The 83,923-nt window shown below is 47.9% G+C and carries 83 protein-coding genes, 1 pseudogene and 2 CRISPR repeat arrays; of the genes and pseudogenes, 29 read left to right on the top strand and 55 right to left on the bottom strand.

Annotated elements, in window-relative coordinates:
• Positions 1-233: 233 nt before the first annotated feature.
• Both AArcSt2_RS15745 and AArcSt2_RS15740 read left to right on the top strand, forming a co-directional pair.
• Positions 234-2,783 carry an MrcB family domain-containing protein gene (locus AArcSt2_RS15745; RefSeq protein ID WP_250585990.1) on the top strand — a complete coding sequence of 850 codons (2,550 nt, stop codon included), beginning with the start codon at positions 234-236 and terminating at the stop codon, positions 2,781-2,783.
• Positions 2,773-4,245: a hypothetical protein gene (locus AArcSt2_RS15740; RefSeq protein WP_250585988.1), complete on the top strand. Its 1,473-nt coding sequence runs from the start codon at positions 2,773-2,775 to the stop codon at positions 4,243-4,245. Before AArcSt2_RS15745 ends, AArcSt2_RS15740 begins: the two co-directional genes overlap by 11 nt.
• A gap of 690 nt (positions 4,246-4,935) precedes the next feature.
• On the opposite strand, the gene AArcSt2_RS15735 is transcribed toward AArcSt2_RS15740, so the two are convergent.
• From AArcSt2_RS15735 to AArcSt2_RS16895, 5 genes and pseudogenes are all read right to left on the bottom strand, one after another.
• The gene (locus tag AArcSt2_RS15735; RefSeq protein WP_250585986.1) at positions 4,936-5,310 is read right to left on the bottom strand and encodes a hypothetical protein; all 375 of its coding nucleotides are present in this window, start codon (positions 5,308-5,310) and stop codon (positions 4,936-4,938) included.
• Positions 5,311-5,375: 65 nt separating this feature from the next.
• Positions 5,376-5,597 carry a hypothetical protein gene (locus AArcSt2_RS15730; protein ID WP_250585984.1) on the bottom strand — a complete coding sequence of 74 codons (222 nt, stop codon included), beginning with the start codon at positions 5,595-5,597 and terminating at the stop codon, positions 5,376-5,378.
• 63 nt (positions 5,598-5,660) lie between these two features.
• Positions 5,661-6,647 (bottom strand): PH domain-containing protein, encoded by a 987-nt coding sequence (locus tag AArcSt2_RS15725; RefSeq protein WP_250585982.1) that lies wholly within the window; start codon positions 6,645-6,647, stop codon positions 5,661-5,663.
• A 107-nt stretch (positions 6,648-6,754) separates the two neighbouring features.
• Positions 6,755-6,886 (bottom strand): annotated as a pseudogene (locus tag AArcSt2_RS15720) (PhiH1 repressor); the annotation flags it as partial.
• Between the two features lie 182 nt (positions 6,887-7,068).
• Positions 7,069-7,371, bottom strand: coding sequence for a DUF7718 family protein (locus AArcSt2_RS16895; RefSeq protein WP_425493677.1), 303 nt, complete (start codon positions 7,369-7,371; stop codon positions 7,069-7,071).
• A gap of 211 nt (positions 7,372-7,582) precedes the next feature.
• Between AArcSt2_RS16895 and AArcSt2_RS15715 the strand changes: the two genes are divergently transcribed.
• Both AArcSt2_RS15715 and AArcSt2_RS15710 read left to right on the top strand, forming a co-directional pair.
• Complete coding sequence (locus AArcSt2_RS15715) at positions 7,583-7,930, top strand: HVO_A0114 family putative DNA-binding protein (RefSeq protein ID WP_250585980.1); 348 nt, start codon at positions 7,583-7,585, stop codon at positions 7,928-7,930.
• Between the two features lie 301 nt (positions 7,931-8,231).
• A complete protein-coding gene (locus tag AArcSt2_RS15710) occupies positions 8,232-8,765 on the top strand; it encodes a hypothetical protein (RefSeq protein WP_250585978.1) in 534 nt (177 codons plus the stop codon).
• 21 nt (positions 8,766-8,786) lie between these two features.
• Here AArcSt2_RS15710 and AArcSt2_RS15705 read toward each other — a convergent pair whose 3' ends face one another.
• From AArcSt2_RS15705 to AArcSt2_RS16890, 7 genes are all read right to left on the bottom strand, one after another.
• Entirely contained in the window at positions 8,787-9,677 is an 891-nt protein-coding gene (locus AArcSt2_RS15705; protein ID WP_250585976.1) for a metallophosphoesterase, read from the bottom strand.
• A 200-nt stretch (positions 9,678-9,877) separates the two neighbouring features.
• On the bottom strand, positions 9,878-10,297 hold the full coding sequence (locus AArcSt2_RS15700; protein WP_250585974.1) for a hypothetical protein: 420 nt from the start codon (positions 10,295-10,297) through the stop codon (positions 9,878-9,880).
• 17 nt (positions 10,298-10,314) lie between these two features.
• Positions 10,315-10,536: a hypothetical protein gene (locus AArcSt2_RS15695; protein WP_250585972.1), complete on the bottom strand. Its 222-nt coding sequence runs from the start codon at positions 10,534-10,536 to the stop codon at positions 10,315-10,317.
• Positions 10,537-10,911: 375 nt separating this feature from the next.
• Positions 10,912-11,607 carry a DUF3800 domain-containing protein gene (locus AArcSt2_RS15690; protein WP_250585970.1) on the bottom strand — a complete coding sequence of 232 codons (696 nt, stop codon included), beginning with the start codon at positions 11,605-11,607 and terminating at the stop codon, positions 10,912-10,914.
• 485 nt (positions 11,608-12,092) lie between these two features.
• The gene (locus AArcSt2_RS15680; RefSeq protein WP_250585966.1) at positions 12,093-13,325 is read right to left on the bottom strand and encodes a DUF6414 family protein; all 1,233 of its coding nucleotides are present in this window, start codon (positions 13,323-13,325) and stop codon (positions 12,093-12,095) included.
• Positions 13,318-14,538 (bottom strand): AAA family ATPase, encoded by a 1,221-nt coding sequence (locus AArcSt2_RS15675; protein WP_250585964.1) that lies wholly within the window; start codon positions 14,536-14,538, stop codon positions 13,318-13,320. The genes AArcSt2_RS15680 and AArcSt2_RS15675 overlap by 8 nt, the downstream gene beginning before the upstream one ends.
• A gap of 124 nt (positions 14,539-14,662) precedes the next feature.
• The gene (locus AArcSt2_RS16890) at positions 14,663-14,797 is read right to left on the bottom strand and encodes a hypothetical protein (RefSeq protein WP_425493678.1); all 135 of its coding nucleotides are present in this window, start codon (positions 14,795-14,797) and stop codon (positions 14,663-14,665) included.
• Positions 14,798-15,219: 422 nt separating this feature from the next.
• Here AArcSt2_RS16890 and AArcSt2_RS15670 point away from each other — a divergent pair, with 422 nt between their 5' ends.
• Positions 15,220-15,939 carry a hypothetical protein gene (locus tag AArcSt2_RS15670; protein ID WP_250585962.1) on the top strand — a complete coding sequence of 240 codons (720 nt, stop codon included), beginning with the start codon at positions 15,220-15,222 and terminating at the stop codon, positions 15,937-15,939.
• Positions 15,940-16,188: 249 nt separating this feature from the next.
• On the opposite strand, the gene AArcSt2_RS15665 is transcribed toward AArcSt2_RS15670, so the two are convergent.
• Positions 16,189-16,482: a PhiH1 repressor gene (locus tag AArcSt2_RS15665; RefSeq protein ID WP_250585960.1), complete on the bottom strand. Its 294-nt coding sequence runs from the start codon at positions 16,480-16,482 to the stop codon at positions 16,189-16,191.
• A 33-nt stretch (positions 16,483-16,515) separates the two neighbouring features.
• Positions 16,516-16,773, bottom strand: coding sequence for a PhiH1 repressor (locus AArcSt2_RS15660; protein ID WP_250586076.1), 258 nt, complete (start codon positions 16,771-16,773; stop codon positions 16,516-16,518).
• 447 nt (positions 16,774-17,220) lie between these two features.
• Between AArcSt2_RS15660 and AArcSt2_RS15655 the strand changes: the two genes are divergently transcribed.
• The 6 genes from AArcSt2_RS15655 to AArcSt2_RS15630 all read left to right on the top strand — a co-directional run bounded on the left by AArcSt2_RS15655 (position 17,221) and on the right by AArcSt2_RS15630 (position 24,000).
• A complete protein-coding gene (locus tag AArcSt2_RS15655) occupies positions 17,221-17,754 on the top strand; it encodes a hypothetical protein (RefSeq protein WP_250585958.1) in 534 nt (177 codons plus the stop codon).
• Positions 17,751-18,500, top strand: a complete 750-nt coding sequence (locus AArcSt2_RS15650; RefSeq protein WP_250585956.1) for a hypothetical protein — start codon at positions 17,751-17,753, stop codon at positions 18,498-18,500. The genes AArcSt2_RS15655 and AArcSt2_RS15650 overlap by 4 nt, the downstream gene beginning before the upstream one ends.
• Entirely contained in the window at positions 18,500-19,600 is a 1,101-nt protein-coding gene (locus tag AArcSt2_RS15645; protein WP_250585954.1) for a hypothetical protein, read from the top strand. Before AArcSt2_RS15650 ends, AArcSt2_RS15645 begins: the two co-directional genes overlap by 1 nt.
• A gap of 948 nt (positions 19,601-20,548) precedes the next feature.
• Positions 20,549-21,346 carry a hypothetical protein gene (locus AArcSt2_RS15640; RefSeq protein WP_250585952.1) on the top strand — a complete coding sequence of 266 codons (798 nt, stop codon included), beginning with the start codon at positions 20,549-20,551 and terminating at the stop codon, positions 21,344-21,346.
• A 577-nt stretch (positions 21,347-21,923) separates the two neighbouring features.
• Entirely contained in the window at positions 21,924-23,042 is a 1,119-nt protein-coding gene (locus AArcSt2_RS15635; RefSeq protein ID WP_484549549.1) for a hypothetical protein, read from the top strand.
• A 13-nt stretch (positions 23,043-23,055) separates the two neighbouring features.
• Positions 23,056-24,000, top strand: coding sequence for a hypothetical protein (locus AArcSt2_RS15630; RefSeq protein WP_250585948.1), 945 nt, complete (start codon positions 23,056-23,058; stop codon positions 23,998-24,000).
• A 292-nt stretch (positions 24,001-24,292) separates the two neighbouring features.
• On the opposite strand, the gene AArcSt2_RS15625 is transcribed toward AArcSt2_RS15630, so the two are convergent.
• Positions 24,293-24,487 (bottom strand): hypothetical protein, encoded by a 195-nt coding sequence (locus AArcSt2_RS15625; RefSeq protein ID WP_250585946.1) that lies wholly within the window; start codon positions 24,485-24,487, stop codon positions 24,293-24,295.
• A gap of 202 nt (positions 24,488-24,689) precedes the next feature.
• On the opposite strand from AArcSt2_RS15625, the gene AArcSt2_RS15620 reads away from it, so the two are divergent.
• From AArcSt2_RS15620 to AArcSt2_RS15590, 7 genes are all read left to right on the top strand, one after another.
• Positions 24,690-24,941 (top strand): hypothetical protein, encoded by a 252-nt coding sequence (locus AArcSt2_RS15620; protein WP_250585944.1) that lies wholly within the window; start codon positions 24,690-24,692, stop codon positions 24,939-24,941.
• Positions 24,941-25,270: a hypothetical protein gene (locus tag AArcSt2_RS15615; protein WP_250585942.1), complete on the top strand. Its 330-nt coding sequence runs from the start codon at positions 24,941-24,943 to the stop codon at positions 25,268-25,270. Before AArcSt2_RS15620 ends, AArcSt2_RS15615 begins: the two co-directional genes overlap by 1 nt.
• Positions 25,267-25,707 (top strand): hypothetical protein, encoded by a 441-nt coding sequence (locus tag AArcSt2_RS15610; protein ID WP_250585940.1) that lies wholly within the window; start codon positions 25,267-25,269, stop codon positions 25,705-25,707. The genes AArcSt2_RS15615 and AArcSt2_RS15610 overlap by 4 nt, the downstream gene beginning before the upstream one ends.
• Positions 25,704-26,006 (top strand): hypothetical protein, encoded by a 303-nt coding sequence (locus AArcSt2_RS15605; RefSeq protein ID WP_250585937.1) that lies wholly within the window; start codon positions 25,704-25,706, stop codon positions 26,004-26,006. The genes AArcSt2_RS15610 and AArcSt2_RS15605 overlap by 4 nt, the downstream gene beginning before the upstream one ends.
• 151 nt (positions 26,007-26,157) lie before the next feature.
• Entirely contained in the window at positions 26,158-26,352 is a 195-nt protein-coding gene (locus AArcSt2_RS15600) for a hypothetical protein (RefSeq protein WP_250585935.1), read from the top strand.
• A 183-nt stretch (positions 26,353-26,535) separates the two neighbouring features.
• Positions 26,536-27,069 carry a DUF6884 domain-containing protein gene (locus tag AArcSt2_RS15595; protein ID WP_250585933.1) on the top strand — a complete coding sequence of 178 codons (534 nt, stop codon included), beginning with the start codon at positions 26,536-26,538 and terminating at the stop codon, positions 27,067-27,069.
• Positions 27,062-27,835, top strand: coding sequence for a hypothetical protein (locus AArcSt2_RS15590; RefSeq protein ID WP_250585931.1), 774 nt, complete (start codon positions 27,062-27,064; stop codon positions 27,833-27,835). The genes AArcSt2_RS15595 and AArcSt2_RS15590 overlap by 8 nt, the downstream gene beginning before the upstream one ends.
• Before the next feature lie 1,085 nt (positions 27,836-28,920).
• A CRISPR array of direct repeats spans positions 28,921-31,248; the repeat unit is 30 nt; unit sequence GCTTCAACCCGTCTACGGTCCTTCTGTAAC.
• 101 nt (positions 31,249-31,349) lie between these two features.
• On the opposite strand, the gene cas2 is transcribed toward AArcSt2_RS15590, so the two are convergent.
• From cas2 to cas4, 3 genes are read right to left on the bottom strand one after another with little or no spacing between them, the layout of a single operon-like run.
• Positions 31,350-31,610, bottom strand: a complete 261-nt coding sequence (gene cas2, locus AArcSt2_RS15585; protein WP_250585929.1) for a CRISPR-associated endonuclease Cas2 — start codon at positions 31,608-31,610, stop codon at positions 31,350-31,352.
• Positions 31,610-32,605 (bottom strand): type I-B CRISPR-associated endonuclease Cas1b, encoded by a 996-nt coding sequence (gene cas1b, locus AArcSt2_RS15580; RefSeq protein ID WP_250585927.1) that lies wholly within the window; start codon positions 32,603-32,605, stop codon positions 31,610-31,612. The genes cas2 and cas1b overlap by 1 nt, the downstream gene beginning before the upstream one ends.
• Before the next feature lie 6 nt (positions 32,606-32,611).
• A complete protein-coding gene (gene cas4 / locus AArcSt2_RS15575) occupies positions 32,612-33,178 on the bottom strand; it encodes a CRISPR-associated protein Cas4 (RefSeq protein WP_250585925.1) in 567 nt (188 codons plus the stop codon).
• A gap of 274 nt (positions 33,179-33,452) precedes the next feature.
• Here cas4 and cas6 point away from each other — a divergent pair, with 274 nt between their 5' ends.
• The 5 genes from cas6 to AArcSt2_RS15550 are packed head-to-tail and all read left to right on the top strand — an operon-like array spanning position 33,453 to position 41,222.
• Entirely contained in the window at positions 33,453-34,268 is an 816-nt protein-coding gene (gene cas6 / locus AArcSt2_RS15570; RefSeq protein ID WP_250585923.1) for a CRISPR-associated endoribonuclease Cas6, read from the top strand.
• Positions 34,265-36,439, top strand: coding sequence for a type I-B CRISPR-associated protein Cas8b/Csh1 (gene cas8b, locus AArcSt2_RS15565; protein ID WP_250585921.1), 2,175 nt, complete (start codon positions 34,265-34,267; stop codon positions 36,437-36,439). Before cas6 ends, cas8b begins: the two co-directional genes overlap by 4 nt.
• A gap of 9 nt (positions 36,440-36,448) precedes the next feature.
• Positions 36,449-37,525 carry a type I-B CRISPR-associated protein Cas7/Csh2 gene (cas7b, locus tag AArcSt2_RS15560; protein ID WP_250585919.1) on the top strand — a complete coding sequence of 359 codons (1,077 nt, stop codon included), beginning with the start codon at positions 36,449-36,451 and terminating at the stop codon, positions 37,523-37,525.
• Between the two features lie 3 nt (positions 37,526-37,528).
• On the top strand, positions 37,529-38,371 hold the full coding sequence (gene cas5b / locus AArcSt2_RS15555; RefSeq protein ID WP_250585917.1) for a type I-B CRISPR-associated protein Cas5b: 843 nt from the start codon (positions 37,529-37,531) through the stop codon (positions 38,369-38,371).
• A gap of 4 nt (positions 38,372-38,375) precedes the next feature.
• Positions 38,376-41,222, top strand: coding sequence for a CRISPR-associated endonuclease Cas3'' (locus AArcSt2_RS15550; protein ID WP_250585915.1), 2,847 nt, complete (start codon positions 38,376-38,378; stop codon positions 41,220-41,222).
• 108 nt (positions 41,223-41,330) lie between these two features.
• Positions 41,331-44,317: a CRISPR direct-repeat array (repeat unit 30 nt; unit sequence GTTACAGAAGGACCGTAGACGGGTTGAAGC).
• Between the two features lie 416 nt (positions 44,318-44,733).
• Here AArcSt2_RS15550 and AArcSt2_RS15545 read toward each other — a convergent pair.
• Positions 44,734-45,093: a DUF6788 family protein gene (locus AArcSt2_RS15545; protein WP_250586074.1), complete on the bottom strand. Its 360-nt coding sequence runs from the start codon at positions 45,091-45,093 to the stop codon at positions 44,734-44,736.
• A gap of 131 nt (positions 45,094-45,224) precedes the next feature.
• Here AArcSt2_RS15545 and AArcSt2_RS15540 point away from each other — a divergent pair, with 131 nt between their 5' ends.
• Positions 45,225-45,995 (top strand): ParA family protein, encoded by a 771-nt coding sequence (locus AArcSt2_RS15540; RefSeq protein WP_250586072.1) that lies wholly within the window; start codon positions 45,225-45,227, stop codon positions 45,993-45,995.
• Entirely contained in the window at positions 45,992-46,423 is a 432-nt protein-coding gene (locus AArcSt2_RS15535; protein WP_250586070.1) for a DUF8160 family protein, read from the top strand. The genes AArcSt2_RS15540 and AArcSt2_RS15535 overlap by 4 nt, the downstream gene beginning before the upstream one ends.
• On the opposite strand, the gene AArcSt2_RS15530 is transcribed toward AArcSt2_RS15535, so the two are convergent.
• The 9 genes from AArcSt2_RS15530 to AArcSt2_RS16885 are packed head-to-tail and all read right to left on the bottom strand — an operon-like array spanning position 46,415 to position 49,610.
• Positions 46,415-46,567: a ribbon-helix-helix domain-containing protein gene (locus AArcSt2_RS15530; RefSeq protein WP_250586068.1), complete on the bottom strand. Its 153-nt coding sequence runs from the start codon at positions 46,565-46,567 to the stop codon at positions 46,415-46,417. The genes AArcSt2_RS15535 and AArcSt2_RS15530 overlap by 9 nt on opposite strands.
• Entirely contained in the window at positions 46,564-46,986 is a 423-nt protein-coding gene (locus AArcSt2_RS15525; protein ID WP_250586066.1) for a hypothetical protein, read from the bottom strand. Before AArcSt2_RS15525 ends, AArcSt2_RS15530 begins: the two co-directional genes overlap by 4 nt.
• Positions 46,987-47,370: a hypothetical protein gene (locus AArcSt2_RS15520; RefSeq protein ID WP_250586064.1), complete on the bottom strand. Its 384-nt coding sequence runs from the start codon at positions 47,368-47,370 to the stop codon at positions 46,987-46,989.
• The gene (locus AArcSt2_RS15515) at positions 47,367-47,615 is read right to left on the bottom strand and encodes a hypothetical protein (RefSeq protein WP_250586062.1); all 249 of its coding nucleotides are present in this window, start codon (positions 47,613-47,615) and stop codon (positions 47,367-47,369) included. Before AArcSt2_RS15515 ends, AArcSt2_RS15520 begins: the two co-directional genes overlap by 4 nt.
• Positions 47,608-47,913 (bottom strand): hypothetical protein, encoded by a 306-nt coding sequence (locus AArcSt2_RS15510; RefSeq protein WP_250586060.1) that lies wholly within the window; start codon positions 47,911-47,913, stop codon positions 47,608-47,610. The genes AArcSt2_RS15515 and AArcSt2_RS15510 overlap by 8 nt, the downstream gene beginning before the upstream one ends.
• Entirely contained in the window at positions 47,910-48,113 is a 204-nt protein-coding gene (locus tag AArcSt2_RS15505) for a hypothetical protein (protein WP_250586058.1), read from the bottom strand. The genes AArcSt2_RS15510 and AArcSt2_RS15505 overlap by 4 nt, the downstream gene beginning before the upstream one ends.
• Positions 48,110-48,532 carry a hypothetical protein gene (locus AArcSt2_RS15500; RefSeq protein ID WP_250586056.1) on the bottom strand — a complete coding sequence of 141 codons (423 nt, stop codon included), beginning with the start codon at positions 48,530-48,532 and terminating at the stop codon, positions 48,110-48,112. Before AArcSt2_RS15500 ends, AArcSt2_RS15505 begins: the two co-directional genes overlap by 4 nt.
• Positions 48,529-48,804, bottom strand: a complete 276-nt coding sequence (locus tag AArcSt2_RS15495; RefSeq protein ID WP_250586054.1) for a hypothetical protein — start codon at positions 48,802-48,804, stop codon at positions 48,529-48,531. Before AArcSt2_RS15495 ends, AArcSt2_RS15500 begins: the two co-directional genes overlap by 4 nt.
• Entirely contained in the window at positions 48,801-49,610 is an 810-nt protein-coding gene (locus tag AArcSt2_RS16885) for a PadR family transcriptional regulator (protein ID WP_250586052.1), read from the bottom strand. Before AArcSt2_RS16885 ends, AArcSt2_RS15495 begins: the two co-directional genes overlap by 4 nt.
• 211 nt (positions 49,611-49,821) lie before the next feature.
• On the opposite strand from AArcSt2_RS16885, the gene AArcSt2_RS15485 reads away from it, so the two are divergent.
• Positions 49,822-51,414 (top strand): hypothetical protein, encoded by a 1,593-nt coding sequence (locus AArcSt2_RS15485; protein ID WP_250586050.1) that lies wholly within the window; start codon positions 49,822-49,824, stop codon positions 51,412-51,414.
• 95 nt (positions 51,415-51,509) lie between these two features.
• Here the strand turns inward: AArcSt2_RS15485 and AArcSt2_RS15480 are convergent, their stop codons facing one another.
• The 4 genes from AArcSt2_RS15480 to AArcSt2_RS15465 form a co-directional block, all read right to left on the bottom strand.
• Positions 51,510-52,739 carry a tyrosine-type recombinase/integrase gene (locus AArcSt2_RS15480; protein ID WP_250586048.1) on the bottom strand — a complete coding sequence of 410 codons (1,230 nt, stop codon included), beginning with the start codon at positions 52,737-52,739 and terminating at the stop codon, positions 51,510-51,512.
• Between the two features lie 315 nt (positions 52,740-53,054).
• Entirely contained in the window at positions 53,055-53,276 is a 222-nt protein-coding gene (locus AArcSt2_RS15475; RefSeq protein WP_250586046.1) for a hypothetical protein, read from the bottom strand.
• 637 nt (positions 53,277-53,913) lie between these two features.
• Complete coding sequence (locus AArcSt2_RS15470) at positions 53,914-54,549, bottom strand: hypothetical protein (RefSeq protein WP_250586044.1); 636 nt, start codon at positions 54,547-54,549, stop codon at positions 53,914-53,916.
• Complete coding sequence (locus tag AArcSt2_RS15465; RefSeq protein WP_250586042.1) at positions 54,530-54,967, bottom strand: hypothetical protein; 438 nt, start codon at positions 54,965-54,967, stop codon at positions 54,530-54,532. Before AArcSt2_RS15465 ends, AArcSt2_RS15470 begins: the two co-directional genes overlap by 20 nt.
• Before the next feature lie 518 nt (positions 54,968-55,485).
• Here AArcSt2_RS15465 and AArcSt2_RS15460 point away from each other — a divergent pair.
• Positions 55,486-56,112 carry a hypothetical protein gene (locus AArcSt2_RS15460; RefSeq protein ID WP_250586040.1) on the top strand — a complete coding sequence of 209 codons (627 nt, stop codon included), beginning with the start codon at positions 55,486-55,488 and terminating at the stop codon, positions 56,110-56,112.
• Between the two features lie 207 nt (positions 56,113-56,319).
• Here AArcSt2_RS15460 and AArcSt2_RS15455 read toward each other — a convergent pair whose 3' ends face one another.
• The 23 genes from AArcSt2_RS15455 to AArcSt2_RS15345 all read right to left on the bottom strand — a co-directional run bounded on the left by AArcSt2_RS15455 (position 56,320) and on the right by AArcSt2_RS15345 (position 81,986).
• Positions 56,320-57,498 (bottom strand): Cdc6/Cdc18 family protein, encoded by a 1,179-nt coding sequence (locus AArcSt2_RS15455; protein WP_250586038.1) that lies wholly within the window; start codon positions 57,496-57,498, stop codon positions 56,320-56,322.
• A gap of 615 nt (positions 57,499-58,113) precedes the next feature.
• A complete protein-coding gene (locus tag AArcSt2_RS15450) occupies positions 58,114-59,952 on the bottom strand; it encodes a hypothetical protein (protein WP_250586036.1) in 1,839 nt (612 codons plus the stop codon).
• The gene (locus tag AArcSt2_RS15445) at positions 59,949-61,529 is read right to left on the bottom strand and encodes a hypothetical protein (protein WP_250586034.1); all 1,581 of its coding nucleotides are present in this window, start codon (positions 61,527-61,529) and stop codon (positions 59,949-59,951) included. Before AArcSt2_RS15445 ends, AArcSt2_RS15450 begins: the two co-directional genes overlap by 4 nt.
• Positions 61,526-62,470, bottom strand: coding sequence for a hypothetical protein (locus AArcSt2_RS15440; RefSeq protein WP_250586032.1), 945 nt, complete (start codon positions 62,468-62,470; stop codon positions 61,526-61,528). Before AArcSt2_RS15440 ends, AArcSt2_RS15445 begins: the two co-directional genes overlap by 4 nt.
• Positions 62,460-62,666, bottom strand: a complete 207-nt coding sequence (locus AArcSt2_RS15435) for a hypothetical protein (protein ID WP_250586030.1) — start codon at positions 62,664-62,666, stop codon at positions 62,460-62,462. The genes AArcSt2_RS15440 and AArcSt2_RS15435 overlap by 11 nt, the downstream gene beginning before the upstream one ends.
• Before the next feature lie 120 nt (positions 62,667-62,786).
• On the bottom strand, positions 62,787-63,875 hold the full coding sequence (locus tag AArcSt2_RS15430; RefSeq protein ID WP_250586028.1) for a vWA domain-containing protein: 1,089 nt from the start codon (positions 63,873-63,875) through the stop codon (positions 62,787-62,789).
• Positions 63,872-65,038 carry an ATP-binding protein gene (locus AArcSt2_RS15425; RefSeq protein WP_250586026.1) on the bottom strand — a complete coding sequence of 389 codons (1,167 nt, stop codon included), beginning with the start codon at positions 65,036-65,038 and terminating at the stop codon, positions 63,872-63,874. The genes AArcSt2_RS15430 and AArcSt2_RS15425 overlap by 4 nt, the downstream gene beginning before the upstream one ends.
• A 240-nt stretch (positions 65,039-65,278) precedes the next feature.
• Positions 65,279-67,279: a hypothetical protein gene (locus tag AArcSt2_RS15420; protein ID WP_250586024.1), complete on the bottom strand. Its 2,001-nt coding sequence runs from the start codon at positions 67,277-67,279 to the stop codon at positions 65,279-65,281.
• Positions 67,279-67,725 carry a hypothetical protein gene (locus tag AArcSt2_RS15415; RefSeq protein ID WP_250586022.1) on the bottom strand — a complete coding sequence of 149 codons (447 nt, stop codon included), beginning with the start codon at positions 67,723-67,725 and terminating at the stop codon, positions 67,279-67,281. The genes AArcSt2_RS15420 and AArcSt2_RS15415 overlap by 1 nt, the downstream gene beginning before the upstream one ends.
• Position 67,726: 1 nt before the next feature.
• Positions 67,727-67,984: a hypothetical protein gene (locus AArcSt2_RS15410; RefSeq protein WP_250586020.1), complete on the bottom strand. Its 258-nt coding sequence runs from the start codon at positions 67,982-67,984 to the stop codon at positions 67,727-67,729.
• Between the two features lie 6 nt (positions 67,985-67,990).
• Entirely contained in the window at positions 67,991-68,182 is a 192-nt protein-coding gene (locus AArcSt2_RS15405) for a hypothetical protein (protein ID WP_250586018.1), read from the bottom strand.
• Position 68,183: 1 nt separating this feature from the next.
• Complete coding sequence (locus tag AArcSt2_RS15400) at positions 68,184-69,101, bottom strand: hypothetical protein (RefSeq protein WP_250586016.1); 918 nt, start codon at positions 69,099-69,101, stop codon at positions 68,184-68,186.
• A 1-nt stretch (position 69,102) separates the two neighbouring features.
• Complete coding sequence (locus AArcSt2_RS15395; RefSeq protein WP_250586014.1) at positions 69,103-69,426, bottom strand: hypothetical protein; 324 nt, start codon at positions 69,424-69,426, stop codon at positions 69,103-69,105.
• Positions 69,426-69,674 carry a hypothetical protein gene (locus AArcSt2_RS15390; RefSeq protein ID WP_250586012.1) on the bottom strand — a complete coding sequence of 83 codons (249 nt, stop codon included), beginning with the start codon at positions 69,672-69,674 and terminating at the stop codon, positions 69,426-69,428. The genes AArcSt2_RS15395 and AArcSt2_RS15390 overlap by 1 nt, the downstream gene beginning before the upstream one ends.
• Positions 69,664-70,404 (bottom strand): hypothetical protein, encoded by a 741-nt coding sequence (locus tag AArcSt2_RS15385; RefSeq protein ID WP_250586011.1) that lies wholly within the window; start codon positions 70,402-70,404, stop codon positions 69,664-69,666. The genes AArcSt2_RS15390 and AArcSt2_RS15385 overlap by 11 nt, the downstream gene beginning before the upstream one ends.
• 141 nt (positions 70,405-70,545) lie before the next feature.
• Positions 70,546-70,818 (bottom strand): hypothetical protein, encoded by a 273-nt coding sequence (locus AArcSt2_RS15380; RefSeq protein WP_250586009.1) that lies wholly within the window; start codon positions 70,816-70,818, stop codon positions 70,546-70,548.
• Position 70,819: 1 nt separating this feature from the next.
• On the bottom strand, positions 70,820-71,953 hold the full coding sequence (locus AArcSt2_RS15375) for a hypothetical protein (RefSeq protein WP_250586007.1): 1,134 nt from the start codon (positions 71,951-71,953) through the stop codon (positions 70,820-70,822).
• Positions 71,954-72,096: 143 nt separating this feature from the next.
• Positions 72,097-72,876 carry a hypothetical protein gene (locus tag AArcSt2_RS15370; RefSeq protein WP_250586005.1) on the bottom strand — a complete coding sequence of 260 codons (780 nt, stop codon included), beginning with the start codon at positions 72,874-72,876 and terminating at the stop codon, positions 72,097-72,099.
• A 2-nt stretch (positions 72,877-72,878) separates the two neighbouring features.
• Entirely contained in the window at positions 72,879-74,465 is a 1,587-nt protein-coding gene (locus tag AArcSt2_RS15365; protein WP_250586003.1) for a S8 family peptidase, read from the bottom strand.
• Positions 74,462-78,739, bottom strand: a complete 4,278-nt coding sequence (locus AArcSt2_RS15360) for an outer membrane protein assembly factor BamB family protein (protein ID WP_250586001.1) — start codon at positions 78,737-78,739, stop codon at positions 74,462-74,464. Before AArcSt2_RS15360 ends, AArcSt2_RS15365 begins: the two co-directional genes overlap by 4 nt.
• Positions 78,740-78,759: 20 nt before the next feature.
• Positions 78,760-79,425: a hypothetical protein gene (locus tag AArcSt2_RS15355; protein ID WP_250585999.1), complete on the bottom strand. Its 666-nt coding sequence runs from the start codon at positions 79,423-79,425 to the stop codon at positions 78,760-78,762.
• Positions 79,426-79,908: 483 nt separating this feature from the next.
• On the bottom strand, positions 79,909-81,156 hold the full coding sequence (locus AArcSt2_RS15350; RefSeq protein ID WP_484549550.1) for a hypothetical protein: 1,248 nt from the start codon (positions 81,154-81,156) through the stop codon (positions 79,909-79,911).
• A 365-nt stretch (positions 81,157-81,521) separates the two neighbouring features.
• On the bottom strand, positions 81,522-81,986 hold the full coding sequence (locus tag AArcSt2_RS15345; RefSeq protein WP_250585996.1) for a Panacea domain-containing protein: 465 nt from the start codon (positions 81,984-81,986) through the stop codon (positions 81,522-81,524).
• Positions 81,987-82,430: 444 nt separating this feature from the next.
• Between AArcSt2_RS15345 and AArcSt2_RS15340 the strand changes: the two genes are divergently transcribed.
• Positions 82,431-83,480, top strand: coding sequence for a Cdc6/Cdc18 family protein (locus AArcSt2_RS15340; RefSeq protein WP_250585994.1), 1,050 nt, complete (start codon positions 82,431-82,433; stop codon positions 83,478-83,480).
• A gap of 84 nt (positions 83,481-83,564) precedes the next feature.
• Positions 83,565-83,789, top strand: coding sequence for a hypothetical protein (locus tag AArcSt2_RS15335; protein ID WP_250585992.1), 225 nt, complete (start codon positions 83,565-83,567; stop codon positions 83,787-83,789).
• Positions 83,790-83,923: the final 134 nt, after the last annotated feature.

Genomic DNA, 83,923 nt, shown 5'->3' with positions numbered 1-83,923 from the left:
CGAAGTGAGTCGTAATGCGTTCTGAATATACTGAACTCAGCACACTGAATATGGCACTGGACTTACTTCACTGATGTCCCGATCGAATTGGGTTTGCTAGCGTTTTATTCATCGATGTCGGTTCGTTTTGTACCACTCAACCCCCAAGTTCATGATCGATCGCGATCGGGGTAACAAAACCAACTGTCTTGGAATGAAGGTATTTTATCACGTTCTCTTGCTATTTTTGGACGATGAGCGAATCAGAGGACGGTGGGTTCGGGGAGGTTGCTCGATCCGGGTTGGAATTGGTTTACGAAAGTACCGGTATCTATCTGGATGATTTCTGCCAGGAACTGGATCTCTCGTCTCAAAAAGGTGGAGAAATAGCAGAGTTGCTTGCTGAGAATGGTTATATCCACCGGACAGAAACTGAGCGTCAGGGGGATACAACCCACTTTTTAGAACCAGTCGAAGATGGGGAATCCTTCCCAGAGATCCTCCGAGAAATCCTTCTGGAGTACCCTGAATCGGGACAAGAAGACCGGGGTTCCGATAATCAGGGATACACACTGGATGATTTTCCTAACCTCCAAGATTTAATTGGTGACCAGACGGAACCTGCCGTAAGGGCTGTCCTGGGTAATCAGAGTAGTGAATACGAAATCAGGCCGACGTTTGGCCAAGGTGCTATATCGGATATCCCTTACATCCCAATTGAACGGTCTGATGAGACTACGACAACTCAGCGTGGGATATACGTCGTATATCTCTTTGATCCGAATGAACGAAGGCTCTATCTTACGCTAAATCAGGGATCCACCGAGGCTCAGCGCTGTTCCAGTAGAAAAGATATCAGACCAAATTCATCAACTATCCTTGAGCGGCATGCGGAACGGTATCGAGAATTGATCGATGTCCCTAATGGATTCACCGCTGACCAAGCCAGCCTTTCACCAGAATTGAACCGATCCAAAGGGTACAACAGTGGAACCGTCTTTGTTAAAGAATACGGTCCTGATGATCTGGAGAATGTGGGAACTGTAGTAGCTGATCTCGTCACGGCAGTAAAAACATACAATCAGTTCATAGACCGCCTCTATTCTACGCCAAAATTTGATATCAGGGACAAAACAATCTGGGCAGTTTCGCCAGAAGGTGGTGATTTTTGGCCGGTTTGGGCCGAGAATAATTTCGCCTCTATCGGGTGGTCCGTCGACGACATAGGAGATAACCTATATGAGCCAGCGGGAGAACGGACACAGGATTCAGAACGTCAGATCTACAATTTCCAATACGGAATTGAAGCGGGGGACATAATTGTTGCCGGGTCAAATGTATCAGGGATCGATGTAGCATATGGGGTTGGTAGGGTGACTGCTACTTTTGAAGAGTTCCCTGGCACTAAAGGGGTTGAAACCCATGACGATATTGCGGCCACTATAGATTCGGTGAAATTTGACCACTCCCAATTTATTGGTGTCGACTGGGTGACCACCGGTACGATTGCTACAAATGGCGGGGTGTCGGTGAATTGTCTTAAGTCGGGTAATGAACTCTTCCATCAATGGACAGTACATGAGTTCGATGCGAGGCTGGATCACTTCATTGGCGCCCTCTCCCGTAGAATGGAAGTTGTCGATTTAACCAGTGATGTCGATGAAACGATTGAGAAATTTGTTGAGACACTGCAGGTGGACCGTGTCGACAACAAATTGGGGGGCAGTGAAGAGAATCACGAGGAAGGTGAGCCTGAATGCGAAAAACCAGATACTTTCGGCGAGTGGCAGGCTAAACGACCTTCTGTCATCGAAGCGGCTGAAGGTGAAATAGAATTGTCGGACTTGGTCTTTAGATCAGGAGAAGAGACACGGATCTTGAATCGGATCCAATCTGCATTAAAAAACGGCAAGCACGTGATTCTCACCGGCCCACCTGGGACTGGAAAGACGAAACTGGCCCGACACGTGGCCCGCTATTACGTCGATGAGGAACACAAGATGGTCACGGCCTCCGCAGACTGGTCTACCTTCGACACCATCGGAGGTTACCGGCCAGAAACCGATAGGAGCCTCGAATTCCATCCTGGTGTCTTTCTCGACCGATTCATGGCCAACAATGGAGAGACACCAAAGAATGAATGGTTAATCATCGACGAGCTCAATCGAGCTGATATCGACAAGGCATTTGGATCCCTCTTCTCTGCGCTTACAGGAGAAACCATCACGCTGCCTTTCGATGAATCCAATGATGATCCGGTTACGCTCATCGGAGACCCAGAGAACGCGGAGGTCTCATCACTAGCGCCGAATCACTATTTTATTCCATCTGACTGGCGCCTCCTGGCGACAATGAATACCTACGACAAGACCTCTCTGTACCAGATGAGCTATGCTTTCATGCGCCGATTCGCATTCGTCCCGGTATCGATCCCTTCCGAGATTGACGATGAGCTAATTCAGGAGTACGCAGAAGCGTGGTACGAGAATCCTATTTCAGACGAGACCGCTGCTATCACTGCCGAACTTTGGGAAACGATCAACGAGGTTCGAGCTATCGGACCCGCGATCATTAGGGACATGCTTTCCCAAGTTCGAGACAGGGAGTCATCGGAGTTCACTGATGCTCTCATTATGTATGTCATGCCACAGTTGGAAGGGCTACCGAAGAGAAAGCAGCGGAGTTTCCCTGAGAAAGTTGCAGCTGTGAACGACGAATATGGGGCGATCGTCGATATCGATCAACTGAAACAATTTGCTCGAGAATATTTCGAGATCGAATTCACAGACGAACATGGCGACTGATCCCAGAAAATCCGAGCTGAACGATGCCCGGACACCAGCTGACACGCTCGTCAGAGAGGTTGCCTCATCCTTTAGTGTATATCTCGGCCGTGGGATACAGTTAGACCCCATCCTGGAGGATATAGACCCCACACTCAACATCGAGAGCTTAGACGAGTTGTTGGATATTCACTTCCTCCTTTCGGGCCGGAAGCTATCATCAGAGGCTGAACGACGACCCCCGAACTTGAATGTCGACGTACCAGTGACGATGGATATCGGCGTGATGGATTTTATGTCGCTACTGCAGCGACGCCTACGCCGGCTTCACACCACCACTGAACGGGAAACGCGGGTGTTCGAGGGCGAATTGCGAGGGCGAATTGACTGGCAGGAGACAATCAAAACCCGGTACCGCACAGGTAATTCGGACGAACTCACATTTGCCTGCCAACTTACCGAGGAGACGATAAAAATGCCGAAGAACCTCGTCCTCTGGGAGCTTTTGACAACTATTCGTGACTCTCACTCCCGAGCCTTGGACCTCATTGAAAATGAAAGCGAAGCTAAATGGTTTGATCCTTGGCAAGGTGAGACAGGCCTCCGGAGTAACCTCGATGCGGGACTCACTGATGTTCATCTGAGCGAACTCGAGAACGTCGAGGTCCAGGTCAGCGATCGGATGGTACGAACAGTTAGTGAAGCACGGAGCCCTCTCTATCGAGAGGCGGCCAACCTGCTCGCTTGGTACCGTCAGCTCAAACGTTACGATATCGATCCTAAGGAAGCACAGGCGCTGCTTGGACGCCAGCTGTTCTATCCAGACCCGGAACGCGAGGACTACGATGAGGTACCAACTATCTTTGAACTTTATTGGGTATTCAAACTTTTAGAAGCATATGACAACCCCCGCCTTCAGTTGATCACCGGGCCAACTGATCTCGTTGCTGCCTGGCGTGAGTCAGAGACGCAGTATGAACTCTATCACAACTGGACAGGAGGAGACCTACTAACATTCAAACCACCGATTTTTGACCGCGAAGAGTTGGCGGACACCGGGAATGGTGACCGGTATCTTCGGCGATTGGATTACCTTTTGACTCATCAAATGGAATCTACAAGCGCGATATTCGGTCACAGCCGCCCATCTAATCCAAGCGAACTTCGACCAGATTTCGCGTTACTTCGGCGGAATACCGAAACCAAAGCGATCGAACGAATTGCGATCGGTGAAGTAAAATACACCCGAAGACCGCCAACTGCTGCCGATGGCCTTGAGGAACTCTTGAAATACATGATATACGCACGGAAAACACGCAGTGAGAACGAGTCTGAGAATTCGTACTTTACTAACAGCCCAGACCATTTCGACACACGGAATATACATGGATTTCTGTGCTTAGATCAGGTTCCACACTCTGCAGTCGGCTATCCATCAGTTGATATTCTCGAATTTGGTGACAATTTCCAGCGACCATTTTGACCCTCTATAATGAATAGTACGCGCTGGACGGTTGGTATAGGCGTTAACTCAGGTCAGCCGAGTCGCTGATCAACCAACAGACATCTTCTTCGAGAGATGAAGAAGGCCATTTTCAACGAAGTAATTAAATATACATATTTAAGAACCGATTCGATATACATTTGCGACACTATACGTCGGGATCGTGCTCTTAGTTACAGGGGTATCAATAGAGCTAATAAATCAGTCTATAGTAGTTACCGGAGTGCTTCTATCCGTATGTACTGCAGTCTGTCTGTTCACGCTATATCATATTGTATGATAGAAATATGACATTACTGAAGGTGAAGGTTCCTCAGAACCGGACAGTCACAAATAAAAGTAAATAACCAAGGGTCAGGTGACCCGTAGAACTCTCGCTGTTTCTTTAGAGTTTAGACTATTATAATTCAAACTATTATAGTTCTACCCCCGAGGAATCTAATGATGATAATAACCCGTGCTCTTCAAGATTAGTTATTCGTCGAGATACTGTCTGTGATGTCCGATCAGTCATGTTACAGAACATCGAGGAGAAAGCCCACGACTTCAGTCGTGGGATGAATCCGACAATCCACTACGTATCCCACCATTCGATCGCAGCCACACCCCATTTCAGGCATCAAACCGACTGGATGACTGGATCCCGTACACCCTCTCAGATAGTTACGCCTAAAGAAAGTCCGAAATGCCCATATTCTCAGTGTCGTCGCTGTCGTGAGTAATGAATCCGTGGTCGGAAGCAGCGTTTTTAATCAAATACTTCCGCTGGATAGTGTTCATAGCACGGCTATCCAGATTATCCAAATAATCTTCGAGTTCTTCTTCTGTCTCAATTACAAAATATCCTTGTGAATAGCCGGCGACGGGGATCTTGTCTTCTTTCAGGATTTCTTTAATCAGCCCTCGAGTAACTGGGAATGATTCTACCTCATCGATCCCCAGTTCGTCGCTGATTTCTCTGGAACTAATTGGATTGTCTGACCCTCTATGATCAAGGAGCATTTCTCGGATTTGATCGCGAAGGTGCTTAGTCGGTGCGGTCATGCCAAGTACATGACATTCCATTACCAAAAACTAGCGGGTTGCTGATATGAACGGCTAACCGAGAGTTAGGCGTGGTTGCTGATATAATGCGAGCCGAGTTCGTATTCGAGGAGCTGGGCTACGTGGTCGTTCCCGCAGTCCCGTGCGGCATCAATGGTTTCGAGCATTGCATCATCCAACCGTTTGTCTTCGACCGTTCGGTATTCGCGGTTGTCCGGTATGTCGACGTGCCGAAGCGTTACTCGTGGCGGCTGTTGATTGTCTCGTGCCGACTCTGTGGTTGCCATACTATCACTGTAAACCCGTATCCTACTAGTTTTTTCCCCATCAACTGGGCGCTCACCGATCGCTTACTCTTCCGCAACTAGTTCGCGAGCTCGGGAAAGTCGATCGGTGAGTTGTGCATGTGGCTCCATGTCTATTTCTTCGCATTTAGAAATATACCGTTCTAAGATTGCGACTTCATCATCGTACCGGTCGTCTTTGCGATACACAATCGCTAGATCTCTGTAATATGAGCGTGGAAGACCAAACTCTGGCTTCGCCTCGCATTCGGCCTCTGCATAATCTACACACCACAAAAGCAATTCTTCGACTTCTTTGTGTGCTTCACGCCGTTTGAGAGATTTGATATCCTCTACTGCATCGGTATAATGGTTATATGGTTGCTCGTCAACTCGATCGAATGCCCACTCTTCTCTTGCTTTCAGCTCTTCAATGGGTTTTGCTTCAATTGGGTTCTCTGATTCGACTGTGTTCGACTCCACTTTGTCGGAACTTGTCGTATTCTTGAATTTGTAGTAGCTGTAGCCTGCGTAAGCAACGTTCACGATTCCAAATGTCCAGAACGTCAGTACAATTATCACAAGGTGGATCCAGATCGAGCCATACTTGCTGGGTAATTTCACCTCTTCACTCACAGAATCATCATCAACAGGGGCGTCGATCGGATCGAGGCCTTGTTCGTTCCGAGAAATCTGTTCGCGAACTGCAGTGACAAACGTTCGACCGTAGTTTTCCAGTGTTTGAAAGTCCTTGGAGATGCCTTGTCCCTCGAGTGTGACTTTCCGCATGACATACCCTTTGTCGTATTCGATGCTGGCGATATCCTCTAGTCGGAAGTCTTTCGAGCTCTCTTTGATGAATCCTTTTTTGAATTCAATCACTCGCTGATTTGTGAGAACTAGCTTCGACGCTCGTGCGTCGGTCAGAAAGACTGCGTCGTACACGTCGATTGCGTAAATAAATATTTCATCACTGTACAGCAGCGACGAAAGTGCTGATCGGCGTTTGTCGTCTAGTTGGTCGATCGAACTGTATTCTTTCAATGAGACCATAATTCAAGTGGAATGACATACCTGTTAAATGGTGGTGTCATTCTCTCGGAAATCGCGGCTCCTTTTATACTCCATCCGGACGTCGAACTGAGTGCGTGAAAAGAGATCTACTCAATCGGCTCAAGCTCGGACGCGTCGAACTCCTCATTCAAGTAGGCGTGGCCCTTGTCGGTGAGGCGGTAAAGACCGCGGCTCCAATTTTCAACGAGACCGTATTTATTGAGTACGCGGAGCCGATCGCTTGTTCGGGGTTTGCTTGTCAGTCTTGGTATCACAAGTATAGGGGCAGTTACTCAATCTCGATCAGACAAGAATGAGGAGTCAAATGTGGAAGTCAGTGGCACAGCAAATACAAGTGCGAAGTGAGATACGTGAGTCATAATTTCTTTTGAATATGTTTGACCGGGCTGAGTTGCCGTGGTTACTTATTGTGGAAGCTTTCTGCGTATTGTCTCCAGTTTGATTTGAACTGTTGCACTGCCTCCCAGATGTCCCAGTCCACAGCAGGCTTCTGATTTTCTCGTCTGTAAAGTTGATCAATATGCGTATACCCATGAGCCTGGTCAACACGAACAATCTGTACTCGTTCTTTACTGTTCGAGTCGTTGTAATACACCACAACTGCAAAATCAGATGGTTGGTTGAAGCTGGGGTTCGCCCGTACATGGAGAAAGTAGCGGTGGTCACCATATATTCCCAAATCATCTGTATATTTATCGGTCATATTTGAACTTTTGTCCACCGCACACCCGGCGTTTTGTTCAATTTTGTGTTAGAACCGAGAGTATATATATGTTGACCTACAATGTCAACATAGTCATGGAGCAACATGATGGCAGTTCGGAAATGTACAAGCCATCCTCTAGATAACAGGTGACTCCTGGTACACTGACAGCAGTATAACCACGGTTGAAATAAATTGTGTGGTGGTCAATATGGCGACAAGCAAGCAACTGGACCCTGAAATCCAGTATATCCGTCAACTGGCGGAATCTGGATTTTCTGATGTTTTGACTCTCCGTCGAGACACTGCAGAACGGGTTCTTACAAAAAAACGTGTTGAGTTGATTAAAGAAATAAGCGATCAAAAGGTAGACTCTGTCCGTGACTTGTCACGGCGTGTCGATCGAGATGTGAGTATCGTCAGTAGAGATCTCGACATCTTGTTCGAAGCAGACATAATCAAGTTCGAAAGGAACGGACGTGCAAAACAACCTGTGCTTGCACATAAAAATGTCTTCGTTGAACCGATCGTGTATGATGGAGCTGTCCTTACGGAATAGTCTCCAATTATATATTGACAGCTCTGTTAAAGTTGAAACTACCAGCCTCTGCCAAACTTTTATAAATTGTAATTGGCTACTACTTGGCATAAAAATGCCTCTATGTCCAGATTGTCGTGATGACACAATGCGGAACCTGATTCAGAAAACCGAACAAGTCTGCGACGAGTGCGGAGAGAGGTTCTAAACAATGCCGCTTTGTCCTGGCTGCAAAGATGAGACACTAATCCACACTGCCACCTTCTCGGAGGGAAAAAAGATAAATAAACGAACCTGCGACGAGTGCGGCAGAGAATTTTGAATGACAGACAACGAGGGCAGCAACGGCAAAGAGGCCAGAAGTAGTGATGCTGATGTAGATCTCTCTCAGCTGGCCCTCGAAGAGATACGGCTCCGATATCAAGAGGAATCGGACCGAAGAACCTCAGTTGAATCAAAAATCGGTACTGTACTGACCGTGGATGCGATCATCGTCTCCGTAGTCAGCATTTTCTCTAGCCAAAACATGATGCATTATGCAGCGATGGCAGTTGCACTGATTTCAGTGTTCAACGGCATCCGAGCTCTATGGGTTCGGGACTACCACAGTCCTGGGCTCGATATAGAAGACTATCTGCAGTATATCGACGATCCGCCGAAACCGATTCGACGGGAACTCGTGAAATCTTATCTCACAGTGATCACGGGCAACGAGGAAGCTGATGATCCGGAAATGTTCTTCAAAGGAAACAAAACTAGGAACGACGAGAAATTGGAGAAACTAGATCAGTGCTTGAAATTGACTGCTGTATCACTAACGTTAGTGATTCTGCATCCTGTTCCGGGCATGATCTAAAACCTCCTCCGGTATCAACGGCTATAGGAAATCATAACGGTTGATGTACTCTTGGATGTACGTCTTCGGAACATCTTTGTCCAGCAGCGATTCGATAACCCTCCTCTCTTCTTCATCATCTACATCTCTAACACTCTTTTTGGCCGAGATGAGCATCTCAAACGTTTCAGGGTAATCAGAGTCACGCAACTTTCTCAAGCGTCCTCTATCCTCTTCGTGCTCGTCACGCACCCAAACTAATTCTCCATCTCGTACCTGTACTTCAGCCTCATACTTGTCTTGACTGTCAAAGAACGAGTCTGAATGACGTCGATACAATATTTCCGTCAAGTCTGGGTTGAGTACTACCCTATCACTGGGGAACGTCGACATCGACACAAAGATGTGATCCTGAATTTTACACAGCTGCCTAGAAAAATGACCTGTGACAATAATCCGAGCGTCAAGTTCTAGAAGCCAGATTCTCCGAGATGTCTCGGCGTGGGCCAGTACGATATCGTAGCTTTCAGAGAACTCGTCACCGATCTGCCGTGCCTTGCGTAAATAATGAGTGTAAGAATATGGAATCCCAAGAATCTGAAGACCATCGAACTCAGCTACTTCCCCGGAGATCTCTTTTGCGTACTTCAGTTCCTCAGTCCGCTCAATCACTGCCTCATAGTTCGAGTACTCATCGTGGTTCCCCTCGATCGTGAAAGAAGTGATTTCTAGTTGCTCTAAATATTCCAGTAACTCGAGGAACTCAGTAGTGTGTTCCTCGCTATTCATGCCGTCGTTGATAATGTCCCCTGCAAATAGAACCAGTGAGGGCTGTTCATCAGATATCTCAGTTTTTAGCGTTTCCAAAGTGTCTTGATCGTGGATTTCCCACTGGATATCGCTTATACATAGAATCGACATTGGAGGTTCCATGTGGAATTCGATAATCACGTATCTAATTCTTTGCCCTCCTAGTCAACCATATTACTCGAAGGCACAAGCTCCAAGAACTCATTGAGTAGCCATATCGATCGCTCCCGTATCTTCTTTTAATTCGATGTGACGACTAAGACGTCTAATTAACTGTCAACACTATTTTAACCATGTCGAAATACGATTCCAGTTAGGGGCTATCAACAGCGCCAACCCGATTCCCAACCCAAGGGATAACACCCCACTTCCGATCCACATCGGATGTCCGTGTATTGTAGAATCTGATTCATGCCAACGACAAGAGGAATAAATCCAAAGAGGAGAAACACAGCAAACGGAATATACCGCTCACTAATTCGCTCGAACATGACTCGTTTGGATCTCGCGTTTTCTTCCGCTGCTACTGCTGTTGCACGATCGGCAGCGGTTTGATTTCGATTTGCTACTTCCCGCTCATACTCTGCCAATATTTTCGCTGCTCGTTCAAGTCGATCAATCTTGATATCCGAAAGATCAAGGAGGCGTTCAGTTGAGAAGTCGAACGAAGGTTCGAAAGGATCGGATTCTAGACTTGAATCGCCGGAGAAAAGAGGTTCCTCGTCGGGGTCACGATAAGTCATAAATCAAAGGCTACAATTTAGAATGTACCTGGGCCTCTTCTCTCCTCTAGCTCACTCGAGGTTAGTTGGACCTCATAGATCCGGTGTTCCGGTATAATCAGACGATCGACGTTTTGACCTATGTCTTCAATACCACCTTCAGATACATCAATAATCCAAGCCGACATTTCCTCGCTGTAGTCTAAAACGGAACTAATCTGTTGAGTGCCATTTTCTCCTTCAAATTTGACTACTCCCATGAAATAAAAATAGTAACTATTGTGTAATAAAATTATTCAGGAGAAAGAAAAAGAAATCATCCACATTGTGAATCGTTATTTTTTGAGTGACTAGTACGATCGCTGCTCGATAATCCGTATTGTAAGCAATTACTGAGGAGCTCAACATGGGGCCCACTCGAGTTTGTTCAGGATTATTGGTGTTTTCCACAAAGGTTATGTTGAAAAGATACATGTGTACATGTGGAGTCACGTGTCACGTGAGACAATGATCCCTCTTTGAAGGGGAATGAGACTCGCGTTGCCACGTGCAGACGCCGTCGAAGACAATGATCCCTCCTTGAAGGGGAATGAGACTTTGATCGTCGTCTAACGTTTTAAAATTCTGAGTGGTAGCTATGGTCTGTTTATGATTAGTGACTCTACCTGCTTGATAAGGTCAGAATATTGACCATCAATTTTGTTCTGTCTCCATACATATGCGAACAGGTCTGCAAATTGTATGCCAGGATACTGTTTGCTGTCAGCAGTTACAACCGTGATAGGGTGCCCAGAGTAACCTGCTGATTTTAATCCAGATTCAAAAGCTCCTGCAGCCTGTGTCCATATGTTTCCGTCAAGCGTAATTCGGATGTTATCAATCTCTGCTGCGGATTGAATGTGGGGTTTAAAAATGGGTGAGAGAACTGAAACCAGTGCTAATAAATGCACTGAGTTTTTGCTGTCTCGTCCTTTTCCAACTAGACTTTGAATCGAGGCAACAGCAACGTCTGGTTGGAGATCGTGGAATGATGCTTGAATCGGTGATGCACTACGCCACAAACTGGGTGACGTAAATACAGTGTTGTCTTTATACGACAGTGATTCAATATTTGAGATAACCCACTGGTAGTCGCCATGATCTAAGCGCTGGCCTTTCAATTCCGAATAGTTATGATCTATCTGGCTGAGAAGTCTCTGTTTTGTTGGGTCTAAAACGCCGTCTGAATTATTATTATCATAATTAGAAACAGCCCAGCATGCAGCAAGTGTATAGTGCTCCCCTTTGTGATGTTGCCCACTTTCGTCTATAAATACATGGAGCGTTGCCATTTCTATTCAGAATCTTCGAGCTCTGACGCGTCGATCTCACCCTTGAGATATGCTCGTCCTTTGTCAGTGATCGAGTACAAGCCTTCAGTATGACGTTCAACCAGCCCCTTATTCAACAATTTTCTCATCCGCTTGTTGATGTAATTACGCGTATAATCTGTATTGTAAGCTATTACCGAAGGGCTCAAAACAAGTCCACTACTTTCCAATGTCTCAAGGATACGATCGTCACCTTGAGTCATCCAAGACACCCTCGGCCTTCGCATTTGTCTGACATGGAACCACTACGTTCTTAATAACTCCGAAAACAGGAAGAAATTCGCTACCAGTCTACCACAGTCGTAGGATTGTGGGTTATTTGACTCACATATGTATAAAAGTAAATAATCACGGTCCAGGTGACCCGTGGAACTCTCACTGTTTCTTTAGAGTTTAGACTATTATAGTTCAAACTCTAACATATGTATCGACACTGATATGCACAATCACCAGTAGATGGCTACAAAACTGACCTCAAGATAATTGCCTTTCTCACTCTGAGACTCAATCTCCTCCACAACATCTTGCTCATCGACTAACTCAATTCGGAGATCAGAAAGTTCCTCTCGATCTAAATCCACACCCTCTTGCTCCTCAACCCGATTTGTAATCTCCTTCAAAACTTCTGTCTGAACTTCCATCTCAGTTTCATCTGTTATTCGGATACCCTCTGCTATTGCACTACGAATTAATTCTTCTCTCATTTCATCCTCAATCTCAATCCTAGCGGAATCCTCTATATGGTCAAAATAAGTAGTGTGGATATCCTGAACCAACCCATTCGCTGAGGATTCATTCTCCAAATTCGCCTCATCTAGCTCCTCTTTCGCCTGTGTAAGCCCAAACTGGATCATCCCGCTCAACCGACGCCCGACAGGCTTGGAAATACTCTTGATAACCCGAGTTAATTTAACCGGATCCCACTCCTCTTGCAGCTCAGTCTCCGGAATACGCACGTAAGCCATGAACACATTATCCTCATAAAGAAACGTGCTAGCATCTTGCCATAGCATTTCAGGATCTAGGGCTCCGACAACTTCCAAAGCCTCTCCATCCTTATGATCATCTAAAACGTCTGATGAACAGATCTCGCCGTCAACCACCCTGTAATTAACAGCTTTCCCCACGACCGGAATCTGATCACCAAACAAAGATCCCATCAGTTCAATGATCTGCTCTTGCTCGGGATCCATATCTTCAGAGTGTTCTTCAAACACATCGAATAGGTATTGATACGCCTTGTAAAAGTGGTATAGCTCATGGGCGGAAAACTCAATCTCTATCTCCGCCACACCGCCTTTTTTCAGATCAGAAACGAGAAAACGTTCACCATCACTTTCTAATTCGAAACTGGTAGCAGTCTTGCTATACAGCTCATCAAACTTTGACTGGATCTTCGACCGGCGAACCACCTCCTCAGTATCCCTGTCTATTTTAAGCGTTTCGCGGCTCCCCCCCAACCTCAGAACCTTCTTGATCCAAATAAAAAACCGAAACCTCCATTTTTTCTGTTTCTCCGTGGTCTCTGTATCTGTCCGTGATTCCGTTATCTCCCTTGTAAGAGAGGCTAGGAGACTAACCACACTCACCTCGTCCAAATATATGAATTCTCGTAGACTTAGATCCCCATCATCGTCGGATCGCCAGAACAGGATTTTGTCTTTCCAGCTTTCAGACACTTTCTTCACCCCTACCTTTCTCTCTTCGATTATTAGAACGATCAATTTGTCTAAAGGCGAGTCTCAAATCTTCCCGTTTAATCACGGTTCTGTCGTCCTTGATAGCGATAATCGCGGCTTCATTTAGAAGTCTTTCTAGCTCTGCACCAGTCCAGTCGTCAGCCTTCTCTGCGTAAACACCGAAATTGACAGAATCTGCGATCTGCATCGGTTTGGCCTCGGAAATTGTCTTGAGAATATCTTCCCTATCCTCAATAGAAAGCTTGGAGGGGAACTCAACTTCTCTATCAAATCGTCCGGGTCGGAGAAGTGCTTGATCGATATCTTCGGGACGGTTTGTTGCAGCAATTACGATCACATCTTCGTACTCTTCAAACCCGTCCATCAGAGTCAGAAGCTGGGCTACGATCCGTCGATCGACGTCTCTAGAATCCTCTCGGGAGGAGGCCAAGCTTTCAATTTCGTCGATAAAAATAATTGAAGGACCCTCTTGTTTTTCGGCGTCTTCGAATACTAACCGGATTTGTTTCTCGCTTTCTCCGTACCATTTGTTTAGTATTTCTGGACCTTTGATGTTATAGAAGGTTCCTTCATCAAGGCTGTTGGCGACAGCTCGTGCAAACAATGTTTTCCCTGTTCCGGGAGGACCATGAAATAAGACACCTGTAGGTGCCTCAGCGCCGATATCTTCGAATTCCTCTGCCTTTTGCAAAGGCAGTTCAACTACCTCTCTCACCCGTTCTTTTATTCGTTTAAGCCCGCCAATATCTTCGAAGGAATCCTCTGGGTCTTCTGTCCTGTAATCATCAACATCAAATTCTTCTTGCTGGACATCGAAAGACGGTGGGTCGATACCCTCAATTACCCTTATTATTCTCCCCACAGCACCATTCAGTTCAACAGTGTCTTCAATTTCTACATCTATACCGTCTGGATTAGCCACACCCATATGAGTGTTCTCGGTCTTGACAACTACTCTATCAGACGAAATCCGTTTTATAACACCAACGAGGCTTCCCGTATCGTATCCCCCTGTACTCACTATCTCTGAGGCGTACTGCACCTGTTCGTCTATCTTAACAATATCCCCTGGAGTGACATCTTCACTTGTTTGGTCGATAACCACGAACGTATTCTGATTGTCAAATATTACGATAAGCTCTCCAGAACTCTCTAAGACAGTCTTCACAGATGCAACGTTATTATCAGGCATAGAAATTCTGGACCTCAGCTCTCGTAAGCCACTTGACACCCGACATTCATAACCCTATTGCTAAGATTGAAACTAAATATATTCTAACTCCACTTGAGTACCATCTTTACGTTCTGCTTCTCTCTCAGGTCTGTAGCAGTTTTTGTAGTGCTTGTCGACAGTCTCCACTGTTTTCTGCTACTTGTTCTGCGATCTTTGTGATAATCTGGTCCGGTACGGATCCGGGATCGAATGCTTGTTCGACCCGTTTCTTTAGTATGTGTTCGAGTTAAGCTGTATCGTATGAGTTGAATTCAAGTGTTTGGCAGTACAAGGAGCGGCTTCGAGGATTTAATTCAATTTTGATTCTTCAATTGGTTTCGTTCACCGGCTTTCCCCCCGTCTCTGCTCACACATATCTTCTAACCGGCCTTTGTATCAACCAAGTTTCGATTGCAGTTCGTCGACAACTTCCATATGTTTCTGTTCTCGTCTCAAAGGCTGCTGATCTGACCCCCATCGCTCAGTAAGTAGTCTTTGTTCTCATGTACGAGTCGATGATGAATATTTCATCTAAGTCGGTCATTTGAACATCTAAGTTAGGAAGAGATATAGGTTGTAACAATTGTGTTCAGATTGCTTGAGTTCCGAGGAATAGTCTACCACCGAGGAATCTATCAGAACGGACTACATGAACATAATATGGAAATTGATGATGGCAATTATCCTCGAAAGCATAAACTGGTAATGTATACTTCATCAGGGTTACTTGATCAGTATTTTAATCGATATTCCGATGACATCACGAAGATTATCCAGCGTGAAAGCATATCCACGACAAAGGAACTAGGCGGTGGGGTCGGCAATATATTGGTTTCGCTAAAGGGTCTGATAAGAAAGAAGTCCGGAAAGGAGTTAATTAAAGAGATCAATCTTAACGACGAACATCGACAGGTCCGAGCGCTAATGAATATTTTCTCAAGTAGTAACCTCGTTTACCCTGTCGAGTCCTTGATACAGGGCGAGGAGTCTCCGACTGGCCTGTATAAATTCGATACAAACCTGCAACTGGCATATACGGAAAACACAGAAGAGAAAATGATTCGGGCGAGAGGGATTGAGAAAAACGTTGATTTTTCGGGACTTACCTCACCAGATAATTGGTCCTCACGCAGTTTTGTCATGTCCGCTTTGGGTACTATTGACCCGTTCCCATTTGAAGGCGTATTCCTCCCTATAGAGACGGGGGAGACATGGTACACGGAAACTGAAGAGGGGCTTGAACTTGAGATGCTCGAACTCACAGTTCAATTTCTCTTTATCCTAGCTCCAGATACAGAAGACTACATCGATTGGACAAGCTATCAAAAATTGCTACGTGATCACCCCAAGGATATTGACCAATCGGGCATGGAAATGTGAGAGGAATGCTTCCAACCTCTTCCGAGATTCAGCGATTCTTAGAAGTGTAGAGCCTCCATCAGCGATTGACTCAATATACACGTGTTAATGAATCCATCCTCTATATTCAACACGGGTATGAGAACAGATCGCTAGTCGTAGCTGACTATCTACTGACTATGAGCCCTGTATCTTGCACCCAATTCCTTTCAGCTACAGAGGGTTTTCACAAACTACTATTTCGAACACCGAACAACTGCGTTTTTCAAGTTACTCGCTGTTTACGGGCTCTAATTTGTTGGCATCGAGATCCTCGTCTAGGTAGGCGTGTCCGTTGTCCGTGAGTCGGTAGAGTCCGCGATAGACTACTTCCAGCAAACCATATTGGGCCAAAAGCGTTGCTCTCTCACTGGCATACTGTCGAACAGGACCTCCAAGGTGTTCGATCGCGGATGGAGTCAGATTCCCTTCGTCGCGGATCAACTCCAGAATTCGATCGTCAGCTTGGGTCATCCAGTCGGCCGTTTTCCGCATATTACCCGACAGTCCGAGGGATACACTCATATTACCACCGATCGCCGCGTGATGAACCACAGTCTACTCAACAGGGTCGAGCTCACTCGCGTCGAGCTTTTCGTCCAGAAATTTGAGACCCTTGTCAGTGATCCCATACAGTCCGCGGTGGACTTGTTGAAGGAGGCCGTACTCTACGAGCACACCTGCACGTGTGCTTGCGTGTTGTCGTACTGGACCACCAAAGGCTGCGATCGCGGAGGGCGTCAAATTCCCATGCTCTCGAATAAGCTCAAGGATCTGCTCATCCGATGGAACCATCCACTCCGCACGTTTTCGCATATCATCCGACAGTCCGAGGGATACACTCATATTACCACCGATACAAGGAAATTAGTTACTAGAGTACATTAATCATTCTACAATAGTTAATGTAAACTTTACAACCGTCAGAAAAGCCTAAGTAGGATGCCATTAAAGATGTAACTGGAAGTCACGCACGCATTATACGGTAAGTAAAATGCAACCGGTGCTGGAACACCGATCGCGTGGCTTCCAACTCCGCGTAAGGAGATTTACGAAGCCATGTCAATACAAGACGACAGACCTCTTAAGAGTGAGGTTAAGACCAGAGGACGCTCCACAAACGAAGTCTCAACAGTACATACACGTGGATTTATACAGGGCCCCCTCGGGCCTATTGAGCATTTTATTAGCAACGCCCAATCTAATCTCACAGAACATGCGACCGAGCCAGACAACGATCGCAGGACGCCGATCTGTCGTCAGATGTCACCTGGTGTCGCCAGATGTCGCCAGCGTCGATCGGACCCAAATCCATTTTCTACACGTACACGTGCGCTATCGGAAGATATCCGATCGACGTCCGATCAAAACCCGATCTGGCGACAGGCGACGCGGTCATTCAATAGCGACACAGTCCACGATTTGAGTGCGGTCGACGGTGCCGAAGTCGACCAGGACAACACAAGCGATGACGACCACCGACCTTGGACGATCGGGTGTGTGGGTACGATCACAATTTCGATTACGATTGCAATCGCGATCGCGACGAATTCAGACACGACCCATGCCTCGACGGTGGCCGAGCTCAGACATCGTCCGCAGACGGCGTGCATCCATGGCAATACAACTGTGATCACACCCCAGATGTGCACGATCGCGACGGATGGTCGTGAACACATCCAGTGCAAGACACAGTGGCGATGGAACACCCCACGTACTGCTCTCAATCAACGGAAAAACACCCCTACTCACCGTGCGGCAGCAGTCTCGATCGCACGTGAGCGTGAATATCAATGAGACAAACATCCTACGGGAAGTACAGATACGACGGCGTCATTAGTGAGAACCCGCTGCGATTTTTAACCGCGTGCAGTGAGCACACAGTCACCGCAACCGTCATTGGATTGCTTCGTGGCATGCAGTCTCGCGAGAGACTCCACCACTGGGCGCGAGCCGAGCACGAAGCACACCGCAATCGGCGTGCGGTGGTGCGTGCGATCGGTAAGCGATTCAGTGCGGTTACTGGGTTCGAATCATCAACGGTACAAAAACAAAATTTTGACTCACAGCCAGTGGATTCAAACACAACGTCCAGCGTCGATCAGTCATCTACGACCGATCGATCGGGCGTCAACGCCACGGCTGGAGATACAGTAAACACGACACAGTCCCGGTCGACCGATCGGCGTCGAGACAATACTCGCGATCATAATCACAAGCACGATCGCGATCGTCAGCGTGATCAGGATTTTGCGGCCGCAAAGCGCCGCGCGTACGATATCATTTGTTCGATTGACGATCCAGCAAAGCTGCGATCGATCAACGAGGGCTTGGCAGCAGAAGAACCGATTCCAAAAGCGAAAGTGGCAGCCGTGAACAAACGGCTGGCCGAGCTTTCTGCGCGCAAAAACGAGACACCTAGCCAGTCAACAATGGAAAACACCCCAATTACAATCGCAAACACAGATGCATCGACCACCCCGAAAACGACCACAGACACGCGATCGAAACAGCCGATCGCAGCTGATGGAGGTGAGCACTGATGGCGACTGCCCGAACGATCTCCGCACGCATGTCGGGGACGCAGAAGCTGATGCTCGAGGCGCTGGCGTACGATCACGCTGACGCGTCGCAAGCGGCCGTGCTTCGCGAATTTATTATTCAAGGCTACTCGCAAGTGTTCGGGAATATCGACCCTGTTGCGCTCGCAGAGAAAATAACGCCTGAACAAAAACAGCGAATTATCCAGGGCGAAGACCCACGTGATGTTGTTGACGACGAGTACTTGCTCGAGGACCTTCGCACGTGTGTCGATCGCGAGGATGGACAAGAGCTCGTCTCAGATGGTGGTGCGAAGCCACACCCAAGCAGTTACACGGTGACGCCTGGACCAAGCGATCTTGGCTGTGCAGGTCCCGCGTACACGTGGGATCAACTCAAGAATGCAGTGTCGGATGATGGCCACTGGAGTGAAGAGTTGGACATTCACCCTAACCGCGTTCGCCAGAGCTCCCTTAAGCAATCACACAAGTACACATCGCGAGTCGTTGTTGGGATCCTCCGATCGCAGTCGTATGACGGATTGGTGACTCGCGAGCTCCTGGACGACGTTATCGAAGAGTACCTGGTACCGTTCCACGATCGCGTTGATGATGCTGCTGGTCGAAAGTATATCTTTGAGACGTACGAGCCACTTATTACAGAACATCTCTACGAGTCGCCGGCTCCAGGTGCAAATGCATACTACACAACGGAAGAAAAGCAGCTGACTGTTGCCGAGAACCTCTATCAAGAGGCGATCGAAACGCCAGACGCGATCGATCGTATTGAAACACTCTTTGACCCAGATGCATATTTGAATGCGGTTGGGAAAGTCAAAAACAAGCGAACAATTGGACAGTGGTACGAAGCACTTGGTGAGTTTATGGAATCACTCGCACCGTGTGCAGCCATCTTGGAGTCCACTGATGCAACAAAGCTCGCGGTTGAACATCCGACGACATTCAATCACGCAGAAGCGTATCTCAAAGCAACCTTAGCGAAGTGGTCAACTGAGTTCATCGTGTTACCACACGCAGTCCAGGAGGGTGTACTCGATACGATGGAGTACAAATACACGATCGCGCTGCAAGACCACATATAGCCCGATCGACTCCCGGCCGATCGCCCCTCCAACCAGCGACTGCTATTTTCAACCTTCGTTCATTTTGCCAGTTCATTGTGTTAGAGTGATATTTTCACTGGTCGATCGGCGAATTTGTGTCACTCACTCGTACAATCGAGAGAGTTTCGTGCCCAATCGCGTCCGAGCTCGATCGGTAAAGAGAAATTTTCGTGTTCGTTCTCGAAGAGCGGTGCATTTTCGAGACGATCGGACCGTTTCACGACAAATATGTAATACGGGAGCTCTCGTTTTGACAGTAGTTCAATTATGTTACTTGCTTACGTCTTGCGATTAATAACATAGATTTCACGATGTGTTGCACAATGCGGGAATATTTTTTTCTCACGTGTTTTCGTCCGAAGGTGTCCGGAGCGGTTGAGAGGAGACAGAGAGGCGATATACTCTGTAGTACGCGCACTTAGACGAAAACAAGGAATAAGACACGAAGAGACGCTAAGACACGTTGCTGCGGGGAAAGTTCCTTTCTTCCTCGCTACTACGTTTATGCTACGGTGTTCTACAGAACTAAAGGTTAAAAAAGCGTCGGTTTTAGAGAATGTTGTACTGAGTGAGTGTAAGATATGTGTTAGGAAACGTTGTTAGTCTAGAGAAGCGAGATAATAGGCTGGACGAGAGATCGAGACTATTGTTTTCACCGGGTACGAGTTCTCTTCTCTACGACATCGTCTTCTAACATCGCGTCTTGATACCGATTGGATCGAGATCCTCCCGTACACTCTCGGAGCTAAATCCCCGAGAAAAAAATTTTCCTCGATTGTGCTACACACCGTGAAATTTGGCTCTGTTGAAATCCTCAGCAAGTGATATATTCTGCCCCGGTTGCGGTCCGTTCAGGGAACCCATTGATTACTGATTCCCGAGGCCAATTAGTTTTATAATGTTTGCATATTGACGTAAGAACAAGTTATGAATAGTGAATTATCGAAGGGACAGCTAAAGGACATCTCCGATGGAGTGGCTCCTCACCGTCACAAGGAGGTTGAACACCTGATTGAACGGTTTGAACTGGAGGAAGATGCTGAAACTGAAATTGAGTTAGACGGTAATACCTCCGAAAAGGTCTACGAGATCTTGAAGTATGTTGAGGTGGAGGAGCGCCGAGAGATCATACAGCATCTGATTAACAAGGAAGCACCACTCCGGAAAGAGGTTTTAGAAAAATTGAGGGATGGTCTGCGGGGGTCTAACCTAGAACTGGATCAAGATGACGACGGGTATTATGAGTTGGTCCATCCGGTTTCAGAACCGGCTCAGCAGGAAAAGAAGCAGCACCGGTCGTATATTGAACAACATGCTCCGATTCGGACTGTGGCCTTTCTTGAGAGAGCTCGGAAGGAACTGGCTCAGGGCCGTAATGCAGAGGCGTTGTGGTATGGACGAAATGCCTTAGAAAAGATGACGTACGAAGATTGTCACTACAAAAATGGACTCGCTGAACTAGCCAAGAAGAGTGTTGCTTTGATTGACAGAGAACAGCACCACAATGATGGGAATACGTATGACTATGAGATGTTGGCAAACCCGTACAACTACTGTTCCACGATAGGTGCTCATCCTGATAACGTGGGTTCAGCTACCAATCTGCAGGCGAAGACTGGTTTGGTGCAGGTAGAGCAGGCAGTCTACTTCGTGTTGAAGAAAGGGGAAGAAGCGGATGAGAAAGAGGTCAATTTAGGTCGATGGAATTTCAGTCGGCTGTACTGATCAGTGAACATCTTCCTCAATTGAGCCAAACGTCATGCTACTTTTATAGGCTTTAGGTAGCAGCACAATCGTTGGGCGTGTTCTTTTCAGAGAATGATATGTCTGCTACGATTCTCCGCGATATATACGCAGCTCTCATCGACCGGCTGTTTCAGATGAGAATATATCTGAAGAGTAGGATTTCAACAGAGCCTGAAATTTGTATCTCTCATGCAACTAACCAACAAAGCATTAGCTGTCTATTCATCTGTTGGTTAGTAGAATCAAATAAAAAGCACCCGTTCGGACTGGGGCCCGGTATGGCTTGGAATCAGCAATTCACTAAATGTATCGTCCCATAGACAGGAATATCAATGTCAGCAATGAAATGGGGGCGGAGACGTGCCTTTTTTATTGCACATGAGTACGCAGCCGCTAAAGGATCGGCATGGAGTTACAAATCCAAATATTCAGCTAGAGGCTAAAGAGCATAGAACTAAATCTCATTAAGAATCATTTGTCATTGAATACCAAAATTAATCGGGGTTCAGCCTGAATTCCTATCTAAGTAACCAAAACGAGATATTATCTGATCAAAATGTCCGCCATACAACCAATAAATAGCCGGAGTAAAATGTTGAGTGCATTCAACGATCGGCTTCAAAACAACTATTCAGATTTGTTAGAGGACACTGAGCTGTCTCCCGGTGAGAACATGCTCAAAACTGCGGTAGTTGAATCTAATATCCCACCGTTGGAGGTGTTTGAGAAGGAAGAGGTTGATCGCGTTCGTGAAGTTGATCAAAATTTACATCTTTTCAAGTGGACTACTGGTAATAGCGGAAGCGATTGGTTCTTCCTTGACACACATGATAAACGCTTCTGGATATTTTACTCACTAAGCAAATCTAACTTCTTTGGAGACGCGATGCGGGAGATCGTCACTAGTGAAGGAGCAGGATTAGATCGACTCTGGCTTCCCAGAGGGCAAATTGAACGAATTGGAGAGATGGGTGCGTATGAAGGTGTGAAAATCAGTTACGGTGCTAATGACGTTTTCCCAGAAGAATTCATTAAGGAGAACCTAGAATTTTCAGACTTGAATATTGACGGAAGCGGCAGCAGCTCTAAAAACCTTTACGAGATATTAAAACAGACAGAAAAGCTTGATCCATTTCTAGCATTGTCTCGTATCCAGATCCGCCGGGAAATTGATGGAGACTTTGTCCGAGAACGCGTGACCAATGAAGGAATGTTCACGACTAGGGGTGGTACCAATATTCGTCTCCACATTTCTACTGTTGAACAAATAAAAGAGCAGTATGCACAGATGTTGAATGCGATCGAATCGAACCACATCATAGGCGCAACTTCGAGGGAACACGGCGCGAGGCCCCAAGGAGCACCGATTATTATCAAATTCAGTCGAGAGGTTCATGATGTTGAAGAGTTTCTCTCTTACATTGTCAACGCAAAAAACCCCTTTAGACTCTGGGGGCATACACGAAAAATCAGTGCGTCGGCTTACAAAGTTGATGGTGTCGATATGCACAATGGTGATAAAATCGCGATAGAGATGGCACCTGATTGGATGCGTCTCTATTTGTACGATGGTGCATGTGGAAATACTGCCTTGCGACTATTTACGAATCTTCAGCAATATTACGACCCTGCTGCTGAGTTGATCTATCACAATAATAATAGTCACACCAGATAACATGTAGCCAGTAATGCATGATCTCGATCCACACACACAGCAAATAAATCTCTGGATTGCACTCTCTGGTTTTGAGCCAACGTTTTCTGGTACACTTGGGAAAGTGGGCTATGGATGTACTGTTATAGAGGACGAATTTTACATTCTCGATGAAGAAGGCGAAGACGTAATTAACCCAGATTTGATTCTCTCTTCAGAAAGCGAAGAGCATGCACTATTGATAGAGTGTAAATCACTCAAAATAAACTCTGATCAAATACAACGATATCTTCGTGTTGAGGGAAATGAGAGTAATATCGTTCTTCAAGGCCTCATAAATAATATCTCTGCTAGCGATATTTCGGCAGAAGTTCTTCTCTCATCATTTGACGATCTATCTGGAAAAGATATTCCAGAAGAGATCTCTATTGTTCACTTCAGGAGAGACCCAGGAAGTGGCCTTTCAGTCTGGAATCTTGATGAAAATAAAATTAAAGAGCCATCTGCGTCTGCTGTGTTTCCAATCAATCATCACCCTAACGAACCTCTTCCAAGTGGGCACTACCCCTTCGACATTTATGAAAGCGATAAGGAAGCAATGGTTTCTGCTGTGTTTAGTAGCGTGATTTCACTTGCTGTCCAAGAAGGTGAGATTAAATTAGATGATGTCTTGGACAGAACCCACCCTTATTGGGATAAGATTGGCGACGCCAAACAAAAAGAGCTCTCCGATCGTGTTGAAAGGACTTTTCTTGAGCTACGAAAGGCTGGGCTTGATCAATATTTAAAAAAGATTGCAGGAACCAACGGGAAGGAATGGAAGGTCGTCTCCAGGACAATTCAAGCCGTGAAGGACCGGACAGATTTCTATATCGAACGTACCATAGCTGAACTCCCCCAAGCCCGACTGGATCATGATGCATGGAGTGCAAACGATACTAATGATTCAGACGAAGATATCGGAGTAGCAGAAGATTAGTTCATGATTGAGTAATTCTCAAGATTCCGAATATAGACTGTGTAGGGTTGTACTATCTCTGAGGCAGTTAATTTGTTCTCACAGCTCGATCGACTCAAGCCTCTCCCGAGCGACGTTGTATCAGGTATTGGTCAATGTAGTTACTCAAAATTGTGGAAGTACAGAACGACGGTCAGAGGCCATTACGCACACCCCTTAAGTGAAGCGTCGGCCCTCTGTTGTCGTTCCGTTTCAGCTTTTGAACGGGGTGAAGATAAATATACGGTCTTTACTGCTCGAGATGGGACGTCAATTATTCACTACCGGCGTATTCATACAGACCACGAGTGAGCTGTCGAACCTTTCCTTGTCGTGAGAGGCGGACAAGAGACGTATTCACATCTCCACTATCGATACCTGTTTGCTCTCGAATATAGCGTGGATTCGCTCGTCCTTCCTTCAACACGTCCAACACAGCTGCATCGCGATCGTCAAGTTCCATATCCATTCGTACGACCTCAATTGATGTGTTACCCTATGAATATTCTGCAATCAAAGTCGATTAGACTTAGAATATAAGTGAATTCAAAGTTTATTTCAAGTACTTTTAATACCATTCAGATATAACATTCAGTTGAGATTCACGCGTATACGTGAGCCAGTAATTCGGCCGTGATCGGCGCTGGATCAACATAAAGGAGTAATCCGTTATGAATGAAAACACCCCTTGCGGAGTCGAACTGTTAGTACAGCGATCGGATCGAGACGATCGATTAGAGCAACCCACGAGCGTTCGCGATGGAGGTCTCATTACACCGTTGAGCACAGTCCAATACACGCACACGGACTACGTGACTGGCGATGAAGTCCCAATGATTGGATTCACTGATACACAGCTGGTTGCAGAGTCCTGGTTGACGATCGATGCAGGCTGTGTTGTTGACCTCTCGGAGGTGCGATAATGTCGGTGCAATCTCCACAGACAAGAGAAACAACGCTTGCTGACTTCAGAACAGATACGAAAGCAGCGGAAAGCCATTCGTGGGAGAACCCCGAGACGCTCGATCGGCTCTACAACGAAGAAGGTCTCTCAACACGCGAGATCGCAGCACACTTTGATCACGAAGTTCACTCGTCGAAAATCAAGCGACTCCTGCACGAGCACAATCTTATGCCGGAGTATCCCGAGAAATCAACGCACAATACTACGAAGAAGCTACTGCAGATGGATCCATCCGACTTAGGATCACCGACGCCACAACAGCAAGTCCGATCGGAGGGTGAGCAATGAGCGATCGAGATACGGGAATTCGAGGAGAAATCGAATACCGACCGCATTCGAGTGCGGACTTCGACGACATGGACTACGTCGACGAGCGAGGAATTCGGATCTTTGACCGCCATTGGACTTGTCCAAACTGTGGCGACGATGGCGAGATGATGTTCCGACCTGGATCAAAGAATACGTGTGCGATGTGTTTCTGGGTTCTCAACGGACACAAAAACGATTACATCCTCGATGATTGGAACCTCAAATACCGACACGCACAGCGATTGCTCGCCAGACTTGACGACAAATGGCACGGAACGCCCGGAACCGTGTCCACACGCCTTCGTTATCATTTTGATAGCGCACACGAGGCTGTGCTGGCATTTGAGAGCCTGCTGAACAACGGAGAATCAGTCGGTTCCGGCGAGTCGGTCGTTACTCTGGGGGATTTCTCATGAGTGGCAGACACGTAACAGACAGGGACGAGATAGAGCAGAACGGTACTAATACACAGGCGACACTCTCGGGGGAGGTCGTTGAGGTCCCCGACTGCGATGAGCACGGTTGCGACCGTGACGCCACCACCCTCTACGTACTCCGTGGAATGTCGGTCAATAAGGTCGTTCGCTGCGATCAACACGAACCGTACTGGCAGGGTAGCGGCGGTATCGACAACGTTGTTGAGTTAAACGCGCAGGTCGTCGGGGACTACGACCTCTCCCGAGAACACACCGACTATGAGGAGGTCTCGGACTAATGCCAACGAAAATGTACTACTGTGTTTGGTGTAACAACGCACTGGCTGGCTGCCATGAGCGCGATCTTCCGCGAGCTTGTCCAAATTGCGAAACCACAGGCAAGCCACACAACACAGCCGGACCAGACCGATGGTATAGGAGCGTCGACCGATGAGCGCTCAAGAACCAGAGCGGTCGACTATGTACGTCGCAGACATCCCGTTCGGAGCCGATTCGGAGATCGAGGACGTGAGACAGATCCGCGAAGCGTTAGAAAACTCGGGATACGAGGTCACGATGGCATACGACAACAGCCATTTCATCGTGACGCGAGAGGCCGCCAATGCCGGGGACTCGGACCAATGAGTACCAGTGTGCGCTGCGAGAGATGCGAAAATGAACAGGTCGATATCACACTCCACTGCAGCGGGAGGGTGTGGGGATCGTTCTGTACCGGCTGTCACGACAAACTATCAGCTCTCGCAGCCGGGGAACTGGTTGTTCCAGATGGTGGATGGACCGCCAACACCAGGAAGGAGGTCGATCGCAATGAGTGATGATTTCAAAAAAGACAGTGTGCAGCTAGTAATTGTTGGCTGTGGATCTGCAAAACAAAGTGAGACTGTACCAGCAAAAGAGCTCTACACGTCAACATACTTTGTCAAAAAGAGAAAGTATGCAGAAGTGTGCGGTGACTTTTGGACTATTCTATCTGCGGAACACGGATTAATCGAACCAACAGTCGAAATCGAGCCATACGATACGACGATCGCTGACTTATCTAAGAATGATCTCGACGAGCTCGCCCACTCCGTTGGCATGGAATTGATTGACTGGATTGTGGATCTTCGCACGAAGGGAGCAGTAGTAGACGAAATAGTGGTTCTAGCAGGGCGATCTTATCTTAATCCTTTAAAAAAGCGAGAAGCATTCTCAGCTGGCATCAACGCGCGTGTTCTCTATCCATTCCAAGAGAGCAACTTAGGAGGAATTGGTGAACAAATGGCGTGGTTATCAGAGCGAGTGCACTCTACGAAAACGAAACAGCAGAGACTCGATACTAAAGGTGATCAGTGTGAGTAATCGATGGACGATCGCTGAAGACCTGGCTGACTACCTAAAAGAAAACGCAGCGGTCTGCGCGATCGGGAATACACAGGGTTACTTGTGGATTCGCTATTGGGAAGGTGAGTGGAGACTAGCGAAGTATGGTGGCCAGCACCGACTACGAGCGTATGTCGATGGACTAGTTGTCGATCGCGATGCAACTGTAGAGTGGCTCGTATCGAATCCCGTTGAGTTGATCCCCGCGGCAGAGGCATATCTCTGGGGTCCAAGCAAGACCACTATCTGGGAGGATGCTACGGCACAAGATGTATTCGAGGACGTCGATCGGTGTTATTGGTGTGGCAAGAGCGATCGAACAGTGGTACTCGATCGATACGAGACGACTGAGCAAGGAGAGTGCATTTTTTGTTCAGACTGCTACAAATCGTGGGACCGGTACGGAGAGATCGTCGGCACTGCAGATCCGCGTCCCGAACTTCGATCAGACGGTGGGACGCTCGAGCATCCACGCAAAACACCGGATGCAGATGAGTTTCCAGAGTTGGATGAACGGACGGCAGCCGCGATCGCTAAGTTTGAACGGTTCGTTGTGGGCTCACCAGGAACATCGCGATCGTTCCACAAATTGTATTGTGGCCGTGTCAGTGCTGCACTCAAGCAGCACCAATATTCAAAAGGTCGAAAAGTCAGCCGTGCAACTAAAGTGAGTGATTATACGATCGAGATTGCTAATCTTGGGTACTGTGAGCTCTGTGAGGAGTTGGAAGCAGAAAAGCGATGACAGACGAATATTGACGGTCTTCTATCATTTCAGTGTTTTATATACAATGAGATCGACAAGTGGTGCATGGGTAACGCAATCGCTGTTGTGTCATTGATTGTAGGAACTGTACTAGTATTCACTGGGCTATCTGGAATCGCAGAGATGGTTAACTTTGCATCATCACCAAATACGGAGAATCTGCTGAGGTTTATTGGTGAATTCATTTTTTACTTCGTTATATCTGGGATTGGCGTGATTTGTTATTTACCAGCAATCAATTCTGAATGATAGTTTCGTGAACCTGAACCAACACATCGTTTATACTGTGCTAGAGAGACACAACAAGTAACGAGATCGGGACATAGAGCCCGTCTCAGTGACACATGCACGACGCACACCCCTACTCACGAGCGATCGATCTACCGATCGGTTACCCACCGGTTGCTGGCCAACCAGTAGATGTGCGTCAAAAATGTCATACTCATACTGGTGTCAGCTATTGCAGTTCGATTCTGCAAGTGAGCTTGGCCGCCTCTGTACTGCGGCCACCAATGGGGACTTTGTTAGCACCGGTACACGAGCTCGGACAACACCCCTGCCCAGTTGTTCGAGTCCGTAGCAGGGCCCGCATCAACAGCGATCGAAATATAAACGCATGGCTCAGCTGCCACGCGTGCCAAGCTGCAGTATTAAATCAGCCACTGGCTCTCTGGGGACGATCGCTGTTCCGGGTTCCATACTTCTGGGGGAAGTTGGTGTTTGCTTTGCCTGTTGTTCTCCACACTGTTGGTCAATCCTGTAGCACTCAGACAGTCAGCTGTGTACAGACGAGAACGAAAGCAGGAACATAATCTACGACCCACTGCGATCGCCTGGTATAGGCTACGTGACGTAGGCGCTCAAAGCGCCGATCGCAGCTTTATGGTATCCAACCAGAACAGCCGCAGCGCTGCGGACTCGATTGATCAGCTATCAGTACACGAGGTAAAGCGACGTCTCCCGACACTGCAGTATATTACCGATCGGCAAATAAAATCGGAGACGATCGAGCTCACACGCAATGCTCCCAACTACTTTTCGAATGTGCCTGCATTAACATCTGGGCTTCAACCCGTCTACGGCCCTTCTGTAACTAGATTGACAAACTGATGCTCGAGATCGGATCGATGCTTCAACCCGTCTACGGTCCTTCTGTAACTACTCCCGGTCTTGGCGATCTCGTCGAACGCTTCGAGCTTCAACCCGTCTACGGTCCTTCTGTAACGTTTGAATTTGAGCTTCTCTTCTCGTGTCTCCACCGCTTCAACCCGTCTACGGTCCTTCTGTAACTATCCGTCCTGATGCTCTCGGTACTGCGCTGGTGTGCTTCAACCCGTCTACGGTCCTTCTGTAACTATTAAAATACCAACGTTCAAATAATTTCTAATCTCGCTTCAACCCGTCTACGGTCCTTCTGTAACATTTTCCGACGATGCTGCCGTTATCTTTAATTATGCTTCAACCCGTCTACGGTCCTTCTGTAACTCGGCGATAATCACACCATAATACCCGCGTGCTTTGCTTCAACCCGTCTACGGTCCTTCTGTAACGACGCTTGAAATCAAACCGACTGACGACGAACTGCTTCAACCCGTCTACGGTCCTTCTGTAACTGCCGGACTCATACCGCTCGCATGATGACCGCCGCGTGCTTCAACCCGTCTACGGTCCTTCTGTAACCAGCTTGCACCGTTTAATGTCGCTTGCGAGCCTGTGCTTCAACCCGTCTACGGTCCTTCTGTAACATTCCGCTGCATACTCGGCGCACTCGATCGCCTTTTGCTTCAACCCGTCTACGGTCCTTCTGTAACCGACCACTGGTTAGATTTGATATTGATAGACAGTCGCTTCAACCCGTCTACGGTCCTTCTGTAACTCGACCTTCGTCTTCAGCATCGTTGATATCCGTCAGCTTCAACCCGTCTACGGTCCTTCTGTAACCGGTTGTGAAAAGCCAACCACGGACGCATATTGCTCGCTTCAACCCGTCTACGGTCCTTCTGTAACCATCTTCTGAATCCGTTAATCCCAACGCTGGGAATGCTTCAACCCGTCTACGGTCCTTCTGTAACTCGCATCTGTTGCAATTGTCGCATCGCTCTCGTTTTGGCTTCAACCCGTCTACGGTCCTTCTGTAACGAAGCCAGTGGCGAATACGACCCTGAAAAACACCCAAGCTTCAACCCGTCTACGGTCCTTCTGTAACAGAACACTGCGTTCTCTCCCGTTCGAGGAATGGAATGCTTCAACCCGTCTACGGTCCTTCTGTAACATTCTACCGTCGATAGTTCCCTGTTCCTCGCCGTCGCTTCAACCCGTCTACGGTCCTTCTGTAACTGTCTGCTGTCCAATCACTGTGTGACGTGTCTTCGAGCTTCAACCCGTCTACGGTCCTTCTGTAACGTTGTCGTGTGCAAAACAACCCCGAAATGTGACATGGCTTCAACCCGTCTACGGTCCTTCTGTAACTCGGTTATTTTGCTCCAAATCTCACGATAGTCACGAGCTTCAACCCGTCTACGGTCCTTCTGTAACTTTCTGGGCATATCGAGGTTTACCATCGGACAATGCGCTTCAACCCGTCTACGGTCCTTCTGTAACTCGAACTATCTAATCATAACGATGCAAAAAAAGGATGCTTCAACCCGTCTACGGTCCTTCTGTAACAACCGTGATCGTCGGCCACACAATCAGATTCAGGACGCTTCAACCCGTCTACGGTCCTTCTGTAACCCTGTCCTGTATTAGATAATGCACATGGTAAAGGATGCTTCAACCCGTCTACGGTCCTTCTGTAACTAAATCCTCACACAACAAAAGTGATTGATCTATGTTGCTTCAACCCGTCTACGGTCCTTCTGTAACTGCCGGACACCCATCACCAGAGCTTCGCCGTTATGATCGCTTCAACCCGTCTACGGTCCTTCTGTAACCACTCAAGATGAGTTGGACCGGCTCTTAGCCGAGCTTCAACCCGTCTACGGTCCTTCTGTAACATAGTCTAATGCTCTCAGAGCCGATATATGCCCTGCTTCAACCCGTCTACGGTCCTTCTGTAACTATCTTTCTATATCTTTAATATCAACAGTATCATTAGCTTCAACCCGTCTACGGTCCTTCTGTAACACTTACTATTAAACGTATTGGTAGCGGAGAAAGAAGAAGCTTCAACCCGTCTACGGTCCTTCTGTAACTATTTGTCGTATGCTGGGAGCGATGATATTGTGTATGCTTCAACCCGTCTACGGTCCTTCTGTAACAGTGAGTGGGTAAAGATCAACAATGCGACCTTGACCGCTTCAACCCGTCTACGGTCCTTCTGTAACGTTCCAGTAGATTGACGTTTCGCCATTTTCGCTGTTGCTTCAACCCGTCTACGGTCCTTCTGTAACGGTGGCCAATTTGGAGGCCATAAGACTTCTACTCGCCGATCATACACAAGTGTTTCCGTCGACCCCCAATTCTGGGTTCACCCCTAGAGGGTCGACGGAAATCAGGTGAATCTACTTCCGGGATCGTCACCAGACCCATAAGTCGTGTAATCTACGAACCCAATAGTGTCAGCCTCGAAGATTATAACCGAATCTTCGGGAATTAATTCGTCTTTCACATCGTTTTTGATATCGATGAGTTGTCCTGGTGTGACGTCACCATAGAACACTGAGTTCTGGATGTGTTCAAGACGCCTTCGAAGCATTTTCCGGTAAATTCCAGTTCGTTTCGCGGGCACGTCATAGACGACGAGAACAAACATTACCACCACCGCTCTGTTGGATAGTACGATTCGCCTGTCAGTACGTGCTTCTTGAGGCTATAGACATCTGTTTGGATGAGCGTTTTATAGCTCACATGTCGCGACAAACGTGGGTGCTCAACTGTTTCATCGAGTGTCTGTTCGTACTCCTTCAGCACTATCATCCGGCCGTTCTCAGTTAGAAGACACCCGTCCAGATCTGATTCAAAATCATCAAAAGAGATTTGCTGTCGATTGACAAGACGAAACATCACTCGATCGGCAAGAATTGGTTTGAATATATCCGCGATATCAAGCGAGAGGGTAAACCGACGCTCACCGGGTTCATGCATATAGCCGATTGAAGGATCAAGTGCTGTCTTTCGAATCGCTGAGACGCACGTCGTGTAAGTCATTGCGTTCAAGAATGAGAGGAGGGCATTCGCTTCATTTGAGGGTGGGTTGTACTCACGACGCATGAGCTCAAATGGATCGCGAAGAATATTATCGAAACACCGATAGTACGTCTTCCGTGCCATCGCTTCAACACCTCGAAGTGAGTTGATGCTGTTTTCTTCTTGCACGCGAGTTTTCAATTCGGCTAATTCCTCGATCGCCATCAAAAAGTCATGGCCTCGTTGGTTGTAGTACTGGAGGTTAACGCGCATATTGTGTATGCTTGCTGCTGTGATTTTTTGCGCAATGTTGAGTCGACGTTCGGAGTCGTCGTATGCACGTACTTGTTCGACAACTGTATTTCCAGAGATATGCGATCGCCTCGGAAGATAGGAGCCACGGTAGTAGTCCTTCCACCCAAACACATGGATCGGTACACCGTGTTCATTGAACAACCCGAGTGCGCGAGTATTGAATGTGATCTGACCGTGGAGGTAGAGTGAATCAATGCTTTCGACGGGAAGGTACTTAGTTTTTCCATCAAGTGTGTCGATCCGGAGGGTTCCTTCGTTGCGACGGAGATCTCCATCAGCGAATATATGATGATTATTTTTTGGCATGGTCGGTTACATCCAGCAGAAGTCTTGGTAGAGACAGGCCTCACAGACTGGTTTCTTTTCAATAGCAGGTGGAGTTTTTTGCTCAAGAACTTCGATAACACCACGAAGGACGTCTTCGATGTGTTCACGATTTTCGGGAGTAAGCGACACCCGTTCACGGGTTCGTTCACGTGGGTAAGCAAGCACACCTTCTCGCTCAATGTCGAGTATTCTATATAGATACCAGAGATAATACAGCAGTTGTAGACGTGCCGATTCACCCATCTTCGAAGAGACTTTGACCTCCATAATATCTCCTGAATCAAGCACATCTATTGCGATTCTTCCGTTGATTTGGAACGATTTTCGATTGTCTCGATAACTTGTTTCGTCAACCCGTGTTCCTCGTCGAATGTTTGCTGAATCACGGTCAATATCAATACCACGCGACATGAACCATAATTCGCGCTCGCAGACAGTGTAATATTGGACCATTAGTCCAGTTATGCGATGGGTCGGCTCTGAGTACGGATGTCGTTCTGCAGCGACGAACGCCTCAAGAGAGTCTCTTGATATTCCGTTTGCATCAGTCATTAAGGAATATAGACATTAATCTGTTGTATATCTAGCTGATGATTTGCATAATAAGCGGTAGGTGAACTCTGCCGTTTACGGTGAGGTGGATGTCACTAAGTGAATTGTTGTTAATGCAGCACAATGCAAGAGATGAACCGTTACAGCAGTTGATCAGGCTGATTTCAAAATAAATCATTCTGACAAACATTTATTAATTGCGGACTGTATTGGTAAATTGATGGTGAAATGAAATTATTGTTATATACCGATTTCATAACAGAGGGGGTGAACCATGCGTCTCTTAATTCGTCTCCGTGCACGCTCTGACGCTGCGTATCAAACAAACTATCATCGTGGGCTCTCAGGCCGAATTTGGCGGGCGTTGGATGATTCTCAATTCGATGACCTTCATGACTCATCAAAACCTCCTGGGATATCGTTCAGCAACCCGTTCCCTTTTGGGCCAGTTTCAAAAGGAGACTTGCGGAATGTGCTTGTTGCTGCTGCCGATGATGACGTACTCCGTGTAATCGGTACAGATCTCATTGAGAACCGAGAATTCAATATTAAAGAGATGCCGTTTACTGTCGAAGAGGTTACTGGCGTTGAGCCTGATGTTGGCGAACCAGGAACAAAAGGGGTCCTCGAAACGGCAACCGGACTTGTCGTGCGTATCCCTGCGAAAAGGTTCGGCGAATACAACATTGACGCACCCGGAGATGCTCCCGAATTCTGGAAGCCCGAACACTCACTTCGCCCGTTAAAGACACAATTGGAAAACAATCTCGATCGAAAGCACGGATTGTTCTGTCCTGATTATCTCCCAGGTCCGAGTGAAGTTGACGAGGAGCTGTTAGATGAGTATGAACTCATCAAGACATATTCACTTCCAGTCACTGTCACGGAAGGTACCGAGGAGACATACATTTTAAGCAAGTTCCGATTCGGGTACACAGTTCGTGACGATCACCACCGGAGACACCTCAACCTCGCACTTGACGTTGGACTTGGCGAGCGAAACTCACTAGGATTCGGCTTTGTTAACATCCGTAAAGACGAAGTTGAAAAGCCGAGTGCAAAGTCACACATCTCGGGAGCAAGTCGATGAGCCAATCGACAGACGATTTTGACGCGAAATTCGACCAATACTGGTCCGGGCAGTCTATTACATCTCTCCGCCGAGTCCAAGCACTGTACGGTGCTATTGAAGAGTCTCAAAGCAGCTATGAGTCAGTTATCCCCGAAGAATTTCAATTATATGTCACCCCAGGGGAACTTGAGGGCTTCACAACTGAGCAAGATGAAGAGAACCGTTTAGTTACTATCAAAATCGATCTCACAGATGCATCTCCACAACTAGACGGTATTGATGTAGGACCATTTCGGCCAGAAATGGTTGACAGGCTTGGTTTCTCGCGCTTTCCGTGGGGTCGGGGAATTGACCACTCAATTACTCGTAGGGGAGCAAAAAGTGGTTCCACGCGAGGCACTGTTTCTACGTACTGTGTCGACTGTCTCGAGCGATGGACAAATGCAGATGGTCGAGAAGCGGCCATTGGTCGTGTTGCCAATGAACATCCTGATGGATCAATTATTCAGTCGCTGCAGAGTCTTGGGCTAGAAGATGGAATTGAAGAGGAGATTGAACAGGAACTGTGGTCTCATTTTGGTGAAGATGAAAAACCTCGTGTCGTTGCAACCGTTGCGATTCAACTTGACCCAGATAGCCTCAAAGAGAAACCTTCTGGCGATATAATAAACGGTTACTACTATCCAGGTCAACTGCACGTGCTCAACGCAGCGATGCGTGCACGTAAAGAAGAGAAGCTCGCAGAAAAGAACTCAGACATTCCTTCCCGGGGCGATGGTACATGTTTGGTCACAAATAGAAGTACCGAAGTATTCGGGACAGTCGATGACCCTTTGGCGTTCTTTACAGTCCAGCATGCTGAGAAATTTCCAGAACTGAAAAAGAAAAACGCGTGGCGAGCACATCCGGTCTCTTCGGAGGCTGCACTTCTCATGCAGTCGGGTGCATCACTTTTCGAGCAATGTCGCCGAACTCGGCATGGCCGTAGTATCTACACAGTTCCATACTTCACTCAGACGGATTCTCACTGTGCAAAAATACTTCGGCACGTCGTCACAGCGACTCACAAATCGAGTGAGGAATCGCTGATGGCAGAGATACAAAGGGAAATCGAGCGTGAGGGAGACGAGGATATTCTGGAAAATCTTCGGTACTACGTCATCGCAATCCGGAACGACAGTGGTGATATAAATGTTCTTCATGAAGTTCCCGATGCGACGATACAACCAGTTCGTGCTCTTGCTGAATCGCATCTCGATGTTCTCTTTGGGTCTACTTTCAATGCCGTTGCAGGATTTAGGCAGCCGAAAAATTGGCAACCAATTTCCGAGGGAACCGATAGTATCGACCCAATTATTAATTCTATCACAAGCGGATTCTACACTTTCGGAACGCTCGCCCGGCCCGACGAAGACGACCCGAGCACCGACGACCCAAGTGAATGGCTGACTTTTTCTTTGCTCACTGGACAGCAGATCACTGCGAACCGATTACTTTCCGAATATGTCGAGCGGCTCGCACAAGAGCGGGCAAAAGACAGCGATGGACGAGTCTCAGAAAAGCATCTGAAGGCACAGTATACACAACTCGAAGCACTCGCGCGAGCAGATCAATTGACTGCTCCTGAGCATCCAGAACTTACAAAACCACCACGTATGACAACCAAACCAGATATCCCAGCGGCGGAACAGTTCCTCACGGACGATGGGGAGATCCCAATTGCAACCGTCCAAGAGTATCGACTAAAACGCTTCATCGAAGAACGACCTGCACTTGACGATAACGCACAACGACGCGGTGCATTTCTTGCAGGAGTGCTAGTAGGTCAACTCGGAAACTACCAATCCAGTCCGAGCAAGCGTGATATGAACCGAACAGTATTGATTCAGTATCCTGCTGAGCAAATGTCCGGGCCACGAATCACTCGATTCGTTCCTGATCTCATCCAGAAGACACACGTGTATGCCTCTGAGGACAAATACAGTGGATCATCTCTTTTTCCAGAACTGGAAGACCGACTCCCAGAGACACTTGCCGATGCGGCAGCACAAGGATGGACACTCCCTATCGATGACCTCCGATTCCACTACGCACTCGGCCAAATGTACGGCAAGCGCGCTCTGAGTAGGGCATTAGACCTCCGTTCATCGATTGCAGATCATGCAGGTATCGATCTCAAAACTAACTAACTTAGACCAATGTCAGACAACCACAACACCGTCAAGACCCGATCCGAAATCGTCTTTATAACCGATGCACAGGACTGCAACCCGAACGGAAATCCGCTCGGCGAAAACCGACCAAGAATCGACCCAGTCACACGTCAAGCTGCGGTGACTGACGTGAGACTCAAGAGATATCTCCGAGATCAACTCGTCTCTGACGAACACGGTGTCTTCGTCAAAAAGACCGACGAGGGAACGAGTGGAGGCCGAGCGAAACTTGCACTCGATGTATTAGGTGACATTGAAACCAAGGAAGATCTCGAAAAGGTCGATGACATTGAAGCCGAATTCCTCGCGAACGCAACAGACGTTCGATACTTTGGTGCAACACTGAGTTTCAACAAAAATCCAGATAACGACCTCCATAAGGTCATAAAAGAAAAATTCAACAGTGGTAATTATACTGGCCCAGTGCAATTCAGCCCAGCGCGCTCGCTCAATGCAGTCGAATTGAATGAAGAAACAAACACCCTGACGAGCGTCATTTCCACAAACGACGAAAAGAAAGTCGGCGGATTCAATCTTGATGACCACCGGATCAAGTACGGCATTTTCCCATTCCATGGTCTCGTTGACGAGCATGGGGCAAAAGACACCGGACTCACACACACCGACGTGGAACGTCTTGACACACTCTGCTGGAGAGCATTGAAGAACCAAACAATTTCACGGAGCAAAGTCGGCCAAGAACCGCGGCTGTATGTTCGCGTCGAGTACAACCAGCCGGGATACCATATCGGTGATCTTCAAAATGGACTCAAACTTGACCGTGAACTAGCGAGTGACCGTAATGAGTCAATGAGTGACGATGCAATTCGGAATGTCACTGATATCTGTCTTGATGTTACTGGGCTTGTTGACAGGATTGCAAACGCAGCAGACCGAATCGAGACGGTTCACATCGTTGGGAGTGATTATCTCTCGGTTAGCTATGATGGTGAGCAAGTCGGCGTTGCGAGTGATGTCTCTAGACTCATCGAAGAGAGCGGGGTAGCAGTTCACAACATTGAGGTTTACGACGAATTCGAATCGTCACTCCCTAGTGAGTGAATCATGACAACAGACAGTTCATGGGTGTCTATTCGAGGGTCAGAAAAAAAAGCATCCGACCCACCCACCATCGATGAGAACCATATTCCGTCGAAGTGCCTTTCGTTGACAATATCGGCGGATTGGGGTCACTTCAGACGTATTGACCGAACCGTCACCAAACAGACGTATCGAGTTCCCCCACGGACCACGATCGCTGGTATGCTCGCCGCAATCGTTGGTGTAGGGCGAGACGGCTACTACGATGTGTTTAGAGAGGGAAATTCGGCAATAAGTATCGAGATTGAGTCACCGGTTCGGACGCACTCGCTGCCATCCCTTGGCCTTGGAACACATCCGGGTGAGACGTTTACCAGTGCAGGTGGAACAGGAAATAAGACGATACAGGTTCAGTACCCTGATAGTACTGCGAATCGGCAACTACATAGCTATCACTACCTCGTTGATCCCGTGTATCGGATTAATGTTGCTGTCGAAGATCCGATATTCTATGGAACACTTCGAGACCGGCTCGAAAACGGCGAGTCATACTACACGCCGTCGATGGGGTTATCAGAGCTACTGATGAACGTTACATTCCATAGCGAACAAAAAACGGTACCGATCAATGCTAGTACATCCGTCGTTGATTCCGTGCTCCCTGATGCCATTGAAGCTGTTATTCCGAGCCCAGGTCAGTCATACGCTGTTGAGAATGTTCCTGGGTTCATGACCACTGATGAAACCGGACGGCACACAACAGGATTCATTGACTATGCGTTCGTCGAAGACTCATCACGCTTAGAGGTATCAACAAACAAAGTTACACCTGTCAACGTCGGCGATCGAACAGTCGTCTTTCGATGAGTACATGAGCACCGAGATTATCTCTCGACGCCACAAATCCGAAGCTGACGAATTACTACTGTGCCATGCAAAAGACGTAGGGGAACGACTACCGATGCTGAGCTCTTTTGATCATGATGGCAATCCGTCGATGTTTTCAATTGCTCAGTGCACCGGATATCTTCACGATCTTGGAAAAGCAACGACATACTTTCAGCGATACATTAGAGGGAAGTATATTGAAGAGACTCGTCTCCGGTATCATGCTCGGTTAGGCGCGTTTGCGACGTTCTATACGCTTGGTGAAATGGGTGCATCGGACGAGCTCAAACTCGCCGGATTCCTTGCGGTACTCAAACATCACGGACGTCTCCCAGATGCAGCTGAAAAAGCACTTAAAGACACTCTTACAGAACGAGATCGTAAGAGCCGAGAAGGATACATTCGTGCTCAAATTGAAAATATTGAGTCGACGGAACGAAATCGGACGGTTGCTGACCAGTTGCTTCAAACAGCAAGCAACGGAGAAGCAACATGGTCATCGTTCTACGCTGCCGTTAGTGATGAGTCACTATTTGATCAAATCACCCATCTTGTCGGTAAGAAAGACCTCTATACATTTGCTCCGAACACTGAGAAACTCTCACACAACCTATATGATGTGACAATTCAGTTGTGGAGTGCATTGACATTTGCGGACAAGACGAGTGCGGGAGGAGTTAATGCATCAAATCTGTTGCCCTCACATCTTGGCCTATATCGTCTTGAGAGTCACATTGCACGTTTACAGATAGGACTTGACGAACCGCCAGAACTCACGGGAAGCGAGGAAACACTGTCAATCGATGTGTCAGATACAGATGCATTGAATCAGACACGCGAATCGATTCGGCGTGTTGTTCGTAGTAACGCGAAGCGATTTGCAGAAGGTTCACAGAGCGTTGCAACACTCACGCTTCCAACTGGACTTGGAAAGACGTTCGCTGGCCTTACTGCTGCTTATACGATTCGGGACTCATACGAACACAACGAATTGGACGAAGTAACCAAGCCACGGGTTATTTATGCGCTGCCATATACGTCAATCATTGAGCAGACACGAGATATCTTCGAAGATAGTCGAATACTCGATGCCGACCCACGGGGACAGAGTTTCACTGTCCACCACTACTTGAGTGAGACGGTCACGTACCCAGAAGCAGATGAACAAAATGCCCACAATCCAGCCGATGATAGTGAATTCTCTGATGCAACACTACTTGGAGAAAGTTGGCGGTCGGGGACCGTACTCACGACATTTGTCCAACTATTCGAAAGTCTTGCTGCACCGTCAAATTCGCAGGGGTTGAAATTATCAGCAATCACAGACAGTGTGATCATCCTCGATGAACCCCAAACACTCCCAAAACCATGGTGGAATGCAATTCGACGACTGACAAAGCTGTTGATCGAACAGTATAATGTGCAGATTATTTCGATGACTGCGACCCAACCGTCATTGTTCACTCACTCCTCTGAGATTGAGACAATATCACTGCTTTCAGACTCTGATGCAGCGACAAGCCCGCTAGAAACGGCCTGTTTTGAGGCGGTAACTCGTGTCAAATATAATATTGATGAGTCGGCCCAAGCGTTTGGACCAAACGCACCACTGGTTTCTGCTGAGGATGCTGGCAATCGACTATTTGAAACTGCTATCAAATCCACATCAAACGGAACGTCAGTCCTCTCAGTCTGTAATACGATTAGAAGTACGACTGCAACAGCAGACGCAGTTTCCAAAGCCGCAGCTCGTGCAGGAATTACGGTCACACGCATTGGTTCAGAGTACCGAAGCGCACTAACTCACTGTACGCCTACCCCAACTACCGATGGGACTGTTGAATCAACTAATCTTCCCTCTCCAGAAACAGTGGCAGCTGCAACCCTTGAACAGTTAGGCCTTGAACCTGTAAATCCAACAGAAGAGACCCCACTTGCAGAACAAAGGTGGAAACCGACGGCAACTGTAGATCTGAGCGAAATCTTTCTCGGAACCTTCACGTCTCGGATTCGACCACGCGATCGCCGTTCGCTCGTCATAATTGCAAACATACTCGCACGCGCGAAGGTACCTTTTGTTTTTGTCTCAACGCAGGCCATCGAGGCAGGTGTTGACATCAGTTTCGCAAAAGTCTACCGTGATATTGCTCCACTCGACAGTATCGTTCAAGCGGCTGGCCGGTGTAATCGGTCGTTCGAGTGGGGAGAGGGAAATGGAGATGTAACAATTTGGGCGCTAGCCCCCACAAAAGATACATCTGATCCGCCATCGACATATGTGTATCAACCACGTTCTCAACTCACAGAAGTCGCTCAAATCCTCTCTGAGTGCTGTACCTCATACGGCTCATCAGTGGTTCCAGAGTCAATGCTTACTCGTGAAGCAGTGCCGTCATACTTTGACTGGGTAGACAGTGCAGATCTCTCTAACCCAAAAATACTGGATCATATCAATGCTTGCCGGGCCGATCAACTAAATAGATACCATCTAATCGACGACGAATACGAAAAATTCGATGTGGTTGTTGCAGAAACCGCGCTTGAAAAGGAACTTGTGTCACAGATGACGGAAGCATTTGGAATCGGGAACAAGCCACTTGGGTTTAGCCTTCTTTCAGCACTTTCTGACCTCCGAGTCTCCGTACCTGTCAAAGATATCGAGGAAGTTCACAACCGAGTGTATAGAGTTGATCACCGGGAGCTCACCGATACAAATGGAGTACAGGTACTGGTTTGTGTTGATGCTGGTGACGGGAAATTGTACGACCTTGGGTCGGGTGGGTTCATTCTCGACGAAGATGATGGACTTGCTGGTCGTTTTACGTTCTGAGATCTCGTTTCCGTCGACCCCCTAAGGGTAAACCCAGAATTGAGGGTCGACGGAAACACTTGTGTATGATCAATGAGTAGAAGCCTTATGGCTCCTAAATTGGCCATAGTTACAGAAGGACCGTAGACGGGTTGAAGCGAGATCGAGGCCCGACCAACTGATATATCAATCCGCGTTACAGAAGGACCGTAGACGGGTTGAAGCATTCCCTGCGTTGGGATTAACGGATTCAGAGGATGGTTACAGAAGGACCGTAGACGGGTTGAAGCACCTACCCGCGAGTGCTGTCGAAGCCGGATAGCTTCAAGGTTACAGAAGGACCGTAGACGGGTTGAAGCACGATCAATGGTAATTGGCCGTGGCCACAAAACGAAGAGTTACAGAAGGACCGTAGACGGGTTGAAGCAGATGAACGACAGAAGGGAAACGGATTATAATGAGTGTTACAGAAGGACCGTAGACGGGTTGAAGCACTGGGGGCGATGCGCTAATCAGTGCAATCGAAACCGTTACAGAAGGACCGTAGACGGGTTGAAGCCGGTTCCATTTGTCGGCACTCCCAAGACGGACCACCGGTTACAGAAGGACCGTAGACGGGTTGAAGCGACGGAGATCAAGGACAAATGGCGTACGCCTCCATGCGTTACAGAAGGACCGTAGACGGGTTGAAGCGATCGTCTCCTCATCGACTAGCTCATCCTCATCATCGTTACAGAAGGACCGTAGACGGGTTGAAGCCGATCGTCTTGTCGCAACAAGAGTGCAAGCTCGCGTTACAGAAGGACCGTAGACGGGTTGAAGCACGACAAAGGCGTTAGTGAAGTGCTAATCACGGCTGGTTACAGAAGGACCGTAGACGGGTTGAAGCGCTGTTATAGCAACTATATGTACGTAAACATACGGGTTACAGAAGGACCGTAGACGGGTTGAAGCTCGATCAGTCACGAGCTGCAAGCGACAAGGACGGGTTACAGAAGGACCGTAGACGGGTTGAAGCGGGCTCAAGGCTGATCTTGAGACACACGACTCCGGTTACAGAAGGACCGTAGACGGGTTGAAGCGGCTTCGCCTGACCGATCACAAAATCGACGTTCGCGGTTACAGAAGGACCGTAGACGGGTTGAAGCTGGATCGGATTATGAGCCGGTTGAGTTCGCAATGATCGGGTTACAGAAGGACCGTAGACGGGTTGAAGCTCCGCCAACGGTTCGCCACCGTCGAATATCTTGGGTTACAGAAGGACCGTAGACGGGTTGAAGCTTTATGTCACAAACACAGCAATCCGAGAGTATAGATAGTTACAGAAGGACCGTAGACGGGTTGAAGCGGTGATTCTCGATCGCGCCGAATCCGTAATCTCGTAGTTACAGAAGGACCGTAGACGGGTTGAAGCCAACACTGGCGTCCAGATCGGCCACGTCAAACTCCGTGTTACAGAAGGACCGTAGACGGGTTGAAGCTCCGAAACTGCAAAGTTCTCGGCAGTGTCGGCGTTGTTACAGAAGGACCGTAGACGGGTTGAAGCTCCGTGTCGGGTCCCACGGATGCGCCCGCCACTGGTTACAGAAGGACCGTAGACGGGTTGAAGCGAGACGACATAGTGGAGGGCATTGAAAACAGCGAGGTTACAGAAGGACCGTAGACGGGTTGAAGCTTCTCTAGCTTGCTCATTTTGCCGGTGAGAGAGAGCGTTACAGAAGGACCGTAGACGGGTTGAAGCGACGAACCCACACGACCTAGCGGCACTCGAAACAGTGGTTACAGAAGGACCGTAGACGGGTTGAAGCGGATTTGTAGACTTACAAGACTGCAAGACTGTTATTGTTACAGAAGGACCGTAGACGGGTTGAAGCACGGATTCTCGTGGTTCAATCCGAGATAGAGATAAAGTTACAGAAGGACCGTAGACGGGTTGAAGCATGTTCGAAAAGGTGCGATCGTACCAATTCGATCAACGTTACAGAAGGACCGTAGACGGGTTGAAGCATTGATTCAATGGTTAGAATCCCTTTTGATCATTTAGTTACAGAAGGACCGTAGACGGGTTGAAGCAAACATTCATCCGTTCTTTACAGCGCGTGTAAGAAGGTTACAGAAGGACCGTAGACGGGTTGAAGCAAAGACTTCCAGTTGGAAGTTGTTCGTGCTCTTCGGTTACAGAAGGAGCGTAGACGGGTTGAAGCTATCGTCCTGCCAGTTCGGCACGTCCCCGATCGAGTTACAGAAGGACCGTAGACGGGTTGAAGCGCACCGCGTAGGGAGCGTAACGAGTAGATACTTGTTACAGAAGGACCGTAGACGGGTTGAAGCAAGTCCTGTGCGTTATCTCTCAGTGTGTCCCAGCGGGTTACAGAAGGACCGTAGACGGGTTGAAGCGTGATTAACTGAACTATTTATAATCAACAGATAGTTACAGAAGGACCGTAGACGGGTTGAAGCCCGAAGCTGTGATTGATAACGGCGATCGTTTTGTTCAGTTACAGAAGGACCGTAGACGGGTTGAAGCTGGTCTCCGGCATCGGACGTATTGCACGGGAGCGTTGTTACAGAAGGACCGTAGACGGGTTGAAGCTCTGTTCCAGGCATTGAAAACCCGAGAACGATCGAAGTTACAGAAGGACCGTAGACGGGTTGAAGCGCGCACTATCGAGGACGTGGCTACGATGTCGATGCGTTACAGAAGGACCGTAGACGGGTTGAAGCATCGTTGGACAGTCGATCGAGATTGAGGAATCAGATCGTTACAGAAGGACCGTAGACGGGTTGAAGCACAACGTGCTCTGCAATCGATCCACTGAGATGTTAGTTACAGAAGGACCGTAGACGGGTTGAAGCACGTCGTTGTCGTCAGTCATCTGCAACAGCCTCCGGTTACAGAAGGACCGTAGACGGGTTGAAGCAAAGGCACAGATAAAACGACAGGCGAACAGTTTACGTTACAGAAGGACCGTAGACGGGTTGAAGCATGCGTGTGACTAAAGAGTCGATCGAACTGGTTTAGTTACAGAAGGACCGTAGACGGGTTGAAGGTTCAAACTCACAAGGGTTCATCTGAAACGATTGCAGTTACAGAAGGACCGTAGTCGGATTAAATCTGCTCGTGGATGTTCGATCGGCTCAGAGAGGAAGATGTTTCCAAGTACAGGCGACCGAGTTTAATTATCTGCTCGTTTAACCACTCTTTGTTGTAGTCTATATCTTCAGCAACTTCGATTTCTGTGTCTGTATGATAAAACACGTGCACTGGAGTGTCAAACGGGTACTCAACAAATTTCGTATCACCACATAGATCCGCTTGACGAGTGAGTAGTTCTGACTAAGAGAATAAGCTAGGTTTCAGGGAAAATTCTCGGCCTGTGGATGATGAGAGTAGACAATTCGATCTATTTATACCTACTGTGTAAAGGGCTGATAAATTCCCTCGGGAAGGTCAATCTCCGGTGAAAACAAAATACCACTTCAGTTACGGTGAGAAAGAATCGGCCTCCCCGCTAAGCTTTGATCAGCATCACTAGTTTCCAGATGGACTGACCGGTGCAACGTACTCTGATTTGATTTTATCGCCCTCGCGCCACTGATAATAATAGTACTCTCGACCGTCGATCGTCTTTGTCGTTAATGTAGCACGGGTAGGTGCATCACTATCTTCGAGCTGTTCGTCCCACTCATTAGCATCCCATCCATCTGGTGTCGTCTCGTCATCGACATCAACAGCCTGTGTGTCGAGTTCTTTTTCGAGCGCTCGCTCTTTCGCATCAGCAAGCGCACTCGCATACACGGCGATCGATCGTAATATCTCAGGCGATTGTTTCTGCAAGCCTTCTCGAAGATATTTTGGAGTATCGGTTGGAGGATCAGGGAGTTGGCTCATGAACTAACCAACATTAGCTAGTCACAAAATGATTTTGTTGGTTAGCTCAATCACGACAAAATGACAGTCAGGCCATCGATATAGTTTTGACATCAGAGAGATCAAAGATAGCAAGGAGAGCAAAGACATCAATGACATTCCGAATTGCAGTCACAAATCAAAAAGGCGGAGCTGGCAAGACGACAACAAGCATCAATCTCGCAGGCGCGTTAGCCGCACGCGGTCACAAGGTGTTAGGGATCGATCTCGATCCACAGGGACACTTCACGGAGGGAGTTGGATACGATGATATCTACGATGCAGATATTAACTCAATGTATGATGTGCTCATTAACATCGGCGAATCAGAGTTGATCAACGATGTAATAGTCGCCGGTGAAGAGTTTGATGTAGTTCCATCCCACGTGGATATGTTCAAGCTTGAAGGCGAACTGACGACAGCTCGACGACGTGAGGAACGCCTTGGAATGGCGCTGGATGCACTCGATACGGACTACGATTACGTGATTATTGACTGTCCTCCGAACCTTGGACCGATCACTGATAACGCGATCCTTGCTGCACGCAATCTTGTCATCCCAGCTCCAACCCGATCGACTGCGATTCGTGCAATGGAGATCTTATTCGATCAGATCGATGTCCTAAGTGAGACATATAATGTTCCAATTACTCAGCTTGCGGTTGTCGCAAATGAGGTAACCACGGACTCAGAAGCAGATGAGATGTTAGAGTGGTTTGGGGATGTATTCGGTGATGCAGTCCCAGTCTTTGAGATCCGAAAGCGTGTTGCGCTCCAGCGAGCGTGGAACAACGGCCTGTCGATCTTTGAGCATACAGAGGAGTGTGACATGGAAGCAGTCTATGACGATCTTGCGGCTCACATCGAGGAGGTCTCAGCATGAGCGACGATAACGAATCCAAAAGCCGACGAGCAAACGCTCTTCGCGATCGGATTAAATCACCATCAGAGACAGCAGAAACAGAAAATACATCAGAGACATCAAAGACAGCAGAAACAGCAGAGACAGAGAAGCATACAGATGTAGCAGAGACAGAGGAGAGATCAAAGACAGCAAAGAAGCCAAAGAAGTCAAAAACATCAAAGACAGCAAAGAATAAAACAGGAGGGTCAGTGAAAGATCGAAAGAACGTCAACATGTATCTCCCCGAATCAGTCATTAACGAGATGGGAATCCGATTCGACGAGCTCAACGCGCGTCATAAACGCGAACACGGCCGTGGTATGGAGAAGAATAGAGACTTTTATCCAGCGCTTATCGAAGCGGCACTGTCCGATACGACGATCGAGGAAGAACTCGGATTAGAGTGACATTTTAGACAGTGCCTCTCGAATCGCTTCACTTCGATTTGTATACTCTCCAGCCTTGACTCGGTCATCGATCGAGTTCAAGCGCTCAGCCGGGAGGCGAACAGTGATACGCTCGTCGTGGATACGGTCATTATGAGCTCTCATTGTTGTCTCCCATCAAAACGAGAGATGCCACCATCGGTGACGAGTGAGTACTTATCGCCCAACACGGTATCACATCCATAGCATTTCGGGGGAATATCCCACGCTGCAACCTGGTCTGAGCCACATTCAGGGCACTCGTCGAGATCGCGATCGTCGATTACACGGTACAACTTTCCATCAATCCGAAGGTGGCCGTTTGGGACCATCGGATGCTCGACGTCGTTATCGGTTGGTGGAAATGCAATCAAGTTCCGATCGTATTCCTGGATACCATCACTGGCGTACTGAAGTCTCACAACAAGATCTGCGTGAACAACAACAACAGTTCCTGTCCGACCAATCAGATCTTCTGGAACTTCAACACCCTTGTTTGTCATCCGAATTGTTGGGTGATCGTCTGAGATGCGATCGCCGCTCATCTACGAAACCTCCACATATCCGATCATCTCAGTCTGGTCACGATCAACAGGGAATCCAACCCAATCCTCAACGCTATCCTCGGCTTCTTTGGCAGTTTCTGCCGTCCGGGTGTGCGTCTTATAGCGGTATCCACTCGGTGTGCTTTGGTCATCGACGAGTGCAGTCACTTCCCATTCAGGGATGAGGAATGTGATTTCTTTACCCCAAGCTTCTTGGACTGCATCGTAGGCTTCGTCGATAATAGAATGTATTTCCTCAAATGATCGACCTTCAGCCCGAAGATTGTCGACGATATCTATGAAGGGATTGTCGTCAGAACGTTCCCTCTGGTATTCTCTCTCCGCTGCAGCCTTCTGTCGTATCGTTATGTTTCCTTCGCTCATAGTGTATTCTCCTCGGGAACTGGTTCCTGAAACGCCACAACCTCTGTTCCGTCTTTGATAACAACCGGTGCACGTACTTCGTGGTCGCACGACGAGCAGGATGCGATATAGATCGCGTCCTCGACCCGGACGGTCGCAAGCGTGTTAGGGCCGCACTCGGGGCACTCGCTGAGCGAGAGGACCGGGTCACGATCGACTTCGTTAGCATCCGCAAGTTCGATCTCGTCTCCGAGCCTATCAGACATCGTATCCCTCCTCGTAGCTCTGTTCTTTCGCCAGTCTCAGATGATCGTGCCACTCGGGATGCTCTGACCCACTCGCCGTTCCGCGGTCCGACTCCGTTGATCGATCGATCGCACGTCGCAGATGTGCGACGAGATTCCCCGCAACTGCTGGATGCGCCTCTCCGAGAGCGTCGAGTGCATCTTGGATCGTTGTCTCGTTCGTGTCGTGGTTCGCTGATCCACAGTGAGCAAGCAACTCGCTGACGGTTATTCCCTCACTTGCCTGTTTGACTTCGTCGCTGGATTGCTCAGAACTCATAGGAACTGCAACCCCCAAGAACTGGGTTTCACGGCGGCTATCTTACCGATCTCACAGCCACACTCGAACGTCACTTGCTCGTCTAAATTCTTCCAGTCTTCCGGTTCGGTCACGACAACAATCTCGCCGCAATCCGAACAAACGACCGGGCTGTTTTGATAGTCGTCGTTTGTAGGCCGCGCGTCGTCGCTGTTACTCATTGGTCGACCTCCTCAACAAGTCCGCCGGGAGAGTTGCGTTCGACCCTTCCCTCTTGCTCGATTACATCGGTCACTTCCGCAGCGGCATCGAGCAAATCAGAACTACTGATTGGCCTACCCTCGAACACGAGTTCTGTGATACCCTCTACGTGAGAGTCTTCGTCGCTGTAGTGTCGTAGAGTGTCTATCACCGTGTCTTCAAGAACATGGTTGAAGTGTCTGTGGGCTTGCTCATCCGCTTCAAGCTCCACACCCCAACGATCTACGGCAACCGCGCTAGCTCTCACAGCGAGCTTCATCAATGGCGGCTCGGTTCCAGGCATACTGCGGTCTGCGAACTGGGCAGCCACAGCTGCATCGCGCTTACTGTACGGTTGCTGTTCGTCTCCTTTCAGCCTTGCATCCCGATCGCTGCTCATAGAACGTGAACCTCCTCAGATTCAACGTCAACAACTTCTATTCCAAGGCGTTCCACATTGATGTGATACTCTGCGTCCAACAGTTCTGCGACCCAATCAGTAACTGCATCTGGAGTAGTGGGGCTGTCACCAGCACCAATCTGGGGGTCGAACTGTTCAATTTGACCGATTCCACGGACAACTGATGGTTGTTCGATATTGACCCAATTGAAGACCTCAATCTCCTCTCCATCATGCAGCACCGTGAGCCGATCGGCGTGTTTTGGGTTCATTGCTTCCTCTCGCAGTTGGAAAGCTGATCATCGTCAACGCCATAGAGCCGTACATCGATATTTTTCAGAAGAGTTCGTTTTGTGTTTTCATATGCCACAACATCTTGATCTGGGTTCACTTTCTTAAGTTGAGAAGAGTGGTCAGAGTTGCTAGGCACAACAATTTCATAGTCCCAACTGTCTCTCACAGTGCTACCAGTTCCTGCTTTGAGGATTAGCGTCCCGTTTGCATACTCATCAAAATACATTGGACCACCAACAATCTCGATTACTCCCTGATTGTCACAAACATGGAGCTCAATTCCACCATCAATATCTGCTATTATCGGGAGCCGGTCTCGAAGTGGTTTAGTAGGGTCATATGCCTCTGGAAGCCACTCTGGATACTCTTTCTGACCCCCATCAGTCACTGCCGGTTGTGGAGACTCGACATTGCGGTCCGTAACGTCGATCGAGTACGCTGAGAGTTCCTCGATTACCTCACGTGCGTGATGCTCCAAGAGCGATCGGCCAGCGTCAGTCAGTTCGTACTGGTTCGTTCGTTTGTCGAGTGTGGATTTCTCGATCAACCCACTCTCAACGAGTGTATCCAAATTTGGGTAGAGACGGCCGTGGTTGACCTTTGATCCGTATCGATCGCTCAGCTCATTAAGAATTGCGAGCCCTTTCTTTTCAGTATTTGTTGAATGGAGCCGAGCGATCGATCGGAGGAGATCGCGTTGAAATCCAGAGAGTGCGTCCCACTCGATCGAGATGTTTTGATTGGCGTTGCAACTATCGTCTGTCTTGTTTGGGGTGTGCGTCATCGCTGCTTCGAGATCGTCGTTATTGGCGATCTCTTAGTTAATTGTTAGATAGAATAGACAAATAAGGCGGGGTTGGTTCAGAGATATAGAGATCAGCGGCTCTGTTGAAAGCCTTTAGCTATGACAAAAACGTCGTGCTGTATACAGGGTGCAGAATGTACTTATTGAGCGGTAGCATGATTAGTGAACAGTATCTACTTGGAAATAACTAATGCGTCTTGCTGAAGAGCTACAGTCTCTCCTCGAAAATGGGTCAGAAAATTCACGGTTCGATATTGAATTATCATCTTCAATTAGAGAATTGAACAATGACTGGGGGCGTTCACCAAAACAACTCCGAGAGGAGATTCAAGAATGTGATTTTGAACATCCATTAATCGAGTTTCTCGTTGGCCTCTCCAGATGGATTGAGAATGACGATTATCCCAATGGGGCGAAACTCGCTAAAAAAAATCTTAGAGACGCAATCGACCTTGCAATATCAGAGGGATGGGACAGTCTACTTCCGACATTAATGGTAGAACGAATTGCTTTACTGAGTGATCTGAATCATACAGAAGAATTGAAAGCAGAGATATATTTTGGATTACTGTTCCTAAATGAAAAAAAGAAAGAGAACTCGTTACCAGTAGGGCATAGTTTTGATATTCTTGAAGAAATTGAACAGAATATTGAGACTATATCTGGAACTACAGCGATTGATATACTGAGTCAGTATATAGAAAAACAGGCTGAGAAGGCGGGTGAAGCAGGGAACTACCAAACTTGTCGAAAGCTTTGGCGGATAAATCTCAGGATCCGGGATGACGAGGGCATTGATAAGGGGATACCAAGGACTGCCATCATCAAATCGTATGCTGACGAAATAATCGAACTCAAATCAACAAACAAAAACTCTCTACGGGCAAATTGCGCGAAAGAAGCGATAGTCGAATGTGACGCGTGGATTGGGGAAGAACAACGGGTAACTTGGGAACATGATTTCATAGATGGAAACAAGAAAAGCATTGAACAGATGGGAGAGATCGTCCATGAGCCATCAGAAGAGGAAATTGAAGAGCTAGATCAAGAATTAGAGGATTTTATCGAATCATTCAGAAAGCATAGGAAACGACGACATGCGATATTCGCCCTCAAGTGGCTTCTTAATCATGATATGTTCGTCCCCGACATTGAACAAGCTCAGAAGATAGCAGAAGATGGGATTATGAATCATGTCCAAAGAAGGACGATAACAGAAGCTGGCGAGTCATATTCACAAGAAGATGGAACAACAGAATTCCCACCAAGCTATGGTGCCATGATCCAGTTCGTACAAAACATCCGTCAGGCAATCTACTACCGGCTTCAAAACCGAGGGCTCATCAGTCAAGGCGATCTCTTCGTGCTAATTAACGAGCGAAAGGTACTCTCAACAGATACCCACGCCTATCTCACAGATTTTGTGATCCATCTGTTTGAGCATAATCATTCAGCAGCAGTCCATTTAGGGATGACTCAGTTGGAAGCAGTGATTCGGGAATTGGCAGCCGAGAATGGTAAGAGTATCCTGAGCAGAGATGGAGAGACTGGAGGACTCGGTAGGAGATCGTTCGGTAGCCTTCTCTACCAAATTGAAGGGGAGGTCGATGAATCTTGGATTGCGTATCTCCGATATCGTTATGTTGATCTTGGTGGTCAAAATGTTCGGAATAAAATTGCCCATGGATATCTCCCTTACCGTCACGCTGCGTGGGGAATGTCAATTATCATTTTATTCGATATTCTCCAAAATTTCATCGAATTTGAGAGAGCATATGACTGAAATACCAAAAGTCTCTGAAATCGGCTCAATCAGCTGATAAAGGCAACAGGAGCACCTTGCTGTATACATCCTCTATCTTATACAGCGGTTCACACTTATTTCTCAGCAATAAACGCTTCTGAGAGAGCGTCGTGCATTAATTCTCGGCGAACTTGCCGTGCTTCCTCTTTTCCCAAATATTCGTCAATAACGACCTGTGTCGATCGGCTACCTTGATCGTCAGCAATCGGCTCGATCCGATCGTGTAATTCCTGAACAGCACTCTGATAGGCATTGTACCAGAATCGGCGGCACGCGTGTGGTGTTGGTCTTTCTCCTTCGAGGCGAACTTCAGCTCGATCGGCAATCCGCCGGAACCGATCGTTCACCGTTCCAGGATGGATGTGTCCGCTTTTCGAACTTGAAGATGGTAACAGATACCCGTTCCATTCGGAGGTCTCCATCTCATCGACGCGATCGTAGTATGCCTCCAGGCCGAAGAGTAGCTGGACGTCTGAGGGTCCATTCTTTCGTTCATCGAACTCAACTCGTGGTGGATCCGCGTTTGGAACGAACTGTGACACATGGAGCGCTGCGACTTCACCACGACGAAGCCCCCAAGCACCGAGTGCAGTCACAATAAAGCGCTCGTCGGTTGTCTCTGCTGCAGCGACAAGCGATCGGATCTGTGCAGCAGACAGTGCCGGCTTTGTTTCGGTGTCTGGATTCCAGCCTCTGCTGAATTCACTGGCGACGTTGGGAGCCGGATTGAACGCTGCTATCGCCCGGTTTTGCAGCCACATATACCAGTCGTTGAGATCAGCCAGGTGAGATTGCTTGGAGTCATCGCTATTGAGTTCTTCGTTGAGCTGGTCAAAGACCTCGATTGCCCGTGTGATCTCTTGGGTTTGCGTATCGAGTGACTCAACGTGTCCAACTAACGCAGCATCGCCGTGAAGTGCTTCATACGTACGCACGTATCGTGCGAGTCGCGATCGTTTCGAGGCGATCGTCGAATCAGCGAGTTGGTGTCGACGTTTTCGGGAGGAGAGGTACTGTTCTAAGTACTCGATCGTGTCTTGATCATCGATCCCCCACTCGTATCCATCTGACTCCCGGGGTGTGACCCCGACAACCTGGGTTACAAACTCGCCGATCGTGAGGTTGTGGTGTTCTCGGAGTGTATACGCGATCCCGCTGTATCCGTGCTCGGTGAGCCAGCTGTAAGACGGCCGATCGGTTGTCGGATCGAGTCCGTGGCGTTCCATTGTGGGTTCGATCTGGGTGTGGTAGAATGTAGTGAGCTCTTCGAGAGACATTCGGCTCCAGTTGATTTGATCACTCACGTGAATCACCGCTGTGTAACCCTAAAACTGCGTGGTGGGTGGGTTCTGAGTTTGGCATTTTCGATATCTTCAGTCGATCTTCCAATTTAATAATACTTCTGCTGAGGCATTTGTCTACTACAGACAAATGGATTTAGTAAAATATGGGTAGATAATGTAACTTGTAGTGTAAATCATATATCGATATACAAAAGCTGAGGTCCAGCTAATCGAGAAACGCCTTAGATAAGCATAGCTTGAATTCATGGCCCAACAGCTGAAACAACTGATTAGCACACACATATCAAAATCTCGATACAGAGAGCTGCCAGGTTACTAGAATGAACTCAAGTCTCGCTGCTCTGGATCGGACCCTCTGTCGACACTGTATTTCTTCTTCGGATTCTTGATCTCGCCATCTTCCAAGCAGGCTACCAGCCACCCGCCACGTTGGTCGGCGTCGATGTGGTCGAACGGGAAGATTACTTGATCAGCCAACCGTTCGAGGGCAACTCGTAGTGAGCGACGAAACACATCACCGGTCGGTTTATCCAACATTTCCGGATCAGCGAGGACGTAGATCGTGGCCTCTTCCTCCCAGCCCAGCTCTCGTGCATCGAAGTCGACAGCTTGGGAAGGCGTTTTGCATCTTTGCTGAGTGGGGTTGCTACGGCGCTGCCGGGATCGTCGAGGCCGTTGGCACAGAGAAGCATCCATTCATCGCTGAACGTTTCGCACCAGTCTCTCGCGTGCGTGTAAAGTGTTGAAGTCTGGTAAGTCGCAGCGAGGAGAGCGTAGGTGTGAAGCGTCCGAACTCATTCAGTCGCTAGTCGGTGGCAGTCGCATTAACATGTGACTCTTATCGAAGACAGCGAAACAACGGATATTCAAAATCGACAAACATAGCCGTGCAAGATGCAGAGGATGAGTCGGTGATCACGCTCTACTGTTCCTTTTGTTCAGTGTGATGGTTTTACTCCGTTCGCGTCGTTTTCGGGAAGTATGAGCAATTTGAAACCGCTGATACTTAATGATCAGACGGACCCCCATTTGAGTTCTATGGTTTGTGCCACATATGCGCATTGTATCTTGCACGCCAACCGGTGACATTATTAGAATATTGATGTCTAACGATTGTCGGAGTGGATTAGCCGATTAAGAGGAAGAGTCCAATATCTACATACACAGATAGCAATTATAGGTCGACTTCTTTAATCACCACATTATCAATACCGATCTGTGATGGATCGACGTCCGAAAAATCCTCATCATTAGTATGGATCCGGCAATCCAGATCATATATACTGTTAGAAGCCAATTTCGCTGCAAAGACCATCTCTTCCTGATGTTTATATAGATCGTCTTCACTTTGGCCCCCCAGTTTGGTTAGGACAGCTGGTTCAGACAACCGACAAATTTTATGTGCTTCTGCTAAGATAGGTGCGTCTTTACGCTCTAAATTATCTAAAATATCACTTAGAATTAGTGCCATCGAACTATTCCGTACATTACTAAGGTTATTTGGTGTAACAGAATAATCATTCCATTCAGTATAATATTGGTAGAACCGAGAATGGCCGAGAACATTTCTTGGATTTGCCATTAACGTTGTATCCAGACTATGTAGGTATTCTAGCATATCCAAACAATGACTTTCGCCCCGCTTGCTTGAAGCTACAGTCGATTTGTTATATGTCTCAACAATCACATACCTTGGAATATATGCGTATCTCTTTGCTCTAACAATGTCGTACAAATAGTCTTCCGCTTTACTATTATCCCAAACAATTGCTTGAATAAGAATATTCGAATCAGGGAGATCTATGATCACGAGATGAATTTAGTTCATCTTCGTCTTTCATAAATATATTGATGTTGAACATCGCCGATGGAGAATTAAATATTTCTGGATCAACAGTATCATCTGTCAAATATAGACGAGGTTCTAATGAATCAATGGACAAATCTATGTTGGAATGTTTCGCCATGGTTATGCCAAGTTCATCTCCGATCATATCTATAGGAGATTCTCTTCTATTAATGGGGCTAAAGAAATTTTGGACTAAACATTCTGGAAGGCTGGATTTCCTGATAGATTCCGGAGAGCGCGATTTCTCAGGAGAATAGCGTTCACTAAACTCCTCAAAGCTTTCCTTTGGCTTCACATCCTGATTCATGAGCTCCTCAAATCGGCGGAGGTCATCTTCAGAGTTGGAAGCACCTAAAGCCTCAGCCAATTTTCTACTCATACTAAGTCTAGATTGTCTGTTGATGGAAATAAGTCTTTATGTACAATACATGTGTATAGATACGTACTAATTAAGTCTGTAAATACTATTAGAAGTAGAACTCTATTGAGTCGATGAAGCGTACACAGAATGACTTACTCATCATAGGATTGCTGGACGAGGTCGCAGATAAATTCGAAGGGACCACCCTTCCGGCTCGGCATGAAGTTCGCTGGTGAGCCGTTGATCGGCTTCGAGGTCATGGTCGCAGCTGTGGTCACGCGATGCGACCTGTAGATTAGGGGAGTAGGCTACACTCCGGTTCGAAAATCGTGAGTGGCAACACCAGCCAGTAGTCGCTATTTTCGTCGAAATGTGTCAGTGTCGACTAGACACAATATACTATTAACCTGGTAGGTCGTGTTCCGGTCTCAAATCGGCCAGAGATAGATATATTTTCAATAGAGGCTATGCTTACAAATTACTGTTTCTCGACTAGCTGTGAGATTTATCACACGTAAGTGTGTAAATAAAATAATATGTTTGGTGACCCCATTCGCGAGATCCACGACGCAAAACGGTTCTGTAACTCAGAAATTGAGACATTTAAAGAATACCATTATATGCGTGAAGACGCGATGCGAAAAAGTCACGATTCGATACCGGGGTTTGATCATGGTATAGTTAACGTACATATTGGATGTGAAAAATTCTTGAAAACAGCAGAGGACGATCATATTGAGATCCCCTCATTTGTTGAGAATAGATCAAAGATCCCAATTCTACGAAGAGGCAAAAAGTGGAGTTTGAACACTATAGCACGCTACTGTGCAACAGGGTTTATTGCAAAAGAACAAGAAAGTCAAACAGGAAATTTAGCATATACACGCGTTGATCGCCATGGTATCCTTGAATCATTGAGTACGAGACTGTCCGCTAAATCCAGAAAAAATGAGTCAATTAACTTCGCAACAAGCCGTTTTGAACAAGGCCTTATTGCCCTAATAAAATGGTATATTGATAATATAGAACAAACAAAAGATTCCAAGGTGTTAGTAATACTAACATGTCGTAATTTTAGCGGTAATAAGTTGATGACAGGTGATCATTTTGACCAACCAACGGTAGAGGGTGACTTAATTAGAACACCGGTGGTAGAAATATAAAGAACAAATAATAGCGATCTGTCTCAAGAATACATCCGTAAACAAGTTGAACAACTTTTTACGCCGTTATGGAATGCAGCAAACCGATCGACATCAGTACATTTGCGTGATGGTGAATGGCAATTGGATCAAATAGAGCTCTAGCTACTAACGTGGATCTAGTACGATCGTAGCACACACCTCTTTTCACGAGTTAAAACAGCTAACTCACTGCAAATCCAGTGCTTCGTCTACCATCTCGGGGATGATCCGTAGATCATACAGATAGTAGCTGCCGCCACTAATACCGTCGTTTCGTTCGTCAGCTTCGACGAATCCTTTCTGTCGCAGCTGACTGATTCGATCATGAATCGTCCGATCGGTCACAGGATCGCTGCCGATCTCGTCACACAGTTTGAGATACAGTGCGTAAATATCTCGGCGCTTGACTGGTGTTTCACCCGCTTTGTGCAAATTAGTCAAAGCTCTGAGTGTGACCTTCGAGTGAACCGGTAGGCGAGCGAGTTCATCTTTGATTTTGCCTTCTTCAAGCAGTTGGCGAGCTTCATCCACGAACGCTTCGCAGACGCTCACGGCATCGCGCTGCCGAGCCAAGTCACCAGCTTTGTAGAGAAGTTGTAACGCCATTCGTGCCGATCCTGATTCGTTGGCTGCCCGTGCAGCACACAGCGGAATCACACCTTCTTCGAGGACGCCTTCACGAAACGCTTTCTCAGCTCGCCGTTCGAGAATATGCCGAAGGTTGTTGGCGTCATACGGCGGGAAATGTAGTTCTTCGTCACACAGCGAGTCTTTCACCCGTGCGCTCAGATTGTCTCGAAACGTGAAATCGTTCGAAATACCAATCACACCAATGTAGGTGTCGTCAACGTGCTCGTTGTCATTAGCTCGTGGGAGTTCGTAGAGAATATCGTCGTTGGTACCGATCGAGTCAATCTCGTCTAGGATCACGAGTAGGTGTGAGGCACCCAAGGCGTTGAGATGATCCCACAACATTTGGTAGATTCGGCTTGGGGGATAGCCCGTCGATGGAATATAGTCTGAGGGCTCACGAAACGTATTTACGAGGTTCACCGCAATTTGGTATGACGAATTAACCGATTTACAATTGAGCGAGACGATCTTAATTTCCAGATCGTCGTACTGTCGCTGGTCTTCAAGCAGACGATCTGAGACAAGTCGCGTTGCTAACGTCTTGCCGACGCCGGTTTGTCCGTAAATAAAAATATTCTTTGGTGGTGCTCCATTGATAACAGGTCGCAGCGCCGACTGATATGCAGATAGTTCTGCGTCACGCTCGATCAGCTCTGTTGGTCGGTAGTTATCACGGAGGACAGACTCGTCAGCGAAAATAGGGTCATTGCGGGTGAAACTCTCTAGCCCCATTACCAGTCTGTTTTCACAAACCAATATAAAACCCTCGCTTCATGAGCTTCACGAGCTTCATGTGTTCAATTCTGTTTATATAGTTTATAAACACACACACACACCTATTTTCACGAGTTAAAATAGAAAAGAGACTAGTCTAGATCTTGTGAACTTTAAACGAGTTTTTTGTTTCTTGTTCTCGCCGGAATGATGGAGTTAATCACCACTTCGTGAAAGGTAACTCGTGAAAAGAGGAGTGTGTGTCCTCCATTCACTCATATTGATACCAGTTATAGACGGTCTCTACTGCATGTTTGGACGTGGTAACTCGTGAAAAGAGGTGTGTCTGACGCCGTTCTTTCCGGTGATTTCACTCGTGAGGTACCTGTCGGATTTTGTGGTATTAGCTCGTGAAAAGAGGTGTGTGTCTCCCCCTGTTACAACGGCATCGAGGTGCGTTGTATACACTCAGAGAGCATCATAGAAAATACGATCGGCTTGAAACCCTGTACGAGAGTCAGTTATCGATTAATTCCTACTGACCCAAGTATTACAGCTAACCAACAAAGGTAGTAAACGGTATGATTGTGTTGGTTAGTCAAACAAGTAATGAAAAGGAGTCTCTGATCAAGCCTACACGATCGCGTAGTAGCCGTCTCGATGCCGCAGCTCTTGTTGGTTGAGTCTTCGCGAAAGATACGATCGATAGATTGGCTCTGGAACGTCTTTCGAGAGCAGCTGTTCTAATGTCTCGCTCTCAACTCGTTTTCCACGCTTCGAGAATGTGCGGTTACAGATCAAGCGAGCTCGTTCGTATAACCGAACTCTTGTTTCATTGATGTCTGTCACCCCTAATTCGAACAGATCGATCGCGAACTGCTGTTCGATCGATGGTTCGACATCACCATCCTCAAACAATGCATGAGAAGCTTGGACGATCGCGTCGACAAGCGCTCCCTTCTCCTGGTGTGCGAGTCGGGTTGTGTTGACCGTCGCGTAGTATCGTTCCTCACCGCTGGTTGTTTCAAGGACGTACGCAGAGATCACCACCCGATTTGCTGTCACTGGCTCGCGTTCAATAAGATCTGATTTGCGTTTCAATCGAGCAGCGATCGCGATCGACCCACGAGTTACGAGCCCAGCAAACAGTGCAACTGCAATTACAAGCGGAAGCGGAACCGCAAACGAATACGCAACCAGACCGGCAAAGACAACGATCGCGACCGGAATACCGCGTGCAATGAACGCAATCTTGATTGCTTGTCTCGAAAATGTCTCCTCGAATCCTGCTCGGAGCTCTGGCCATGTGTCTCGTACCTGGTATGCAACGATCGCCACGAGCGTTCCTACAACGATCGCGAGTAGAACTTGCATGAGAAGTGAGCCTTGAAGATACGCTCCTACAACAGCCACTAACCGGCCGCTAATCAAGAGATAGACCACGTAGATCGGGATAAGTGGGATTAGTACCCCTGCGATTGCGATGCTGAGTCGCTGCAGCAGCACGTATGCAACGATCGATTGCGGTTGGCCATCCAACTTTAGAGAGAGATACTGGATGCGTTGTCGAGCTAATCCAATCCCAATCCATGCACCAAGGCTGAAGACTCCGATTGCGAAGACCATCCCAACGACTGCGCCACCAACCGGAGCACCGAGTGCTGCACCGATCGATGCAGGAATAGCCCCTGCAAGCCACGTTGTTGCGATCGTGATAATACCGCCGACGAGCAGGGATCGCCGATCGAACAGATCGATATCGACTGCCTCTGGAACCTGTCGTTCTAAGAATCCGATTAGGACTGCAAACACTGCGAGTGTTACAGCGGAAACAAGGGGGTTGTAGAAGAGAAACTCCGCGAGGAGGACAGCACCAGCAAACGTCAGCGCCCAAATATCACCAGCAAATGGGAAGGCCGAAACAGTGGAGACCCCTGTTTCAGCAGCGCTTTGGAGTGCCTCTATTCCTGATTCGGTAACAACAGATGGGGATAGATCTGCGCTACCAGTTGCAAATATTTCCTCAACTGTTTCAAGTCCTACGGTTGCGAGTAGCCCCAAGACTGCGATCGCGATCGCCTCTTCTGCGTAGGCAAGCGAGAGATTTGGCACACGCTCTGTTTTTTGCCCCCACAGTGTCCGTAGTTCTTTTCGGATGGATTTGAATCCATCACGGAGCGTTGCACGATCTTGAATTTGATCTATATCTTGTGATCGATCGAACAGCGATCGGATGGCTTCGCGGTAGTCTTCAGGGTCTTCACCGGCTGGAATGCGGAGTGTTTGTGGGGTTTGATCCTCACGTTGTCCGATCAATCCCCGCTTTTCTCGTGCTTGCTCTTCGGGGAGCGATGCAAATATCGATGAATACCGTATTACGACCGCTGCAATGGCGATCGCTGCCAACACTACGGCCGCAGCTGAGAGTTGCCATACCCGGAGGTCTGTCTGGAGTACGGTTCCATCAATCATGAGTATCGACCATCCTCGACGTCTTTCACGTATCGTTCAGTTTCCTCAACTGGATTGTGATCGATGAGCTCTCGCTCAACTGCGTCGCCAACGAAATCCAACACTGGGAATTCGAAGATGTCGTCGGTCACATTGCTCAGATGTAGAAATTGATTCATCACATAGCGTGTTTCATCGACGCGCCCGTGTTGATCTGTAAAGTTGTGTTCTCGGACTGATTTAACGAACTCTGCAATGTATTGTCCGTACACGGCTTCATCCTCGAAGTCAAACCTCGATGCTTGTACCTCCTGCATCAGATCCTCGAAATTAACAGCTGACAATTCAGTTCGCATCTCGCTTGTATCGATCGAAGCATTCGGTAAATCGAAGCTTTGCAGCTCTGGATCGTTCCAGTCAAGTGCTGCAATCAGTTCTTCAGACGGATCTTCGAGATCATCAACTTCGCGTTTTTCAGTATCGAGAACTCGATCGGCGTGGACAAGTTCAACAGCCTCTATTGATCCGACGCTATCACTCCCTCCGTCTGTCCGTGCATCTGTTCGTTCAACAAGTGCAACGTACCCAGATTGACTCATCGCAAGAAGCCGATCCCGAACCAGTGCATTCGGTCTAACAACAGCAAGCAGCCGGGTGATCCCTTCGAGTGGGTTGACACCCATTGAGTCACGGAACGCCCGTGCGGTGCGATCGTCCATGCCTGGAATGTCTTGCCAATCCATGTTTTCCAGCGCTTGTTTCTTGTTCTTGAGCTCGAGCTCAGAGAGTTGCTCATCTAATTGAACGCGTTCACTGCTTGTAGATTCGAATAGGTTGAGTCGCTTTCGCATGCCGTACGTAGAGACTGCGAAGATCATCGCGAAGAGCAGGAGTGTGAACCATCCTCCTGGAGTCATCGTTAAGAGAATTATCACACCCGCAAAGTCGCCAGTCAGTGCTGCAAGTGGATTCGATCGGAACTCTAAAAGTGCGATCGCGAGATCGGTTTGTTCATCCATGTCTGCGTCTGAACCTGCGATCCGCTCAACATTTGAGACAAATGCACTCCAATTAGCAGCGTCCTCACGCTGTTGATCAAGCGTCCCTGCTGGATGATGCTCATATTCAGTGGCCTCATCGATACGGACAATTGCCTCGTAGCGAACACGATCGGTGACGGTTTCATTCCCTTGTTCAACTTCTTCATCCACCTCAAACCAAATCTCGAACGTCCCCGTGTTTCCTTGGCCGTCAAATTCGAAGTATCCAAAGTCATCGTTGACTGTGAGCGTTCCAGCATCTGTTTCAACGCCATATCGCTCAACGTTGTCCATCGCGAAGTTTTGTGGAACCAATCGGAGTTGATCGTCGGCAGCAATGTAGAGCGGACGATCGTCCTCTTGCTGTCTTGTTACCTCTTCATCGATATAGGAGAGATGTGAGGCAGTAAGGATCGCACCCTCTGTCTCGATCGCGGTTGTATTGTTTGTTTCATCTGCTATCGCGATCCCACTCGCGAATACTGAGATAGATAACATCACCGCAACAACCAGTGCAGCGATGAATACCGAACAGAATCGATCAACATTCACGTTCATTCGGATTCACCATTCATTGAAATCGTTCGTGGCCGGCTGTTTCGACCCGATCGGTAGACTCCAGCCTCGCCAGTCTTTTCGATAATATTCATCACTTCATCTCGGATTTCTTGGCGTTCTTTCTCGGCTTCCGCCTTCCATTTGTTCCGCTGTCGAGTACGTGCCTGGACTTCATCTCGAAGGTGCTGCACTTCGTCAACGACTTTCTCGAGTGTTACTGCAAGTTGCTTGTAGGACTCTTCATCGGCAATATCCGGAGGTGACGTGTATAGATCGGACTCTCTCCCGTAGCCATCGATCTGTAATCCAGATGTGAGTGACACGGCAACATCACCGAGTGCCGTCTCTTTCACTGCGTACATTGAATCCTCTAATCTGATTTTGGCGGGATCGTCTGGCTGTCGACCCTGTTTTGCAAAGTCCTCGGCCATATCATCGGAGAGATCTCCAAGCGTTAGTCGACGTCCACGAAGACCAAACCAGTCAAAGCCTTTCAACGGGACAAACAGATAATTTCCATCTGAATCTGACTCAAGGACGCCGTAGTATGATTTGACCCCCTCACCGATTTTCAAGTGAAGCTGGTCGAGTCGAGCGATCCGTCCCCGCTGCCATTTCGTTGCGAGAACCCACGTCGTTGGGATCGCAATCAACCATTTGATCGCTTCGCTCAGTATTGGATTTCCATAGAGTTCTGGAAGATATCGCTGGCTATGGACACCGATGATAAGTACAACCAGAAAGCCGATGAATCCAAACGAGAGGATGGTATGACGGCGAGATTTGATCCGGTCGCCCCATCCAGGCTTTGCCGTATCACGCCATTCATTCGGGGAGACGTATTCATCAAGATCGGTCTCATCTTCATTTCGGTAGCGATTCGGATTCGTAGCAACGTCGTAGAGCTGTCGAATCCGAGGAAATCTACCACTATTGGTCATCTGTTGTCACCACCTCAATTGTAAACGATCGCTCGTCTGTCTCTGGGACGAGTAAAATACCATATTGGACCGCGATCGCCCGACAGCGATCACCGGGATCTAGTGGGCATGCCGTATCGCCGAGTAAATTGGTGTTGAAATATGCCTGTGCGCCATTGCCGTTTGTGGTTAACGAGACGTCAGTCTCGTCGACCATCGTAATCACTCTGCATAACGAGTTTTATTCTATAGAGTTACTGTTGAAATTCTATACTGCAAGTCGAAAAAGAGAGACCTGTCGGTGGCGGTCGATCGGTGTGTTGTGTTTGTGACATGGTTAGGCCGTCAGCAGATTGGGTTGATTGTGCTCTTCGTAGCACTGCACGAACTCGACTGCAAGGTCTTCGAGCGAAACAATGTACGTGAATTCTCTGCCGAAGATCGATACAAGATTACTCTCTCGAGCATTCCCAAACCCAAGCCCGACAACCATCAGGCCCATCGATCGCAGCTCGTCGACCGTTGCTTGCGCTTCATCAATGACTGAGTCGTAGACTCCTTGCGTTCTGGATTGGACGTTGGGTTTCCCATCCGTAATCACGAGCAAAAGTTTCTCACGCGGGCGCGTCTGCGCTAACATTTGGCCACATTCGAACATTCCCCGAGCGATCGGATCCTGACCGCCTGGCTCTGTGGCATCGAGATGAGACCAACGAAATGGTTCGTGCGGGCCTGTAAGTAACTCAATCTCTGTTTGTGAGCTCGATCCACGCCATGCATTTGCCACGACTGCCCCACCATTTTCCTGGACAGCGAATAGAAATCCACCAACTGCAGCTTTTGCATCTAGTTCGCATGAACTCATTGAGCCGGACATGTCGATCGAGATGCCAACAGCGAGATCTCCACGGGGCGTTGGATTCCGACGTCTGTAGTAATCTTTAACGGTCGTATCTCCGGCAAGCAGTCGCGTGACGTTTCGCATGTCCAACACTGAGCCGTCTTCATCCGTCATGTCCTCTTCACCCTGACCGATCGAGTTGAGCTCGGACTTGATATCGTCAATAAGGCCACTCTCACGAAGATATAAACGGACATCTCTATGTGGTGCATCACCACGGTAGTTGTCGATACGATCGTCACGCTCATCAAGTGAATCGTTCCACGGGACGTCGACGTGTCGATCGCTATCTTCCCAGCCACCGACTCCACTATCATTTAATTCAGACTCATCAATCTCTTCATCATCGTTACTTCTATCACCTGCATCCGCAAGCAGAAGCTCGAGCCCGAGATCGTCGTCTGTAGACTCGTCCTCCTGTTTTGGGTCAGATTGATCATCTTGTGACTGCTCACTATCATTGTTTTGATCAACGATGGCACCGTCTAACCACTCAAAGAGGAGCCTTGAACGATCATCAATCATGGTTGGACACCTCTTTTCGCCTGTTGTCTCTGTTCTTGATGCTTCGAGCGGAGTGTATCCAACAACACGGCTTGCACTTCTTCGGCAGCGTAGTCAGTGTAATGTGGCCGGACGACGGCAGTTTTTGCTGCCCGAGCGACTGGATCAGGACGATCGCGTGTATGGTATGCGATCGTTGTCTTCGCCCACTCTAAGAGCGTCGACGTCGCGATTCCTTTCTGGATTGGCGAGGTTTCATCATGCAGTGCCAGCTCTCGAACTTCGTTGGCTGCAAGGACGAACACACGTGCGAGCTCGTAGTTGACCGGGGTTGCACCAACGAGCAGCTCTACTTCTCGATCGACGTCCACTAATCCCAAGAACGGGATCTCCCATGTGTTTCCATGACGGCGTTTTTCCGCGGGATCGATCGGGAATGCTTCATATTCACTCCCTTCGTTCATCGTTGCGATCGTCACAAAGTCCTCAGCTGCTCCGTCGATTACTTCGCCTCCTCGAAGTGGGAGGGTCGCGTGTGCACGGTGATCCAGCACGCTCTGGAGTGAAGACTTTCGGTGAAATGGGGCTCGATTCACTTCATCGAGTACCACGACAGTCGGACGAACCTGTGAACATAGTAGTGCTTTCACGAGTGGACCGTCAACCCAGACTGAATCACCGCCAATAATGTGCGGACTACCGAAGAGTTCAGAATCGCGCATTGACGCGGTGAATTGGATCGTGAAGAACGGCCACTGCCGCTCGGCTGCGATCGACCGTGCGAGTGTCGTTTTCCCGGTTCCGGGTGGTCCTGACAGTCTGAACCTCGGCAACTGTCCAGTGTCATGCCTGGAGTCGACGATCGCTTCGATATCGCTCAGTTCACCGTCGGTCTCGACGTACGTGGTGTCACTCGGTGCTGGGACAAACTGTTCCCACGCGTAGTCTCGATCGCCAAAGACTGGCATTTCAGCCGCTGATTCCTCGGCTTGTGTCTCTTCGATCGCATAGACATATCCCGTCCCGCTGGATGCTTTTGCACGCACAATATCCGTTGAATCGTCTTCGCATGCCTGCTTGAGATACCGACGGGCTGTTGAGGGATCGAGATCCGCAAACGCTGCAATTTCTGACGATCGTGTCGCCCCCGATCGTATCGCTTCTGTGATAATTTGAACGTCCATGAATGTGGTTGTGATTTTGTCGATCGATGCACGCAGTGCGCGCTGAGTGTGCACGAACAGCAAAAATTTGCACGCACGCAGGAGCGAAATCGTTCTCTGATATTCGGTATTTGAACGCGCCAGCCGAACACGCGCGTTGTTCAGCAACGTGAGGCGAGGGTAGCGGGCCAAAACCAGCGAACGAACGAACAACCCCGCACGCGGTGGTCTGTGTCTTGTGTTTTGCTACTGCTTCGAAGGTTATGCCTCTGATGAGACTGTATAATCTGGGGTTATGTCTTTAATCCACCCGTGGATCGTACTGGTGGAATACGGGTTCTCTGTTCGTGGGTTGTTCGGGATGTTTTCGCGGATACTCCGGACCGTTTCACCATTACGGGCTCGTCGCCGAGCTTCGTCTCGATGAAGATCTTTGACGCTCTGTTGTGGGCGGCGATCTTCTTCCTCGTCTTTGTCTTCTGGCACTTTGAGTCGGTCAGGAATGTCTGTGTTCCACTGTGGACGTCGAAGCTCTTCCCGATCGTAGAACATTGTCCGTGCAATGAGGCCGTCATCAGCCTCATCTGTGTCCAACACGTGCCATGATGGTGGGGCAAAATGCACTGGAGTTAAGAATGGAGTTGAGCCGTCCGCATTTGGGCCAGTCTTCCCGAATACCGTCCCTTGACCCTTTCCAAAGTTCCGAGCAACAGTGTTCCCGTAATCATGGTACATGGCCTTGTTTCCAGAGACGTTCTCGAACAAGGCTTTGATCGCATCATCTTGTGTGAGGAACGATACTGCCCGGTTGAACCGCTTTCTGACGTTCTTATCCAAGTCAGTGAAGTCTTGGGTGTCACAGAGTAACTCTAGTCCTTCATGCCGGTTTTTCCGCATGATATAGCCGAGTTCTGTCTTGATTCCCTGTTGGATCGCTTTCTCTCGCTCATCATCCGATCGAGCGTTCTGGTGGCCGACAATCTCGTGTAGTTCTCGAAACACGCCGGCACAATCAGGGAGTCCACGATGGAACTTCCGAGCGTGATACAGCGATCGAGTGAGATACGCGATTACCATCAGTTTATCCTCTCGTTCGCGCATCAGTGCCTGCGAAAAGACTGTAATTGTCTCTGTATCGCGGAAGATATCCTCCCAATTGAGCGCATGTGGACAGTCGCGATCGCGAATGAATCCCTTTGATTGGAGCGTTGCCAGCAGTTTTCGGATCCGAGCTTTGAAATTGTCTGCAAGCCCCTCCAGGTGATCAACATAACTCGCGAGATCTCGAAGTGTCCAGTCATCTTTGTCATCTCGGAGTGCTTCATATGCTGTGCCGATCGCGACGCCTTGCTGCTTCGTCACAACTGATCCCATAAATCCAAGCAGTGCTCGCTTCGACAGGTCTGCTGCCGGGATCGTGAATGGTCTGATTACAAATTCATCGGAATCCATATTATAAGGGAGTCGGTGATCGGTGACTGCGGGAGTCATTGGAGCAAGCACCTCAATTTGTGGCTTTTTGTAGTCGGATGACTCTGTGAAATCCACAGGAAGTCCCATATCTTCACGGACACGCCGTAGAACGTTCTGTTGTTGCGGGATGTCGTATACTGCGTTCTCGAACTCGTCTGTGTCAACAATATCCACAATTTTGAACCCAGTGTTATACCTGTCTTCGACGTCCGCACTCATTGATGCAGATTTCCCCTCACCAGTCTCGCCGTTGAACAGTGTTTTGGTCAGTCCAGAGCTCCTCGAGACGATCGAGACTTCGCGATCGTGATTGAACTCGTATGTCTTGTAGAGAACACCGGTCTGAATCGAGTAGCCGGTTGCTTTTGCGTAGTTCCGCATCTCGTCTTTGACGATTCCAAGCATCGCACAAACTGCTTCGACGCTTTCGAAGGCTTGGATCGTCCGTCGAACTGGCTGGCTTCGTGGACTGACACTGTCTCCAGTAACCTGCTCAATATAATAGTCTGAATCATCAACAAACCGTTTGAGCGAGTCCCAGTGCCATTCATGTGTGTCGTTGTTTCGAAGCCGCTTGTTGAATCCTCGCCAGTGTAGATGTCCCTCACGCTCTTTGAGCGCTGGAAGGATTACCTGATCCATTGTTAGAGCGGCTTTCTCAATGTCACCGTCAGAAAGTGCACGATTCCCAATCTCGATCGCTTCCCGAATCCGTTCATCGATCTTTACGAGTCGCTTTCGCTTCTGTTTCTGTTGGATGTGCTCGCCAAATCGCTTAGATGTCCGCATCAGTGATCACCGTTTTCGATAAGCTTTCGATGAACGACACGCAGCCGCGTCTTGAGCTCGCCAAGCTGTTTCGAGTAGTGTTTGTGTGCATCCGTTAGCACTCGGCCGTCTCCCTCGTGCTGGAGGAGGAACTCGTCGATCGAATCGGAGTCGATGCCTCCCGATCGGAAGGCTGCAGGCAGCGTCCCACGCCTTAGATCACAATAGATGTCGCCACAATCACAGAGCGGCTCAGAAACATCGCCCTGCTTGTAGCGTCGCTTCTCCTCTTTGATGTAGCGTACCAGATACTTACGGAACGCACCATGAGACGTCAAATCCATCAGCTCTGCTTCGATCGATTCAAGCTCGTCTTCGACGGCTTCGACCGCTTCTGGCTCTGCCATCCACTCCTCGTTTTCGACAGATTCGTATTTGTCTAACAGCTGTTCTCGTGGGCTGTGCATTCTACATCCCTCCAAGTTCAAATGGATCTTCGATCACGATCGTCAGTGTCAGTGCAATCAGAATCATGGCTCCAAGCAGCACGAGTGTCGTTGAGCCGGTCCCAATGAACACAAACGCAACTAAGATTGAAAAGAGCCCCCAGAAGATCTGTCGAGCCGTCATAAAGTGACGGAACCAGCGATCGATCGTCTCGGGGAAGAAATGCCACAGTAAGAGTGCGATACCAATCGCTGCTAGTGCTATTATAATCGTCATCATCTCAATTCACCGTAAGCTCCCGTGTTTCAGTAGCCGATCGACTCTATACAACACCACATACGCGATGTAGCCACCAAGGATCAGTAAGAGCCCACCGACGACGATCGTCCAGGCTGTGGTCGCATATAGCGCAATGATGATGAACACGATGACACCAAAGAGTGCAATCCAGCCCGTGATTGATGTTGGAATACCCATGTTATCCACCTCGTGTGAACAGTGACTGCAGATCGCCCCAGACGCGATCAGGGATCGATCGGAGGTCTCGAAGAATCGACGAGCCTGCTTCAACCGGATCATCCCCAGCTTTGTACCGAACTTGTGGTGGATCGCTTGTCTGCGTCAGTAGATATGTCGTGTCTGCGTCTCCATCAACGGTGTAGGTACAGACTGCTGCACCTGCTCGAGAGCATCTCGGTACGGAGAGCCAATTGTCGTCTGATTCGTTCGCGCTCTCAACGCGATCGTTATACTGAATCGTTGCTCCTTGTGAGGTATCGATCGGGATTGTTTGCTCGGTTGCGAGCTCGCCACTGTCGATATACTGCCATTCGCCCCCTGTTGAGAGCTGTGGCGGCTCATAGCCGAACGTCTCATTGATAATATCACGTGAACGATCGCGAGTCCAAAAGACGAATGAAGCCTCCTTCGGAACGTCGAATACAGCATCCGTCTGTTCTTCAAATTCAACTGTGACCGCGGTATATCGTCCATCTTCAGTCGGTCGCATCTCTGCCGTAACCTCCGCATTCTCCGCGTCTATTTCAGCGGAAACCGGGTGCCAATATTCCGCAGGGATGAAGACACGGAGTTCCCGATCGATGGATTCGTTGTACTGAACTCTGAGGTATGTCGAAGTCGCATCGCTATCGAGCAGGCCGCGATCGAGCTCAACATCTTCGGCCCGATCAGCGATTGTCAGTGAGACCATGGGTTGATCAACACTCGCCTGTGCAACACCAATCTCATCGAACTGATCGATTGTTTCCGGTTCAGTGAGTCCATGATCGTCATCTACTGCAGTGATTGATGACGCAGCTCCACTACCGATCGCAACACCAAGCCCGATGCAGAGCGTGAGGATCAACAATGCAAGCGTGTATGCATATCTGTTCATGTTAGGCCCCCACTCGATAGAAATCAAAGTTCCAGAGATCGAGTATCCATTTTCGAACTTCATCTGCTGCGAGTGTTGTCAAGATGAGCGCTGCGACGAATGAGCCGACCATTCCAAATCCCACAACAAGCGCATAGGCACCACTGAAAAAGACGAAGACAAGTATAATACGCCACAGTGTAATCCCGACTGAACCACGGAAGATACGCTTCAGCCACTTTGCTGTTGATTGTGGAAGTGGTGTGAGGATCGTTCCATTGCGGAATATGAATGCAAGAACAAACACTGCGATCGTCAGCACAAGCAGCGTCGTTAGGATCGCCATTATCGACCCCTCCACCAGTGATAGATGGCTCGTGCCAGATTGAACATGAAAAGCGTTGCAAAGATGATATCCAAAAAGATCGTGAACCAGAGGCCGATCGCCGTCCACAAAAAGACGAGTACAAAAAGCACTCCTGAGTATATCATGCCCTCTACTGACGTTCCCTGAGCAAATGCCGCAAACAACGCCTGTTGGCCCCATTCAAACGTCTGGGTGCGTGGATCGGCAGTGACTATTTCAGAAGGCATTGAGATCTCCAAGCAGTAACTCAAGCACGTTTTCGGATCGCTCACCAAACCCGATCGCACCACCATATTTCCCGGCTAATTCACTCAAATACTCTGCATCCGGGACTGTGTGATTACGATCGGCAGAGCTGTCGATGAATTCACGCCTGAATGATTGTAATTCGTCGGCTGCATTTTCTGCAGCATGGTTGCGGAGCTCAATACGATAATCTGGCATCTCAGGGGGTTCTAATCGCCACTCAAGCGCACTAAACTCCATTTTACCCTCATCAAACGTAACTTCTACCGTCGTTTCTTCGCGATCATCTACCGTTGGCCACCGGCCACGCGTCAGGACGACATCAACGCCAAGTGTTGCACTTCCAAGCGGGCGGGCATCTGCTTCTTCGATAAGCCAATGCGCATAATCCAGCCACAAATCTTCATTCGCAGTGAACTCATTTCGCATCCGATCGGCGAGTGTTTCTGCTGTCGGTGGAGCTCGATACGAATGACGGTATCTGGATAACAAGCCAGCCATGAAGGCGCTGAAATCAGCATCTTCGACTGACAACCCATCTGCAAGAATGCCCGCATCTCTGCTGGATCCTGTTGCACGGACCCGATCGACACTGTAGAGTGCTGCTGTGGTGCCACTTGCAGATGCGATCGCTGTTACTCCGGCAGTGTGGAGGAACGATCGGCGGGTAGGAGTCGATGCATCTCGCTGTGATTGTGATGTCGGTGGCATGGTGAATCAAAAAGAAACCCTTGACGGGATTTGAACCCGCTCCAACAAGGGTGAAGATCCGCACTGTGAATCGAACACAGTATCGTCAATGACGATCAGCCATGGCGGATCGAGAAATTAAATCGCGATGTACGTTGTAGCTTACCAACTTGGAAGCCACTCAAGTCGCTTGACGCCACCTCCAGTGGTTGCAAAGATCAACATCTCCACGTTCCACCGGAGGGTTGCAGTGACTACAGTTGCTGGCTTCGAATTTTCAGACAATGTGTTTCGACCGCTGATCAACTGCCACAGGACGTCGATCGCTCCCCAGACGATCGCGATGATCGTCACAACACTTGAAATGATTGCTGCGATCGTGAGCGAATACACAAATGCGAAAATACGCCAGACTGCTTGGCTTCGCTGAGACATCTTACGCCCCCATGCCACGGCGCCGTGTTACAACAATGCCGAGTGCAAGCGTGCCTGCTGTTAGTGTTGTGAGTGGGAAGACACGCAGCGTGATGATCGTATCGAGAATACCGAACTCTGTTCGGAGATCGCTGAAAGTGAGTCCCTCGAATGCATCTGTGATGTCTGCCGCTTCGGTCAGGTCACCATCATACAGGGCGTTGTGTGAGCCGCTGTAGACACTCACTTCAGTATCTTCTGCATCGAAGTCCTCGGAACCAAGATAGACCGCGAAGCTATCTGCAGTTGAATCATAGACGACGAACGTATCTTCGTCAACGTCAACGAGATCCTCATCTGGTTCGCCATAGAAGACGAAGACAATTTCGTCATCAACAAGCGAGGTCTGTGTCAAAAGAATATCTCCTGCTTCCTGGTCATCGATCGTTTCGCTGAATGCTCCTGCGACAGCCCCGTCATCTGCGAAGACGTTGATCGTAGTTTCGGAGCCAACGATGCCAACATCAGTATCGAGGGATGCAATATCGATCTCTTCTGGGTCGTTCCAGAATTGTGCTCGATCAAACGCACTCTGTTGTTCGATCGTTTCGACATCTACGAGATCGTCAAGTGAATCATCGCCAAGATAGACTGTTGCGTGGTCATCAGCGAACTCGAGCGTGACCTCGAACTCGTTTTCGTCTGTGACGCTTTCGGTTTCATCATCAGGATCTTCGTATGTGTGTGCGATCGCAACAGAAATTGTCACTTCTTCACCAGCGTCACCCGGGATCGTTTCGAGCATATCGTGCGAAACATTGAATTGATGGACATCGTTGCCATCGGCATCATCCTCTTCTATTGTTTCGAATGCGCTATGCAAATCGTCCAGTTCGGCATGAGTTGCGTTGTTTTTCGTAACATTCAGTTCGACTTCTTCAGTTGCGAGTGTCGTATCTGTCTCAAACTCGATTATTGAATACGCATCTGCTGATGCATTGAATTCGGCTTCGATCGTTGCGCCATCATCCGACCAATCGGAATCTGGGGTTGTTGCTGCTGGGTGCTCTGCAGCTGCGGCTGGTGCGGCAAAAAGCATCATTGCCACCATGAACACAGCTGCGACTGTTGTCACTGATTTGATGTTGAATTTCATTGGAAAACGTGTCGTCTTGTTGGTTAGCGATTGATGCAACTGTTGGTTAGCTTCGGTGGTGGAACTGGAGGTGGCGGAAGGCCTCCTCCTTCGTTCAATTTAGCACGATTAGCGGTATTGATTCTTGATTGTATCATAAATCTCTATAGAATTCTCAGTTCGTCAGTCTCGCGAGCACCACCGAGTCCGAGTTGAATCCACAACTTGCCAAATCGGTAATCCCACGTTGATTCATCCCACCACGAGTCGCGATCAAGCATTGAGTATGGGTTTTCGATCGCTTCTGTTGCTGTTCGATCATAGAAGCCATTATCTTTCCATGCATCGCGCTTCTCAAGCCACGAGACGAGTTCTGCATATGTCCCTTCTCGATCGGCAGTTCGGTAATGATGCCACGGACTTACAACATCCAAATTCACGTGTGTTTCAACGCCTGGGACACGGTCTTCGCTCATCAGAACGTTTTCGTCGTCCGGATCAAGTTCCAGCGCAAAATGATGATATCCAGTGCAGACGATTCGATCGACTTCATTGGTATCTGGATCGACGTAAATGTACGATGGTTCGTGATCCCACAGGTGCGTGTCTCTTGCTAAGAGATCACCAAGCCATTCCAGAGTCTCTGCTGAGCCGTCTTGATGTGTGTACTGCATCCAGTAAACATAGCAATCAAGATCATTGCTGTCCGACTGAACTTTCATCCCGTACATCGCTCGCATTTTCCGCCGAGCATCACGGCTCGCTACAAGCAGCGGCTGGTACCGTTCGACCTCCGCTCGATTAAATGAGTACGTGAGGCTCGGCCACTCCTCTTGCCACTCTCCAGCCTCCTCTCCAACTGATCGCCCACTTAGTAGTGGAATTGTTAGAATAGAACCAAGAGTTGCGCCGCTACGCAGAAACGATCGTCGTAAGTGATTCATAGTTAGAAGAGCTGTGTGAGCAATCCGCCTTGATTGTTTGAGAGTGCAGCGTAGGCTTCATTTCTGAGTGCAGCCTCGTCTGTCATTGAGTCCGCCTGTCCATCGGTCTCACTGCCTGTGAGCAATGCTTCGGCATTGATCATTCCAGCACCAGTCTCATTTTGAGCAACGTTTGGGAGTGCAATTGAGTGCGACTCAAGGCGATCGCGGATTGCATTTAAATCTCCTCTGTATGCGGAATCACTCGCGATGAGCAACCCAACGGTTCCCGCAACGATCGGTGCGGCCATACTAGTGCCACTCAACACTTGCTCACGTGTTGAGCCAGTCGTCCGGCCAACAAGTGCTCGCATCTCCATGCCTGGTGCCCCAACATCAGGTCGCGCATCAGCGGTTTCACCGTTCGAGAGATCTGTTGTTCCTGGTTGTGGCCCAATATTACTGAAATACGCAGACTGTGCATCATCTGGATCTTCAGCTGTGAGGGCACCCACGCCGATCGCCCACTCTGAAGATGCAGGAGAGGCGACCCAACGGGTTGCTTGCCGATCGTTGCCGACTGCAACCACTGGAATCGAGCCTGCACCAACAGCGTATGCCAGGGCTCGATCGAGAGCGGCTGAGTAGATTGGCGATCCGAGCGACATACAAATTACATCTGCATCGTGATCCGCTGCATACGTTACTGCATCAATAATGTCTCGTGTTGAGCCGGACCCATCGTCTCCAAGTGCTCGACAGATGAGTAAATCACAGTTTGAAGCAATACCTTGGAATGTATTATCAGATGGATTAGCAGCTATCTGTGAGGCGACAAACGATCCGTGACCGTTTGGATCGCCGAGTACGCCAAGCCCCTCAGATTCGACCGTGCCACCACTAACGAAATTCTTTGAAGCTGGAAGTATTCGATCAGTATTACCGAAGACGTCACCGTCTACTGTGTTGCAGCCTGAGTCAATTACGGCGATCGTCACTGTCGAGTCATCAACGCTTACATAATCAAAACCCAGCAAGCGTCGAACTTGTGCCGGTGTTGTTTCTGGTGCTTCTTCAGCGAACGCAACACCTTGCGGTGATGGAACACCCGCATCCTGAATACGAAGTAGGGTACGCTCAAAACGATCGACAGAGAGCAACTCGTCAGTATCATCTCGATCGTCTAATCGGGTGATCGGCTCCACAAGACCCATTTGGACATTCAGATCGATTGCCTCGATCCAACTCATTCCTCCGAGACCTTGACCACGGAGTCGATCGAGTGTGCCAGCCCCAACATCTGCTGGTGAGGCGACGATCGTTGCTGTCCGTGTTGGCTCGTGTTCAGACAGGACCGAGCGTGAGTCTCGGTTGTCAATCCATGTTTCGAGAGAATCACGCTTATCCTCAGCGTAGACGACGTGCCATGACGGGAGTGTGTCCGATGTATATTCGATCGCTCGATCACGACCGACTCCAGATCCGAATAGTGGCTGGTAGGTCGTTGCGAGCTCTGTAAACACACCAGATGAGTGTGCTGGAGTTGGGAGTGTTGCAGCTGCAATCGTCGCTGGAACCGACTTGAGGAACGATCGGCGAGAGAGTCTCATACTCGCACCTCCTGTGGAATTGCGGTCATCTCGGTTGGCCCAAACTCAACTGAGCCCGGTGTGGCTGTGCCAACAATCGGTGTGTATGGTTGGCTAAGCTGTCCAACACCTGGTGGCTGTGGAATCTCTGGTATTGTGATTGTCAATCCAAGTGCAGAGAGATCTATCGGGCTTCGGATCGAGGCCCAGTGGACAAGTCGATCGACACCAGACGGATCGTGATTCAGTTCCATATTCAGCTCTCCACGTTCGTCAGTGTATGTCTGGATTGTTGCTTTGTCATCTGATCGATCGATCTCACCAAACCGAGTCGTGCCTTCGCGAGTGATCGCCTCTCCTCGATTCCGGTAGACAATCGATCGATCAGTCATCCGCTCGGAGTGCACCACGACTGAGACGTGTTGTCGGATGGACTCGCGCTCACCACCGCGTTGGACACGGAACGTTAGTCGATCGGTCGATGATCGGAAAGCTGCATCCGGTTGGACATGGATCTCGCGAGGGATTGAGTCTGAACCATCAATTACTGCACTCACGTCTACTGTACCATCCGATCGCTCCTCGATGTCTGTGTCCGCGATTGCATCACCAGCAAGTGCGAGCGGTCCTTGTGAACCCTCAGTCAATCGCACAGTTGGTGTCGATCGGACACTTGTCTCTTGCGCTCCGATACGGAATGATTCGCGGAACTGCTCACCGTCATCGTTTGTGAATGTCGCAGTGACTCGGTGTGCGCCTGGACCTTCAGTTCTGAACGTTGCTCGCTCTCCATCGATCGTTGCGTTGATATCTTGTCTATCTGGACCACGGACTCGAATGTCAACAAGCTCTCCATAGCCACTATTTGATTGTGGTCTGAGAGTCACTCCAACAGTCTCGTCTGGACCTGGTCGAATGGTCGTGAGATCAACACCGTTCAGCCGTGGAATGTCGCCTTGGAATGCTGGATTCGAGATTGAAGCTGACGACTCGCCGTAGCTCTCTCCAGAGAGTACACGGAGTTGTACATCTGCAAGCGCACGTCCATCTGCAAGCTCTTCGAACGGGAACTCGTCTACACGGATCTCATTTCCACCGAACATCCCACCATCTTCGATTGAGATGTACTCTTCATCAATCTCATCTACTGACCCATCATTCCATTTCAGCTGCACTGCAACATCGTCTTCATCAACATCAAATGCAGTTGGGAAGCCTATCGAAAGGAGTCCGTCTTCAATTTCTGGATCGCCAGCACTGATATCTAGTGATTCGAGTTCGTTAATCCGTGATTGAAGCGCCTCGATCGTCTCTTCGAGCTCGGCGTTACGCTGGTCGATGTTGCCACGGATTGAGTCTGCGATCGTTTCTATATCATCTTCTGTGAGTTGATCTTCAGTACTTTGCTCAATTATTTCGGCAATCTCTTCTTCTGACAGTGTTCCATCTGATTCGAAATCATCACGCAATTGCTCAAGAATTGTCTGGAGTTCTTCCTCCGAGATTGCGTCTGATTCTTCATCTAATATTGTCTCAATGATCGTTGTGATTTCTTCTTCGTCGATTCGATCACCGCTTGGCATGCTAGATCGACCAATCTCTTCAAGCGCCTCTTCGATGATTGCTTGATTATCCCCAATCAGTTCTTGCTGATTATCCAGGATTTTACCAAGATCTCCCTCAAGAACATCATCAACAAATGACTCTAAATCTCCGATGGATTCGTTGAATAATTGGTCTTCAAAATTCGCTAGGAGCGATTGGAAGTCCTCAATGCTACCAAACGGCGTCGTGTCGAACTTTTGCATTTGTATCTCAACCGGCTCTTCACGATCGCCGTCAATTCGCTTCGGTCGTGTTGACGCATAGATCGACCCGTTGTATCCTGCATTCCGAGCATTCTCAATTTGTGTAGTTATTGACTGATCCAACTCGAGGTCAAAGTCTGGGCCTTTCGTCGCCTGGAGTGCAACTCGATCGGCTCCTGCCGGCAATTCGAGTTCGAAGTTTCCATTCTCATCTGTCGTTGTTTGTGTCCGTTGGAGACCTCCGTCTTGGATGCGATCGCGAACACGCTCGGCTTGTGCCGTGAGCCGATCTTGTTCATTACGGATGTCATCAGTGATCATCCCTTGAATTCCGTTTAGTGTACCATCCGGCGAGACTGCAACAACATACGAGACCCCTGATTCTTCAACTTCAATTCGATAGAATCCGGGTGGAAGGTCGATCGTCGCGATATTGATTGTCTGGATAAATGTTGACGCAGATGCTTCTTCATCAGTTTGGATTTCAATTGTTTCAGTTGAATCTCCGGTTGCATCTAATTCTGTAATTGTTATCTCAGTGTTGACTGGTTGTCCAGGCCAATCACGTGTTTGACCACTCAAGAAGTCGGATACAATTCCAGATTCGTCTGGATCCCATGCACTGATCACGAGCGGTTCATTAGCGTCATGGATAACAGATGGTTCAGCAAGATCGATACCAACTGCAGGGCCACCTTCGTTCCAATTATTCCGCGTGTGTACGAGGGGATACGTTGCACTTACATCTGTGAAATCACTGAAATCAATTGACTCACTAAATTGTGGAGGGTCAAAATTCGTTATTTGTTCTTCGAGTTCACGAGCTGCTTGTTCTGCATCTTCAGCTGTATCTTCAAATGAAGAGAAATCAATTCCATATGCTTCTATTGTTGCCTGATCAACTGGGTCGCCGTTTTGATCGGTTACGGTTCCGGTGATTGTATCAGTAATCTTGAGGGTTGTAGATGTTTGGGATGCAACCCGGACAAAGTTATCTGGTTCGTGGGGCTGGTGGTTTCCAGTCACTTCGCCGGAATCGCCGTTATCGGTTATTTCTGCATAATCCCCATCGTCAAGCCCGATATAAAACACCCCGTCGGAAGCAGCTAGTGCGGCCTTTGATTGGAAGCTCATCCTCCCTGGAATGTCAGTAGACCAAACTTCATCCCCGGTTTCACCGTCTACCTTTCGCGTAGTTTCATCATATGAAGCAGTATATACGAAATCTTCAGTGGCATGGGGGAAAGCGAAGGCAACAGTGTCAGAGTGGCCTTCATAAGACCATTCCTCAGACCCGTCACTTGCGTCTATTTTTCTGACGGTGTTGTCATGAGATGATGTGTAAACATAGTCTCCGGAAGAGGAAACTGAAACTCCGTTCACAGTGTCAGAGTGGCCTTCATAAGACCATTCTACAGACCCATCCTCACCGTTGATTTTCTTTACTGTATCATCGAATGAGGCAGTATAAACATGATCATTGTGAGGAGACACAGACACAACCGTGTCGGAGTGGGCGTCAGACTCCCAAACCAAGGAACCATCTGAACCATCCAATTTCACCAGGTTGTCAGTATCCCCTGATTGCTTTCCTACGTAAACCGATCCGCCATCCGATGATTCTTCAGCTGTGATTACAGAACCATCTGATTCTTCATATGACCATACTTCAGTTCCTAATTCAGAATCTATCTTTCTTACCGAGTGGTCACCATCCCCTCCTGCACTGTATACAGACTCACCGTCGTGAGAAACAGATACACCATTAGAACTTCCAGAATGTCCTTCAAAGGTCCAAATAACCGAACCCGTTTCTGGGTCTATTTTTTTGACAGTATCATCATTCGACCCAGTGTAAATATAACCCAATTCATCTTCATCACCTTCGTCCGCGAGTGCTGTCCCATTGTGATCCCCGTCGATAACGCCAAAGCCACCAGAAAACGCAACCGTTATCGCCGGGAGGCTCGCGACCATCAAGAGCGCCAACGCGATCGCCCGGAACTGTTCGCCAGTGATAGACGGCATGGATGAGTTGATCAATATTTTAATTTTTTCACGTCGAAAAAACACAATCGTCATACTACTCACACCCATAATCAAACCAAGTCCATCTGGCATAACGACTGGATAGCCCCATGTATAGGCTTGCCAGAAATCGTGTCCGGCGTTCAATACCGTTCCAGTAGTAACGATCGAAACAACTCCATAGCCGATCGTTCGACACCAACCAGTATTTGAGAGAACACGTGCTGCAACAAGGAAGAACGAAGCATAGGCAGCCAATCTAATACCAGAGAATGCGGCCCAACCGTGTGTTTCGATTAGCCATGCGGAGATTGGATTAACTTCCGTTGCAACGCCAGAGCCAACCATTAGCCACGTCAATACGGTGACGATTGTCGCTGCGGAGAGGGTGATCGCTTCTGCATGTCGAAGCGTTAGTTGATGAGCGATGCGACTCGAGAGTTGATGATTTGTAGGCATAGGTAAATTGAACCGTTCGATTAGTTCCTGATCGACGCGATAACTTTTGAGAGGATATCCACGTCACGGAGGTCGTTCTGACAGCTGTTCTTTTTCAGGCCACGCGCGAGATCGAGTGCATCTGTCACCTCTTGCTCACTCGGACCATCAATACGGGCTTGACATCCTCGCAGCCAGGTTTCAACAAGCTCCATGAATTCTGCGAGTGGACGATCTTGGATGACCACGCTTGTTGTTTCACCATCCGAAATGTATCCCGTCTCTGCATTGACGCGCTTTCGATACCGTGAGTGGCCGTACTCACCAACGCCAAACTCATCGCCATACGATCGGCCAGTCCGCAACGTGGGTTCTGTGAGCTCGATCGCTTTGTTTTCATAGTGGAGCATGTAGCCACGACCGTCGATTAACTTGTCATCAAAACACCACGCAAAGAGTTCGGCCATTCGGCCACCGTTCCAGGGCTCTTCGAGCAGTGTCGTTGCACACAGCATTGTCCCCGTCTCGCGAAGGATTTGATGCGCAATTATCGTTGCAGGATCATTTGGATCCGGCCGATCGGTACGAGACGGTTCGTGATCTTCTTTCGCACGCGATTCATGCCACCAATCATCTCTGCAGCCAAGTGCAGTCTCATGGTTTCGTGACAGTGCCGCGGCTACGTTGTGACTACGTGTATCGGACATGGTAAGGGGTGTTTAGCTTTTAACAGGTGAGTCGATGGTCGTTGATTTTTAGAGTAGTTTACAGCGGTTGCTGTCCGCTGTACGTCGGCGGATTCGTCAATGAATCCGTGGCGGAGACGAACCACCGCTGTGGTTTCCCGCAACGCACGACGAGCCGATCACGATCGGTCTGACGAGCACGGGTTCGTGTTATTATGCGATCGTCTCCGACGTACTTACCATATACATTTATATGCTATCTGATAAGCATATCGGAGGTTCATACTATGTCTGGAATAAAATGAAATTGAGCTAAGACGCTAATCTTTACTTCAAACGTTTTTACTTCAACGATCAGTGTATAATGTTAGTTTTGATTCGCTGCCGTTTGATATTAGAGAATTCAATAGCTAACCAACAAAATAGAATCTTTGTGGCTTCTGTTGGTTAGCATCAGGTGTACTTGATATTATCAAAGCAGATCCTTGGTCTGGCCTAATCTTTTCAGTTGTTTTTGGGTATCTCAAGTTCCACCGTAGTTGAGCCTTTAGTCATGAAACTCCAAGTTTTATTCGACACAATATATACTGTGCTGATTATTAGAGGTAAAGTGACAAATATAATAATATCTGTGTGAGATAAATCTGGCACAATCCAAGCAAACAAACCAAGATGCATAACTACTGCAAACAGAGAAAAAAGGAGGATATATAATGGAGTAAACGCGGTTTTTGGTGACAATCTTCGAGATGGCTTTCCTCTAATTGAATAATAAAATGTGGCTGACATAACGAGCAAGAACATAAACATTGATATTCTTGAAAAATTGCTTTTTGCACCCATATAAAAGAATGCGGCCATGAGGAGGCTGACAGAACAACTGAATAACACCGATACGTATCCAGAACGTCCATTGTATTCTTTTTTCGAGACTGTAAATATCATAATATATATCATGGATATAATTAGAACCGGTCCAATTTTAATTGCATATTCAATTGGAATTTGCATGAAGCTAAAATATCCAATTCCTAACGCTAAAATTAGTATCAAAAAAGAATAGTAATTATAATTTTCTCCCTTATCAAAAGTATATTTTATAATTAGAACCATCGGAATGATACCCCCAACAAGTAGCCAAGTTACACTTGCCACTGAAAACGGTAAAAGAGTAAGAACATACGTTGTATCTGTTATTATCGGCAGTAAATAAAATAGTAATAATGTTATAATTAAGCTGGGCATTATCGGAGGGATCTTGTCATATTTGCGCTCCAACCAATCACCTCCTTTTTGATAAGGATCTAATAATTCTAAAGGCTGATAGTTCTTAAATGGATTTGGTGTTTCTTTAAATAACCCTTGTATACTTTCTTGTACACGATCTAGACGCTCTACATCAAACACATCTTCATTTGCCCATTCTTGGTTTTCAGCAGATATGTACGAAATCTCATCTACTGGTAAATACAAAAAATCACCAAGGCTTTTTTGAGTGGTAATTATCCCATCTTGATTTCGAAGCAGTTGTTCCGGTGACCGAATGATTATATCTTCGTACCCATCTCCAATAAGACGGTTACTAATAATGCCACTTATCAAATCGCCGTTTTTGAGGTGTATTAAGGCCTTTCGCTTATTCGCGATGTGGCCTATCATAAGTTGGTTGTTTGGAAGCCTTTCCCCCTGTTTCAGTGGGAGCAATAAATTATATTCAAACATACCAATAGCAACTCCAACAATGGTCCCCACAAATACTAGTAACAAATAATATACTAATGAATATTGAAGATTCAATTCGATTAATGCTGGTCTTTCTGAATTTTCAAATAACTGTGGGAGAATTAAATCAAGGCTCCCACTAAACAAGAATACAATGAGATAGAGTATACATAACGACGCAAGACTAAACAAATAACTGTAGAGAACTTTGTCTATTTTATTATAATTTTCGTATCGCCTACTTACTGCATGACGAACTTTTAGTGTAATAAAACCAGGAATTATGAATAGTGAGACAATTACAAGAGCAGCAATGCTCTCAATTCGGATCGGCACAGTAACTTGTATATCAAATTAGAATTACAAATAACTGGCTAATTGCCACTACAGTACAGCTACCGATATACTGAGTTTACAGTATACTCTTCATATCGATCGTAAACGTAATCCATTAAATCAAAGAGTGGTGTATCACCGAATTCACTACTAATTTCTTCGGAGATTTGTTTCATCTTATTGATTTTATCTATATTGATTCCGTCTAATATGTCAGGGCGATCTAGCTCGTACACGATCTTTGTATTCCCACTGTATGTAGGCACCGACTGCTTACTCACGATGCCTTCCTCGATGTACGCTTTCAGAATTTCGTCTAACTCTTTCGAATATGGGCCGTAGTTGTGAGCCTCATATTCATACTGGTATTTTTCAGGGAAAGAGTCGATACTCTCTATGTCACCTTTTTGAGCCAAAAATACCAGCTTTTGAAATCTGGTTGTCCCATCAATTTGGCCATCAGATGCTTTTAACATCAACAGAGGCAAAGCCTGTTTAATTACAGTATCCTCTGACCCAGTCATACCTCATAATTTAGCTGCACTATATTTAAGTATGTATACATTCACCCAAATAGTTACTTTAGATAACGTCGCCTCATGCAGTAATACTACCAACATTTATCATTCTATGCTAAAATTGTGATAATATAGCCAATTTTGGCTAATTGATTTGAAAACAAAGTTATCTTTGAGTATTTGTAGTTGAACTAATGACAGGCAGTGCCAAAATTTTAGGTTCCGTTATGCTACCCTCTCTGCGGTGAATGGCAGTAAAATATCACACATGGGAATTAGAGATTGAATTTTATTTAGCCAGTTCTGGTACTCACAATTGCTGGATTGTCAGAGTGTAGTACCACGGCAAAAACGGGGTCTCCCGTTTTTAACTGGTATCAAACATATTAGTTTCACTTTCAGTCTGCTTGGATGTCATACTCATACTGTAAACGAGATGTCTGCAGTATTGTGATTTCGAATGCACGGGCATTGAAGGAAGAGCCACTACCTAAGGAGTTGATTCATCGTGATCAACAATTTCAACATCTTACTACCGCGTTGCAGCCACTGAGTGAAGGCGAAGTCGGTGGTAACGCACGCATTTTCGGTCCAAGTGGAGCTGGTAAAACAACCATGGCTCGAATGGCATCACGTGAGTTGGAGCGCGCATTCATGAGTATTGAGACGGCGTACGTTGACTGTCTCACTGACTCCACGACGAATGAAGTATTACACGCAATCTGTCGTGAGGTTGGAATTGATGGAGAGTTTCGCTACCGATCGACTCCACGTGGCAAATATAAACACGCACTGCAGCGATTTGATCGTCCCACTGTTGTGATCGTGGACGAAGCAGACCATCTGAGTGAGTTAGACGTTATTCACGTGTTGCATGAGATCTCGAATCTCTCGGTAATCGTTATCGCCAATCGCGAAGAGCAGTTGTTGTGTCGAGCTGACGATCGGATTGCAAGCCGATTAAAAACGAGCGTTCGAATCGAGCTGGCGAAGTATACAACTGCAGAATTAAGTGATATTTTAACAGCCCGAATTGAACACGGACTGAGTCAAAATATTGTATCTGACGCAGCTGTCCGCGAAATGGCAACTCGAGCAGATGGGAATGCTCGCGAAGCAATATGGTACCTGCAGTTTGCTGCAAAGCACTGCCGAGCCGGCCATGCCGATCGAATTACGATCGACGTTGTGGACGCGATCGCACCCATGGCACGTGCTGATCTTGTCCAGCGCATCTTCAGCAAGCTGGATAGACAACATCGAATTATTTGCGAGGTGTTGTACCAGGAGGGACCAAAATTGTCGGCACGTGCATTACACGATGGTGTCGCTGCAGAGTTAGGTGAAGAAATGAGTTCACGAACACGGCAGCGCTGGCTCGATAAAATTACTGGGGAGTCTGGTTATGAACTCGTTGTCAAGAGTGGACACGGACCCAGTACAACGTACTGTCTCAGCGATCGGGTGTATGAGCTGTTCGATCGGGGTGAGTTGCCGTAATTCGTTGCTGTCGTAGCGTGTTATCATTCAGTATAACTCAAGTGTGTACTTTATTTTAAATACGATGACGACCCACGACCGTTGATGCCTGGAGAATGGCACCCACAAGATTGGATCATTGTGCTTAGTGCACTCATCAAATTTGAAAACGAACAAATGCCACTTTGGAAGCGTGAACGGATTGAATACATGATTCAAGAGATCTCTTATGAGCAAGGACTCGAACCAACAGAGCTTATTAATCAAGCTGTTCGCGATGGACGATATCTTGAAGTTGGAACCGTCGCGGAGGGGAATTCCTATGCGTAGGATTACCCGTCGATCGCTTGTTCGGGTTTTGCTCGTAGGTGTTGGTATCGCCAGTTTGGGGGCAGTAACTCAATCCCGGTCAGACAAGAATGAGGAGTCAAATGTGGAAGTCAGTGGCACAGCAAATACAAGTG

Source organism: Natronocalculus amylovorans, from assembly GCF_023638035.1.
Classification (GTDB): Archaea; Halobacteriota; Halobacteria; order Halobacteriales; family Haloferacaceae; genus Natronocalculus; species Natronocalculus amylovorans.
This window is presented reverse-complemented; position numbering and strand designations above follow the sequence as displayed.

Coding starts and splice junctions, on each gene's coding strand:
- AArcSt2_RS15355 (WP_250585999.1), bottom strand. CDS start 79,425: ATGTCCGATACACGTAGTCACAACGTAGCCGCGGCACTGTCACGAAAC.
- AArcSt2_RS15520 (WP_250586064.1), bottom strand. CDS start 47,370: ATGAGCGAAGGAAACATAACGATACGACAGAAGGCTGCAGCGGAGAGA.
- AArcSt2_RS15385 (WP_250586011.1), bottom strand. CDS start 70,404: ATGCCACCGACATCACAATCACAGCGAGATGCATCGACTCCTACCCGC.
- AArcSt2_RS15725 (WP_250585982.1), bottom strand. CDS start 6,647: ATGGTCTCATTGAAAGAATACAGTTCGATCGACCAACTAGACGACAAA.
- AArcSt2_RS15710 (WP_250585978.1), top strand. CDS start 8,232: ATGACAGACAACGAGGGCAGCAACGGCAAAGAGGCCAGAAGTAGTGAT.
- AArcSt2_RS15655 (WP_250585958.1), top strand. CDS start 17,221: ATGTCACCTGGTGTCGCCAGATGTCGCCAGCGTCGATCGGACCCAAAT.
- AArcSt2_RS15650 (WP_250585956.1), top strand. CDS start 17,751: ATGAGACAAACATCCTACGGGAAGTACAGATACGACGGCGTCATTAGT.
- AArcSt2_RS15505 (WP_250586058.1), bottom strand. CDS start 48,113: ATGAGTAACAGCGACGACGCGCGGCCTACAAACGACGACTATCAAAAC.
- cas1b (WP_250585927.1), bottom strand. CDS start 32,605: ATGCCAAAAAATAATCATCATATATTCGCTGATGGAGATCTCCGTCGC.
- AArcSt2_RS15395 (WP_250586014.1), bottom strand. CDS start 69,426: ATGGCGATCCTAACGACGCTGCTTGTGCTGACGATCGCAGTGTTTGTT.
- AArcSt2_RS15525 (WP_250586066.1), bottom strand. CDS start 46,986: ATGAGCGGCGATCGCATCTCAGACGATCACCCAACAATTCGGATGACA.
- AArcSt2_RS15345 (WP_250585996.1), bottom strand. CDS start 81,986: ATGACTGGGTCAGAGGATACTGTAATTAAACAGGCTTTGCCTCTGTTG.
- AArcSt2_RS15600 (WP_250585935.1), top strand. CDS start 26,158: ATGAGCGCTCAAGAACCAGAGCGGTCGACTATGTACGTCGCAGACATC.
- AArcSt2_RS15675 (WP_250585964.1), bottom strand. CDS start 14,538: ATGCCTGATAATAACGTTGCATCTGTGAAGACTGTCTTAGAGAGTTCT.
- AArcSt2_RS15460 (WP_250586040.1), top strand. CDS start 55,486: ATGTTTGGTGACCCCATTCGCGAGATCCACGACGCAAAACGGTTCTGT.
- AArcSt2_RS15705 (WP_250585976.1), bottom strand. CDS start 9,677: ATGGAACCTCCAATGTCGATTCTATGTATAAGCGATATCCAGTGGGAA.
- AArcSt2_RS15485 (WP_250586050.1), top strand. CDS start 49,822: ATGCGTCTTGCTGAAGAGCTACAGTCTCTCCTCGAAAATGGGTCAGAA.
- AArcSt2_RS15380 (WP_250586009.1), bottom strand. CDS start 70,818: ATGTCTCAGCGAAGCCAAGCAGTCTGGCGTATTTTCGCATTTGTGTAT.
- AArcSt2_RS15550 (WP_250585915.1), top strand. CDS start 38,376: ATGAGCACCGAGATTATCTCTCGACGCCACAAATCCGAAGCTGACGAA.
- AArcSt2_RS15425 (WP_250586026.1), bottom strand. CDS start 65,038: ATGGACGTTCAAATTATCACAGAAGCGATACGATCGGGGGCGACACGA.
- AArcSt2_RS15410 (WP_250586020.1), bottom strand. CDS start 67,984: ATGATGACGATTATAATAGCACTAGCAGCGATTGGTATCGCACTCTTA.
- AArcSt2_RS15615 (WP_250585942.1), top strand. CDS start 24,941: ATGTCGGTGCAATCTCCACAGACAAGAGAAACAACGCTTGCTGACTTC.
- AArcSt2_RS15475 (WP_250586046.1), bottom strand. CDS start 53,276: ATGTTGGATAAACCGACCGGTGATGTGTTTCGTCGCTCACTACGAGTT.
- AArcSt2_RS15465 (WP_250586042.1), bottom strand. CDS start 54,967: ATGAGTAGAAAATTGGCTGAGGCTTTAGGTGCTTCCAACTCTGAAGAT.
- AArcSt2_RS15435 (WP_250586030.1), bottom strand. CDS start 62,666: ATGGTCGACGAGACTGACGTCTCGTTAACCACAAACGGCAATGGCGCA.
- AArcSt2_RS15740 (WP_250585988.1), top strand. CDS start 2,773: ATGGCGACTGATCCCAGAAAATCCGAGCTGAACGATGCCCGGACACCA.
- AArcSt2_RS15640 (WP_250585952.1), top strand. CDS start 20,549: ATGAATAGTGAATTATCGAAGGGACAGCTAAAGGACATCTCCGATGGA.
- AArcSt2_RS15430 (WP_250586028.1), bottom strand. CDS start 63,875: ATGATTGATGATCGTTCAAGGCTCCTCTTTGAGTGGTTAGACGGTGCC.
- AArcSt2_RS15625 (WP_250585946.1), bottom strand. CDS start 24,487: ATGGATATGGAACTTGACGATCGCGATGCAGCTGTGTTGGACGTGTTG.
- AArcSt2_RS15665 (WP_250585960.1), bottom strand. CDS start 16,482: ATGAGTGTATCCCTCGGACTGTCGGGTAATATGCGGAAAACGGCCGAC.
- AArcSt2_RS15360 (WP_250586001.1), bottom strand. CDS start 78,739: ATGCCTACAAATCATCAACTCTCGAGTCGCATCGCTCATCAACTAACG.
- cas8b (WP_250585921.1), top strand. CDS start 34,265: ATGAGCCAATCGACAGACGATTTTGACGCGAAATTCGACCAATACTGG.
- cas7b (WP_250585919.1), top strand. CDS start 36,449: ATGTCAGACAACCACAACACCGTCAAGACCCGATCCGAAATCGTCTTT.
- AArcSt2_RS15400 (WP_250586016.1), bottom strand. CDS start 69,101: ATGAACAGATATGCATACACGCTTGCATTGTTGATCCTCACGCTCTGC.
- AArcSt2_RS15455 (WP_250586038.1), bottom strand. CDS start 57,498: ATGGGGCTAGAGAGTTTCACCCGCAATGACCCTATTTTCGCTGACGAG.
- AArcSt2_RS15445 (WP_250586034.1), bottom strand. CDS start 61,529: ATGAACGTGAATGTTGATCGATTCTGTTCGGTATTCATCGCTGCACTG.
- AArcSt2_RS15670 (WP_250585962.1), top strand. CDS start 15,220: ATGGAAATTGATGATGGCAATTATCCTCGAAAGCATAAACTGGTAATG.
- AArcSt2_RS15605 (WP_250585937.1), top strand. CDS start 25,704: ATGAGTGGCAGACACGTAACAGACAGGGACGAGATAGAGCAGAACGGT.
- AArcSt2_RS16895 (WP_425493677.1), bottom strand. CDS start 7,371: ATGACCGATAAATATACAGATGATTTGGGAATATATGGTGACCACCGC.
- AArcSt2_RS15450 (WP_250586036.1), bottom strand. CDS start 59,952: ATGATTGATGGAACCGTACTCCAGACAGACCTCCGGGTATGGCAACTC.
- AArcSt2_RS15495 (WP_250586054.1), bottom strand. CDS start 48,804: ATGAACCCAAAACACGCCGATCGGCTCACGGTGCTGCATGATGGAGAG.
- cas6 (WP_250585923.1), top strand. CDS start 33,453: ATGCGTCTCTTAATTCGTCTCCGTGCACGCTCTGACGCTGCGTATCAA.
- AArcSt2_RS15415 (WP_250586022.1), bottom strand. CDS start 67,725: ATGCACAGCCCACGAGAACAGCTGTTAGACAAATACGAATCTGTCGAA.
- AArcSt2_RS15745 (WP_250585990.1), top strand. CDS start 234: ATGAGCGAATCAGAGGACGGTGGGTTCGGGGAGGTTGCTCGATCCGGG.
- AArcSt2_RS15335 (WP_250585992.1), top strand. CDS start 83,565: ATGCCTGGAGAATGGCACCCACAAGATTGGATCATTGTGCTTAGTGCA.
- AArcSt2_RS15595 (WP_250585933.1), top strand. CDS start 26,536: ATGAGTGATGATTTCAAAAAAGACAGTGTGCAGCTAGTAATTGTTGGC.
- AArcSt2_RS15660 (WP_250586076.1), bottom strand. CDS start 16,773: ATGCGAAAACGTGCGGAGTGGATGGTTCCATCGGATGAGCAGATCCTT.
- AArcSt2_RS16885 (WP_250586052.1), bottom strand. CDS start 49,610: ATGACGCACACCCCAAACAAGACAGACGATAGTTGCAACGCCAATCAA.
- AArcSt2_RS15690 (WP_250585970.1), bottom strand. CDS start 11,607: ATGGCAACGCTCCATGTATTTATAGACGAAAGTGGGCAACATCACAAA.
- AArcSt2_RS15700 (WP_250585974.1), bottom strand. CDS start 10,297: ATGACTTATCGTGACCCCGACGAGGAACCTCTTTTCTCCGGCGATTCA.
- AArcSt2_RS15515 (WP_250586062.1), bottom strand. CDS start 47,615: ATGTCTGATAGGCTCGGAGACGAGATCGAACTTGCGGATGCTAACGAA.
- AArcSt2_RS15730 (WP_250585984.1), bottom strand. CDS start 5,597: ATGGCAACCACAGAGTCGGCACGAGACAATCAACAGCCGCCACGAGTA.
- AArcSt2_RS15375 (WP_250586007.1), bottom strand. CDS start 71,953: ATGAAATTCAACATCAAATCAGTGACAACAGTCGCAGCTGTGTTCATG.
- AArcSt2_RS15370 (WP_250586005.1), bottom strand. CDS start 72,876: ATGAATCACTTACGACGATCGTTTCTGCGTAGCGGCGCAACTCTTGGT.
- AArcSt2_RS15630 (WP_250585948.1), top strand. CDS start 23,056: ATGCATGATCTCGATCCACACACACAGCAAATAAATCTCTGGATTGCA.
- AArcSt2_RS15390 (WP_250586012.1), bottom strand. CDS start 69,674: ATGCCTTCTGAAATAGTCACTGCCGATCCACGCACCCAGACGTTTGAA.
- cas5b (WP_250585917.1), top strand. CDS start 37,529: ATGACAACAGACAGTTCATGGGTGTCTATTCGAGGGTCAGAAAAAAAA.
- AArcSt2_RS15635 (WP_484549549.1), top strand. CDS start 21,924: ATGTCCGCCATACAACCAATAAATAGCCGGAGTAAAATGTTGAGTGCA.
- AArcSt2_RS15620 (WP_250585944.1), top strand. CDS start 24,690: ATGAATGAAAACACCCCTTGCGGAGTCGAACTGTTAGTACAGCGATCG.
- AArcSt2_RS15405 (WP_250586018.1), bottom strand. CDS start 68,182: ATGGGTATTCCAACATCAATCACGGGCTGGATTGCACTCTTTGGTGTC.
- AArcSt2_RS15365 (WP_250586003.1), bottom strand. CDS start 74,465: ATGAGACTCTCTCGCCGATCGTTCCTCAAGTCGGTTCCAGCGACGATT.
- cas2 (WP_250585929.1), bottom strand. CDS start 31,610: ATGTTTGTTCTCGTCGTCTATGACGTGCCCGCGAAACGAACTGGAATT.
- AArcSt2_RS15510 (WP_250586060.1), bottom strand. CDS start 47,913: ATGAGTTCTGAGCAATCCAGCGACGAAGTCAAACAGGCAAGTGAGGGA.
- AArcSt2_RS15420 (WP_250586024.1), bottom strand. CDS start 67,279: ATGCGGACATCTAAGCGATTTGGCGAGCACATCCAACAGAAACAGAAG.
- AArcSt2_RS15645 (WP_250585954.1), top strand. CDS start 18,500: ATGGCGACTGCCCGAACGATCTCCGCACGCATGTCGGGGACGCAGAAG.
- AArcSt2_RS15610 (WP_250585940.1), top strand. CDS start 25,267: ATGAGCGATCGAGATACGGGAATTCGAGGAGAAATCGAATACCGACCG.
- AArcSt2_RS15545 (WP_250586074.1), bottom strand. CDS start 45,093: ATGAGCCAACTCCCTGATCCTCCAACCGATACTCCAAAATATCTTCGA.
- AArcSt2_RS15695 (WP_250585972.1), bottom strand. CDS start 10,536: ATGGGAGTAGTCAAATTTGAAGGAGAAAATGGCACTCAACAGATTAGT.
- AArcSt2_RS15540 (WP_250586072.1), top strand. CDS start 45,225: ATGACATTCCGAATTGCAGTCACAAATCAAAAAGGCGGAGCTGGCAAG.
- AArcSt2_RS15535 (WP_250586070.1), top strand. CDS start 45,992: ATGAGCGACGATAACGAATCCAAAAGCCGACGAGCAAACGCTCTTCGC.
- cas4 (WP_250585925.1), bottom strand. CDS start 33,178: ATGACTGATGCAAACGGAATATCAAGAGACTCTCTTGAGGCGTTCGTC.
- AArcSt2_RS15440 (WP_250586032.1), bottom strand. CDS start 62,470: ATGACCAATAGTGGTAGATTTCCTCGGATTCGACAGCTCTACGACGTT.
- AArcSt2_RS15530 (WP_250586068.1), bottom strand. CDS start 46,567: ATGAGAGCTCATAATGACCGTATCCACGACGAGCGTATCACTGTTCGC.
- AArcSt2_RS15735 (WP_250585986.1), bottom strand. CDS start 5,310: ATGACCGCACCGACTAAGCACCTTCGCGATCAAATCCGAGAAATGCTC.
- AArcSt2_RS15500 (WP_250586056.1), bottom strand. CDS start 48,532: ATGAGCAGCGATCGGGATGCAAGGCTGAAAGGAGACGAACAGCAACCG.
- AArcSt2_RS15715 (WP_250585980.1), top strand. CDS start 7,583: ATGGCGACAAGCAAGCAACTGGACCCTGAAATCCAGTATATCCGTCAA.